Origin of the sequence: Sphingomonas lycopersici (genome assembly GCF_026130605.1) — a bacterium.
Lineage (GTDB): Bacteria > Pseudomonadota > Alphaproteobacteria > Sphingomonadales > Sphingomonadaceae > Sphingomonas > Sphingomonas lycopersici.
In genome coordinates this window covers 1-112,848 of record NZ_JANFAU010000010.1, presented here as the reverse complement: position 1 = coordinate 112,848, position 112,848 = coordinate 1, and the positions used below count along the sequence as shown (strand labels likewise).

General features: G+C 67.0%; 110 protein-coding genes (1 of these 110 only partly in view). 45 read left to right on the top strand and 65 right to left on the bottom strand.

Going from position 1 to position 112,848, the window contains the following annotated elements; all coding sequences use genetic code 11:
- Positions 1–21: the beginning of a MarR family winged helix-turn-helix transcriptional regulator gene (locus NED98_RS17685; protein WP_179513414.1), read on the bottom strand. The gene continues 489 nt to the left of window position 1, outside the view; only the first 21 of its 510 coding nucleotides appear in the window; its start codon is at positions 19–21; the stop codon falls past the left edge of the window.
- Positions 22–164: 143 nt separating this feature from the next.
- On the opposite strand from NED98_RS17685, the gene NED98_RS17680 reads away from it, so the two are divergent.
- From NED98_RS17680 to NED98_RS17670, 3 genes are all read left to right on the top strand, one after another.
- Positions 165–650 (top strand): DUF3237 domain-containing protein, encoded by a 486-nt coding sequence (locus NED98_RS17680; protein WP_265313885.1) that lies wholly within the window; start codon positions 165–167, stop codon positions 648–650.
- Positions 651–741: 91 nt separating this feature from the next.
- On the top strand, positions 742–1,998 hold the full coding sequence (locus tag NED98_RS17675; protein ID WP_265313884.1) for an acyl-CoA dehydrogenase family protein: 1,257 nt from the start codon (positions 742–744) through the stop codon (positions 1,996–1,998).
- A 108-nt stretch (positions 1,999–2,106) separates the two neighbouring features.
- On the top strand, positions 2,107–4,344 hold the full coding sequence (locus NED98_RS17670; protein ID WP_265313883.1) for a TonB-dependent receptor: 2,238 nt from the start codon (positions 2,107–2,109) through the stop codon (positions 4,342–4,344).
- Between the two features lie 239 nt (positions 4,345–4,583).
- Here NED98_RS17670 and NED98_RS17665 read toward each other — a convergent pair whose 3' ends face one another.
- A complete protein-coding gene (locus NED98_RS17665; protein WP_265313882.1) occupies positions 4,584–4,841 on the bottom strand; it encodes an adenylyl-sulfate kinase in 258 nt (85 codons plus the stop codon).
- Complete coding sequence (locus NED98_RS17660; protein ID WP_265313881.1) at positions 4,838–5,827, bottom strand: glycerophosphodiester phosphodiesterase; 990 nt, start codon at positions 5,825–5,827, stop codon at positions 4,838–4,840. The genes NED98_RS17665 and NED98_RS17660 overlap by 4 nt, the downstream gene beginning before the upstream one ends.
- Before the next feature lie 186 nt (positions 5,828–6,013).
- Between NED98_RS17660 and NED98_RS17655 the strand changes: the two genes are divergently transcribed.
- Entirely contained in the window at positions 6,014–6,613 is a 600-nt protein-coding gene (locus tag NED98_RS17655; protein WP_179513408.1) for an NTP transferase domain-containing protein, read from the top strand.
- A gap of 45 nt (positions 6,614–6,658) precedes the next feature.
- Here the strand turns inward: NED98_RS17655 and NED98_RS17650 are convergent, their stop codons facing one another.
- From NED98_RS17650 to NED98_RS17620, 7 genes are all read right to left on the bottom strand, one after another.
- Positions 6,659–8,638: an acetyl-CoA carboxylase biotin carboxylase subunit gene (locus NED98_RS17650; RefSeq protein WP_265313880.1), complete on the bottom strand. Its 1,980-nt coding sequence runs from the start codon at positions 8,636–8,638 to the stop codon at positions 6,659–6,661.
- A gap of 178 nt (positions 8,639–8,816) precedes the next feature.
- Positions 8,817–9,821, bottom strand: a complete 1,005-nt coding sequence (bioB, locus tag NED98_RS17645) for a biotin synthase BioB (protein WP_179513406.1) — start codon at positions 9,819–9,821, stop codon at positions 8,817–8,819.
- Positions 9,818–11,092 carry an O-acetylhomoserine aminocarboxypropyltransferase gene (locus NED98_RS17640; RefSeq protein WP_265313879.1) on the bottom strand — a complete coding sequence of 425 codons (1,275 nt, stop codon included), beginning with the start codon at positions 11,090–11,092 and terminating at the stop codon, positions 9,818–9,820. Before NED98_RS17640 ends, bioB begins: the two co-directional genes overlap by 4 nt.
- The gene (gene scpA, locus NED98_RS17635; RefSeq protein ID WP_265313878.1) at positions 11,089–13,230 is read right to left on the bottom strand and encodes a methylmalonyl-CoA mutase; all 2,142 of its coding nucleotides are present in this window, start codon (positions 13,228–13,230) and stop codon (positions 11,089–11,091) included. Before scpA ends, NED98_RS17640 begins: the two co-directional genes overlap by 4 nt.
- Positions 13,231–13,336: 106 nt before the next feature.
- Positions 13,337–14,125: an enoyl-CoA hydratase-related protein gene (locus tag NED98_RS17630; protein WP_265313877.1), complete on the bottom strand. Its 789-nt coding sequence runs from the start codon at positions 14,123–14,125 to the stop codon at positions 13,337–13,339.
- 115 nt (positions 14,126–14,240) lie between these two features.
- Positions 14,241–14,660 carry a methylmalonyl-CoA epimerase gene (gene mce, locus NED98_RS17625; RefSeq protein WP_179513402.1) on the bottom strand — a complete coding sequence of 140 codons (420 nt, stop codon included), beginning with the start codon at positions 14,658–14,660 and terminating at the stop codon, positions 14,241–14,243.
- A gap of 72 nt (positions 14,661–14,732) precedes the next feature.
- Complete coding sequence (locus tag NED98_RS17620; RefSeq protein ID WP_179513836.1) at positions 14,733–16,259, bottom strand: acyl-CoA carboxylase subunit beta; 1,527 nt, start codon at positions 16,257–16,259, stop codon at positions 14,733–14,735.
- Positions 16,260–16,370: 111 nt separating this feature from the next.
- Here NED98_RS17620 and NED98_RS17615 point away from each other — a divergent pair, with 111 nt between their 5' ends.
- Positions 16,371–17,729, top strand: a complete 1,359-nt coding sequence (locus tag NED98_RS17615) for a helix-turn-helix domain-containing protein (protein WP_265269324.1) — start codon at positions 16,371–16,373, stop codon at positions 17,727–17,729.
- 11 nt (positions 17,730–17,740) lie between these two features.
- On the opposite strand, the gene NED98_RS17610 is transcribed toward NED98_RS17615, so the two are convergent.
- The 3 genes from NED98_RS17610 to NED98_RS17600 all read right to left on the bottom strand — a co-directional run bounded on the left by NED98_RS17610 (position 17,741) and on the right by NED98_RS17600 (position 19,456).
- Complete coding sequence (locus NED98_RS17610; protein WP_179513400.1) at positions 17,741–18,133, bottom strand: type II toxin-antitoxin system VapC family toxin; 393 nt, start codon at positions 18,131–18,133, stop codon at positions 17,741–17,743.
- Positions 18,130–18,378, bottom strand: coding sequence for a type II toxin-antitoxin system VapB family antitoxin (locus tag NED98_RS17605; protein ID WP_179513399.1), 249 nt, complete (start codon positions 18,376–18,378; stop codon positions 18,130–18,132). Before NED98_RS17605 ends, NED98_RS17610 begins: the two co-directional genes overlap by 4 nt.
- Positions 18,379–18,439: 61 nt before the next feature.
- Positions 18,440–19,456 carry an NAD-dependent epimerase/dehydratase family protein gene (locus NED98_RS17600; protein ID WP_179513398.1) on the bottom strand — a complete coding sequence of 339 codons (1,017 nt, stop codon included), beginning with the start codon at positions 19,454–19,456 and terminating at the stop codon, positions 18,440–18,442.
- Positions 19,457–19,565: 109 nt separating this feature from the next.
- On the opposite strand from NED98_RS17600, the gene acs reads away from it, so the two are divergent.
- On the top strand, positions 19,566–21,503 hold the full coding sequence (acs, locus tag NED98_RS17595) for an acetate--CoA ligase (RefSeq protein WP_265313876.1): 1,938 nt from the start codon (positions 19,566–19,568) through the stop codon (positions 21,501–21,503).
- A 139-nt stretch (positions 21,504–21,642) separates the two neighbouring features.
- Positions 21,643–21,876: a hypothetical protein gene (locus tag NED98_RS17590; protein ID WP_179513396.1), complete on the top strand. Its 234-nt coding sequence runs from the start codon at positions 21,643–21,645 to the stop codon at positions 21,874–21,876.
- 140 nt (positions 21,877–22,016) lie between these two features.
- Here the strand turns inward: NED98_RS17590 and NED98_RS17585 are convergent, their stop codons facing one another.
- The 3 genes from NED98_RS17585 to NED98_RS17575 are packed head-to-tail and all read right to left on the bottom strand — an operon-like array spanning position 22,017 to position 23,251.
- Positions 22,017–22,304: a PIN domain-containing protein gene (locus NED98_RS17585; RefSeq protein WP_265313875.1), complete on the bottom strand. Its 288-nt coding sequence runs from the start codon at positions 22,302–22,304 to the stop codon at positions 22,017–22,019.
- Positions 22,304–22,543 (bottom strand): AbrB/MazE/SpoVT family DNA-binding domain-containing protein, encoded by a 240-nt coding sequence (locus NED98_RS17580; RefSeq protein WP_265313874.1) that lies wholly within the window; start codon positions 22,541–22,543, stop codon positions 22,304–22,306. Before NED98_RS17580 ends, NED98_RS17585 begins: the two co-directional genes overlap by 1 nt.
- Before the next feature lie 57 nt (positions 22,544–22,600).
- A complete protein-coding gene (locus tag NED98_RS17575; protein ID WP_265313873.1) occupies positions 22,601–23,251 on the bottom strand; it encodes a Crp/Fnr family transcriptional regulator in 651 nt (216 codons plus the stop codon).
- An 80-nt stretch (positions 23,252–23,331) separates the two neighbouring features.
- On the opposite strand from NED98_RS17575, the gene NED98_RS17570 reads away from it, so the two are divergent.
- Positions 23,332–24,165, top strand: coding sequence for a TauD/TfdA dioxygenase family protein (locus NED98_RS17570; protein WP_265269326.1), 834 nt, complete (start codon positions 23,332–23,334; stop codon positions 24,163–24,165).
- 120 nt (positions 24,166–24,285) lie between these two features.
- Here NED98_RS17570 and NED98_RS17565 read toward each other — a convergent pair whose 3' ends face one another.
- The 3 genes from NED98_RS17565 to NED98_RS17555 all read right to left on the bottom strand — a co-directional run bounded on the left by NED98_RS17565 (position 24,286) and on the right by NED98_RS17555 (position 28,789).
- A complete protein-coding gene (locus NED98_RS17565; protein WP_265313872.1) occupies positions 24,286–25,875 on the bottom strand; it encodes an AMP-binding protein in 1,590 nt (529 codons plus the stop codon).
- A complete protein-coding gene (locus NED98_RS17560) occupies positions 25,872–27,434 on the bottom strand; it encodes an acyl-CoA synthetase (protein ID WP_265313907.1) in 1,563 nt (520 codons plus the stop codon). Before NED98_RS17560 ends, NED98_RS17565 begins: the two co-directional genes overlap by 4 nt.
- Positions 27,435–27,535: 101 nt before the next feature.
- Positions 27,536–28,789, bottom strand: a complete 1,254-nt coding sequence (locus NED98_RS17555; RefSeq protein WP_179513392.1) for an acetyl-CoA C-acetyltransferase — start codon at positions 28,787–28,789, stop codon at positions 27,536–27,538.
- 105 nt (positions 28,790–28,894) lie between these two features.
- Between NED98_RS17555 and NED98_RS17550 the strand changes: the two genes are divergently transcribed.
- The 3 genes from NED98_RS17550 to NED98_RS17540 all read left to right on the top strand — a co-directional run bounded on the left by NED98_RS17550 (position 28,895) and on the right by NED98_RS17540 (position 32,314).
- Positions 28,895–29,455, top strand: a complete 561-nt coding sequence (locus NED98_RS17550) for a TetR family transcriptional regulator (RefSeq protein WP_265269329.1) — start codon at positions 28,895–28,897, stop codon at positions 29,453–29,455.
- A 219-nt stretch (positions 29,456–29,674) separates the two neighbouring features.
- Complete coding sequence (locus tag NED98_RS17545) at positions 29,675–30,634, top strand: NADPH:quinone oxidoreductase family protein (RefSeq protein WP_265269330.1); 960 nt, start codon at positions 29,675–29,677, stop codon at positions 30,632–30,634.
- 81 nt (positions 30,635–30,715) lie between these two features.
- Positions 30,716–32,314: a choline dehydrogenase gene (locus NED98_RS17540; protein WP_265313871.1), complete on the top strand. Its 1,599-nt coding sequence runs from the start codon at positions 30,716–30,718 to the stop codon at positions 32,312–32,314.
- A 33-nt stretch (positions 32,315–32,347) separates the two neighbouring features.
- On the opposite strand, the gene NED98_RS17535 is transcribed toward NED98_RS17540, so the two are convergent.
- Positions 32,348–33,268, bottom strand: coding sequence for a right-handed parallel beta-helix repeat-containing protein (locus tag NED98_RS17535; protein WP_265313870.1), 921 nt, complete (start codon positions 33,266–33,268; stop codon positions 32,348–32,350).
- Between the two features lie 195 nt (positions 33,269–33,463).
- On the opposite strand from NED98_RS17535, the gene NED98_RS17530 reads away from it, so the two are divergent.
- Both NED98_RS17530 and NED98_RS17525 read left to right on the top strand, forming a co-directional pair.
- Positions 33,464–34,888, top strand: a complete 1,425-nt coding sequence (locus NED98_RS17530) for an aldehyde dehydrogenase family protein (protein ID WP_179513387.1) — start codon at positions 33,464–33,466, stop codon at positions 34,886–34,888.
- Positions 34,889–34,958: 70 nt separating this feature from the next.
- Positions 34,959–35,258, top strand: a complete 300-nt coding sequence (locus NED98_RS17525) for an EthD family reductase (protein WP_179513386.1) — start codon at positions 34,959–34,961, stop codon at positions 35,256–35,258.
- 137 nt (positions 35,259–35,395) lie between these two features.
- Here NED98_RS17525 and NED98_RS17520 read toward each other — a convergent pair whose 3' ends face one another.
- The 3 genes from NED98_RS17520 to NED98_RS17510 all read right to left on the bottom strand — a co-directional run bounded on the left by NED98_RS17520 (position 35,396) and on the right by NED98_RS17510 (position 41,835).
- A complete protein-coding gene (locus NED98_RS17520; RefSeq protein ID WP_265313869.1) occupies positions 35,396–39,505 on the bottom strand; it encodes a translocation/assembly module TamB domain-containing protein in 4,110 nt (1,369 codons plus the stop codon).
- 5 nt (positions 39,506–39,510) lie between these two features.
- On the bottom strand, positions 39,511–41,478 hold the full coding sequence (locus NED98_RS17515) for an autotransporter assembly complex protein TamA (protein WP_265313868.1): 1,968 nt from the start codon (positions 41,476–41,478) through the stop codon (positions 39,511–39,513).
- Positions 41,479–41,622: 144 nt separating this feature from the next.
- Positions 41,623–41,835, bottom strand: a complete 213-nt coding sequence (locus NED98_RS17510) for a hypothetical protein (protein WP_179513384.1) — start codon at positions 41,833–41,835, stop codon at positions 41,623–41,625.
- Between the two features lie 117 nt (positions 41,836–41,952).
- Between NED98_RS17510 and NED98_RS17505 the strand changes: the two genes are divergently transcribed.
- Both NED98_RS17505 and NED98_RS17500 read left to right on the top strand, forming a co-directional pair.
- A complete protein-coding gene (locus NED98_RS17505; protein ID WP_265313866.1) occupies positions 41,953–42,126 on the top strand; it encodes a hypothetical protein in 174 nt (57 codons plus the stop codon).
- Between the two features lie 137 nt (positions 42,127–42,263).
- Positions 42,264–42,992 carry a hypothetical protein gene (locus tag NED98_RS17500; protein WP_179513382.1) on the top strand — a complete coding sequence of 243 codons (729 nt, stop codon included), beginning with the start codon at positions 42,264–42,266 and terminating at the stop codon, positions 42,990–42,992.
- Positions 42,993–43,060: 68 nt separating this feature from the next.
- Here the strand turns inward: NED98_RS17500 and NED98_RS17495 are convergent, their stop codons facing one another.
- Complete coding sequence (locus NED98_RS17495; protein ID WP_265313865.1) at positions 43,061–43,681, bottom strand: S24 family peptidase; 621 nt, start codon at positions 43,679–43,681, stop codon at positions 43,061–43,063.
- A 92-nt stretch (positions 43,682–43,773) separates the two neighbouring features.
- On the opposite strand from NED98_RS17495, the gene NED98_RS17490 reads away from it, so the two are divergent.
- Together NED98_RS17490 and NED98_RS17485 are read left to right on the top strand one after the other, a co-directional pair.
- Positions 43,774–43,947, top strand: a complete 174-nt coding sequence (locus NED98_RS17490) for a hypothetical protein (protein ID WP_179513380.1) — start codon at positions 43,774–43,776, stop codon at positions 43,945–43,947.
- Positions 43,947–44,258 (top strand): hypothetical protein, encoded by a 312-nt coding sequence (locus tag NED98_RS17485; protein WP_265313864.1) that lies wholly within the window; start codon positions 43,947–43,949, stop codon positions 44,256–44,258. The genes NED98_RS17490 and NED98_RS17485 overlap by 1 nt, the downstream gene beginning before the upstream one ends.
- 144 nt (positions 44,259–44,402) lie before the next feature.
- Here the strand turns inward: NED98_RS17485 and NED98_RS17480 are convergent, their stop codons facing one another.
- A complete protein-coding gene (locus NED98_RS17480) occupies positions 44,403–45,161 on the bottom strand; it encodes a competence/damage-inducible protein A (RefSeq protein WP_265313863.1) in 759 nt (252 codons plus the stop codon).
- 53 nt (positions 45,162–45,214) lie between these two features.
- Between NED98_RS17480 and map the strand changes: the two genes are divergently transcribed.
- Entirely contained in the window at positions 45,215–46,042 is an 828-nt protein-coding gene (gene map / locus NED98_RS17475) for a type I methionyl aminopeptidase (protein ID WP_179513377.1), read from the top strand.
- A 190-nt stretch (positions 46,043–46,232) separates the two neighbouring features.
- Here map and NED98_RS17470 read toward each other — a convergent pair whose 3' ends face one another.
- Positions 46,233–46,976, bottom strand: coding sequence for an LssY C-terminal domain-containing protein (locus tag NED98_RS17470; RefSeq protein WP_265313862.1), 744 nt, complete (start codon positions 46,974–46,976; stop codon positions 46,233–46,235).
- Positions 46,977–47,140: 164 nt separating this feature from the next.
- Between NED98_RS17470 and NED98_RS17465 the strand changes: the two genes are divergently transcribed.
- From NED98_RS17465 to glnA, 3 genes are all read left to right on the top strand, one after another.
- The gene (locus NED98_RS17465; protein ID WP_265313861.1) at positions 47,141–49,294 is read left to right on the top strand and encodes a PQQ-dependent dehydrogenase, methanol/ethanol family; all 2,154 of its coding nucleotides are present in this window, start codon (positions 47,141–47,143) and stop codon (positions 49,292–49,294) included.
- Between the two features lie 217 nt (positions 49,295–49,511).
- A complete protein-coding gene (locus tag NED98_RS17460; protein ID WP_174836063.1) occupies positions 49,512–49,850 on the top strand; it encodes a P-II family nitrogen regulator in 339 nt (112 codons plus the stop codon).
- A 77-nt stretch (positions 49,851–49,927) separates the two neighbouring features.
- Positions 49,928–51,340: a type I glutamate--ammonia ligase gene (glnA, locus tag NED98_RS17455; RefSeq protein ID WP_179513374.1), complete on the top strand. Its 1,413-nt coding sequence runs from the start codon at positions 49,928–49,930 to the stop codon at positions 51,338–51,340.
- A 220-nt stretch (positions 51,341–51,560) separates the two neighbouring features.
- Here the strand turns inward: glnA and NED98_RS17450 are convergent, their stop codons facing one another.
- Complete coding sequence (locus NED98_RS17450) at positions 51,561–52,301, bottom strand: TorF family putative porin (protein WP_179513373.1); 741 nt, start codon at positions 52,299–52,301, stop codon at positions 51,561–51,563.
- A gap of 155 nt (positions 52,302–52,456) precedes the next feature.
- On the opposite strand from NED98_RS17450, the gene purS reads away from it, so the two are divergent.
- Positions 52,457–52,699, top strand: coding sequence for a phosphoribosylformylglycinamidine synthase subunit PurS (purS, locus tag NED98_RS17445; RefSeq protein ID WP_179513372.1), 243 nt, complete (start codon positions 52,457–52,459; stop codon positions 52,697–52,699).
- Positions 52,696–53,361, top strand: a complete 666-nt coding sequence (gene purQ, locus NED98_RS17440; RefSeq protein ID WP_179513371.1) for a phosphoribosylformylglycinamidine synthase subunit PurQ — start codon at positions 52,696–52,698, stop codon at positions 53,359–53,361. Before purS ends, purQ begins: the two co-directional genes overlap by 4 nt.
- A gap of 163 nt (positions 53,362–53,524) precedes the next feature.
- Here purQ and nadA read toward each other — a convergent pair whose 3' ends face one another.
- From nadA to NED98_RS17360, 16 genes are all read right to left on the bottom strand, one after another.
- On the bottom strand, positions 53,525–54,511 hold the full coding sequence (nadA, locus tag NED98_RS17435) for a quinolinate synthase NadA (RefSeq protein ID WP_265313860.1): 987 nt from the start codon (positions 54,509–54,511) through the stop codon (positions 53,525–53,527).
- 266 nt (positions 54,512–54,777) lie between these two features.
- Positions 54,778–55,476, bottom strand: a complete 699-nt coding sequence (locus NED98_RS17430; protein ID WP_179513369.1) for a DUF4230 domain-containing protein — start codon at positions 55,474–55,476, stop codon at positions 54,778–54,780.
- On the bottom strand, positions 55,458–56,315 hold the full coding sequence (locus NED98_RS17425) for an MBL fold metallo-hydrolase (RefSeq protein WP_179513368.1): 858 nt from the start codon (positions 56,313–56,315) through the stop codon (positions 55,458–55,460). The genes NED98_RS17430 and NED98_RS17425 overlap by 19 nt, the downstream gene beginning before the upstream one ends.
- Positions 56,316–56,481: 166 nt before the next feature.
- Complete coding sequence (locus NED98_RS17420; RefSeq protein WP_179513367.1) at positions 56,482–58,113, bottom strand: M56 family metallopeptidase; 1,632 nt, start codon at positions 58,111–58,113, stop codon at positions 56,482–56,484.
- Positions 58,110–58,478, bottom strand: coding sequence for a BlaI/MecI/CopY family transcriptional regulator (locus NED98_RS17415; RefSeq protein WP_179513366.1), 369 nt, complete (start codon positions 58,476–58,478; stop codon positions 58,110–58,112). Before NED98_RS17415 ends, NED98_RS17420 begins: the two co-directional genes overlap by 4 nt.
- 491 nt (positions 58,479–58,969) lie before the next feature.
- Positions 58,970–59,296, bottom strand: coding sequence for a Grx4 family monothiol glutaredoxin (grxD, locus tag NED98_RS17410; protein WP_179513365.1), 327 nt, complete (start codon positions 59,294–59,296; stop codon positions 58,970–58,972).
- Positions 59,297–59,325: 29 nt separating this feature from the next.
- Positions 59,326–59,559 (bottom strand): BolA/IbaG family iron-sulfur metabolism protein, encoded by a 234-nt coding sequence (locus tag NED98_RS17405; RefSeq protein WP_179513364.1) that lies wholly within the window; start codon positions 59,557–59,559, stop codon positions 59,326–59,328.
- Position 59,560: 1 nt separating this feature from the next.
- Entirely contained in the window at positions 59,561–59,884 is a 324-nt protein-coding gene (locus NED98_RS17400) for a DUF1476 domain-containing protein (protein ID WP_179513363.1), read from the bottom strand.
- Between the two features lie 210 nt (positions 59,885–60,094).
- Positions 60,095–61,096, bottom strand: a complete 1,002-nt coding sequence (locus NED98_RS17395) for an NADPH:quinone oxidoreductase family protein (RefSeq protein ID WP_265313859.1) — start codon at positions 61,094–61,096, stop codon at positions 60,095–60,097.
- Positions 61,097–61,291: 195 nt separating this feature from the next.
- Positions 61,292–61,885, bottom strand: coding sequence for a 3-isopropylmalate dehydratase small subunit (leuD, locus tag NED98_RS17390; protein WP_265313858.1), 594 nt, complete (start codon positions 61,883–61,885; stop codon positions 61,292–61,294).
- Positions 61,886–62,043: 158 nt separating this feature from the next.
- Positions 62,044–63,474, bottom strand: a complete 1,431-nt coding sequence (leuC, locus tag NED98_RS17385) for a 3-isopropylmalate dehydratase large subunit (protein WP_179513360.1) — start codon at positions 63,472–63,474, stop codon at positions 62,044–62,046.
- 216 nt (positions 63,475–63,690) lie between these two features.
- The gene (locus NED98_RS17380; protein ID WP_265313857.1) at positions 63,691–64,326 is read right to left on the bottom strand and encodes a 3-oxoacid CoA-transferase subunit B; all 636 of its coding nucleotides are present in this window, start codon (positions 64,324–64,326) and stop codon (positions 63,691–63,693) included.
- A complete protein-coding gene (locus tag NED98_RS17375) occupies positions 64,326–65,033 on the bottom strand; it encodes a CoA transferase subunit A (protein ID WP_179513358.1) in 708 nt (235 codons plus the stop codon). The genes NED98_RS17380 and NED98_RS17375 overlap by 1 nt, the downstream gene beginning before the upstream one ends.
- A gap of 278 nt (positions 65,034–65,311) precedes the next feature.
- Positions 65,312–65,965, bottom strand: coding sequence for an HAD-IA family hydrolase (locus tag NED98_RS17370; protein WP_179513357.1), 654 nt, complete (start codon positions 65,963–65,965; stop codon positions 65,312–65,314).
- A gap of 49 nt (positions 65,966–66,014) precedes the next feature.
- Positions 66,015–66,710 carry a VIT1/CCC1 transporter family protein gene (locus NED98_RS17365; protein ID WP_265313856.1) on the bottom strand — a complete coding sequence of 232 codons (696 nt, stop codon included), beginning with the start codon at positions 66,708–66,710 and terminating at the stop codon, positions 66,015–66,017.
- A 3-nt stretch (positions 66,711–66,713) separates the two neighbouring features.
- A complete protein-coding gene (locus tag NED98_RS17360) occupies positions 66,714–67,634 on the bottom strand; it encodes an SMP-30/gluconolactonase/LRE family protein (protein WP_265313855.1) in 921 nt (306 codons plus the stop codon).
- A 102-nt stretch (positions 67,635–67,736) separates the two neighbouring features.
- On the opposite strand from NED98_RS17360, the gene NED98_RS17355 reads away from it, so the two are divergent.
- Positions 67,737–69,386, top strand: a complete 1,650-nt coding sequence (locus NED98_RS17355) for a thiamine pyrophosphate-binding protein (protein WP_265313854.1) — start codon at positions 67,737–67,739, stop codon at positions 69,384–69,386.
- A 26-nt stretch (positions 69,387–69,412) separates the two neighbouring features.
- Here NED98_RS17355 and NED98_RS17350 read toward each other — a convergent pair whose 3' ends face one another.
- Positions 69,413–69,976, bottom strand: a complete 564-nt coding sequence (locus NED98_RS17350) for an outer membrane protein (RefSeq protein WP_179513353.1) — start codon at positions 69,974–69,976, stop codon at positions 69,413–69,415.
- Between the two features lie 218 nt (positions 69,977–70,194).
- Between NED98_RS17350 and NED98_RS17345 the strand changes: the two genes are divergently transcribed.
- Positions 70,195–71,061: an AraC family transcriptional regulator gene (locus NED98_RS17345; protein ID WP_265269341.1), complete on the top strand. Its 867-nt coding sequence runs from the start codon at positions 70,195–70,197 to the stop codon at positions 71,059–71,061.
- A 20-nt stretch (positions 71,062–71,081) separates the two neighbouring features.
- Here the strand turns inward: NED98_RS17345 and NED98_RS17340 are convergent, their stop codons facing one another.
- Positions 71,082–71,249: a hypothetical protein gene (locus NED98_RS17340; protein ID WP_265313853.1), complete on the bottom strand. Its 168-nt coding sequence runs from the start codon at positions 71,247–71,249 to the stop codon at positions 71,082–71,084.
- 56 nt (positions 71,250–71,305) lie between these two features.
- Positions 71,306–72,313, bottom strand: coding sequence for a sulfur carrier protein ThiS (gene thiS / locus NED98_RS17335; RefSeq protein WP_284699616.1), 1,008 nt, complete (start codon positions 72,311–72,313; stop codon positions 71,306–71,308).
- Between the two features lie 126 nt (positions 72,314–72,439).
- Here thiS and aroQ point away from each other — a divergent pair, with 126 nt between their 5' ends.
- The 8 genes from aroQ to NED98_RS17290 all read left to right on the top strand — a co-directional run bounded on the left by aroQ (position 72,440) and on the right by NED98_RS17290 (position 79,751).
- Positions 72,440–72,874, top strand: a complete 435-nt coding sequence (gene aroQ, locus NED98_RS17325) for a type II 3-dehydroquinate dehydratase (protein WP_179513349.1) — start codon at positions 72,440–72,442, stop codon at positions 72,872–72,874.
- A gap of 42 nt (positions 72,875–72,916) precedes the next feature.
- Positions 72,917–73,399, top strand: coding sequence for an acetyl-CoA carboxylase biotin carboxyl carrier protein (accB, locus tag NED98_RS17320; protein ID WP_265313852.1), 483 nt, complete (start codon positions 72,917–72,919; stop codon positions 73,397–73,399).
- Between the two features lie 116 nt (positions 73,400–73,515).
- Entirely contained in the window at positions 73,516–74,868 is a 1,353-nt protein-coding gene (gene accC, locus NED98_RS17315; RefSeq protein ID WP_265313850.1) for an acetyl-CoA carboxylase biotin carboxylase subunit, read from the top strand.
- 140 nt (positions 74,869–75,008) lie between these two features.
- The gene (locus NED98_RS17310; protein ID WP_265313849.1) at positions 75,009–75,644 is read left to right on the top strand and encodes a PEPxxWA-CTERM sorting domain-containing protein; all 636 of its coding nucleotides are present in this window, start codon (positions 75,009–75,011) and stop codon (positions 75,642–75,644) included.
- A 73-nt stretch (positions 75,645–75,717) separates the two neighbouring features.
- Positions 75,718–76,407 carry a hypothetical protein gene (locus tag NED98_RS17305; protein WP_265313848.1) on the top strand — a complete coding sequence of 230 codons (690 nt, stop codon included), beginning with the start codon at positions 75,718–75,720 and terminating at the stop codon, positions 76,405–76,407.
- Positions 76,408–76,416: 9 nt separating this feature from the next.
- Positions 76,417–76,737, top strand: a complete 321-nt coding sequence (locus NED98_RS17300; RefSeq protein WP_265313847.1) for an ArsC/Spx/MgsR family protein — start codon at positions 76,417–76,419, stop codon at positions 76,735–76,737.
- A gap of 87 nt (positions 76,738–76,824) precedes the next feature.
- Positions 76,825–79,032, top strand: a complete 2,208-nt coding sequence (gene purL, locus NED98_RS17295; protein WP_179513343.1) for a phosphoribosylformylglycinamidine synthase subunit PurL — start codon at positions 76,825–76,827, stop codon at positions 79,030–79,032.
- Positions 79,033–79,214: 182 nt separating this feature from the next.
- Entirely contained in the window at positions 79,215–79,751 is a 537-nt protein-coding gene (locus tag NED98_RS17290) for a hypothetical protein (protein ID WP_265269344.1), read from the top strand.
- An 82-nt stretch (positions 79,752–79,833) separates the two neighbouring features.
- Here the strand turns inward: NED98_RS17290 and NED98_RS17285 are convergent, their stop codons facing one another.
- Entirely contained in the window at positions 79,834–80,475 is a 642-nt protein-coding gene (locus NED98_RS17285; RefSeq protein WP_179513341.1) for a PEPxxWA-CTERM sorting domain-containing protein, read from the bottom strand.
- 174 nt (positions 80,476–80,649) lie between these two features.
- The gene (locus tag NED98_RS17280) at positions 80,650–81,498 is read right to left on the bottom strand and encodes a class I mannose-6-phosphate isomerase (RefSeq protein ID WP_265313846.1); all 849 of its coding nucleotides are present in this window, start codon (positions 81,496–81,498) and stop codon (positions 80,650–80,652) included.
- Between the two features lie 102 nt (positions 81,499–81,600).
- Between NED98_RS17280 and NED98_RS17275 the strand changes: the two genes are divergently transcribed.
- The 7 genes from NED98_RS17275 to bfr all read left to right on the top strand — a co-directional run bounded on the left by NED98_RS17275 (position 81,601) and on the right by bfr (position 88,089).
- The gene (locus NED98_RS17275) at positions 81,601–82,554 is read left to right on the top strand and encodes an outer membrane protein assembly factor BamD (RefSeq protein ID WP_179513339.1); all 954 of its coding nucleotides are present in this window, start codon (positions 81,601–81,603) and stop codon (positions 82,552–82,554) included.
- Positions 82,555–82,617: 63 nt separating this feature from the next.
- Positions 82,618–84,273, top strand: a complete 1,656-nt coding sequence (recN, locus tag NED98_RS17270; protein ID WP_265313844.1) for a DNA repair protein RecN — start codon at positions 82,618–82,620, stop codon at positions 84,271–84,273.
- Positions 84,273–85,262 carry a cation diffusion facilitator family transporter gene (locus NED98_RS17265; RefSeq protein WP_179513337.1) on the top strand — a complete coding sequence of 330 codons (990 nt, stop codon included), beginning with the start codon at positions 84,273–84,275 and terminating at the stop codon, positions 85,260–85,262. Before recN ends, NED98_RS17265 begins: the two co-directional genes overlap by 1 nt.
- Before the next feature lie 214 nt (positions 85,263–85,476).
- Positions 85,477–85,932, top strand: coding sequence for a hypothetical protein (locus NED98_RS17260; RefSeq protein ID WP_179513336.1), 456 nt, complete (start codon positions 85,477–85,479; stop codon positions 85,930–85,932).
- A 63-nt stretch (positions 85,933–85,995) separates the two neighbouring features.
- A complete protein-coding gene (locus NED98_RS17255) occupies positions 85,996–87,249 on the top strand; it encodes a DUF418 domain-containing protein (protein WP_265313843.1) in 1,254 nt (417 codons plus the stop codon).
- A gap of 87 nt (positions 87,250–87,336) precedes the next feature.
- A complete protein-coding gene (locus tag NED98_RS17250; RefSeq protein ID WP_179513334.1) occupies positions 87,337–87,507 on the top strand; it encodes a (2Fe-2S)-binding protein in 171 nt (56 codons plus the stop codon).
- Between the two features lie 99 nt (positions 87,508–87,606).
- The gene (bfr, locus tag NED98_RS17245; RefSeq protein ID WP_179513333.1) at positions 87,607–88,089 is read left to right on the top strand and encodes a bacterioferritin; all 483 of its coding nucleotides are present in this window, start codon (positions 87,607–87,609) and stop codon (positions 88,087–88,089) included.
- A 196-nt stretch (positions 88,090–88,285) separates the two neighbouring features.
- Here the strand turns inward: bfr and der are convergent, their stop codons facing one another.
- The 12 genes from der to NED98_RS17185 all read right to left on the bottom strand — a co-directional run bounded on the left by der (position 88,286) and on the right by NED98_RS17185 (position 102,704).
- Positions 88,286–89,662, bottom strand: a complete 1,377-nt coding sequence (gene der, locus NED98_RS17240) for a ribosome biogenesis GTPase Der (protein WP_179513332.1) — start codon at positions 89,660–89,662, stop codon at positions 88,286–88,288.
- A gap of 128 nt (positions 89,663–89,790) precedes the next feature.
- The gene (locus NED98_RS17235; RefSeq protein WP_179513331.1) at positions 89,791–91,116 is read right to left on the bottom strand and encodes a PQQ-like beta-propeller repeat protein; all 1,326 of its coding nucleotides are present in this window, start codon (positions 91,114–91,116) and stop codon (positions 89,791–89,793) included.
- A complete protein-coding gene (locus NED98_RS17230; protein ID WP_265313842.1) occupies positions 91,113–91,829 on the bottom strand; it encodes a tetratricopeptide repeat protein in 717 nt (238 codons plus the stop codon). The genes NED98_RS17235 and NED98_RS17230 overlap by 4 nt, the downstream gene beginning before the upstream one ends.
- Before the next feature lie 73 nt (positions 91,830–91,902).
- Positions 91,903–92,760: a 3-methyl-2-oxobutanoate hydroxymethyltransferase gene (gene panB, locus NED98_RS17225; RefSeq protein ID WP_265313841.1), complete on the bottom strand. Its 858-nt coding sequence runs from the start codon at positions 92,758–92,760 to the stop codon at positions 91,903–91,905.
- A 39-nt stretch (positions 92,761–92,799) separates the two neighbouring features.
- Positions 92,800–93,234: a hypothetical protein gene (locus NED98_RS17220; RefSeq protein ID WP_265313840.1), complete on the bottom strand. Its 435-nt coding sequence runs from the start codon at positions 93,232–93,234 to the stop codon at positions 92,800–92,802.
- Positions 93,235–93,280: 46 nt separating this feature from the next.
- Complete coding sequence (locus NED98_RS17215; protein WP_265313839.1) at positions 93,281–93,622, bottom strand: ArsC family reductase; 342 nt, start codon at positions 93,620–93,622, stop codon at positions 93,281–93,283.
- Between the two features lie 6 nt (positions 93,623–93,628).
- Positions 93,629–94,111, bottom strand: a complete 483-nt coding sequence (locus NED98_RS17210; RefSeq protein WP_265313838.1) for a GNAT family N-acetyltransferase — start codon at positions 94,109–94,111, stop codon at positions 93,629–93,631.
- The gene (bla, locus tag NED98_RS17205; RefSeq protein ID WP_265269348.1) at positions 94,108–94,974 is read right to left on the bottom strand and encodes a subclass B3 metallo-beta-lactamase; all 867 of its coding nucleotides are present in this window, start codon (positions 94,972–94,974) and stop codon (positions 94,108–94,110) included. Before bla ends, NED98_RS17210 begins: the two co-directional genes overlap by 4 nt.
- Positions 94,975–95,055: 81 nt before the next feature.
- Positions 95,056–96,621, bottom strand: coding sequence for an amidohydrolase family protein (locus NED98_RS17200; protein WP_265313836.1), 1,566 nt, complete (start codon positions 96,619–96,621; stop codon positions 95,056–95,058).
- A 103-nt stretch (positions 96,622–96,724) separates the two neighbouring features.
- A complete protein-coding gene (locus NED98_RS17195) occupies positions 96,725–98,185 on the bottom strand; it encodes a spinster family MFS transporter (protein WP_265313835.1) in 1,461 nt (486 codons plus the stop codon).
- A 229-nt stretch (positions 98,186–98,414) separates the two neighbouring features.
- Positions 98,415–101,336, bottom strand: a complete 2,922-nt coding sequence (locus NED98_RS17190) for a M14 family zinc carboxypeptidase (protein WP_265313834.1) — start codon at positions 101,334–101,336, stop codon at positions 98,415–98,417.
- Between the two features lie 51 nt (positions 101,337–101,387).
- On the bottom strand, positions 101,388–102,704 hold the full coding sequence (locus NED98_RS17185; protein WP_265313833.1) for a metal-dependent hydrolase family protein: 1,317 nt from the start codon (positions 102,702–102,704) through the stop codon (positions 101,388–101,390).
- A 288-nt stretch (positions 102,705–102,992) separates the two neighbouring features.
- On the opposite strand from NED98_RS17185, the gene NED98_RS17180 reads away from it, so the two are divergent.
- A complete protein-coding gene (locus tag NED98_RS17180; RefSeq protein WP_265313832.1) occupies positions 102,993–104,399 on the top strand; it encodes an amidase in 1,407 nt (468 codons plus the stop codon).
- Positions 104,400–104,521: 122 nt separating this feature from the next.
- Here NED98_RS17180 and NED98_RS17175 read toward each other — a convergent pair whose 3' ends face one another.
- A complete protein-coding gene (locus NED98_RS17175; RefSeq protein WP_265313831.1) occupies positions 104,522–105,811 on the bottom strand; it encodes a Rieske 2Fe-2S domain-containing protein in 1,290 nt (429 codons plus the stop codon).
- A gap of 96 nt (positions 105,812–105,907) precedes the next feature.
- On the opposite strand from NED98_RS17175, the gene NED98_RS17170 reads away from it, so the two are divergent.
- Complete coding sequence (locus NED98_RS17170; RefSeq protein WP_265313830.1) at positions 105,908–107,080, top strand: Gfo/Idh/MocA family protein; 1,173 nt, start codon at positions 105,908–105,910, stop codon at positions 107,078–107,080.
- Positions 107,077–108,069, top strand: coding sequence for an ABC transporter substrate-binding protein (locus tag NED98_RS17165; RefSeq protein WP_265313829.1), 993 nt, complete (start codon positions 107,077–107,079; stop codon positions 108,067–108,069). Before NED98_RS17170 ends, NED98_RS17165 begins: the two co-directional genes overlap by 4 nt.
- A 110-nt stretch (positions 108,070–108,179) precedes the next feature.
- On the opposite strand, the gene NED98_RS17160 is transcribed toward NED98_RS17165, so the two are convergent.
- A complete protein-coding gene (locus tag NED98_RS17160) occupies positions 108,180–108,647 on the bottom strand; it encodes a MarR family winged helix-turn-helix transcriptional regulator (protein WP_265272003.1) in 468 nt (155 codons plus the stop codon).
- Between the two features lie 98 nt (positions 108,648–108,745).
- Between NED98_RS17160 and NED98_RS17155 the strand changes: the two genes are divergently transcribed.
- Positions 108,746–109,036, top strand: a complete 291-nt coding sequence (locus NED98_RS17155) for a putative quinol monooxygenase (protein ID WP_179513318.1) — start codon at positions 108,746–108,748, stop codon at positions 109,034–109,036.
- Between the two features lie 76 nt (positions 109,037–109,112).
- Positions 109,113–111,305 (top strand): TonB-dependent receptor, encoded by a 2,193-nt coding sequence (locus tag NED98_RS17150; RefSeq protein ID WP_265313827.1) that lies wholly within the window; start codon positions 109,113–109,115, stop codon positions 111,303–111,305.
- Positions 111,306–111,340: 35 nt separating this feature from the next.
- On the opposite strand, the gene NED98_RS17145 is transcribed toward NED98_RS17150, so the two are convergent.
- From NED98_RS17145 to NED98_RS17135, 3 genes are all read right to left on the bottom strand, one after another.
- Positions 111,341–111,703 (bottom strand): hypothetical protein, encoded by a 363-nt coding sequence (locus NED98_RS17145; RefSeq protein ID WP_179513316.1) that lies wholly within the window; start codon positions 111,701–111,703, stop codon positions 111,341–111,343.
- Between the two features lie 35 nt (positions 111,704–111,738).
- Positions 111,739–112,143: a glycine zipper 2TM domain-containing protein gene (locus NED98_RS17140; protein WP_265271997.1), complete on the bottom strand. Its 405-nt coding sequence runs from the start codon at positions 112,141–112,143 to the stop codon at positions 111,739–111,741.
- A gap of 229 nt (positions 112,144–112,372) precedes the next feature.
- The coding region (locus NED98_RS17135) for a hypothetical protein (protein WP_265313826.1) at positions 112,373–112,848 on the bottom strand (476 nt) is incomplete at its 5' end.

Genomic DNA, 112,848 nt, shown 5'->3' with positions numbered 1-112,848 from the left:
CGAATCCTCTGCCGCTGCCATGATCCGAACCCGTTTCCCCTCTTGCCGGCTTGCGGTGCTGTAAGTGAGGCGCCGCGCGGTGGCAACGCAACCGGCCGCGCTTGACGCCCCTCGCGTATTACTTAGTATTCAAAGCAATGATCGATCAGTGGAGAGGTGTCGAGATGAAAAAGATTCCGGGGGTCGAGCCGCGTTTCGGCCATTTGTGCTCGTATCGCGCCGAATTCACCGAGCCGCAGCAGATGGTCGGCCGCGCGCATTTCGGGACGCGGATGATCGCCGCGCTGACCGGCGGCACCCTCACCGGCGAGCGACTGTCGGGCCGGGTGATGCCGAGCGGGGGCGATTGGGCGACGATCGACGAGCGCGGGGTGCTCCGGCTCGACGCGCGGGTGACGTTCGAGACGCATGACGGCGCGCTGATCTACGTCTCCTATCGCGGCGTGCTGCGCCCGATGGACAAGGTGCGCGATTATTCGCGCCGCGGCGGGCCGCAAACGCCCGAGGAACACGCCCAGGTCTATTTCCGCACCGCGCCGATCTTCGAGACGGGGCACCCCGATTATCAGTGGCTCAACGATATCGTCACCGTGGGGATCGGCGCCTCGGTGGGCGGTGCGGTGGAATATGACGTGTACGAATTGCTGTGACGGAGAAGGTTAGATTCCTAATTGCATTTAGTCAGTTAACCTGACAATATCGGCCTGCGCCCATCAGAAGGCCCATCGTCAGGAGAGTCCCATGACCGACCTCAAGCCGCTGACCGTCCAGCCGTTTATCCCCGCCAATGATGATTTCATGACGCGCGCCGCGCTTGCCGCGCTCACCCCGGCGGAGCTGATCCGCCGCACCACGGCGTTGAAGCCGCTGCTCGCCGCGCATGCCGCCGAATGCGAGCGGGTGCGCCACCCGCTGGTCGAGACATGGAACGCGATCCGCGCGACCGGCTGCTTCTATCACTTCATCCCGAAGAAATATGGCGGGCTCGAATTCGACGCCGACAGCTTCATCGACGCGATGCTCCCGCTGAGCGAGGGCTGCCCGTCGACCGGCTGGGTCGCGGCCTTTTGCGTCGAGCATAATTGGATGCTCACCCAATTCCCCGAACGCTTCCAGGACGAGATCTTCGGCACGCGCGCGGGCGACCGCGTCCCCTATGTCATCGCGCCGGGGGTCACTGCGCCGCCGGGCAAAGCGGTGCCGGTCGACGGCGGCTATCGCATCAGCGGGCGGTGGAAATGGGGCACCGGGGTGATGCATTCCGATTGGGTGCTGGTCGCCTGCGCGATCGTCGACGGCCCGGCGAACGTGGTGCTGTTCTGCGCGCTGCCGACGCGTGAGGTGACGGTGATCGACACCTGGCATATCGACGGGATGGAAGGCACCGGCAGCCACGATCTGCTGATCGACGACATATTCGTCCCCGATTACCGCACGATGGACATGACCGAGATGCGCAATGGCACCGCGCATGGCGCACGGCTCTACGACAATCCGCTCTATCGCCAGCCGATGATCCCGTTCCTCGGGGTGACCGCGGCGATCTCCGGGGTTGGCGCGGCGCGCGCGGCGGTGGCGCAGTTCCGCAAGCAACTCGCCGAGCGCGTGGTCCACGGCACCGATATGAAGCAGGCGGAAAAGCCCGCGGCGCAGATGCGGCTCGCCAATGCCAATGTCATGGCGCGCACCGCCGAGCTGCTGCTGCGCGACGCCGTGAACACCAATATCGCGCTCGCCCGCCCGGAGGGACGCGCCGATTTCACCCAGCGCTCGCACATGCGGCTGCAGATCGCGCAGGCGATGGAATTGTGCCGTCAGGCGATCATGATGATCGCCGAAGCGAGCGGCGCCAGCGCGCACCTGCGCAGCAATCCGATGCAGCGCTACCTGCGCGACGTGAACGTGATGTCTAACCATATCGTCTATGACAAGGACGGTGCCGCCGAGCTGCACGGCCGCGCGCTGATCGGCCTTCCGCCCAACGCCCTCACCTTTTGAGATTGACAGGAGGCCTGTCAGTTAGTTTACTAACTAAATCGGAAATGTCCGATACCGAAGCGGCGGCGGAAGATTGCCGCGCGGATCCGATGAGCGGAGGAGAGCAGGATGCAGGGTTCGAACTATCACCGTCAGACGTTGATGCGGGGGGCGGCGCTGCCGCTGCTGATGCTGTCGGCCACGCCGGCGTTCGCGCAGGATGCGAGCGCGGGGAACAGCGACCCGCGCGCGGCGCAACAGCCGCTCGGCAACGACGTGGTGGTCACCGCGACGCGGCGCCCGCAGACCCTGCTCGACGTGCCCTTGTCGGTCGCGGTCGTCTCGGGCGACGCGCTCGACAAGATGGGGGTGCGGCAGTTCAACGATCTCCAGTCGGGCATCCCGAACCTCCAGATCGACCAGACCAACGGCAATTTCGTCATCAACATGCGCGGGCTCGGCTCGGGCGGGGGCAATCTCGCGTTCGAGCAATCGGTCGGCTTCTTCGTCGACGGGGTCTATTCGGGGCGCTCGCGCTCGCTGCAGACCGCGATGATGGACGTCCAGCGCGTCGAGGTGGTGCGCGGGCCGCAGGGCGCGTTGTTCGGCAAGAACACCGATGCCGGCGCGATCAGCGTGATCACCGCCGCGCCGACGCGCGATTTCCAGGGCCGCGTCTCGGCCGGCTATGAAGCGGTCAACAACGGCTGGAATGCGGAAGGCTATCTCTCCGGCCCGATCACCGACACGCTCTCGGCGCGGCTCAGCGTCCAGGGCGGGCACGCCGGCGGTTATATGTACAACCGCGCGACCAAGCAGGACGACAACGGCAATAATTATCTCGGCATCCGCGGCCAGCTCCTGTTCGAGCCGATGAAGGGCATGTCGGCCAAGCTCAAGGTCGAATACGGGAAGAACGATTACATGGGCAACAACCTCGCCTTCAACGGGCTGGGCACCAGCGCGATCGCCAATGCGATCCGCGCGGCTTCGGCGCCGTACGGCGGGGTCCCCGAATATCCCAGCTTCGTCCGGGTGGCGGATTCGACCTATGGCCGCGGCTTTTCGCGTACCGAAACGCTCGGCGTCACGCTCACCACCAACACCGATCTCGGCGGCGGGGTGCAGCTGACGACGATCGGCGGCTATCAGCATATCAAGGCCAATACCGAAACCGATATCGACAACAGCCCGCTGACGCTGATCGACAATCTGCACATCGAGCGCACGACGCAGATTTCGCAGGAAGCGCGGCTATCGGGGTCGATCGGCAAGCTCTCGCTGATCGCCGGGCTGCAATATTATTATGCGCAATCGCATATCGTGCAGAATGTGTTCTGGAATTTCTCGCCGGCGTTGCGCGGCCCGTCGGTACTGCCGTTCGACCAGAAGAGCGAATCGATCTCGCCCTTCCTCGCCGCCAATATGGAGTTGCTGCCCGGGCTGACGATCGACGGCAGCGTGCGCTACAGCGACGAGACCAAACAGGCGCGGATGCAGATGCTGCCGGGCGGGCCAGCCTCGTTCAGGCCCTACGACATACGCGCCAAGCGCCACGAGAAATTGTGGGATTATTCGGGCAAGATCAGCTATAAATTCAGCCGGCTCGGACAGGTCTACGTCAGCTATGCGACGGGCAGCAAGGGCGGCGGTTTCGTCGCCAACGACACCCAGCTCGGCAATACCGGCAAATATCAATTCGATCCCGAGCGCGCGAAATCCTGGGAGGCCGGGGTCAAGCTGCGCGGGGAGCACGGGGTATATGATCTCAACCTCGCGGTGTTCAGCACCAATTTCGACAATCTTCAGGTGTCGTCGTTCAACGGCACCAGCTTCGTCACCGGCAATGCCGCCAAGGTGCGCTCGCGCGGTATCGAGGTGGAGGGCAATGTCCGCCCGGTCCCGTTCCTCAGCTTCGGCGGGAATGTCGCCTATCTCGATGCGAAATACCGCAGCTACAACGGCCCGTGCATCTATAACCAGACCTGCCCGCTCGGCTATTCCGACCTCAGCGGCTATCGCCTGACCCGTGCGCCGAAGTGGAAATGGAGCGCTTACGGCCAGGTCGACGCCCCGCTGTCGGGCGATCTGGATTTCACCGCGCGCGGCTCGGTCAATTATACCGGGCTGACCAATTATCAGGACACGCAGAATCCGGCGACGATGATGCCCGCCTATACCACGGTGGACGCGCGGATCGGGATCACCAACAAGGCGCACGGCTGGGATGTCGCGGTGGTCGGCCGCAACCTCACCAACAAGGTGAGCTGGAGCCAGGCATTCGGGGTCCCGTTCGTCGGCGGGGCGACGGCGGTATTCGTCAATCCGAGCCGGACGGTGACGTTTCAGGTGTCGAAGAACTTCTGAAACTCAAAAGGGGGATGTGGCGGGCCGGCAGCAATGCCGCCCGTCTTTTTTTGAGCGGCGCGCGCGAAATACGACCCGTTCGCCCTGAGCCTGTCGAAGGGCTGCCCTTCTTGCGGGGAAGAAAGGGCAGGGCTTCGACAGGCTCAGCCCGAACGGGGAGAGGTGATCCGACCTAGCCCGCGATGCGCCAGATTGCCCGGCGCGGACCAAATGTCACCGACGCGACGATGATTTCTATGCTACCGCTGCGGTTGCTGTGCATAGCCGTTCTGCGCGCACTCGGGCGCATCGGGATGCTTGTGGCAGCGCTCGGCCTGTTTGCGCATCTTGCGGGCATAAGCGCGATCGCGCTCGGACGGGCTGGTCGTGCTCCAGTCGACGACCTTGCCGGTCGCCTTGACCGGCGCGGTGGCGACGCTGGCGATGGTGCGCACGCACCCCGCCGTCGCGATCAGCGGCAGCGCCGCCAGGATGATCGTTATCGCTCGCCGCGTCATTTCTTCCGCTCCCGCTGCACCTCGTCGCGCGCCTTGACCCCGATCCCCGGGAAATCGCTGAAGAAGCCGTCGAGCCCGCGGCGCAGCGCGGCCTTGATCTCGCCGTCCAGATCGCCGTGCTCGCGCGGATTGAGCCCGTTGCGATATTCGGACGGCAGGAAATAATTTTCGGCGCGATAGGTCCAGGGATGGACGCGCAACCCCGCGGCATGCGCGGCGCTGATCAGCCCGGTCGGCAGTTTGCCGTCCCACAGCATCGATTTGTTGGGGCCGATCCCGAAGGCGTAGGAGGCGATTTCGCGCAATCCTTCGGGGGTCAGCATCGCGGCATAGCTCGGCGCGGCGCCGTCCGCCGGGCCGCCTTCCTTGTCGACCAGCTGGATCAGCCGGATGCCGGTCATCTGGTGGATCCGCTTGAGATTCTCCACCTCGAACGACTGGATGAAGACCGGTGCGTCGGGGGTGTTCCACCCCGCCGCCTGCAATTGCTTCACCAGCAGCGCGTCGGTCGGGTGGCCGATCGAGGCGAAATAGGTCGGGTGCTTGGTCTCGGGATAGATGCCGACATGGTGGCGCTTGGCGAGCGCGATGATCTCGGCGAGCGTCGGGATCTCGAACTGCCCGTCATATTTCCGGTTCTCGGGGCGGAGCAGCGGCAGCCGCTCCTTCGCGCGCAGCGTCTTCAGTTCGGCGAGCGTGAAATCCTCGACGAACCAGCCGGTCAGCTTCTGCCCGTCGATCGTCTTGGTGGTGCGGCGCGCGGCGAATTCGGGATGTGCGGCGACGTCGGTGGTTTCCGAAATCTCATTCTCGTGCCGCGCGACGAGCACGTCGTCCTTGGTCGGCACCAGATCGGGTTCGATGAAATCCGCGCCTTGCTCGATCGCCCGCTCATAGGAGCCGAGCGTATGCTCGGGCCGTTCGCCGCTCGCGCCGCGATGCGCGATGACGATCGGGGCGGAAAGCGGGGAAATGGCTTCGGTCATCGGCCGATCCTGCCCCTTTCCGCATGCCGTGACCAGCAATGCGAGGAGCACGAGTATTTTTCGCATGGGCACCAACATCCAGCGCAAGCGTTACCCTCTCAAGGCGAACGGAGCGCGAGCCATGATTTTTACGACCAACGGTGCGCAGCGCAAGGCGAACGCCCGCGCCACACGGCGGATCGGGCGATGATCCCGGTCGAACAGACCGTGCTCGCGCTGCTTGCCGCGGGCAAATCGAAGCGGTTCGGCGATATCGGCAGCAAGCTCGACGAAATGTTCCTCTCGCGCCCGCTCGGGCTGCATGTCGCGGTGACGCTGGAGGACGTGCCGTTCAAGGAGCGCGTGGCGATCACCAACGGCTGCGAGATCGATTTCGCCGCGCATCGCTTCACGATCATCCCCGATCACGATCCCGATCGCGACATGGCGTCGGCGGTGCGGCTGGGGGTGGAGCGCGCGCGCGACGCCGGGGCGGCGGCGGTGATCATCGCGCTGGCGGATATGCCGCGCGTCACCGCGACGCATATCTACCGGCTGCTCGACGCCGCCGACGGCCCTTCGGCGGTGGTCGCATCGAGCAACGGCCGCTACCCCTCGCCGCCGGTGCTGTTCGGCGCGGCGCGGTTCGACGAGGTGCTGGCGATCCGCGACGATCAGGACGCGCGCGACATGATCCGCGCCGGGGTGCATGTTGTGACCAACGAACAGGAATTGATCGACGTCGATACGCCCGAGGAGCTCGAACAACTCCGCGCGCTGGTCCACGCGCCCGAAGCGCGGCGGTAAATGCGATAATAAAGCCCCTCCCCCAAAGGGGAGGGGAGTTTCCGGTCACTCCAGTTCCAGGATCACCTGATCGACCGCGAGGCTTTCGCCCGCTTCCGCATTGACCGTCTTCACCACCGCGGATTTCTCGGCGCGCAGGATGTTTTCCATCTTCATCGCCTCGACCACCGCGAGCGCCTGCCCGGCCTCGACCTTGTCGCCGGCCTTGACGTCGAGCCGCACGAGCAGCCCCGGCATCGGCGCGATCAGGAACTTCGACAGATCGGGCGGGATCTTTTCGAGCAGATGCTTGGCATAAGGCGCGATCCGCGCCGGCAGCACGCGCACCTTGTGGCTCGCGCCGCGCGCGTTGAGCGTGAAGCCGGTGCGGGTGCGCGCGATCTTCACCGTCAGCGGCGCCGCACCGTCGACCACCGCGAAGCGATCGCCCGGGAAATAGTCGATCGTGCCGTCGAGCGGCTTGCCATCGACCGTCACGTCGTCGCCGTCGACCGTGACCGCGTGATCCTTTTTGCCGATCCGCACCACCCAGTCGGCCGGCGCATCGAGCGGCGCGCCGAGCTGGCCGTCGACATGCCGCGCGCGCTCGGCCCAGGCGACACCCGCATAAGCCGCGACCCCCGCCAGCGTGCGTACCAGTTCGTCCGAGGCCGGGGCGCCGTGGAACCCCTCGGGATATTCCTCGGCGATGAACCCGGTGGTGATATTGCCCGAACGGAAGCGCGGGTGCTGCATCAGCGCCGAGACGAAATCGAGGTTGGTCCCCGGCCCCTCGATCTCGAACGCGTCGAGCGCGGCGATCTGCTTGTCGATCGCCTCCTCGCGGGTCTTGCCGTGGGTGATCAGCTTGGCGATCATCGGATCGTAGAACATGCTGACCTCGCCCCCCTCGCGCACGCCGTCGTCGACGCGCACGCCGTCGCCGGCCTCCGGCGGGGCGTAACGGACGAGCCGGCCGATCGAGGGCAGGAAGCCGCGGTAGGGATCCTCGGCATAGACGCGGTTCTCGACCGACCAGCCGTTGATCTTCACGTCCTTCTGCGCGAACGACAATTTCTCGCCGGCGGCGACGCGGATCATCTGCTCGACCAGATCGAGCCCGGTGATCTCCTCGGTCACCGGATGCTCGACCTGCAGCCGGGTGTTCATTTCGAGGAAATAGAAGCTCTCGCCGGTCTTGTCCGCGCCCGAGACGATCAGCTCGACCGTCCCCGCGCTATAATAGCCCACTGCGCGGGCCAGCGCGACCGCCTGCTCGCCCATCGCCTTGCGCATCTTCGGCGTGACGAACGGCGACGGCGCTTCCTCGACCACCTTCTGGTGGCGGCGCTGCACCGAACATTCGCGCTCGTTCAAATAGACGATATTGCCGTGCTGGTCGCCGAGCACCTGGATCTCGATGTGGCGCGGGCTTTCGATGAACTTCTCGATGAACACGCGATCGTCGCCGAAGCTGGCGAGCCCTTCGCGCTTGGTCGCCTCGAAGCCTTCGCGGACGTCCTGCTCGCTCCACGCGAGCCGCATCCCCTTGCCGCCCCCGCCGGCCGATGCCTTCATCATCACCGGGAAGCCGATGTCCTTGGCGATCTTCACCGCATCCTCGGTCGTCGCGATCTCGCCGAGGAAGCCGGGGACGACATTGACCCCCGCCTGTTTGGCGAGCTTCTTCGATTCGATCTTGTCGCCCATCGCGGCGATCGCCTTGGGCGGCGGCCCGACGAAGGCGATTCCCGCCTCGGCGCAGGCCTTGGCGAAGCTCTCGCGCTCGGAGAGGAAACCGTAGCCGGGGTGGATGCAGTCCGCCCCGGTCGCCTTGGCGGCGGCGAGGATCAGATCGGCCTTGAGATAGCTTTCCGCCGCCGGCGCCGGCCCGAGCCGCACCGCCTCATCGGCCATCAGCACATGCGGGCTGCGCGCATCGGCATCGGAATAGACCGCGACCGTCTTGAGGCCCATCTTCTTCGCGGTGCGGAATACCCGGCACGCGATCTCGCCACGATTGGCGACAAGGATTTTCTTGAACATTGTTTCAGCTTCCGTCGAAAAGCAGCGAATATCGATGGTAGAAGATCAGGTTGCCTCTATTCTCTGTTCCCCGGCGAAGGCCGGGGTCCAGCCCCGAAAAGCTTTCGCGCGGCAGCGCGATCGGCGCGCTGCGCCGAGACTGGACCCCCGCCCTCGCAGGGGAACGGAGAATACGTTCTCACTCAGCCGCCTCGCACACCCGCATCGGCTCTTCGGCTTCCATCGGGCGCACGCCCAGTTTCGCGAACAGCGCCGCATCGGCGCTGTCGCCGCGGTTGCCGGTGGTGAGCAATTTGTCCCCGGTGAAGATCGAATTGGCCCCGCACATGAAGCACAAGGCCTGGGTCGCTTCCGACATGCTCTCACGCCCGGCGGAGAGGCGCACCATGCTCATCGGCATCGTGATCCGCGCCACCGCCACCGTCCGCACGAATTCGATATCGTCGATCTTCGCCAGCGGCGTATCGGCGAGCATGTCGCCCAGCACCGTGCCCTTCACCGGCACCAAGGCATTGACCGGCACGCTTTCCGGGTGGCGCGGCAGCGTCGCGAGCGCGTGGATGAAGCCGACGCGATCGTCGCGCGTCTCGCCCATCCCGACGATCCCGCCGCAGCACACGTTGATCCCCGCCGAGCGAACGTTTTCCAGCGTCTCGAGCCGCTCGCCGAACGTGCGGGTGGAGATCACCTCGCCATAACGTTCGGGCGAGGTATCGATATTGTGGTTGTAATAATCGAGCCCGGCATCGGCGAGCTGGCGCGCCTGACCGGGGGTCAGCATGCCCAGGGTCATGCAGGTTTCCATCCCCATCTCGCGCACGCCCTTCACCATTTCGATGATCGCGGGCATGTCGCGGTCCTTGGGGTTGCGCCACGCCGCGCCCATGCAGAAGCGCTGCGAGCCCGAATCCTTGGCCTGCGCCGCCGACTGGAGCACCGCGCGCACGTCCATCAGCTTGGTCGCCTTGACCCCGCTGTCGGCGTGCGACGATTGCGAGCAATAGCCGCAATCCTCGGGGCAGCCGCCGGTCTTGATCGACAACAGGGTGCACAATTGCACCTCGTTCGCGGCGTGATGCGCGCGATGCACCTCGGCGGCGCGGAACACGAGATCGCCGAACGGCAGGTCGAACAGCGCGGCGATCTCCTCGCGCGTCCAGTCATTACGGGTTTCGGTCGTCATGCGGCCTCCAGTGCCTGCTCGATATCTGCGATGATGTCGGCGATATTCTCGATCCCCACCGAGACACGCACCACATCGGGCCCCGCGCCGGCGGCGATCCGCTCGGCATCGGGCAATTGGCGGTGGGTGGTCGAGGCGGGGTGGATAATCAGCGAGCGCGTGTCGCCGAGATTGGCGAGATGGCTGAACAATTTGACGCGCGAAACCAAAGCGATGCCGGCGTCATACCCGCCCTTCAGCCCGAAGGTGAACACCGCCCCGCCCTTGCCGCCGAGATAACGTTGCGCGAGCGCGTGATAGCGGTCGCCCGGCAGCCCGGCATAGGAAACCCAGGCGATCTTGGGGTGGTTCTGCAGCCATTGCGCGAGCTTCAGCGCATTGTCGCAATGCCGCTCCATCCGCAGCGCCAGCGTTTCCATGCCGGTCAGCGCGAGAAAGGCGTTCATCGGCGCCAGCGCCGGCCCGAGATCGCGCAGCCCCAGGGTCCGCGCGGCGAGGATGAAGGCGAGATTGCCGAACGCCTCGGTGAACACCTTGCCGTGATAGGAATCGTTGGGTTCGCTGAGATACGGGTATTTCCCGCCCTTCGCCCAGTCGAACGTGCCGCCGTCGACGATCACGCCGCCGATCGAATTACCATGCCCGTTGAGGAATTTGGTCAGCGAGTGGACGACGATATCGGCGCCGTGCTCGATCGGGCGGCACAGCATCGGGGTGGCCATCGTATTGTCGACGATCAGCGGCACGCCCGCGTCATGCGCGACCTTGGCGATCACCGCGATATCCTGCACCACGCCGCCGGGGTTGGCGAGGCTCTCGATGAACACCGCGCGAGTGTCCGGGGTGATCGCGGCCGCGACATTGGCCGGATCGTCGGCATCGACGAACGAGGCATGCCACCCCATTTTCTTGAAGCTCGACCCGATCTGGTTGAGCGATCCGCCGTACAGCCGCTTCGCCGCGACGATATGCTTCCCCGGCTCCATCAGCGTGTGGAAGACGAGGAATTGCGCGGCATGGCCCGAGGCCACCGCCAGCGCCGCCGCCCCGCCCTCGAGCGCCGCGACCTTGCCCTCCACCGCGCCGTTGGTGGGGTTCATGATGCGGCTGTAGATGTTGCCGAAGGCATCGAGGTTGAACAGGCTCGCCGCGTGATCGACATCCTCGAATACATAGGATGCGGTCTGGTAGATCGGGGTGATCCGCGCCTTGGTGGTCGGATCGGGCGCGGTGCCCGCGTGGACCGTCAGCGTCTCGATATGCTGCGTCATTCCGCCGCCTCCGCCTGCGGGGGCATGTTGTGGCCGAGCAGCCGCAACACTTCTTCCGCCGCCTTGATGAGATTGGTGCCCGGGCCGAAGATCGCTTGCACACCGGCATCGTACAACGCCTGATAATCCTGCGCCGGGATCACCCCGCCGGCGACGACCTTGATATCGGCGCGACCGGCGTCTTTCAGATGGCCGATCAGCTCGGGGATCAATGTCTTGTGCCCGGCGGCGAGGCTCGAAGCGCCGACCACGTCGACGTCCTTCTCCAGCGCCAGCGCAGCGGCTTCCTGCGGGGTCTGGAACAGCGGGCCCGCGACGACCTCGAACCCGAGATCGCCGAACATCGACGAGACGAGGTTGGCGCCGCGATCATGCCCGTCCTGCCCCATCTTGGCGACGAAGATGCGCGGCTTGCGGCCGAGGCGGTTTTCGGTCGAGGTGACACCGGAGAGCAGCCGCTCCCAGCGCTGGTCGTCGCGATAGGCGCCGCCGTAAATCCCCTTCACCGGGGTGGGGAAGGTACCGAAACGGCCGAACACATCCTCCATCGCCGAGGAGATCTCGCCGAGCGTCGCCCGCGCGCGGGCCGCTTCGACGGCGAGGGCGAGGAGGTTGCCGTCGCCCCGGGCACCCTCGCGTAATGCATCGAGCGCCGCCTGGCACGCGGCGGAATCGCGCTCCGCCTTCACCTTGTTGATGCGGCGGATCTGCGCCTCGCGCACCGCGTGATTGTCGACATCGAGGATCTCGATCTCATCCTCGTTGGCGAGGCGATATTTGTTGACCCCGACGATCACATCCTCGCCGCGGTCGATCCGCGCCGCGCGCGCGGCGGAGGCTTCCTCGATCATCGCCTTGGGCCAGCCGGCGGCGACCGCCTTGGCCATCCCGCCCTCGCGCTCGACGCGCTCGATGATCTCCCACGCGCCGTCGACGAGCTGCTGGGTCAGGCTTTCGATATAATAGCTGCCGCCGAGCGGATCGACCACCTTGGTCATCCCGGTCTCTTCCTGGATCACGATTTGCGTGTTGCGCGCGATGCGGGCGGAGAAATCGGTCGGCAGCGCGATCGCTTCGTCGAGCGCATTGGTGTGGAGCGACTGGGTGCCGCCGAGCATCGCCGCCATCGCCTCGATCGTGGTGCGGATGACGTTGTTGTACGGATCCTGCTCGGTCAGCGAGACGCCGCTGGTCTGGCAATGCGTGCGCAGCATCTTGCTGCGCTCGTCCTTCGCGCCGAGCCTATTCATCACGCGATGCCACAGCACGCGCGCCGCGCGCAGCTTCGCCACTTCCATGAAGAAGTTCATGCCGATCGCGAAGAAGAACGACAGGCGCCCCGCGAACTTGTCGATATCGAGCCCGGAGGCGACGCCGTATTTCACATATTCCATGCCGTCGGCGATGGTAAACGCCAGCTCCTGGAGCTGCGTCGCGCCGGCTTCCTGCATGTGATAGCCGGAGATCGAGATCGAATTGAATTTTGGCATCTCGCGGCTGGTGTAGGCGAAAATGTCCGAGATGATCCGCATCGAGGGTTCGGGCGGGTAGATATAGGTATTGCGGACCATGAACTCCTTGAGGATGTCGTTCTGGATGGTCCCGTCGAGCAATTTGCGCTCGACCCCCTGTTCCTCGCCCGCGACGATGAAGAAGGCGAGCACCGGGATCACCGCGCCGTTCATCGTCATCGACACGCTCATCTGATCGAGCGGGATGCCGTCGAACAGGATCTTCATGTCCTCGACGCTGTCGATCGCCACCCCGGCCTTGCCGACATCGCCCACCACGCGCGGGTGATCGCTGTCGTAGCCGCGGTGCGTCGCGAGATCGAAGGCGACCGAGAGGCCCTTCTGCCCCGCCGCGAGGTTGCGGCGGTAGAAAGCGTTCGATTCCTCGGCGGTGGAGAAGCCGGCATATTGCCGGATCGTCCACGGCCGCCCGGCATACATCGACGCGCGCACCCCGCGGGTGAACGGCGCGAAACCGGGCAGGCCCGGATCGACTGCAACGTCTTCGGCGGTATAGAGCGGCTTGACCGCGATCCCCTCCGGCGTGTGCCAGGTGAGATCCTTGCCCTTCACCTCCTTGGCGGCGGCGGCGGACCAATTGTCGAGCGTCGGTTTGCTATCGGTCATGTCACTCTCTCAACCACCTCATACCGCCCCGGCGAAGGCCGGGGCCCAGTCGCGAGCGGCCCGTTGCTGGACCCCGGCCTTCGCCGGAGTGGATTCACTTCTAAATCTACTTACCCTTGAATTCCGCCTTGCGCTTCTGGAGGAACGCCAAAGTGCCCTCGCGTGCATCGGCGGTGCCGGCGGCGCGGCGCTGTCCCTCGGCTTCGGCGCGCAGCACCTGTTCGAACGAACCGTCGAGCGCGGTCATGATATTGTGGCGCATCGTCGCCAGCGCGACCGTCGGCCCGGCGGCGAGCCGCGCCGCCAGCGCCAGCGCCTCGTCCATCAGCGCCGCATCGTCGACCGACTTGTAGATCATCCCCCATTGCTCGGCCTGATCGGCACCGATCTTCTCGCCCAGCATCATCATCCGCGTCGCGCGCGCGCGGCCGATCGCCTTGGCGAGCAGCCAGGTCGATCCGCCGTCGGGGACCAGTCCGATATTGACGAACGCCTGGAGGAAGTAAGCCGATTTGCCCGCCAGCACGAAATCGCCCGACAGGCCGAGCGAACAGCCCACACCCGCCGCCGCGCCATTGACCGCGGTGACCACCGGCACGTCGAGCCGCATGATCTGGGTCAGCGCCGGATTGTAATGCAGCATCAGCGAGCGGTGCGCGGCATCGCCGCTGCCGGTCACCGGGCGATCGCCGCGCCCCTGCAGATCGGCACCCGAGCAGAAAGCGCGCCCCGCGCCGGTGATCAGCACCGCGCGCGCGCCATCGAGATTGTAGAGTGCGTCGGTCAGTTCCTCGGCCATGTCGAGCGAAGCGGCGTTGAGCCGGTCGGGCCGGTTGAGCGTGATGACGAGGACATCGCCCTTCCGTTCGGTCAGGATCGTTTTGTAATCGGCCATTGTCTGTCCTTCTCCCTCTCCGTTCGGGCTGAGCTTGTCGAAGCCCTGCACTTTTCTTCCACGGAAAGAAGTGCAGCCCTTCGACAAGCTCAGGGCGAACGGAATCTATATCACCTCAATGGTCGCCTTTGGGCGTTTCCATCAGCTCGACCAGCATCCCGCCGAAATCTTTCGGATGGACGAAGACGATCGGGGTGCCGTGCGCGCCGATCCGCGGCTCGCCCAGCACGGTCGCGCCATTCGCCTTCATATGCGCCGCCGCCTCGTGGATGTCGGGCACCTCGAAGCAGACGTGATGCTGCCCGCCGGCCGGGTTCTTCCTGAGGAAGCCCGCGATCGGCGAGTTTTCGTCATAGGGCTCGATCAGCTCGATCTGAGTATTGGGCGCGTCGACGAAGCATACCTTCACCCCCTGCGCGGGGAGATCGAACGGCTCGCCGATCGTCTCGGCGCCGAGCAGCAGGCGATAGGTTTCGATCGATTTGGCGATCGAGGGCGTCGCGACGCCGACGTGGTTGAGGCGGCCTAGTTTCATTTCCAGTCCCTTAATGTGTCCCCGCGAAGGCGGGGACACAGTCTGGGCTCCCGCCTTCGCGGGAGCACATCGTCACAACGGAATATTGTCGTGCTTCTTCCACGGATTCTCCAGCGTCTTGCTGCGGAGCTTCCGAAGCCCGAGCGCGATGCGGCGGCGGGTCGAGTGCGGCTGGATCACCTCGTCGATGAAGCCCTTCGACGCCGCGACGAACGGATTGGCGAACCGCGCCTCATATTCGCGGGTCTTTTCCGCAATCCCTTCCTCGTTCAGGCCGCGGAAGATGATCTCCACCGCGCCCTTGGCGCCCATCACCGCAATCTCGGCGGTCGGCCAGGCATAATTGAGGTCGCCGCGCAGATGCTTGGAGGCCATCACGTCATAGGCCCCGCCATAAGCCTTGCGGGTGATGACGGTGATTTTGGGGACAGTCGCCTCGGCGTAAGCGAACAGCAATTTCGCGCCGTGCTTGATGATCCCGTTATGCTCCTGCGCGGTGCCCGGCAGGAAGCCCGGCACGTCGACGAAGGTGACGATCGGGATATCGAACGCGTCGCAGAAGCGCACGAAGCGCGCCGCCTTCTTCGACGAATTGATGTCGAGCACCCCTGCCAGCACCATCGGCTGGTTGGCGACGAACCCCACGGTCCGCCCCTCGATCCGCCCGAAGCCGCAGATGATGTTCGCTGCATGCGCCGGCTGGATCTCGAAGAACTCGCCCTCGTCGACCACCTTACGGATCAGCTCGTGCATGTCATAGGGCTGGTTGGCGCTCGGCGGGATCAGCGTGTCGAGGCTTTCCTCGACGCGGTCCCACGGATCGTCGGTCGGCCGCTCGGGCACCGCGGCGCGGTTCGATTCGGGCAGGTAATCGACGAAATCGCGCACCGCGAGCAGCGCCTCGATATCGTCCTCGAACGCGACATCGGCGACGCTGGTCTTGGTGGTGTGGGTGATCGCGCCGCCCAGCGCCTCCTGCGTCACCACCTCGTTGGTCACCGTCTTCACCACATCGGGGCCGGTGACGAACATGTAGGACGAATCCTTCACCATGAAGATGAAGTCGGTCATCGCCGGGGAGTAAACTGCGCCGCCGGCGCAGGGGCCCATGATGACGCTGACCTGCGGCACCACGCCCGAGGCGAGCACGTTGCGCTGGAACACCTCGGCATAGCCGCCGAGCGAGGCGACCCCCTCCTGGATGCGCGCGCCGCCCGAATCGTTGAGGCCGATCACCGGCGCGCCGACCTTCAGCGCCATGTCCATCACCTTGCAGATCTTCTGCGCGTGACGCTCGCTGAGGCTGCCGCCGAATACGGTGAAATCCTGGCTGAACACGAACACCAGCCGGCCGTTGATCGTCCCCGATCCGGTGACCACGCCGTCGCCGGGATAGATCTGATCCTGCATCCCGAAATCGACGCAATTGTGCTCGACGAACATGTCATATTCTTCGAACGAGCCCTCATCGAGCAGCACGTCGATCCGCTCGCGCGCGGTGAGCTTGCCCTTGGCATGCTGCGCGTCGATGCGCTTCTGCCCGCCGCCCGCCCGCGCGGCGGCGCGCTTGCGTTCCAGTTCCTCGATCGTCGACGACATGCGCTTCTCCGGCAGATGCAATCCATTCCTCCTGACGCGGGCGGCGGCGAAGCGCAAATGTGAACTTGCGAAATTGCGAAGGCAGGATTTGCGAACTAGGATGCGCAGGCCATGCCCAGACTCTATGCCGGCCAGCAATTGCGCGCGCTGCGCCTCTCCGCGGGGCTCAACCAGCGCGCGATGGCCGCGCGGCTCGGGCTGTCGGTGAGCTATCTCTCGCAGCTCGAAACCGGCGAGCGGCCGCTGACCCCGGCGGTCACCACCGCGCTGGCAAGGCACTATCCGCAGGCGCTGGCGGCGATCGAGGGCGAGGCGCCCGCGCGGCGGCTGGCGGCGCTGGGCGAGGCGCTGGCCGATCCCGCGCTGACCCCGCTCGACGCCGACGAGGCGGCGCGGCTGGCGGAGGAGCGGCCCGCCGTCGCCGACCGGCTGATCGCGCTCCACGCCGCCAAGCGCGCCGCCGAGGAACGGCTGGCGATCGCCGAGGAATCGATGACCACCGGGACCGGCGCGCGGCTGCCGTGGGAAGCGGTGCGCGACTGGTTCCACGAGGCGGGCAATTATGTCGACCGGCTCGATCGTGCCGCGGAAACGCTGGCGACCCAGCCCGGCTTCAGCGCGGCGGAGGCGTTGCAGCGTCACGGCGTCACCCTCGCCACCGACAGCGACGAGGATGCGCCGCTGGCGCGGTTCGACGGCGCGACGCTGACGCTCAACGCCGCGTTGCCGCCCGAAAGCCGCCGCTTCCTGATCGCGCACCGCCTCGCCGCGACCGCCTTCGCGCGCGAGATCGAGGCGATCGTCGCCGGGGCGGACGTCGTCGGGGCGGAGGCGCGGCGGCTGCTCGCGGTCGGGCTCGCCAATTATGCCGCGGGCGCGCTGGTCATGCCCTATGCCGCGTTCCGCGCCGAAGCGTTGCGGCTGCGCCACGATATCGACCGATTGTGCCGCAGCTTCACGGTGAGTTTCGAACAGGCGTGCCACCGGCTCTCGACGCTCCAGCGCAGCGGGGCGGAAGGGGTGCCGTTCTTCTTCTGCCGCGTCGATATGGCGGGCAATATCACCAAGCGGCATTCGGCGACCCGGCTGCAATTCGCGCGGTTCGGCGGGGCGTGCCCGCTGTGGCATGTGCATGAAGCGGCAGCGATCCCCGACCGCATCCTCGTCCAGCATGCCGAGACCCCCGACGGGGTGCGCTATATCTCGATGGCCAAGGGTCTGGTGAAGCCCTCGGGCAGCTTCGCGCGCAGCCCGCGGCGCTATGCGGTGGTGCTGGGGTGCGAGGCGACCCACGCCGCCGATTTCGTCTATGCCGATGCGGTCGACCGCACCCGCGCGCCGACCCCGATCGGGATTTCCTGCCGGCTCTGCCCCCGCGACGATTGCGACCAGCGCGCTTTCCCGCCGACCGACCGCGCGATCGCGGTCGAGCCCGCGGTGCGGCGTGTGGTGCCGTATCGGGTGGTGTGAAGCGACGCGCGTCAGCGCGCTGCAACACCGATGTCGGTCAGGCCGAAATCGTCTCCCTTGTAGAGCAACGGCTCATCGAGTGCGCGTGCCAGCGCATAGGAAAAACAATCTCCGTAATTGAGGCCCGCCTTATGCCGGCCGCGGCCGAAGGCGAGGAACGCCCGGCGTGCGAGTGTCGCCTGCTCGGCGGTCACCGGTTCGATAACGATCTCGGCAGCTTTCAACAGCGCTTCCGCCTCGCGCGCCATCGCCGGACCGAATTGCCGTTCGAGGACGATGAACAATTCGACGTAATTCGCTGCGCTGATCCGGCGGATATCGGCATCATAAAGGTGCGCGAGAAAGCGTTCAGCCTCGGGCTCGCCGTAGAGTATCGCGACGAGCGCCGAGGTGTCGACGATCACTTGGGCAGGCCGGCATCGTCGTAGAGCAGGTCGCCGTGCGCCTCGTATTTGCCGCGGACGAGCGCCGCCGATCGCGCCGCGATCGCGCGCAGTTCATCGAGGCTCGCACGTCGCTCGCGCCGCTCGATCTCGTTGTAGCGACTGCGCAACGCCTCGGTGACGACGCGCGTCATCGATTCACCCGTCGCGCGGGAGATCGCTTGCGCAAGCCGATGCGCCTCCGGATCCTTGATGTTCAAATGCATCGCGAACGCCGTTCTACCATATCTCGAAAATAATCTACCAAGGCCGTATCGGCAAGGACCCTCAGACCTTGACGATCCCGCGCTCGATCAAGCTCTCCGCGGTATCGACGATCGACTGTTCCTCGTCGCGCGTGCGCCAGCCGAGCACTTGCGCGGTGTGCCCGGGATCGATCGCACGGACCCGGCCGAGCTCGCCCACCACCTGGCGAATGCTGCCGTCGAACAGCGCCATCAGCCGCAGGACGAAATCGGGGACGCGGCGTTTGGGCACCTTGCGCGCCTTGTCGCCGAGCCGCGCGCGCAGCACCGCCCCCACCTCTTCCATCTGCATGAACCGCCCGCCGCCGATGAAACGCTCGCCGTCGAGCCCCGGCGTCTCGAGCGCGCGGACATGCAGGTCGGCGAGATCGCGCACGTCGACCACCGCGAAGCCGATCCGCGGAAACCCCGGGACCGAGCCGTCGAGCAGCCGCTGGACGAACTGGATCGAGGTCGAATAATCGTCGCTCAGCACCGGCCCGAGCACTGCGCTGGGGTTGACCGAGCAGAATTCCATCCCCGCGCCATGTTCCGCCATCCAGTCGCGCGCGGCGCGCTCGGCGACGGTCTTCGACTTGATATAGGCCCCGACCCCCGGCGCGTTGATGTCGGTCCAGTCTCGTTCGGTGAAGGCGGCGCCGTTGGCCGGCGGGTGGCCGTAAGCGATTGCCGCCACCGAGGAGGTAAGCACGAACCGCTTCACCCCCGCCGCCTTGGCGAAACGCAACGCGCGCAACGCGCCGTCGCGCGCGGGCGGGATCAGCACGTCGTCGCTCACCGCGCCCGCCGGAAAGGGCGAGGCGACATGCGCGACATGGCTGCACCCCGCCATCGCCTCCGCCCAGCCCGCATCCTGCTCCAGGTCGGCGGCGAAGAAGCGCAATTTCTCCGGGGCAACGCCCAAGGTCGCGCGGACCTGCGCTTCCTTTGCGAGATTGCGGATCGTGGTGTTGACGGTCCAGCCGCGCTCGACGAGCTGGCGGATCAGGAAGCCGGCGATATAGCCGCTGCCTCCGGTGACGAGCACGGTGCCGCTCATGGCCATCCCCCTCTGTCGAAACACAAAGGGTTTTAGGGCGAAACCGATCTCCTGCCAAGTTGTCCCCGGCCGCCGCGTCGGTTAACGGGCGCGCGAAGAGGAGAGTGGCATGTCCGATCAGGAGCTTTACCCCGTCCCCGCCGCCTGGGCCGAGGCCGCCAAGGTAAACCGCGCGCAATATGACGCGATGTATCGCGCGAGCGTGACCGATTCGGACGCTTTCTGGCTGGAGCAGGCGAAGCGACTCGATTGGATGAAGGCGCCGACCGCCGCCGGCGATTGGTCGTTCGACGAGGGCGATTTCCGCATCCAATGGTTCAAGGATGGCGTGCTCAATGTCGCCGCCAATTGCCTCGACCGCCACCTCGCGACGCGCGGCGACCAGACCGCAATCATCTGGGAGCCCGACGATCCCGCCGCGGCGCCCAAGCGCTTCACCTATCGCGAGCTTCACGCCGAGGTGTGCCGCTTCGCCAATGTGCTCAAGGCGCAAGGGGTGAAGAAGGGCGATCGCGTCACCGTTTATCTGCCGATGATCCCCGAGGCGGCCTTTGCGGTGCTCGCCTGCGCGCGGATCGGGGCGATCCATTCGGTGGTGTTCGGCGGCTTCTCGCCCGATGCGCTGGCGGGGCGCATCGCCGATTGTGATTCGAAGATCGTCATCACCGCCGACGAAGGCCGCCGCGGCGGCCGCCGCGTCGCGCTCAAGGCCAATGTCGACGAAGCCGCGGCACGCGCGCCGAGCCTCGAAAAGGTCATCGTCGTCAAATCGACCGGCGGCGACATCACGATGGGCGCGCGCGACATCTGGTATCACGAGGCGGCGGCGGGGGTGTCGGCCGATTGCCCGGTCGAGCCGATGAATGCCGAGGACCCGCTGTTCATCCTCTACACCTCGGGATCGACCGGGCAGCCCAAGGGCGTGCTCCACACCACCGGCGGCTATCTCTTGTGGGCCAGCTTCACCCACGATCTCGTCTTCGATTACCGCCCGGGCAACGTCTTCTGGTGCGCCGCCGATATCGGCTGGGTCACCGGGCATACCTATATCGTCTACGGCCCGCTGGCGAACGGCGCGACGACCTTGATGTACGAAGGGCTGCCCAACTGGCCCGACGCGAGCCGCATCTGGCAGGTGGTCGATCGCCATCAGGTCCACACCGTGTTCACCGCCCCCACCGCGCTGCGCGCGCTGATGAAGGACGGCGACGACTTCGTCCGCCGCACCAGCCGCACCTCGCTGCGGCTGCTCGGCACGGTCGGCGAGCCGATCAACCCGGAGGCGTGGCGCTGGTATCACGACGTGGTCGGCGAGGGCCGTTCGCCGATCGTCGACACCTGGTGGCAAACCGAGACCGGTGGCGCGCTGATCGCCCCGCTGCCCGGCGCGACCGACCTCAAGCCCGGATCGGCGACGCTCCCGCTTCCCGGCATCCAGCCGCAGCTAGTCGACGAAAACGGCCAGGTGCTGGAAGGCGCGGTGAGCGGCAATCTGTGCATCACCGCGAGCTGGCCGGGGCAGATGCGCACCGTGTGGAACGATCACGCCCGGTTCTTCCAGACCTATTTCACCACCTATCGCGGCAAATATTTCACCGGCGACGGCTGCCGTCGTGACGAGGATGGGTATTATTGGATCACGGGCCGCGTCGATGACGTGATCAATGTTTCAGGGCACCGCATGGGTACTGCGGAAGTCGAAAGCGCGCTGGTATTGCATCCCAAAGTGGCGGAAGCTGCGGTGGTGGGGATGCCGCATGATGTCAAAGGCCAGGGCATCTATGCCTATGTTACCCTGAATGCGGGCGAGACTGCATCAGCCGAGCTCAACACTGCGCTCAAACAATGGGTGCGCAAGGAAATCGGCCCGATCGCCACGCCCGATGCGATTCAATTCGCCCCCGGGCTGCCCAAGACTCGGTCGGGCAAGATCATGCGCCGAATCCTGCGCAAGATCGCCGAAGGCGATGTCTCGAGTCTCGGCGACACATCGACGCTCGCCGACCCTTCGGTCGTTGACGATCTCGTGACGAATAGAGTCAGCTAAACCCTGGAATCTCTCGATTCATCATTCGGTAACCCGATTCGTACAAACCTTTACTTGACGAATCGATTCAAATCGGACCGGATATCGGCGCGCGGCACATTAAGGGGCGCCGTCGCCATCCCGGGTCGGGGGGGTCGCAATGACGAAGCATGGTGCCGGCACACCTCTGCTGCCGGAAGAGATTGAACGCATCCTGTGGTCGGCGCGTCGCGCCGGCACGATATTGATTCTCCCCCGCGAACAACCCCAGCCGACAATCGACGCGCTCACCGATCAGGGCCTCGTGCGCCGCCAGCTCGGGCATATCGTGCTGACGCTGCAGGGTCAGGAACGCCGCCGGCAGTGCGCGCATTATATGGCGGCGCTGGCCTGAGCAATTTTCGGGCTATCCGGATTTCGGCGCAAGCCTCTCAAAAGGGTTGACGATCCGCAACCGGCCGTCGACCGCGAGCCCATCCTGCAAATATTCGGAATAAAGTATGTCGCAACGCGCCTTGAGCGCAGCGGAAACGATCAACGCGTCATAGAATGAGAAATCGTAGCGCCGTACGAGTTCGAGCGCCAACGAATGAGTTTCCAAATCGATCGTATGTATTTTTCGTGCGCGCCGATCGCACTTAGCGCCTGCTCTATCTGGCTCCAATCGAATCCGAGTTTGCGTCGCGCGACATTTGCGAATTCGTTCAAAACCTGGGCGCTCAGCTCAATCCCGTCGGCAAGCAGCTTTTCAGCCACCGCGGCACGAGGGTCGGTGGTGAACGCGTAGACGACGACATTGGTATCCAGAAATATCCTCGCCACTATCGACGCTCGCTCGCCTCTTCGCGATCAAAACTCCAGCCCGCCGGAGGCGGCCGGCGCAATCGACGAATATTCTCCAACGCGGCAAGGCGCTTCTGATCACGATCGATTGTAAATGTACGCTCGCCCGAGATACGCACTTCGATGTCATCGCCCTCTTTGAGCGCCAGCGCCTCGACGACTGCCGCAGGCAACCGGATGGCGAGACTATTGCCCCAGCGCGTGACCTGCTTGCCCATTCTCCCGTGGATATACATGAGAGATGTATATCTCCAATGTTGCCCGATCGATGCCCCCTATGCCGCCAACCGCCGCAATGCCCCCGCATCGATGATCGCGATCCGGCCATAGCCGCGCGCGATCGCGCCCGCGCGTTCCAGTGCCGCGAGATGCGCGTTGGTCGCCTTGCGCGACAGCCCGCACATTTCCGCAAGATCGCTCTGGCTGAGCGCGACCTCGCCCCCTGCCGCAAAGGTCAGCAGCCGCGCCGCGATCCGTCCGCGCGGCCCGAGCGCGAGCAATTGCGCGGCGAGGTGCACGATCGTGTCGAGCTGGCCGTAGACGAGTTCGCTCACCGCACGCCACAGCGCCGGATGCACCTCGGCGATCCGTTGCAGCGCCGCGTCAGGAATCAGCAGCACGGTTGCGGCGGAGGCGGCGCGCGCGGTCACCAGTCGCGGGCCACCCCCGCCGCGGCGCGACTGGCCGAAGGCGGCGCCCGCGGGGGCGAGGTTGAGCAACACGTCGCGTTCCGCCCCTACCGACGCCTCGATCCTGAGCGCGCCCTCCAGCACGAGCAGCACCCCGGTCTCCGCGTCGCCTTCGCCGAAAACCCTTTGCCCGGCATCGAGCCGGGCGACGCGACCAGCATGCAACAGCGCCGCGCGCAACGGTGCTGGAAGGTGCGCGAACCAGATGCTCCGTAGCGCCAGCGCCTCGATATCCATCGGACGAATGTAACCTAGGTGACATTTTCCGCAAAATCACTGCGGTAGGATGCGCCCAGCAAAGAAGCAGGAGAGGCTCCGTGGCCAACGTCAATTTCCGCCCGATCGCCGACCATGTCGGGGTCGAGGCGCTCGATATCGACCTCAACGCGATTGACGACGCCGGGTTCGACACGCTGCGGCGCGCGGTGGCCGATCACGGCGTCCTGTTCGTCCGCGATCAGCAATTGAGCCCCGAACAGCATATCGCACTGGCGCGACGCTGGGGCGGGATCGACGTCAACAAATATTTCCCCGCCAACGGCGGCCACCCGGAAATCGCCGAGGTGCGCAAATCGGAAACGCAGACCACCAATATCGGCGGCGGCTGGCATACCGATCACAGCTATGATCAGGTGCCGGCGATGGGATCGATCCTGATCGCGCGCGAAACCCCGCCGACCGGCGGCGACACCTTATTCGCCAGCATGGGCGCGGCGTTTGACTCTTTGTCCGACGGACTCAAGCAAACCCTACGCGGGTTGCGCGCGGTGCATTCGGCCGACCATATCTACAGCACCAACGGTATCTACGCGCAGACCGATCAGGCAGCGGACCTCAAGGGGCATGATATCCGCACCCGCGCCGTCCATCCCGTCGCGTTGCGCCACCCGCAGACCGGGCGCGAACTGCTCTATGTCAATCCGGGCTTCACGCTGCATTTCGAAGGCTGGACGCGCGAGGAAAGCCTGCCGCTGCTGACCTATCTGTTCGAGGTCGGCAAACGCCCCGAATTCCAATGCCGGCTGCAATGGGCACCGGGATCGGTGGCGATCTGGGACAACCGCTCGACCTGGCATTATGCGATGAACGATTATCACGGCCACCGCCGGCTGATGCACCGCATCACGCTTTCGGGTGAGCCGCTGGAGTGACGCTCCGCAACTGTGACCCCGCGAAGGCGGGGACCCAGACTGGGCTCCCGCCGTGGGTCCCATCAAAATACTATTTTGATGGGGGCCCTCGCGGGAGCACATTTTCCTCCTGCCGGTTGCTTAACCCACCCCCGCCAGCGCCTTCGCCTTGGCGTAGTCCGCCTTGCCGTTGGGCGCGCGGAGCGACTGTTCGGTCGCGACGAGCAATTTGGGCTGTTTGAACCCGGCGAGCCGCGCGCGCAGATCGTCGCGCGCCGCCGCCTCGTCGTAATCCGCCGCAACATGCACCACCGCCGCAACCGCCTGCCCCCATTTCGGATCGGGCATCGCGAAGACCAGAGCGTCGCGTACCGCCGGGCAGAGCTTGAGCGCTTCCTCCACCTCCTCGGGGAAGATTTTCTCGCCCGCCGAATTGATGCAGGCCGAGCCGCGCCCGAGCAGCACCAGCGTACCGTCCGCCGCGACTTCGGCGAAATCGCCGGGGATCGAATAACGCACCCCGTCGATGACGCGGAAGGTGCGCGCGCTCTTGGCGGGATCCTTGTGATATTCGATCGGGTTGGGCGGCGCGAGCGCGACGACGCCGCGCACCCCCGATCCCGGCGCCACGTCGCGATCCTGCTCGTCGAGCACGCGACAGCGCGGGCCGACCATGAACTTCGCGGTCTCGACCGTCCCGTCGCGCGTAGTGATCGACACCCCCATGCCGATCGCCTCGGACGAGCTGAAATTATCCTGGCACATTGCATCGGGCATGTGGCGGATCAGCCCGTCCTTGACGCTTTGCGTCCACATCACACCCGACGAGATGACGACCCGCATCGACGAGACGTCCCACCGCCCCGGCTGCGCATCGAGCGCATCGAGGATCGGCCGCGCAAAGGCATCGCCCACCACTACCAGCCGGTTGGCGCGCCAGCGGTCGATCGCGCTCAGCGCCTCTTCGGCATTGAAGCTGCGGCCCGGCAACGTCACCGCGAGCCCGCCGCCGAGCAAGGCGCCATAGGCCGAGAGCAGCCCGGTGCCGTGCATGATCGGCGGGCCGACGACCGTGCGCGGATAATCGGGATTGGCCGCGGCGAAATCGGCCGCCTGCTCGACGCTTTGCGGCACAGGCAGCCCCTGCGCCGCCGCCGCCGCGAGCCCGATCGCGTTGAGATCGGCGTGCGCCCACACCACGCCCTTGGGCATCCCGGTGGTGCCGCCGGTATAGATGAAGAAACGATCGTCGGGGCTGCGCGCGATATCGAGCGCGGTGCCGTCGCCCGCGGTCAGCCGCGCGAGCGGTTCTGCGAAAGCCGGCGAAGCCTCCCCGCCCAATTCCACCCAGGTCCGCACCAGCGGGCAGCGATCGACCACTGCGGCGACCGCATCGCGCAGCCGCGCATCGTAGAACAATACGGTCGCGTCGCTGTCGCCGAGGATATAAGCGAGTTCGTCGGCGACATAGCGATAGTTGACGTTGACATGCGCGCCGCGCGCCTTCCAGCAGGCCATCAGCGCGACGAGATAGTCCGCGCTGTTATAGGCATAGAAGGCGACCCGCTCGTTGGGCTGCAGCCCGCGCTCGATCAGTGCGCGCGCGAGGTTGTTCGATCGCCGCCGCAATTCGCCCCAGTCGACCGTCTCGTCGCCATGCGCCAGTGCGACGCGGTCGGCGGGGATTTTACGCTCGATCGCCTCGATCATGTCGCCGAAGTTGAAGGTCATGCCGCGCTCCCCTCGACCAAGGGTTTCTTGCCCCAATATTCGTCGCGCAGCAGCCTCTTGTAGAGCTTACCCGTATCGTGGCGCGGCAGCTCTGCGCGAAAATCGATCCGGCGCGGGGTCTTGACGTGGCTCAGATGCGCGCGCGCGAAATCGGTCAGCTCGGCCGCCAGCGCGGGGCCGGCGTCGGCCATATCGCGCGGCTGGACCACCGCGACCACCTCCTCGCCCATTTCCTCGTGCGGCGCGCCGATCACCGCGACGTCCGCCACCTTGGGGTGGGTGACCAGGAGGTTCTCGATCTCCGCCGGGTAGATGTTGACCCCGCCCGAGATGATCATGAAGCTCTTCCGGTCGGTGAGATAGAGATAGCCCTCCTCATCGAGCCACCCCACGTCGCCCAACGTCGTCCAGCCGTGGCGATTGGTGCCGTCGGCGGTCTTTTCGGGGTCGTTGTGATAGGAAAAGACCCGCCCGCCGTCGGGCTGTTCGAAATAGATCGCTCCCTCGCTGCGCGGCGGCAGATCGTTGCCCTCCTCGTCGCAGATATGCGTGATCGTGGTGAGGTTGCGCCCGACCGAACCCTTGTGCGTCAGCCATTCCGCCGACTGGATCGCGTGGAAGCCGTTGCCCTCGGTGCCGGCATAATATTCGCCGACGATCGGCCCCCACCAGTCGATCATCGCCTGCTTGACCGGGATCGGGCATGGCGCGGCGGCATGCCATACCGCCTTGAGCGACGAGACGTCATATTGACCGCGCAGCTCGGGCGGCAGCTTCAACATGCGGATGAAATGCGTCGGCACCCATTGCGCATGGGTGATGCGATATTGCTCGATGTAGCGCAGCGCCTGTTCGGCGTCGAAACGGTCCATGACCACCACCGTCCCGCCCATCTGGTGCACCGCCATCGACCAGCGCAGCGGCGCGGCGTGATACATCGGCGCGGGGCTGAGATAGACGAGATCGGGGGTCCAGGAATAAAGCGCCTGCCCGAGCAGAACGAGCGCCGAGACATTCTCGCCGAACGGCTCCGCCGGCAGCGGGAAGCGTACGCCCTTGGGCCGTCCGGTCGTGCCCGAGGAATAGAGCATGATCTGCCCCGGCGAGGGATCGGCGATCGGCATGTCCGGCTGCGCATCGCGCGCCGCCTCATAGCTGTCGTAGCCCTCCGCGGTTCCGCCGACCATGAAGCGATTCAGGTCGCCGATCCGTGGCAGCAGCGCCGCCGCGCAATCGGCGCAGGCGCGCGAGACGATCAGCGCCCGGCAATCGCCGTCGCGGATGATGTACTCGACCTCGTCGGTGAGCAATTTGGAGGAGATGCAGGTGACATAGACCCCGGTGCGCTCGGCCGCCCACAGGATTTCGAGATAGCGGGCATTATTGTCCATCATCAGCGCGATGCCGTCGCCGCGCTTCAACCCCAGCGACCGGATGAGATGCGCGCCCTGATTGGCGCGGCGATCGAGCTCGCCATAAGTGACCGTCTCGCCGGTCGCGGCCATGATATAGGCCGGCTTGTCGGGTGTCGCTTTGGCATGCGCGACCGGGTGCAGCATCATCCTCTCTCCGTTTCGAGGACGCGGCGGCATCTCGATGCGCCGCTCGCGCCGATACCCTTCGTTTAAGCCCCTCCCCTTCAGGGAGGGGCTTTGTACGCTTAAACCCGCTCGACGATGATCGCCGGGGCCATTCCGCCCGCGGCGCACATCGTGACGAGGCCGTAGCGCTTGTTCTGCCGCTCCAGCTCGTCGACGATCGTCCCGATCAGGATCGCGCCGGTCGCGCCGATCGGGTGGCCGAGCGCGATCGACCCGCCGTTGACGTTGACCTTGTCGCGCGGCAGCTCGAGATCGCGGATGAATTTTTCGGAGACCACGGCGAACGCCTCGTTGATCTCCCACAGGTCGATATCCTCTTTCTTGAGGCCCGCCTTCTCCAGCACCTTCTTCGCCGCCGGGACCGGGGCGTTGAGCATCAGCGTGGGATCGTCGCCGATATTGGCCATCGCCACGATCCGCGCGCGCGGCTTGAGCCCATGCTTCTCGGCATAGGCCTTGGAGGCGAGCAGCACCGCCGCCGCACCGTCGACCACCCCGCTCGAATTGCCCGCGTGGTGGAAATGCTTGATCTCCAGATCGGGATATTTGCGGTTGATCTGCTTGCGGAAGGTGTCGCCCTTATTGTTGTACGGCATGTCGGCCAGCGCCTCGAACGACGGCTTGAGGCTCGCAAGCCCCTCGGCGGTGGTCTGCGGACGCGGATATTCGTCCTTGGCGAGGATCACGTTGCCGGCATCGTCGACCACCGGCACGATCGACTTGTCGAACCGCCCCTCGGCGATCGCCACCGCCGCCTTCTGCTGGCTCTCCAGCCCCGCGGCATCGAGCTGTTCGCGGGTGATCCCCTCCATGCTGGCGATCGCGTCGCCGCAAATCCCCTGGTGGCTCTGCGGATGCGACAGGTCGAGCCGCTCGTTGCCCGATCCCATCCCGAGCATCGGCTTGCCCGATTCCATATCCTCCTGCGCCATCGCGGCGGTGAGGCTCATCATCTCGGTGCCGCCGGCGATCACCAGATCCTCCATCCCGGACATGATCTGCGCCGCGGCGAAATTGACCGCGGTGATCCCGCCGCCGCAGAAGCGATCGAGCGTCGTCCCGCTCGCCTTGACGTCGTACCCCGCGTCGAGCGCCGCCATCCGCCCCATGTCGCCGCCCTGCTTGCCGCGCTGGCTGGAGGTCGACCAGATGATGTCGTCGACCTCGGCGGTGTTGAGATTGTTGCGTTCCTTGAGCGCCTTGAGCACCGTCGCCGCGAGATGCTGCGGGTGCAGATCGGCCAGCGCGCCCTTGCCCTGCTTGCCGATCCCGCGCGGGGTACGGACGGCGTCGATGATATAAGCGTCTGCCATTTATGCCTCTCCAGAAATCGGATGCGAGAATCGGGTGACCGCGACGGCTCTTTACCGGCGCCGGATTCCAGCATAACCTTGGTTATGGTACAGGGGATGTCAAGCGTGCAGCCAGCAAGTCAAACCGCAACGCGAACGCAGGACCTGACCCCGCACGATTGGCTGGAAGCCGGGCAGTCGCTGTTGCGGCGCGGCGGGCTAAGGGCACTCAAGCTGCGCCCGCTGGCCGACGAGTTGCGCGTATCGACCGGCAGCTTCTATCATCATTTCAAAGACTTCGATGACTATCAGGGGCAGCTCGCGGGTTATTTCGCTGAGGATCAGGTGGGTAATCTGATCGACGCGCTCGAACGCGCCTCGCCCGATCCGATCGAACGCATCCGGCTGCTGGGGCAGACGGTGCGGCGGCGCGGCTCCTCGCGGCTGGGGATCGCGATGCGCGCCTGGGCGGAGAGCGACCCGCGCGCGCAGGCGGCGGTCGAGCGGCACGATACGCTGCTGCTCGATTTCCTCGCGCGCAATCTCGTCACCGCGGGCTTCACCCGCCACGAGGCGGAGATCCGCGCTTACGGGCTGATCACCTTGGGGCTGGGCAAAGTGCATGCGCCGCAGCTCGATATGAGCACGTTGTTCGATTCGCTGCTCGACATCATGATCGCGCGTTAAGGATGGAATATGCCGCCGCCTCCCTCCCCCGTCACCCCGGCCTTGAGCCGGGGTCCATCGGGAGGCAGGCGCGGGGCAAGAGATTCCAATCCCTCGCTCGTCATTCCCGCGAAGGCGGGAATCCATTCATCCAGGCCTCTCCGAAAGAGTCGCAACCGCGGCGCATCTGGATTCCCGCCTTCGCGGGAATGACGGAGAAGACGTTGGGATGACGGGCGTATGAAAGCGCTGGTCGTCTCCGCGCTGTCGCCCGATCTGTCGGGCACCGCGCTCTCCGATGTCGCCGCGCCACAGCCCGCCCCCGGCAAGGTGCTGGTCCGGGTGAAGGCGGCCGCGCTCAACTATCCCGATCTCCTCATGACGCGCGGCGACTATCAGCTCAAGCCGCCGCTCCCCTTCATCCCCGGCATGGAAATCGCGGGCGAGGTGATCGCCGGCGACGGCTTCGCGCCCGGCGCGGCGGTGGTGTGCGGCACGCGGCTCGGCGGGTTCGCCGAACTGGTCTCGGTCGACGCCGATGCGGTCCGCGCCAAGCCGGCCCACCTGTCTTATGCCGAGGCCGCCGGGGTCGGCGCGGCCTATCTCACCGCTTATGTCGCGCTGATCCGGCTCGGCGCGGCGCAGCCCGGCGAATGGGCGCTGATCCACGGCGCGACCGGCGGGGTCGGGCTCGCGGCGGTCGATCTCGCCAAGGCGCTCGGCTGCCGGGTGATCGCGACCTCGCGTTCGGCCGAAAAGCTCGCGACCGTCGCCGCGACCTATCCGGTCGACGCCGCCGTCACCACGCCCGGTTTCCGCGAGCGGGTGAAGGAGATCACCGGCGGCGGCGCGAAGCTGATCTACGATCCGGTCGGCGGCGACACGTTCGACGAATCGACCCGCTGCATCGCGTTCGGCGGACGATTGCTGGTGGTCGGCTTCACCTCCGGCCGGATCGCGACCGTCCCGACCAACATCCCGCTGATCAAGGGCTTTTCGGTGATCGGCGTGCGCGCGGGCGAATATGGCCGGCAGTTCCCGGACAAGGGCCGCGAAAATCAGGACGCGATCTGGCGGCTGGCGGCGGAGGGGCGCATCCGTCCCCATGTTCATGCCGAAGTGCCGCTCGACGATTGGCGCGCGGCGTTCGAGATGATGCGTGACAGCAGGATGATCGGGAAGCTGGTGCTGGTGCCGTGAGAGCTTGCATTTCATCGTCATGCCGGACTTGATCCGGCGTGACCGCAAACGGGTAAGGCGCTGAAAGATTGGGAGAGATGCGTGGCGGGCTATGATTATGTCGTCGTCGGGGGCGGCTCCGCGGGGTGCGCGCTCGCCGCGCGATTGTCGGAGGACCCCGCCGCCAGCGTCTGCCTGCTCGAAGCCGGCGGTGCGAACAAGGAGATGCTGGTGCGGATGCCCGCCGGGGTCGGCACGCTGATCAAGGCCAAGGGCAAGCACAATTGGGGCTTCTGGACCGAGCCCGAGCCGCATCTCGACAAGCGCCGCTTGTGGTGGCCGCGCGGGCGCGGATTGGGCGGCTCCTCGGCGATCAACGGCATGATCTATATGCGCGGGCATCCGCAGGATTATGACGAATGGCGCCAGTTCGGCCTCGCCGGCTGGTCATGGGACGACGTGCTCCCCTATTTCCGTCGGCTCGAGGGGCATCATCGCGGCCCGAGCGACGGGCTCCACGGCGCCGACGGCCCGCTCAAAATCTCCGCCGGCGAGAGCGACAGCCCGTTTCATGACGCTTTGGTCGAGGCCGGGCGACAGGCCGGCTATCCGGTGACGACCGACTTCAACGGCGCGGTGATGGAAGGTTTCGGTCATTATGACCTGACGATCGCCGACGGCCGGCGCTGGTCGGCGGCGGCGGCCTATCTCCACCCCGCGCTCGGGCGCGCCAACCTGACGGTGATCACCAATGCGCGCACCACGCGGGTGGTGATCGAGCATGGCCGCGCGATCGCGGTCGATTATCTCGTCGGCAACCGGCCGGCGCGGGTCGAAGTCGCGGGTGAGGCCTTGCTGTGCGCGGGCGCGGTGCAGAGCCCGCAGATCCTCCAGCTTTCAGGCGTGGGCGATCCGGCGCGGCTCCGGGATTCGGGGGTCCGCGCGGTCCACGATCTGCCGGGGGTCGGCGAGAATCTGCAGGACCATCTCGATGTCATCATGAACTGGCGCTGCCACGGGCTGACCACCGCTTATTCGGCGACCAAGGGGCTGCGCCAGCTCAAGGTCGGGCTCGAATATCTGCTGCGCGGCAGCGGCTACGGACGCCAGCAATTCCTCGAATCCGGCGCCTTCCTCTGCTCGCGCGCCGGGCTGTCGCGCCCCGACGTGCAGATCCACGGCGTGCTCGCGATCATGCGCGATCACGGCAAGGTGCAGGTGAAGCAGGACGGCTTCTCCTTCCATCTTTGCCAGTTGCGCCCGGAAAGCCGCGGGCGGGTGACGATCGCGTCGAACGACCCGCTCGCCGATCCGCTGATCTTCGCCAATTACCTCAGCCAGCCCGAGGACATCCGCGTGATGCGCGAATGCGTCAAGATCGGGCGCGAGGTGGCGGCGCAGGCGGCGCTCGATCCGTATCGCGACGCCGAGCTCGCACCGGGCGCGGAGGTGCGCAGCGATGCCGAGATCGACGCCTGGGTGCGGCGCACCGCCGAGACGATCTATCACCCGGTCGGCACCTGCAAGATGGGCGCCGACGGCGATCGCATGGCGGTGGTCGACGCGCAGTTGAAGGTGCGCGGGCTGGAGCGGCTGCGCGTCGTCGACGCCTCGGTGATGCCGACATTGGTGGGATCGAACACCAATGCCCCGACGATCATGATCGCGGAGAAAGCCGCCGACATGATCCGCGCCGCTTAAAGCCCCTCTCCTGAAGGGAAGGGCAGCCTTCGATCAGTGCCGCTCCTCATACGCCCGCACCCCCGGCCCCAGCCGGTTGGCGCCGAGCGCGAGCCGGTCGCCGCTGACGTTGGCGACGAACGCCGGGCTGTTCTTCTGCCCCGGCGCGAGCGTCGCGATATTGTCCGCGACGCGCAGCCCGGTGGCCGGATATTTGCGCTGCTCGGCCGAGACGACGATCACCCCGGTCCAATTCTCCTTGTTCGGCCCCTGGACGAAGGTGTTGCGCAGGATTTCGCCGGTGCCGCCCTCGGGCAGGTCGATCGCGTAATTGGTCTTGCGCCCCTGGCTGTCGTCGAAGCTGTTGTCGTCGATCGCGACGCGCGGCGCGCGCAATTTGACGTAATGCCCGCCACGCCCGCGCTCGAACCGCGAATGGGTGATCGTGATCGTGCCCGTGTTCGCGAGATAGACCGAATGCGCGCAATCGGGGGTCTCGTCACACTGGCCGAGCCCGGAGAAGGTCGAGCGCTCGATCATGACGCGCGACGCGTCGCCGGTCGCGCCGAGAATCCCTTCCTGGCTGTCGAGGAACATCGCGTTGCGCACCGTTAGGTCGCCGATCTCGATGCGGATCCCCGCGCCATTGCCGTCGCCGACGCGGATATTGCGGAAGACGAGACCGTCGACCACCGACCCCGCGCCGCGCAGCACCAGCGCGGCCTTGCCCTCGCACGCGCCCTCGAAGATCGCGGTGCCCGGCTCGGCCGCCTTGAAGGTGACGCGCCCCGCCTGCTGGATCGCACATTCGCGATAGACGCCGGGCGCGATCAGCACGGTGAAATCCTGCCCGCGCTTCGCCATCAGTGCGTCCTGGAGGTGCACGAAACCCTCCCCCGTCTCGACGATCGTGAACGGCGCGGCGGCGGCCGGGGCGGCGAGCGACATGAGTGCGAGAGCGATCAGGCGGCGCATCGGCAAATTCCCTCAGACATACCGTGGCTTCTTGAGCGCAACCGCCGCGGAACGGAAAGAGGCTTTCGCGGTTAACGCCCGCGGCGTCCCGTCACGGTACGGTTTGCAGTCATCGCGTTTCCTGTTGCAACGGGATTTGCCAAGCCGCATGACCATACCCGAACCCCGAATCCGTCAAAAGTGGAGAGGCCTGTCATGCAAAGCTACCTGAAGCATTATATCAATGGCGCATGGGTGGAGAGCGAAGGCGGGCGACGCCACGAGGTGATCGATCCCTCGACCGAGCAGCCCTGCACCGAGATCACCTTGGGCACCGCCGCCGATGTCGACAAGGCGGTCGCCGCGGCGCGCGCGGCCTTCCCCGCCTGGTCGCAATCGAGCATCGAGGAACGCGCCGCGATCCTCGAAAAGATCATCGCCGGGATGAAGGCCCGTCTCCCCGAACTCGCCGCCGCGACCAGCCGCGAAATGGGCGCGCCGATCTCCTTCGCGCAAATGGCGCAGGTGCCGGCCGGTCTCGGCCATTTCATCGGCACGCTCGCCGCGCTGCGCGAATTCAGCTTCTCCGAGACGGTCGGCAGCGCGCGCGTCGTGCACGAGCCGGTCGGCGTGGTGGCGATGATCACCCCGTGGAACTGGCCGCTCAACCAGATCTGCGCCAAGGTCGCCCCGGCGCTTGCCGCGGGCAATACGATGATCCTCAAGCCCTCCGAGGAAGCGCCCTCCAACGCGATGATCTTCGCCGAGATCCTTGACGAGGCCGGGGTCCCGCCGGGGGTGTTCAACCTCGTCAACGGCGACGGGCCGGGGGTCGGCGCGGCGCTGTCGGCGCACAAGGGCGTCGACATGGTGAGCTTCACCGGCTCGACCCGCGCCGGGGTCGCGGTCGCCACTGCCGCCGCCGCGACGGTCAAGCGCGTCCACCAGGAACTCGGCGGCAAGGCGCCGAACCTCGTGCTCGAAGGCGCCAAGCTGGAGGAAGTTCTGCCGCCGACGCTCGCCGGGGTGATCGCCAATACCGGGCAGAGCTGCATCGCCCCCACCCGGCTGCTCGTCCACAAGAGCCAGGCCGAGGCCGCGACCGAGGTGGTCAAGGCGATCATGGACGCGACCGTGGTCGGCAACCCCGAGGATCAGGGCGCGCATATCGGCCCGGTGGTCAACAAGGCGCAGTTCGAGAAGATCCAGTCGCTGATCCAGTCCGCGCTCGACGAGGGCGCACGGCTGGTGACCGGCGGCACGGGGCGGCCGGACGGGCGCAACGCCGGCTATTTCATCAAGCCCACCGTGCTCGCCGACGTGACCCCGGAAATGCGCATCTATCGCGAGGAAACCTTCGGTCCGGTCGCGACGATCACCACCTATGACGATCGCGATCAGGCGGTGGAGATGGCCAACGACACCGATTACGGCCTGTCCGCGACGATCTCGGGCGATCCGGCCGAGGCGGCGAAGATCGCCGGCAAGCTGCGCGCCGGGCTGGTCACGATCAACAGCTGGGGGCCGACCCCGGGCACCGCGTTCGGCGGGTTCAAGCAATCGGGCAACGGCCGCGAGGGCGGCAAATACGGTCTCACCGACTTCATGGAAATCAAGACGATCGTCGGCGAACCTGCCTGATCCTTCTCCTCTCACGGGGCGCCGACCAGCAGGCCGGCGCCCCTTTTGCTATCCGAAAGGCACCTCCCGCATGATCTTCTCGGTGATCTATCCCAATCACGACGGCGCGAAATTCGACCGCGCTTATTATCGCGACCATCACGCCCCGCTGGTCTGCGAGGTGTGGAACCCCGATCGCTTCGAACTGATCGAGGGGCAGGCAATGGACGGCGCCGCGGCACCCTATGCGCTGATCGCGCATTTCCATTTCGCCTCACCCGAAGCGTTCGCCGCCGCAATGGCCAACCCGCGTCGCGGCGAATTGGCCGAGGACGTCGCCAAGTTCACCGATATCGTCCCGCAGCTGATGGTCGGGCGGGCTCTCGCGTAAATCCCTTCTTTCTCCCCTCCCTGGTGAAGGGAGCGGTTGGGGGTGGGTGGGTATGAGGCGGTTGCTTCGGTATCCTCGCAGGCCAACCCTCCCTCCGCTCCCTCCCTTGTTCAAGGGAGGGGAGAAGGTGACGCCCCTCAATAATCCTTCGAAATCCTCACGTTGGCGCTTTGCCGCCCCAGTGTCGAGATTGTCGAGAGCAGCGACAGCCAGCGCGTCACCTGATATTCGATCCGGGTCGCTGAATAGCCCTGCCCGTCGGTGATGATCTCCGCATAGAGTTTCCGCGTCACATATTTGCCCGCCGCGATCGAGGTCTGCTGCCCGGTCTGCGGATCGGCGGGGAGGATGCGCAGCCGATCGAGCCCCGCCGCGCGGCGCACCGCGTTGATCGGGTTGAGCCCGCCGCTGCCGTCCTTCAACGCCGCCACCGCCGCCGCAAGCTGCAGCGCTTCGGGCGCCGACAAATGGGTGATCGAGGTGCCGAACAACAGCCGCGAGAGCAATTCGTCCTGCGGCAAGGCGGGCACGCTGGTGAAGGAAATCTCCGGCTTGAGCGCCGCACCGGTCACGCGGATCGTCGCGTTGAGGTTGGTCGAATCCGCATTGGCCTCGATATCGAGCGACGGATTGGCCGGCACCTCGCCGCCGAAGCGGATTACCCCGCGCGACAGCTGGAACTCGCGACCGGCGAATTCGTAATTGCCGCGCACCAGATCGGCGCGCCCGGTGATCGCCGGATTGTCCGGCGCGCCGCCGATCTTCAGATCCGCCGACCATTCGCTCGAAAGCCCGAGCCCGCTGACGCTGAGCTGGTTCGGCGCGCGCGCACGGACATCGAGCCGCCATGGCGTCGCGCGCACTTCCTCCTCCTCGCCGCCGCCGGGGAGATTGATCTCGCGGACCTTGAGCGGCGGCACCGCGCTCGCCGCGGTCGCCTGCCCGAGCCGGTAGCGGCTGCGATCGAGCGTCACGTCGCCCGAGATCACCCCGCCCGAACCGCCCGACCGCAATCTCAGCGGCCCGGAAACGGTCGCCCCGATATCGTCGCGGTTGATCAGTACGGCGTGGGTGGCTTGTAGCGAGAGATCGAGACCGATCCCCGCCTCGGCCGAGAAATCGAATTGCCCCGTGCCGGTGACGCGCCCGCCCTTGCCGGCGTCGGCGGCGAACTGACCGATCTGGAGCCGCGACCCCTGAAACACCCCCGAGGCCTGCACATTGGTCAGCACCGTCCCGGTCGTCGCGCTTTCGATCCGCGCACCGTCGGCGCGGAACATGCCGCGGATCGACGGATCGGCGACGCGCCCCGTCACATCGGCGCCGATCGCCACCGGGCCGGACAGCGCCAGCATCTCCGCGCCGGTCAGCCGCCACAAGGTGTCCGCCGGGCCGTTGTAGCGCAATTGCGCGAACAGCCCCGCCCCCATCAGCCGATCGGCGATATCACCCCTGCCGAGCGGCGAGAGCAACGCCTGCGCGCGCCCGATCGTCTGCCCGCCCGACGAGGCCACCGCGCGAATCCCGGCGCGATCGGCCGAGAGCACGCCCGCGATCCCGATGTCGATCGGCCGCGAGGAGGCAAGCAGCCCCGAGCGGGTCAGCCCGCGCACCGTCAGATCGACGCGCCCGGTCGGCGCGCCGCCGTCGCGCGACTGATAGCTCAGCGTCCCCGATGCGCTGCCGCCCAGCGCGAGCCCGGGATAAGCGATGTCGAGGATCGACAGCGGCATCTTCGTCACGGTCGCATCGAGCGCCGCGGCGGCCTCGCCGAACCGCCCCGAGAGTTTCGCCTCGCCCCCGGCGAAGGTCAGCTCGGTCGGCGCGAGCCGCCACATGTCGCCGTCGCGAGTGATCACCGCCGGCGCGGCGAGCTTGAGCGGGCGGCGATCGATCGTGCCCTCGGCGGTGACGCGATAGCTGTCCGGGGCCACCGCGATCACGCTCTGGATCGCATAGCTGCGCCCGCGCGTGCCCGCGATCTGCGCGCGGATCTCGCCGCTGTCGCCGTTGAGCTTCGCGCTCCCCGCGAAGCGCGCGATCGATAGCCCGCCCCGCGCCAGCCCCGCACCCTTGACGCTCGCCTCGATCGCGGTGCCCGCGGGATCGAGCAGCGCGACGAGATCGACATGCGCCTGCCGCACCGTCACGCGATTGCCGAGCCGCGCACGATCGGCATCGAGATGCGCCTCGATCCGCTGCACCGCGCCGACCGGGCGGAACAGCAATTCGCCCGACAGCCCCCCGCCGGCCAGCGCCAGCCGCCCGGCGAACCCGCCGGTGACGATATCGAGCGTGCCGGTCGCGCGCGTGCCGCTGACGTCGATATGCGCGAAGGCGATCTGCGCATTGCCGTTCGACGGCAGCAGGATATCCCCCGCCGCCTCGAACGGCCCGAGCCGCGACCCACCCGCGGCGGTGAAGGCGAACCCCTGTTTGCTCGGCGCGAGATGCGCGCGCACATCGGCGAGCCCCATCGCCGCATTGGGCGCGGCGAGCACCAGATCGATCGTCGGGCGGTCGATCTGCCCGTCGAGCTTGAGCGTCAGCGCGCCATAGGTCGATTGCCGCCCGCGCCCCTCGAAATGGAAGCTGCCGTCGCGGCGGCGCAAGCCGGTGCCGACCAGCCGGATCGCCGGCCCGGTGAGGACGAGGTTGGTGAAATGCATCACCCCGTCGGGGGTCCGTTCGAGCGCGGTGGCGATCCGCGGCAGCCCCCCGGCGAGGCTGCGGAAAAAGGCGTTGTCGAGCCGCACGACCCGCGCGGCGCCTTGCCCGACGACCCGCGTACCGTGCCCGCCCGGCCCCGGCACGACGCGCAACGTGGAGGTGACGTCGACCACCCCCAGCCCGGGGATCAGATAGCGCCCGAGCGCGCCGTTGACGCCGAGCTGATAATCGCCGGTCAAAAGATCGAGCGTCAGATTGACCCGCCCGGTCAGTTTATCCGATTTCACGCGGAGATCGTCGCCGGTGATCAGCCGGCTGGTAATGCGCAGCACCCCATCGACGGTCAGGTTGCGCAGGATACCGCCCGCGACATCGCCGACCCCGGTCACGCGCGCCGCGGTGAAGCGCACCGGCAGGACGATCGGCGATTTGGAGAGCCGCCCCTTGCCCGCTGCCCACGCCTGTTCGAACCCGGTCTCGTCGAAGGCGAAGCGCGGCGCGCTGAGCCGATAGTCGAACGCGGCGGTGGCGAAGGCGCCGTCGAGCACCGCACGCAGCTCGACATCGCGCCCGGTCATATTGGGGAAGAGCGCGGCGGGTTTGAGCAATCGCGCGCGGATTCGGACGTTGCGGAACGAACTGATGCCGAGATCGATCGTCCCGGTCGTCTCGACCGCGAGCGCCGCCGAGCGCAGATCGAGATTGCCGGCGAGCCGCCGGTTGGCGAGCGTTGCCGCGCCGTTGACCGTGACGCGCGGTGCGGTCAACCGCGCGAGCTTGCCGTCCGTCACCGCCGAGGGGACCAGATCGCCGCTCAGCGTATAGCTTCCGCGCCGGTTGCCGAGCGCGAGATCGATCACCCGCGTGTCGCCCGCGATGCCGAGCGCGCGCCCGTCCCAGCGGGTCCAGCTCCCCGTGCCGCCGACCTCGAGCCGCAGCGGCTTGCGCACCCCGGCGAGCCGCGCCAGCACCCCGTCTTTGCCGCCCTGCGCGCGTACCGCGATGTCGAAACGGTCGCGATCGGGCTCCGCATCGATCCGCAGCCGCAGGTCGTCGCTGCCCTGCACCACCGCGGCCAGATCGACCAAGGCGCGGCCGGCGTGGATATCCGCCCTGCCGCGGATCCGCCCGTAGCGCGGCACCCCGGTGACGCGGCGGTCGACGATCAGCCGGTCGACCGCGAGCCGCCCGATATGGATATCGAAATCGGGCAACAGCGGCCCGGCATTGGCGCTCGGCCGGGTGCGCGGCCATTTGGCGAAGGTCGCGACGGGCACGTCGAGCGCAGTGATGTCGAGCCGGTTGGCGAACCAGCGCAGCGGCGCCCAATCGAGCCGCGCGACCGGCGCCGACAAGACCAGGCCGTCGAGATCATAGACGCGCACGTCGCGCAGCGTCGCGCGGGTGTAGAGCGAGCCGTCGATCCGCCCGACCGAGAAGCGCAGCCCGCTCGGGGTGCGCACCCCGGCGATGCGATCGGCAACCCAGCGGTGGCCGATATCGGTATCGACGATCAGCACCGCCGCGGCGAAAATCGCCACCAGCGCCGCAACCAGCCCGGCGATCCATTTCGCCACCCGCCTCAAAATGCCTGCCCCAGCGAGACATAGACCGCGAGGCGCGAATCGCCCTTTTGCGGGTTGATCGGGGTGCCGAGATCGATGCGGATCGGGCCGAAATTGGAATAATAGCGCACGCCCAGCCCGGCGCCGTAGCGCAGCCCGGAGAATTTGGGTATCGGCGAAGTATAGATATTGCCGCCATCGAAGAACGGCACCACGCCGAAATTGCCCCACACCTTGACGCGCGTTTCGATCGAGAATTCGGTCAGGCTGCGCCCGCCGATCGGATCGTTATTGGGATCGCGCGGACCGATCGCCTGATAGCCATAGCCGCGCACCGACGCGCCGCCCCCGGCATAGAAGCGCCGCGACGGCGCGATCGCGTCGCGCGGCGCGCCGACGATCGTCCCCAGCCGCACCCGGCCGGCGAGCACGACGCGATCGCCGAGCGGGGTATAGGCGCTGGCGTCGATCTGGGTCCGCGCATAAGCGAAGGCTTTGCCGAGCAACGACAATTCGGGGCTGAGCCGCCCGCCGAGGCGGAACCCGCGGGTCGGGTTGAGCAGGTCGTCCGACCCGTCATAGGTCAGCGACAGCGGCAGCGCGGCGATATAATAGGTCCGCCGCCGCGGCTGCCCGGTCGAGGCGATCACATCGCGCTCGTCGGAACTGACCAGCTCGCCGCCGAGCGACCACACCCACGCCTTCTGGAAGAAGATATTGGTCTGCCGCTCGAGCGAGCCGGAGAGCGAGAAGGTATTGGCGGTATAGGCCAGCCGCTCGGTATGCGAGATCGCGACCTGCGCGGTCAGCACACGATCGCGCCCTTTGAAATTGTTGCGGCGGAAGGTGAATTGCGCGAGCTGCTCCTGCGTGCCGAGCACCCCGCGCAAGGTGATCGCGCCTTCGGGCTGGAAGAAGTTGCGATGCGTCCAGCTCGCTTCGGCACGCGCGCCTTCGCCGGTGCCATAGCCCAGTTCGCCCGCGATCGTGCGCGGCGGCGCGGGCTGGAGCGCGACGTCGATGTCCACCGTATCGGGGGTCGCGCCCTCGACCGGCTTGACCGTCGCGCTCGAGACCAGCCCGGTCTGGATCAGCGCGCGGCGCAGATCGTCGAGCGCCGGCGCATAATAGGGCTTGCCGGGGGAGAAGCGCGCGATTTCCTGGACATGCTTGGCGTCGAACACATGATTGTTGGCATTGACGCGGATTTCGCCGAAGCGCCGCACCCGGCCGGGATCGATCGTCAGATCGAGCACCGCCTCCTTCGCCGCGCGATCGACCGTCACCGCGGGCTCGCCGATCGTCGCGAAGGGGAAGCCCTGTTTGCCGACCTCATCGACCAGCCGCGCCTGCCCCGCGGCGATCGTATCGGCGTTGACCGGATCGTTGGGCTTGACCCCGAAGGCGTCGGTCAGCGCCTTCGCCTTGTCGCCCGCGGCGGCGACGCCGTCGATCGTCACCCCGGTCAGGCGATAGAGCTGCCCCGGATCGGCGGCGAGCACCACCACCGGCTTGCCCGCCTCGGTCTCGACGCGGGTGCGCACCCGTGCGTCATAATAGCCCTCGGCGCGCAGCAAGGTGACGAGCAGGGCCGAATCCTCGCGCGCGCGACGATCGAGCTGTGCGGCATTGGCGGGTTCGCCGTCATGCTGGTCGAGCACCGACAATTCGGCGAAGCGCTGGCGCAGCAGCGGGCTCGCCACCGCATCGATCCCGTCGATGCGATAACGGTAGCGCGTTTCGGCATTGACGTCGGCCTGCCCGGCCTCGCTCTCCGGCGGCAGCTTCGACAGATCGGGCCAGGCGACCCCGATATCGGGCATCGGCGCAAGCGGCGCATTGGGATTGAGCATGTCGCTGCCGGCCGGGGCGGGCTGCTGCGGGACGGGCGCGGGCGGCGGCGCGGGCGCGGCGGATCGCTGCTGCGCCGCGGCAGGCGGCACGGCGAGGATCGCGACCAATAATGCGGCGCCGCGCCGGATCATCAGGCGGTGATAGCGTGACGCGGCGGTTAACGAAATGGGGCTGCGAACGGCTCTGCGATCAATTGACATCCGGCCTGCACGGCGGCCGCCAGCCTTCGATCGTCGTGCCGGGTCTGACCCGGCATGACGAGGAACGAACGGCAATCAGTGGATCGTGCCGATCGCGCGATCGGCGGCGAGCCACGCCACCAGCCGCTCGATCTGCCGCCAGTGGCAGAAATGGAGGTGGTTGCCGACGTCGCGGCTGCGGTCGGCGCGCATCGCGGCCTCGTCCTCGGCGCCGGCGCCAAAGCCACGGATCAGCATTTCGGCATCGGCGAGCACGGCGCGGCCGGCGACAAAGGGGGGATAAGGCATGCAGGGGCGGCGATAGCGGCAAGGTGCCTAAGACGCGGTTCGGGAATTAGGTTTCCAAAGCATTGTCGCGCGCAACCCGCTGGCGTCGCGCGTCGAGCCGTGGCAAGGCGCGCGGCGATGCCCGACCAGCCTTCCAAACCCTCCGCCGCGGGCGGTTTCCTTATCGCCGCCGGCGTGCTGGGCGGCGCGATCCTCGGCTTCGCCGCCGGCCAGCCGACGATCGGGGTGCTGATCGGGCTGACGGTGACCGTCGCGATGTCGGTCGCGATGTGGTGGCGCGAGCGGGGGTAAGGGGAAAGCCCCGCCATCGACATACGGGGGGCCCCCGGCGAGCGGCCGGCGACCAAATTGCCTGATGACGGCTCCCTACAATACGCCGGTCGGTCGATCGGTTACATTACCCCCGCACCTATCCGGGGAGGAAAGCGATGACCACGATCGCCGCGCGGCGCGCAATGCGCGCCGGGGAGACCAGCCAAGCATTCTACGTGTGGATTTCGCTGGCGATGGCCGCGGTGTTCGTCGGGGGGTTTTCACAGACCGTGCCCGGGGATTTTATCGACACGCCCCCGCTGCCGATGCTGCTGCACGTTCATGGTGCGATCTTCACCTTGTGGGTCTTTCTGTTCGTCGCGCAACCGGCATTGATCGCTCGAGGGTCGGTCCGACTGCACCGGCGAGTCGGCTGGATCGGGCTGGGTCTCGCCGTGGCGATGGTCGCGATGGGCGTGGCGGCAACGCTTTTCGCCATTCGAAATCGCCTGATTCCGCCGTTTTTTCCTCCAACCGTGTTCATGGTGATGAACCTCATCGGCATTCTCACCTTCGGAGGTTTGGTCACGGCGGGTCTGGTCATGCGCCGGAAGCGGCAGTGGCATAAACGGCTGATGCTCTGCGCAACCATTTCGATTCTCGGCCCCGGGCTGGGGCGTCTCCTGCCGATGGCCTCCTTCGGCGCGGCGGCGCCGCTTGTCATGTTCGGCGCGATCTTGCTGTTCGGCGTGGTGGCGATGGCCGCCGATCTGATCGCGCGGGGGCGGATCCATCCGGCCTATTTCTGGGGCGTGGGCACGATTCTGGTGACGGAACTCGCGATCGGGCCGTTGGCGTTTTCGCCACCCGCAGCCGAACTGCTTCGCTTCATCCAGTCCGTCTGACCTGCATGTAGATTCGGGCTTTTGGGAACACACCTGCGCTTCGGATCGAAGCAACGGTCGATGACGTCTTACAACCCCCGCAACAGCAGCTTCACCCGTCCGATCACCGCGATCTCCGCCACCGGCGCAGCGATCGTCGCATAGCCGGGATTGTCGCTGGCGATCGTCAGCGTCTCGCCCGCGCGCGTCACGCGCTTGACCAGCAGGTCGCCGTCGCGGCGCAGCACGAAGATCGCGCCGGTGCGCCCGACCCGCCGGTCGCCGCGGTCGACCACCAGCCGGTCGCCGTCGAGGACGGTCGGCGCCATCGACTCGCCCCGCGCGGTGATCACCGAGGCCTGTCGCGCCGCGACCCCCGCCGCGGCCAGCGTTTCCGCCGCGAAGCTTAGCGGGCGCAGCAGTCGCTCCGACCCCACGTCCGCCCCCGCGCCCGCCGCCGCCTCGACCGCCAGCCACGGCAGCTCGACCGTCGCGCCGGCCCCCGCCGGGCCGCCGAGCAGCGCTTCCTCGACGCCGAAGAAGGTCGCGAGCGCGCGCCGGTCGTCCTCCGCCAGCCGGCGCGGCGAGCCGCGGCCGACGAATTGCTGGAGATAGGCGACATTGCGCCCGAGCATCGCCGAGAGCGCGGCAAGGCTCACGCCGCGCGCCTCGGCCAGCCGCATCAGCGCCTCGCGGGGATCTTCAGCCATGCCGCATCCTAGTCGCAGGAAATTTCCTGGACAAGTTGGAAAATCTGTTAGAACAAATAGCGAACACTTTGGGAATCGGGAGGCGAGTCGCCATGTCGCTGTTGACCAAGATCGATTGCTTTTTGCGCCAGAGCGGGATGCCGCCGACGACCTTCGGCCGCCGCGCCGCAAACGATCCGCGGCTGGTGGGCGACATGCGGCTCGGGCGGGTGCCGGGGCCGGCGCTGACCGCGCGGGTCGAGGCGTTTATCGCGGGGGCGCAATGATGCGCGGGCCGGGTGCGGCGCGGCTGCTCGAACGCGCGCTGACCGCGGCGGCGTCGCGCGCCGGCGCGTCGATCGCGATCGGGACCGCCCGCGCGACCGACTGGCAGAGCGCGACCTTCGCCGGGCAGCGCCACGAAATCACCGTTGAAAGCGAGACGGGGCCGGCGCTCGATCGCTGGCTGGAAACGCTGGCGGAGGCCGATCTGCCGCTCGCCGGGCATCTCGTCGCGGATATCGCGGTCGCGTCGCTTGCGCGGAATGCGGCGCGGACCGCGTTCGTGATCGAGGCGCTGACCGTGGAGGAGAGCTAAGCTCCCCTCCGCCGCCTCTCCCTCCCTGGCGAAGGGAGGGGCTGGGGGTGGGTGGGTATGAGGCGGTTGCTCCGCCATCCTCTCGGGCCAACCCGCCCCCGACCTCTCCCCTTGTTCAAGGGAAAGGAGCAGAACGAAGCAGGTTCAGATCCCGCCCGCCACCGTCGGATACCCCGCCGCCGCCAGCGCCACGGCAAGTTCGGCCATGCAGCGCTCGACCTGATCCGCATCGGGCGAGCGGATGACGAAATTGGCCCCGGTGCGCCCCTCGCGGAAGAAGGGATAGCTGCCGATCGCCACCCCTTCATGCGCGCGCTCGGCGGCGGCGAGCAGATCGGCGATCTCGCTCTCCGGCGCCCAGCTGCCGATCGTCCCGCTGACCACCGGGCGCCCGCCCTCGAGCGTCCCGGTCAACGCGTCGAGCATCCCCGCGGTGATGTGCGGCACCCCGGCCATGATGAACAGATTGCCGACGCGGATCCCGGGCGCGCCCGACATGCGGTTCTCGATCAGTTCGGCGCCTTCGGGCACCCGCGCCATCCGCAGCCGCGCCTCGGTCGCGCCGCCGCGGGTCGCATAATAACGTTCGAGCACCGCCACCGCGCCCGGGTGGTGCACCACCCCGACCCCCAAGGCCGCGGCGATCGCGTCGACGGTGATATCGTCATGCGTCGGGCCGATCCCGCCGGTGGTGAAGAGATAATCGTTGCGCACCCGCAGGGCGTTGACCGCCTCGACGATCGCCTCCTGCCGATCGGCGACGATGCGCACCTCGGCCAGCCGGATGCCCTGGACGTTGAGCCATTGCGCGATCTGCGCGACATTCTTGTCCTGCGTGCGCCCGGAAAGAATCTCGTCGCCGATGACGACGAGCGCGGCGGTCCAGATGCGTTCCTCTACCATGCGCCTCCCGCATAGCCTCGCCAATCGCGCTTCGCCACGCTATATCATTCGGCATGACCGAATATGTGACTGTAACCAGCGATGCGCCGCTCGGGCGCAACGGCGCGATCAAGCTGCACGGCCCCGACGCCTTCGAAGGGATGCGCCGCGCGGGCAAGCTCGCCGCCGAGACGCTCGACATGGTCGTGCCGCACATGGTGCCCGGGGTGTCGACCGCGGAGATCGACCGGCTGATCCACGATTTCATCCTCGCCAACGGCGGGGTCCCCGCGACGCTCGGCTATCGCGGCTATACGCACAGCTCGTGCATCTCGATCAATCATGTCGTCTGCCACGGGATCCCCAGCGACAAGGTTTTGAAATCGGGCGATATCGTCAATGTCGACGTAACCCCGATCCTCGACGGCTGGCACGGCGATTCGAGCCGCATGTATCTGATCGGCGACGTGCCGCTGAAGGCCAAGCGGCTGGTCGACGTGACCTATGAATGCCTGATGCTCGGGATCGAGCAGGCCAAGCCGGGCAATCATCTCGGCGACGTCGCCAATGCGATCCAGCGTTATGCCGAGACGCATCGCTACGGCGTGGTGCGCGATTTCTGCGGCCACGGGCTCGGCCGGCTGTTCCACGACGCGCCCGAGGTGATCCACGTCGGCCGCCCCGGCACCGGGCCGGAGCTCAAGCCCGGGATGATCTTCACGATCGAGCCGATGATCAACATCGGCCGCCCCGACGTGAAGCTGCTCGACGACGGCTGGACCGCGGTGACCCGCGACCGTTCGCTGTCGGCGCAGTTCGAACATTCGATCGGGATCACCGAGGACGGGTGCGAGATCTTCACGCTCTCGCCCAAGGGGCTCGACCGGCCGCCCTACGCATAAAACGCCGGCGGTCGCGCCGGCTTCTTTGTGCTCCCGCGAAGGCCCCCATCAAAGTATTACTTTGATGGGAACCCAAGGCGGAAGCCCAGACTGGGTCCCCGCCTTCGCGGGGACACAAGGGCGCTACCACAGCGGCACTATAATGCTCCGATCCACCCCGGCGCAGGCCGGGGTCCGGTCGCGATCGGCCCTAGCCCACGCTGCCCTGGCACCCACCCAGCCGATAGACGTGGATCATCCCATCGGTGCGATATCGGTCCCCGCCGCCGTTGCGGTGCCAACCGGGGGCGATGCGCGAGGATTGCGCGCCGATCAGCTGTGCGCCGCTCGCCTGGAGCAGCGCCCCCGCGGCATTGCGCTCGGCATCGACGTCGCGCCCGATATGATGCGTCACCTGCAGCGTGAACAGGCTCAGCCCGACCCCGCGGTCGAAGGTCGCCGCCGCCAGCCAGTCGCGCGGGCCGATCTGCCAGAAGCGGATATGGTGGCGCTTGTCGGCGCTGCGCCCGGCGTCGCGCTGGAATGCGAATTCCTGCATCCGATCGGCGACATAGAGCGGGCTGACCGGCGCCGTCGGATAGGGCCGCGCGAAGACCACGCTCGCCGCGATGCCGAGCGCCGAACGGAAATCGACCGGATCGCTCCCCGACCAGCCCGCGCGACGGAACGCGCAGTCGATCGCCGCGCGCTCGCCGATCAGCCGCAGATTGATCGGATCGCCCGGAATGTCCTGCGCGGTATAGGAAACGAGCTCGTCGCGCTTGCCGATCAATTTATGCTCGTGGCGGCTCCACAATCGCGGCAACCCGCCATAGGCCATCGCGAACCACAATGACGGCACGCCGAGCAGCACCAGCGCGGCGATCGTGCCCCAGCCCCACCGCCGCCGTGCGCGGTCGTCGGGCAGGATCGTGGACAGGCCGGCGCCGGGCATCGGCGAATGCTGCCGCGCTTTCAAGGCGCTGACAATGGCCCTGCGCGACCGGGCGGCGCATCCGTACCCGGCTTTCTAAAGCGCGCCTTTAAGCAAGACGACTTACCCCCTTCCCTTCCTTTCAATCCTGCGCCACCATCACGCGAAAAGCGTAGGAGGGGCATATGCGGAAGGGATTCGCGCTGGCGCTGACGGCGATGCTGTTGGCGTCGTGCGGCGGCACCAAGCAGCAGGCGACGGGCGGCGACACCTCGGGGGTCGGCAAGGTCGACGGCGCGCTGCTCACCACCGGCGGCGACGGCAGCGACTGGGCGATGACCGGGTTCAACTATAAGGAACAGCGCTTCTCCCCGCTGACCCAGATCAACGACAGCAATGTCGGCCAGCTCGGGGTCGCCTGGTATGCCGACATGCCCGATGCGCGCGGGCAGGAAGCCACCCCGATCATCATCGACGGCAAATTGTTCGTCACCGGGCCGTGGTCCAAGGTCTATGCCTATGATGCGGTGACCGGGAAGCAATTGTGGACCTATGACCCCAAGGTCGATCCGCAAAAGGGCGTCCAGGCGTGTTGCGACGTCGTCAACCGCGGCGTCGCGGCGTGGAAGGGGCGGCTCTATCTCGGCACGCTCGACGGGCGGCTGATCGCGCTCGACGCCAAGACCGGCGCGGCGGATTGGTCGGTCCAGACCACCGACACGTCGAAGCCTTATACGATCACCGGCGCGCCGCGCGTGGTGAAGGATATGGTGCTGATCGGCAACGGCGGCGCCGAATTCGGCGTGCGCGGCTATGTCACCGCCTATGACGCAGCGACCGGCGCGAAGAAGTGGCGCTTCTACACCGTCCCCAACCCTGCGGGTGCCAAGGACGGCGAAGCCTCCGACGCGGCGATGCAGAAGGCCGCGCCGACCTGGTCCGCCAACGGCCAGTGGAAGCAATCCGGCGGCGGCGGCACCGTGTGGGATTCGATCGTCTACGATGCCGAGCTCGACCAGCTCTATCTCGGCGTCGGCAACGGCTCACCCTGGAACCACGGCCTCCGCTCGGAGGGACAGGGCGACAATCTGTTCCTCTCCTCGATCGTCGCCTTGAAGCCCGAGACCGGCGAATATCTGTGGCATTATCAGGAGACGCCGGCGGAAAGCTGGGATTTCACCGCGACCCAGCCGATCAACCTCGCGACGCTCAAGATCGACGGCAAGGACCGCAAGGTGCTGATGCAGGCGCCGAAGAACGGCTTCTTTTACGTGATCGACCGCACAGACGGCAAATTGATCAACGCCGGCCAGTATATCCCGGGGGTCAATTGGGCGACCGGTTACGACATGAAGACCGGGCGGCCGATCGAGAATCCCGCGGCGCGCTTCTACAAGACGGGCAAGCCGTTCATCGCTTTGCCCTCGGCGATCGCGGCGCACAACTGGCAGCCGATGAGTTTCAACCCCAAGGCGGGGCTTGCCTATATCCCGGCGCAGATCGTCGCGGCGGGCTATATGGCGGGGAATGCGCCGCTCGATCAGACCAAGCCGATCGGGTTCAACGTCGGCGAGAATATGGACGCGCTGATGTATCCGCGCGACGCCAAGACGATCAAGGCGGCGACCGCCGGGGCGACCGGGCTGCTCGTCGCGTGGGACCCGGTGGCGAACAAGCCGAAATGGACGGTCAAATATCCGACGCCGTGGAACGGCGGGACGATGACCACCGCGGGCAATCTCGTCTTCCAGGGCACGTCATTGGGCGAGTTCCGCGCTTATGCCGCCGATAGCGGCAAGCAATTGCTGAGCTTTCCGGTCGGCACCGGGGTGATGGCCGGTGCGGCGACCTATATGGTCGGCGGCACGCAATATGTCGCGATCCTCGCCGGGCGCGGCGGCGCGCTGCCGCTGTCGCTCGGCTATGCCTATGGCAAGGGGGCGGAGGTGCCCAATCATCCGCGGCTGATCGTGTTCAAGCTCGGCGGCAAAACCGAGCTCCCCGCGACCACCCCGCCCGACAACAGCCCGGTGACCTTGCCGGCGAACGCGGCCACACCCGAACAGGTGGCGCAGGGCCGCGCGCTGTTCGCGCGCTTCTGCCAGGTATGCCACGGCGCCTCGGCGGGCGGCGGCGGCGGGGTGACGCCCAATCTGCAACGCTCGGGCGCGCTCGGCAGCGCGGATGCGTGGAAGTCGATCGTGATCGACGGCGCGCTCAAGGATCAGGGGATGGTCAGCTTCGCCAAGGTGCTGACCCCCGATCAGGCGCAGCTCATCCGGCTCTATGTGATCGACGAGGCGCATTGGGCGCAGAAGAACCTCGGCACGGGGAAATAAGCGCGCGCCTCCCTCTCCCCTCCCTTCAACGGGGAGGGGAGAGGGAGCGGCGACTGCCTCCAAATCCGGCACGCAACCCCGCGATGCCCGATAAACGGGCAGCAATTATGCTGGCCCGCGCGCGAGTCGCCGCCTTGCCCTTCGTGCGCCCGACTGGCACGGTCGATGCAAGCCGTACGCATACGGTGTGAGTTCAACTGGGGGCGGGTAGTTTCGCGTGAAGAAGATCGAGGCGATCATCAAGCCGTTCAAGCTCGATGAGGTGAAGGAAGCGCTGCACGAAGTCGGCGTGTCCGGGATCACCGTCACCGAGGCAAAAGGGTTCGGACGGCAGAAGGGCCACACCGAATTGTATCGCGGCGCCGAATATGTCGTCGACTTCCTGCCCAAGGTGAAGCTGGAGGTCGTCGTCGAGGACGGGCTGGTCGAGCGCGTCGTCGAGGCGGTGGCGCAGGCGGCGCAGACCGGCCGGATCGGCGACGGCAAGATCTTCGTCATCCCCGTTGAAACCGCATTGCGCATCCGCACCGGAGAACGCGACGACGACGCGATCTGAGACGTCATCGACTTATGTGAAACCACTCCCGCCGGCGGCACCGCCCGGCGGCTATCAAGAGCGAAGGGCTTATTATCATGGCAGCGACGGCCAGCGACGTTCTGAAGCGCATCAAGGACGAGGAGATCGAATGGATCGACCTCCGCTTCACCGATCCCAAGGGCAAGTGGCAGCATCTGACGATGGTCGCCAGCATCCTGGGCGAGGATGAGCTGACCGACGGCCTGATGTTCGACGGCTCGTCGATCGCCGGGTGGAAGGCGATCAACGAATCCGACATGATCCTCAAGCCCGATCTGGATGCGGTCTACACCGATCCCTTCTCGGCCACCCCGATGCTGATCCTGATCTGCGACATCGTCGAGCCGTCGACCGGCGAGCTCTACGCCCGCGATCCGCGCTCCACCGCGAAGCGCGCTGAGGCCTATGTGAAGGCCACCGGGATCGGCGACACCGTCTATGTCGGCCCCGAGGCCGAATTCTTCATGTTCGACGACGTCCGCTTCGAGAACAGCTATTCGTCGAGCTACTACAAGATCGACGATATCGAGCTGCCGGGTAATTCGGGCCGCGAATATGAGGGCGGCAACCTCGCCCACCGGCCGCGCGCCAAGGGCGGCTATTTCCCCGTCGCGCCGGTCGATTCGGCGGTCGACATCCGCGGCGAGATGGTCTCGACGATGATCGAGATGGGGCTGCCGTGCGACAAGCACCACCACGAAGTCGCCGCCGCGCAGCACGAGCTGGGCCTGACCTTCGGCACGCTGACCACCACGGCGGACCGGATGCAGATCTACAAATATGTCGTGCACCAGGTCGCCCATGCCTATGGCAAGACCGCGACCTTCATGCCCAAGCCGATCAAGGAAGATAACGGCTCGGGGATGCACACCCATTTCTCGATCTGGCAGGGCAAGAATCCGCTGTTCGCGGGCAACGGCTATGCCGGCCTGTCCGACATGTGCCTCTATTTCATCGGCGGCATCATCAAGCATGCCAAGGCGATCAACGCCTTCACCAACCCGTCGACCAACAGCTACAAGCGGCTGGTGCCGGGTTACGAAGCGCCGGTGCTGCTGGCTTATTCGAGCCGCAACCGCTCGGCCTCGTGCCGCATTCCTTACGGCACCGGCGCCAAGTCGAAGCGCGTCGAGATCCGCTTCCCCGATGCGCTCGCCAACCCCTATCTCGCTTATGCCGCGCTGCTGATGGCGGGGCTCGACGGGATCCAGAACAAGATCCACCCCGGCGAGGCGATGGACAAGAACCTCTACGACCTGCCGCCGGCGGAGCTGGCCAACGTCCCGACCGTCTGCGCCTCGCTGCGCGAAGCGCTCGAGCAGCTTTCGGCGGACCACGACTTCCTGCTCAAGGGCGACGTGTTCTCGAAGGATCAGATCGAGGCCTATATCGAGCTGAAGTACGAGGAAGTCGCGCGCTGGGAGATGACCCCGAGCCCGGTCGAATATGATATGTACTACAGCGGCTGAGCGCGGCCGCCGGCCGCGCGGTGCCGTCCGCCGAAGGCAGGACGGCACAGGCGCTGTCGACCGGCCTCGCTAAAGCGAGGACCGACGGCGCGGCCTTGCCGCGCCGTTTGCGTTTGAGACCACCTATCCCGTTCGGGCTGAGCTTGTCGAAGCCCCGCCCTTCTCTTCCGACGAAGAAAGTACAGCCCTTCGACAAGCTCAGGGCGAACGGTGGGGTGGGCTAGAACGAAAAGCTCGCCCGCGCGGTCAGCCGGTCGCCGCTGTTGCGCGCGTCGGCATAAGGCGAGGCGACGATATCCGCGCGATCGATATTGGTCCCCGAATAATCGAGCCCCAGCGTCAGCGGCCCGGTGATATGGCGCACCCCGACCAGCCAGTCGCTATAGGTCCCCGCCGGGCGCAGCCGCGCCGCGCGCAACGCGTCGTCGACCGAGCCGGACGAGCGCCCGATGCTCGCGGTGAGCGTGAACGGCGTCGCGGGGATGCCGACATTGGCATGCGCGCCGAGATAGAGATTGTCGCCGCCGATCGCGCTTTGCGACGGGGCGTAGCGTAGGTCGGCGCCGATCTGCGCCGGCCCGAGCTGATAGCTCAGCCCCGCGCCGCCCTCGATATAATTCATTCCCCCGCGCGCGCCGGTGAAGAGATGCGCGACCGCGAACGCCTCGCCGCGCACCCCGCCGCCGAGATCGGCGCTATACCCCAGGGTCCCGTCGATCACCGCATCGGCACCGCCCGCGCGCGGGCTGTCGCGCAAGGTGGTGACGCGCGCGCCGATATCGAACCCGGCGGGCAGCCCGACCGTTGCCGATGCCGCGATCGCGGCCTTGCCCTCGCTCCAGCTCAGGCCGCGACGGCGCTCGTCGGTCTCGGCCTCGACCGAGCCGCTGAACGACTGCGCCGCGGCGGGCAGCGCCGTGACCATAAGCAGCCCGGCGGTGATGATTTCGGCGTAGCGCATGTGGACTCCCGTTACGCGTGGTGACAGGGGCGGTGCTATCGCCAACAATCGGCGAAAGTGCGGCAGCGCGATCGGCTCACCCGACGTCCGACAGAATCCGTCGCATCGTGCAGCAAAGGTTGCGGCGCGGCGCGCGCTCCGGCATAGGCGCGCGCATGAAGCTCCGCATCTATGTGACGCTCAAGCCCGGTGTGCTCGATCCGCAGGGCAAGGCGATCGAACACGCGCTCGCCGGCCTCGGCTTTTCAGGCATCGAGGGCGCCCGCGTCGGCAAATTGATCGAGCTCGAGGTCGCCGATTCGACCGACGACTCGGCGATCGACGCGATGTGCCGCCAGCTGCTCGCCAATACCGTGATCGAGAATTATCGCATCGAACGACTGGAGCCGGCGAAATGAAAACCGCGGTCATCGTCTTTCCGGGATCGAATTGCGACCGCGATATCGCGGTGGCGCTGGAAGCGGTGACCGGGCGCAAGCCGGCAATGGTATGGCATCGCGAGAGCGAATTGCCCGAGGGCACCGGGCTCGTCGCTTTACCCGGCGGCTTTTCCTACGGCGATTACCTCCGCTCCGGCGCGATGGCCGCCCGCTCGCCGATCATGCGCGCGGTGTCCGACGCCGCCGCGAAGGGCCTGCCGGTGCTCGGCATCTGCAACGGCTTCCAGGTGCTGACCGAGGCGGGGCTGCTCCCCGGCGCGCTGATGCGCAATGCGGGGCTCAACTTCGTGTGCCGCAACGTCGCGCTGACGGTGGAGAATGCGCAGACCGCCTTCACCAGCCGCTATGCCGCGGGCGAGCGCATCCTGATCCCGGTGGCGCATCACGACGGCAATTATTTCGCCGACGCCGCGACGCTCGACCGCATCGAGGGCGAAGGCCGCGTGGCGTTCCGCTATGCCGAGAACGTCAACGGCAGCGCGCGCAACATCGCGGGCGTGCTCAACGACGCCGGCAACGTGCTCGGCATGATGCCGCACCCCGAACGCCGCATCGAAGCCGCGCACGGCGGCGACGAGGGCCGGCGGCTGTTCGAAGGGCTGTTGGAACTAGTGGCGTAACGCCACTTACAAAGCCCCTTCCCTAATCTTCTTCCTGCCCCCCTCCCTTGAACAAGCGAGGGGGTCGGGGGTGGGTTGGCCCGTGGGGGTAACGGCGCAACCGCCTCATACCCGCCCACCCCAGCCCCTCCGGGGAGCCAAGAGGGCAGGTGGCTGCGGAAAGTTACCGCGCCGGGCCCAGATCGCCCTGCCCGACCGTCCCGCTGGCCATCGACAGCATCGCGTCGAGGCTCTTCTTCGCCTGCAGCCGCAAGGTCTCGTCCATCTCGATCCGCGGCGCGAGGTCGCGCAGCGCGACGTAGAGCTTTTCCATCGTATTGAGCGCCATATAGGGGCAGATATTGCAGTTGCAGTTGCCGTCCGCCCCCGGCGCGCCGATGAAGGTCTTGCCCGGCAGCGCCTTTTCCATCTGGTGGATGATGTGCGGCTCGGTCGCGACGATCAGCGTATCGCCGGCGAACGTCTTGGCATAATCGAGGATCCCGCTGGTCGACCCGACATAATCGGCATGATCGAGGATCACCGGCGGGCATTCGGGGTGCGCGACGATCGGCGCGGTCGGATGCTCGGCCTTGAGCTTGAGCAATTCGGTTTCGCTGAACGCCTCGTGGACGATGCACACGCCGGGCCACAGGATCAGATCGCGCCCGGTCTTGCGCGCGAGATAGCCGCCGAGGTTGCGATCGGGGCCGAAGATCACCTTCTGATCCTTGGGGATCTGCGCGAGGATCTTCTCCGCCGAGGAGGAGGTGACGATCACGTCGGACAGCGCCTTCACCGCCGCCGAGCAATTGATATAGGTCAGCGCGATCGCATCGGGATGCTGCGCGCGGAACGCCGCGAACTGTTCGGGCGGGCACGAATCCTCGAGGCTGCACCCGGCATCCATATCGGGGAGCACGACGATCTTCTCGGGCGAGAGGATCTTCGCGGTCTCGGCCATGAAGCGCACCCCGCAAAAGGCGATGACATCGGCATCGGTCGCCTGCGCCTTGCGGCTGAGATCGAGGCTGTCGCCGACGAAATCGGCCAGATCCTGGATCTCGGGCTTCTGATAATAATGCGCGAGGATGACGGCGTTGCGCTCCTTGCGGAGGCGGTCGATCTCGGCGCGCAGATCAAGGCCGCGCAAATTGGTGGGCTGCTCCATGCCCGGTCAGATGGACCGCCCGCGGCTTGCGATCAAGGGAGCAGTATTCGTCATGCTGACGAAAGTCAGCATCCAGAGCCACAAAGCGCCGTCGCCCGTCACTCTGGATGCCGGATCAAGTCCGGCATGAGGGCCGGGATATCATATGATCCGTTCGCCCTGAGCTTGTCGAAGGGCGTCCCCAACTCTCGGGCGGCAGGACGCCCTTCGACAGGCTCAGGGCGAACGGGGGAGGTACTCCCGATTGGACGCACGATGCACCGCGCTCACTTCGCGTTGCCGAGCACTTCCTCGATGCTGCGGCTGACATCCCAGCGCTGGTCGTTGCGCACCGGATCGTCGGCGAAGCGCACCGTGACGGTCGCGTCGATCCCCGCGGCCTTGAGCGGCATCGCGAAGCTGCGCTCGACCGCGCGGCGCGTCGCGTCCTTCGCCAACGTCATCATCGGCGCGGCGCGTGCCTGGCGGAGCAATTCGCTCTGCCCCGCGGTGCGGTTGGCGGCGTCGAGCGTCTCGCGCGCGTCGGTCAGCGTCATCAATACCCCGCCCGAGCCATAGCTTCGGATCGCGTCGAGATCGATCGCCGGCGGGGTGACCTCGACCGCGGGCAGCCGCACCGACAGCGTCTTGGTCGCGGCATCCCACGCCACGTCGCGCGCCGAAAGCCGGCCGAGATCGACTTCGTAGCGCACCATCCCCGGCATGATCGTCGTGCGCTCGGCGCTCAGCCCGAATTGCGACTGTTTCGAGGTGACCACCGCGACGAACCGCGCGGCGAAGGCCGACAGCCGATTCTGCTCGCGCAGTCCCGACAGGCTGGCATTGGCGATCGTCGTCGGATCGGGGGTGAGCCGCGCGGCGACATAGCGCTGCGCCAGCCACCAGCCGCCCCCCGCCAGCAATATGAGGATCGCCAGCGCGCCGACGAAATCGACGATGAACGGCCTTACGCGCCGCGCCGCCATGCCGCGCCTTCCGCTATCGCCAGCCCGCGCCGCTCAAGATCGACGAGATGCGCGAGCACCGATTGCCCCGCCGCCCCCGCGAGCCGCGGATCGAGCCCGACATACATTTTTCCGACCATCGCCGGGATCGTCGCGACCCCTTCGCCGAGCAGCCGCAGGATCTGTCCCTCGCGCTGCTTGCGGTGGCCGAGCATCCCGCGCACCAGCCGCTGGGGATTTTCCACCGCGTCGCCGTGGCCGGGATAATAGACCCGGTCGTCGCGCCCGATCAGCTTTTCGAGGCTCGCCATATAAGCGGTCATGTCGCCGTCCGGCGGGGAGACCACGCTGGTCGACCAGCCCATGACATGATCGCCCGAAAACAGCGCCTTGCTTTCGAGCAGCGCGAAACAGAGATGGTTGGAGGTATGCCCCGGGGTGGCGAGCGCCTCGAGCGTCCAGCCCTCGCCCGCGACACGCTCGCCGTCGGCGAGCACGCGATCGGGGGCGTAATCGGGATCGAAGGCCGCATCGGCGCGCGGCCCGTCGTCACTGAGGCGGAAGGCGGCGGCGCCGACGATCGGCGCCCCGGTCTCCGCCTTGAGGCGGATCGCGGCGGGCGAATGATCGCGGTGGTGGTGGGTGATGACGATCGCGCGCACCGGCCGCCCGGCGATCGCGGCGAGCAAGGCGGCGTGATGCGCCGCGTCCGCCGGGCCGGGATCGATCACCGCGAGATCGCGGGTGCCGACGATATGCGTCTGCGTGCCGGTGAAGGTATAGGGCGACGGATTGGGCGCCAGAACCCGCGTTACGAGCGGTTCGAGCGCGATCGCGATGCCGGTCGGTGGCTCGTCCATGCCCCGCGAGATGGCGACTGGCGACGGCGAAGGCAAGCGAAAGCGGTGGGAAACTCTCTTCTCCCCTTCGGGGGAGGGGACGGGGGTGGGGCAGGGATCTCACCGAGACCTCTCCCCCGTGACTCCCCCACCCCAACCCCTCCCCTGAAGCGGAGGGGCTTTACGATCACTGATCCGGGTCGGGGATATTATGCTCCATCCGCGCGATGCTGCGATCGATGCTGGCGATCGCCGCGCGCCGCCCTTCCTCGGGCATCGAGGCATTCGCCGCGAGCGACGCGCGGGACGCGCGCAGACCGGCGATCGCGCTGCGCAGCGCGTTGCGCCGGGCCTCGGCGGCGTCGATCCTCGCCGCCTGCCGCGCCGCGTCGCCGGCATGCGCGATACGATCGCGGCAGATCACGGTGACGTTCCGCCCGTCGACGGCGGCGTGCATCGTCATCTCGCTGCCCTCGCCGCAATTCTGCGACGAGACGACCGGCGCCGCGCGCATCGCCCGCGCCGCCGCGCGCTCGGCGCGTGCGGCTTCGCGATCGGCACGCGCCGCCTCGCGGTCGAAATGCATCGGCGGCACAGGGGGTACCGGCGGCACCGGGGCGATCACCTCGACATGCGGCGCCGGCGGCACCGGCGGGACGGGAGGCACCGGCACGGGATGCGCCGCGCGATAGGCGTCGGCGTCCGCGCCCTCATAGACATGGGTCTCGCCGTCATTGTGGACGACGACGCGGTTGCGACGCTCGCCCGGCGCGGGGGTGGCGGCGGGCGCCGGCTGCGCCTCGGGCATCACCGGGGGCGGCGGGCGGAGCAGCGCGCTCGGCTTGATCGCGTCGATATCGATCCCGGTGGCGCGCTCCATCCGCGCGCGCATCTGTTCCGCGGCGGCGGTGCCGGTCGCGGTCAGCCCGAGCGCGGCGGCGCCCAATGCCACCACCCCGACGCCCCCGGCGAGCAGCCGCGCGCGGGTGGCGGGGGTAGCGAGCATCCGCAGCCGCCCCTTGAGATCGTCGACCGTATGAAGATGGCACGCCGCGGCGATCGCCCCGCCGTGCGCCGCCTTGACGATCGCGCAGGCATAAGCGTGGCGCTCGCTCGCGCTGCGCCCGGCGAGGACGCGCGCGTCATTGGCCATTTCCTGATCGGCGCGATAGGCGCGGAAGGCGAACCACGCCAGCGGGTTGAACCAGTGCAGCGCGAGCACCGCCAGCGCGACCCAATTGGCGATCAGATCGCCGCGCGCGTGATGCCCGAGCTCGTGCGCCAGCGCGAGTTCGCGCTCGCCCGCGTCGTAGCGCCCGGCGAAATCGCGCGGAAAGGCGACGAAGCGCCGCGTCACCCCGAAGGCGAGCGGCCCGGCGGCGGCGGGGCTCGCGACGATCGTCACCCCGTCGATCCGGTCGAGCGGGGTCGCGGCGGCAAGCAGCCGGCGGCGGAAGCGCCGATAGGTGACGAACTGCCAGCCGATCACCGCAAGCGCCCCGACGCCCCACAACAGCACGAACCCCGCGCCGAGCAGCGCCGCCAGCGAATGCGTCGCCGCCGCGGGCGTATCCGTCGCCGGCAGGATCATCACCGACATCTCGCGCCCCATATCGTGGAGCGGCGCGGCGAGCGGCGGCACCACGCCGTCGCGCAACGTGGTCGGCAACGGCGGCAGGAGCAGCCGCAGCACGGGCAGCAGCCACAGGGCATAAGCGACGGGCGCGCCGAACGCGCGGCGCACGGGGATGCGGATCGCCAGCACGAGGGCGATCAGCAGGGCCGAGGCGAGCAACGCCTCCACCGCCCAGGCGATCATTGTTTGAGCGCCTTCAGCAGCGCTTCGATCTCGGCGATATCCTGCGCCGACAATTGGTCGCGCTCGGCGAGATGCGCGACGAGCGGGGTGAGCTTGCCGCCGAACAGCCGATCGATCAGCCGCCGCGATTCGCCCGAGACGTAATCGCCGCGCTGCACCGCCGGACGATAGAGATAGCGCCGGCCGTCCTCCTCATGCGCGACCGCGCTCTTGGCGAGCAGCCGGCCGAGCAAGGTCTTGACGGTGTTGACGCTCCACCCGCGATCGGGGCCGACACGCTCGGCCACCTCCTGCGCGGTGAGCGGGGATTCATCCCACAACACCTCCATCACGGCATGTTCGGCATCGCTGATCCGTTCCGCCACGACTCGACATCCTCTTCTAATGACTACGGCTGTAATTGCACCGATTACAGCCGTGGTCAAGATCAGGATTCACGTCATTCCCGCGAAGGCGGGAATCCATTCGCACAGGTCGCGGAGAGACTCGCGAGGTCAGCCAGAATGGATTCCCGCCTTCGCGGGAATAACGAATTCTGTCGGAATATTTTACACCCGACGCTCATGATAAAGCATCGTTAACCAGCGTATCGCTAGGTTTGCCGCCGGTCGGCCCGGCTGGCACGCGCGCTGCATCGCGTATCGTACACCAAGCGTAAGTCACGCTTCAGCAGGGCGGGTGCGTCGTTCGCGACGCCCCGCCCTCACCCGTTTGGCGATACAGAGGAACGGCTCCGTGTCCCTGACCACCCCGGCGCAGGCCGGGGTCCAGTCACGACCGGCCCGATGCTTGCCCCCGGCCTTCACCGGGGTGGAAGCTAGATCGGCAAGCGAGCCGCTCGCCCCGCCCTCACCCGTTATTCGGCCTTGGCATAGCCCTGGACCAGCTCGGCCAGTTCGCCGGATTCGTACATCTCCATCATGATGTCCGATCCGCCGACGAATTCGCCGCCGACATAGAGCTGCGGGATCGTCGGCCAGTCCGAATAGGCCTTGATCCCCTGGCGCACGCCCTGATCCTGCAGCACGTCGACGCTTTCGAACGCGACGCCCAGATGCTGGAGGATCGCCACCGCGCGGCTCGAAAAGCCGCATTGCGGGAACAACGGGCTGCCCTTCATGAACAGCACGACGGGATTGTTCTTCACCACCGCATCGATGCGGGCCTGGACGTCTTCGGTCATCGCCGGTTCCTCAAACTATCTGTAAGCCGTTATTTCGGAACGGCAGTGGTAAGCTGCAAGGCGTGGAGCACGCCGCCCATCCGCCCGCCGAGCGCGGCATAGACCGCCTGATGCTGCTTGACCCGCGTCATCCCCGCGAACGAGGCGCTGGTGACGCGCGCGGCATAATGATCGCCGTCGCCCGCGAGATCGGTGATCTCCACCGCCGCATCGGGAATGCCTTCACGGATCAGCGCGGCGATATCGTCGGCCGCCATCGGCATGTTATTGCGCTTCCATCAGCTGGCGGCGCGCCTCGACGGTCTGCTCGTCGAGCGCGCGGCGCACGGCGGCCTCGTCGGCCTCGACCCCGGCCGAGGTGAGATCGCCGAGCACCTTGCGCACCACATCGTCGTCGCCCGCCTCTTCGAGATCGGCGTGAACCACCGTCTTGGCATAGGCATCGGCCTCGGCGGGGGTGAGCTTCATCAGCTCCGCCGCCCATTGCCCGAGCAGACGGTTGCGGCGCGCGACGATGCGGAACGCCAGTTCCTCATCCCGCGCGAACTTGGTCTCGAAAGCGCGCTCGCGATCGTCGAACGTGGTCATGTCTGCTCCCAATCTAACTCCGGATGGAGATAGAGAGCGCATGCCTCCCGCGCAACGGGGGGTTATCGGCGCGTAGCCCCTCTTTCTCCCCTCCCTTGAACAAGAGAGGGGTCGGGGTTGGGTTGGCCTGCGAGGAAGCGGATCGGTGCCTCTCATACCCACCCACCCCCAGCCCCTCCCTTCACCAGGGAGGGGAGCAGCGGGTCACGGCTATTCCGCCACCCGCACCACGAGCTTGCCGATCGCGTCGCGCCGGCCGAGCCGGGCGATCGCCTCGCCGCCCTGTTCGAGCGGGAACACCCCGGTCACCTTGGGCGCGATCTTGCCCGCCGCCCATAGCTCGAACAGCCGCGCGATATTGGCGCGGTTAGCCTGCGGATCGCGCGCGGCGAAGGCGCCCCAGAACACCCCGCACACGTCGCAGCTCTTGAGCAAAGTCAGGTTGAGCGGCAGCCGCGGGATGCCCGCGGGGAAGCCGATCACCAGATAGCGTCCCTCCCATGCGATCGAGCGCAGCGCGGGCTCGGCATAATCGCCGCCGACCGCGTCATAGACGAGGTTGAAGCCGTCCGACCCCGCCTTGGCCTTGAACGCATCCGCCAGCGCCTTCGATTCCTCCTTGGAAAACGGCCCGCGGCCATAGATCAGCACGTCGTCTGCCCCGGCGTCGCGCACCGCCTGCGCCTTTTCCTCCGAGGAGACCGCACCGACCACCCGCGCGCCGAGCGCCTTGCCCAGCTCGACCGCGGCGAGCCCGACACCGCCCGCGGCGCCGAGCACCAACAGCGAATCGCCCGCCTTGATATGCCCGCGATCGACCAAAGCGTGGATCGTCGTACCGTAGGTGAGCAGCATCGAGGCGCCTTCCTCGAAACTGCGCTCGGCCGGGAGCGGATAGAGCGCGGCTTCGCGGAAGGCGACGCGCTCGGCCATCGCGCCCATCCCGCTATTGCCCATCACGCGATCGCCGGGCTTGAACGCCGAGACGCCCTCGCCGACGCTGACCACCACCCCCGATGCCTCGCCGCCCGGCGCGAACGGCCGCGGCGGCTTGAACTGATATTTGTCCTCGATCACCAGCACGTCGGGATAATTGACCGCGCACGCCTTCACCGCGACCACCACCTCGCCCGGCTTGGGCGTCGGCTCGGGCAAGTCGCCGATCGTCAGGGTTTCCGGTCCGCCGATCGCGGTCGACAGCAATGCGCGCATGTCCGCTCCTTCGCTCTTTTTCGAATTAACGGTATCGTCTTGCAGCGCGCGGCGCGGCGCGTCCAGACCCTTTAAAGCCCCTCCCCTTCAGGGGAGGGGTTTTGGGGTGGGGGAGTCGGGAGTTATGGGCGGACGGTCTCGGTGAGACATCGCCCCACCCCCTGCCCCTCCCCTGAAGGGGAGGGGAGTTTTCACTTACGCCGCCCGCTGGCTCACCCACGGACGCGCGCCGTCGATCTCGGCCTCGTAGCGCGTGATCGCTTCGTCGCGCTCCAGCGTCAGCCCGATCTCGTCGAGCCCGTGCATCAGGCACTCGCGACGGAACGGATCGAGCGAGAATTCGAACCGGTCCTGGAACGGCGTGGTCACCGTCATATGCTCCAGATCGACGGTGATCGGATCGGTCTTGGCGACTTCGAGCAGCCGGTCGATCGCTTCCTGCGGCAGCACGACGGTGACGATGCCGTTCTTGAACGCATTGCCCGAGAAGATGTCGGAGAAGCTCGGCGCGATCACCGCCTTGATCCCGAGATCGCCGAGCGCCCAGGCGGCATGTTCGCGGCTCGATCCGCAGCCGAAATTGTCCCCCGCGATCAGGATCGGCGCGCCGGCATAAGCGGGATCGTCGAACACATTGCCCGGCACCGCGCGCACCGTTTCGAACGCGCCGCGCCCCAGCCCGGCGCGGGTGATCGTCTTGAGCCAATGCGCGGGGATGATCACATCGGTATCGACGTTCTTCTGGCCCCACGGATAGGCGCGGCCGGAAACGCTCGTCACGGCTTCCATTACATCACTCCTCACGCACGCGGCTGTATCAGCGCGTCGCCGTCTTTTCCTTGGTCGCCCCGGCGGTCTTGGCGATCGCGGCATAAGCGGCGACCCCGCTCAGCAGCGATCCGACGACCAGCAACACCAGCACGTTCTTCATCGCGCCCTCCCCTCTCTCAACCGATCAACTCGCGCACGTCGGTCAGCCGCCCGCTCACCGCCGCCGCCGCCGCCATTGCGGGCGAGACGAGGTGGGTGCGCGCACCCGGCCCCTGCCGCCCGACGAAATTGCGGTTGCTGGTCGACGCGCAGCGCTCGCCCGCCGGCACCTTGTCCGGGTTCATCGCGAGGCACATCGAGCAGCCCGGCTCGCGCCATTCGAACCCCGCCGCGGTGAAGATCCGGTCGAGCCCCTCGGCCTCGGCCTGCTGCTTGACCAGCCCCGAGCCGGGGACGACCATCGCGCGCACCCCGTTTGCGACGTGCCGCCCGTCGGCCACCGCTGCCGCCGCGCGCAGATCCTCGATCCGGCTGTTGGTGCAGCTGCCGATGAAGACATGCTGGATCGCGACGTCCTGCATCCGCGTCCCCGGGGCGAGCCCCATATAGTCGAGCGACTTGCGCGCCGCCGCCTGTTTGGAGGGATCGGCGAAGCTTTCGGGATCGGGAACGACGCCGGTGATCGGCACGACATCCTCCGGGCTGGTGCCCCAGGTGAGGCCCGGCGCGATATCGCTCGCGTCGAGCACGACGCTTTTGTCATACACCGCCCCGGCGTCGGTGGCGAGTGAGCGCCACCAATCGACCGCTTTGTCCCAATCCGCGCCGGTCGGCGCCATCGCGCGGCCCTTGAGATAGGCGAAGGTCGTGTCGTCGGGCGCGATCATCCCGGCGCGCGCACCGCCCTCGATCGACATGTTGGCGACGGTCAGCCGCCCTTCGAGCGACATCGCGCGGATCACATCGCCGGTATATTCGATGACATAGCCGGTGCCGCCCGCCGCGCCGATCCGCCCGATGATCGCGAGGATCACGTCCTTCGGGCTGACCCCGAAGCCGAGCGTGCCGTCGACGCGGACTTCCATCGTCTTGGATTGCGACAGCAGCAGCGTCTGCGTGGCGAGCACATGCTCGACCTCGCTGGTGCCGATCCCGAACGCCAGAGCGCCGAGCGCGCCATGCGCCGAGGTATGGCTGTCGCCGCACACCACCGTCGTGCCGGGCAGGGTGAAGCCCTGTTCGGGGCCGACGACGTGGACGATGCCCTGCGCCGGCGCGAGCGCGTCGATATAGGGAACGCCGAATTCCGCGACATTGTGGCGCAGCGCGGCGAGCTGGGTCGCGCTTTCCGGGTCGGCGATCGGCAGCTCGCGGCCGTTCGCGTCGACCCGCGGGGTGGTCGGCAGGTTGTGATCGGGGACGGCGAGCGTCAGATCGGGCCGGCGCACCTTGCGGCCGGCGGCGCGAAGCCCCTCGAACGCCTGCGGGCTGGTGACCTCATGAACGAGGTGGCGATCGATATAGATCAGGCAGGTCCCGTCGTCGCGCCGTTCGACGACGTGCGCGTTCCAGACCTTTTCGTAGAGCGTGAGCGGGCGAGTGGCCATGATGCGAGACGCCTTAGAAGCCTAATCGCTTCAGGGCAACGTCATGATCGTCCGGTTTTTATGCTTATGGCGTAATGAAATTGCGCGAGCCCTGCTCCCCTCCCTCGTGAAGGGAGGGGCTGGGGTGGGGCGGGTATGAGGCGCGCGCGCCGGTATCCTCGCCGGCCAACCCGCCCCCGCCCCCTCCCTTGCTCAAGGGAGGGGAAACGAGAAGGATTAAGCCACGTATTTCGCGGTCGTCTTCGCCGCAACTTCCTCCGCACTCACCCCCTCGGCGAGCTCGACCAGCCGGAACGGTGCGCCCTGGCCCTCGCGCTGGAACACCGCGAGATCGGTGATGATCATATCGACCACATTCTTCCCGGTCAGCGGCAGCGTGCAGGCGGGGATGAACTTCGGATCGCCGTTCTTCGAGGTATGTTCCATCACGACGATGATCTTCTTGACCCCCGCGACGAGATCCATCGCGCCGCCCATCCCCTTGATCATCTTGCCGGGGATCATCCAGTTGGCGATGTCGCCATTTTCGGCGACTTCCATCGCGCCGAGCACGGTCAGGTCGATGTGCCCGCCGCGGATCATCGCGAAGCTCTGCTCGGAGCCGAAATAGACCGATTGCGGCAGCTCGCTGATCGTCTGCTTGCCGGCGTTGATCAGATCGGGGTCGACCTCGTCGTCATAAGGGAACGGCCCGATCCCGAGCATCCCGTTCTCCGACTGCAGCGTCACTTCCACCCCGGCCGGGATATGGTTGGCGACGAGCGTCGGGATGCCGATGCCGAGGTTGACGTAGAAACCGTCCTGCAATTCGCGTGCGGCGCGTGCCGCCATCTGGTTGCGATCCCAAGCCATCACGCATTCTCCCGCTGGCGGGTGGTTCGGAATTCGATCTTCTTGTCGTAGGGCGCGCCGACGATCAGCCGCTTCACGTAGATGCCGGGCAGATGGATCGCATCGGGATCGAGGCTGCCGACCGGCACCACTTCCTCGACCTCGGCGACGCACACCTTGCCCGCGGTCGCCATCGGCTGGTTGAAGTTGCGCGCGGTCTTGCGGAAGATGAGGTTGCCCGCCTCGTCGGCCTTCCAGCCCTTGATGATGCTGAGATCGGCGCGGATCCCGCGTTCCAGGATATATTCCTGCCCGTCGAACACCTTGACCTCCTTGCCCTCGGCCACCTGGGTGCCGACGCCGGTCTTGGTGTAGAAGCCGGGGATCCCCGCCCCGCCCGCGCGGCAGCGCTCGGCGAGCGTGCCCTGCGGGCAGAATTCGACCTCGAGCTCGCCCGCCAGATATTGCCGCTCGAACTCCTTGTTCTCGCCGACATAGGAGGAGATCATCTTCCTGACCTGGCGCGAGCGGAGCAGCTTGCCGAGCCCCTCGCCGTCGATCCCGGCGTTGTTGCTGGCGATGGTGAGGTCCTTGGTCCCGGCGGCGAGCAACGCGTCGATCAGCCGCTCGGGAATGCCGCACAGGCCGAAGCCGCCGGCACAGATCGTCATGCCATCGAACAACAGGCCGTCGAGCGCGGCGGCGGCGTCGGGGTAGAGCTTCTTCATCGGCGGTGACTCTCCGTTCGTCCGCGCCGCGATTAGCGAGGGTGGTGCGCCGCGGCAAGAAGCCAACTCCCCCTCCCCCTTCTTACTCCCCTCCCTCGTGAAGGGAGGGGCTGGGGGTGGGTGGGTATGAGGCTGGCGCAACGATGCGCGCGCAGGCCAACCCGCCCCCCACCCTTCCTTTGTTCAAGGGAGGGGAGAGATCGAACCCATTAGTTTTACTTAATAATATATGAAGCGACGCAACGTCACTCGTGTGAACTTCGTGAACTTTGGCGGCCTCAGAACAGCCCGCGCTCGATCCCCAGCGCGTCGGCGAGATCGTCGAGCGCCTGCGCCTCGCCCTCGACCTTGATCGCATGCATGCCGAGCTCGGCGGCCGGCTTGCAGTTGATCCCGAGGTCGTCGAGATAGATGCACGACGTCGCCGGCTTGGCGAAATGCGCGAGCATCATCTGGTAGATGCGCGGATCGGGCTTGCGCACGCCGACCTTGCTCGATTCGATCACGCAATCGAACCGCGCGAGCACCGCGGACACCGCCTGCGCACGCTCGCTGCTGCGCTCCATCCCCGCGCCCTCGCCCGACGGCACATTGTTGGTGATGCACCCGAGGTGATAGCCGTGGCGCTTGAGCCAATCGAGCGCGTGGACCATCCGCGGGCGGATATCCCCCGCCAGCACGCCGAGCACATCCTCGCCGCGCAGCTCGTGCCCCAAGGCCTTGGCCTCCTCGGCGAAGGCGGCGTCGAACCCGGCCGAATCGATCTCCGCCCGCTCGAACCGCGCCCAGGCATTGTCGTCGGGCGACAGCGCGTTGACCTTGCGGATGAAGTCTTTGGGCAGGCCGCGGGCGCGCTCCAGCCGGTTGAAAGCCTCGAACGGGGAGGAAGTGACCACCCCGCCAAAGTCGAAGATCACGGTATCGTGCTGCATCAACTTCGCCCCGTGCCGCGAGCCGGCGCGACGCGCAAGCCCCCCATCGCTACAAAGTTGCGCCCGCGATATGCCCGACGACATAAGTGACCAGCATCGCCAGCGCCCCCCAGAAGGTGACGCGCAGCGCCCCCTTTGCCGCGCTCGCCCCGCCGGCCTGCGCCCCGATCGCTCCCAGCGCCGCGAGCAGCACCAGCGCGACCAGCGGCACCGACCAGACCAACGTCGCGACCGGCGCGAGCAGCACGGTGAGCATCGGCGCCGCCCCGCCGGCGAAGAAGCTCGCGGCGGAGGCGAATGCCGCCTGCACCGGGCGCGCGGTCGCCGCCGCGGTCAGCCCCAGTTCGTCGCGGACATGCGCGGAAAGCGCGTCATGCGCGCTCATCTGGGTCGCGACCTGCTCGGCCAGCGTTTCGTCGAGCCCGCGCGCGCGATAGATCGCCGCGAGCTCGCGGTGCTCGCCGTCGGGATCGTCGGCGAGTTCGGCGGCCTCGCGCGCGCGCTCGGCGGCCTCGGCATCGGCCTGGCTGCTGACCGAGACGAACTCGCCCGCCGCCATCGACATCGCCCCCGCGACCAGCCCGGCAAGCCCCGCGAGCAGGATCGCCGACACCCCGGGCCGCGCCGCCGCGACCCCGACGATGATGCTCGATACCGAGAGGATACCGTCATTCGCCCCCAGCACCGCGGCGCGCAACCAGCCGATCCGATCGACGACATGATGTTCGCGGTGGCGGGGACGCATGGATCAATATTCCAGCTTGAGGCCGGGGCGCTTCCACCGCGTCTTCACCAGCCGCCCGGTCCCCGAAAGCGTGATCCACGCGTCCATCATATCCTCGCCGCCGAAACAGATGTTGGTGGTGAAGATATCGTCGGTCGCGACGAATTCGACCAGGTCACCCTCGGGCGAGATCACGCTGATCCCGCTTTCCCCGATCGTCGCGACGCAGACATTGCCCGACGCCTCGACCGCGAGCGAATCGAAGAATTTATAACCGGCGGGGCGATAGAGCGGGATCCCCGGTCCGCCCGGCCCCGCATCCGGCGCGACCTTGCCGGGGGCGGTGATGTTGAACTTCATCAGCCGGCAGGTGTAGGTTTCGGCGGCGTAAAGCGTCTTGCCGTCGGGTGAGAGCCCGCAGCCATTGGGGTTGTTCGACGGGAAGATCACTTCTTCCAGATGGCTGCCGTCGGTCTTGCCGTAGAAGATGCCGACGATGTCGTGGCAGCGCTTGGCGTAATCGACCTTGCCGTGATCGGTGAACCAGAAGCCGCCGAATTGATCGAACACGATATCGTTCGGCCCGCGCAGGATGCAGCCGAAGTCGCCCGATTTGTAGAGCAGCTCGACCTTGCCGGTCGCGGGGTCGATCCGCTCGATCCGCCCGCCGGAATAGTTTTGCGCGATGCCGTGCGGGGCGAGATAGCCGTTCGCCTCGTGATATTCGAACCCGCCGTTGTTGCAGCAATAGAGCATCCCGTCCGGCCCCATCGCCAGCCCGTTGGGGCCGCCGCCCGGCGTCGCGACAATTTCCTTGGCGCCGTCGGGGGTCACGCGGGTAATTCGCCCGGCCTCGATCTCCACCAGGATGATGCTGCCGTCGGGCATCCACACCGGGCCTTCGGGGAAACGCAGGCCATCGGCCACCAGGGTGAAATCGCTCACGCCGCTCTCCTTGCTCTCGTTTCGGCGGAGGATTGTCTAAGGCGCCCGACTTAGCAATAGCCGCCTTCCGCCGCCGCCGCTGCCCGGCTAGACCCCTCGCCTATGGAGAACAAAAACCGCACCGGAGGGCGCATCCTCGTCGACCAGCTCGTCGCGCAGGGCTGCGATCGTATCTTCACCGTGCCGGGGGAGAGCTTCCTCGCGGTGCTCGATGCCCTGGTCGACGTGCCCGCGATCGAGGTGGTGACGTGCCGGCAGGAAGGCGGGGTCGCATTCATGGCCTGCGCCGACGGCGCGCTGACCGGGCGGCCCGGCGTCGCCTTCGTCACCCGCGGCCCCGGCGCGACCAATGCCTCGATCGGGGTGCATGTCGCGATGCAGGACAGCCAGCCGATGATCCTGTTCGTCGGCGATGTCGATCGCGGCACGCGCGATCGCGAGGCGTTTCAGGAGATCAATTTCGAGGCGATGTTCGCGCCGATCGCCAAATGGGCGGCGCGGATCGACGACGCGCGGCGCATCCCCGAATATGTCGCGCGGGCCTATGCCGTGGCGATGAACGGCCGCCCCGGCCCGGTGGTGCTCGCGCTGCCCGAGGATATGCTGCTCGACGAGGTGGAAGCAATCGACCGCCCACGCGTCGAGCGCGTCGCCCAGGCCCCCGATGCCGCGGCGATCGACCGGCTCGCCGAGATGCTCGCCGCCGCCGAGCGCCCGATCGCGATCATCGGCGGCGCGGGGTGGGACAATGATGCCGCGCGCGATCTCGCCGCCTGGGCCGATCGCTGCGAGGTGCCGCTGGTCGCCGCCTTCCGCCGGCAGGATGCGGTGCCCAACGACAGCCCGGCCTATGCGGGCAACCTCGGCTATGGCCCCAATCCCAAGCTCGTCGCGCGAGTCAAGGCGGCCGACCTGCTGCTCGTCGTCGGCGCGCGACTGGGCGAGGCGACGACCGACGGCTATACGCTGATCACCCCCGATCATCCCGGTCAGCGGCTGATCCACGTCCACCCCGACGCCGACGAGCTCGGGATGACCTATGCCACCGATTTGCCGATCGCGGCGTCGATGGCCGCCTTTGCGGCGGCGGTCGCGGCGGTCGACGCCCCGGCACGCGCCGATGCGGCAGCCGCGCATGACGATTATCGCGACTGGTCGACCCCGCGCCCGCGCGACGGGGTGGTGATGGATCTCGGCCCGTGCGTCGGGACGATGCGGGAAAAGCTGCCGGCGGACACGATCATCTGCAACGGCGCGGGCAATTTCTCGGGCTGGTGGCATCGTTACTGGCCCTATGCCGGGCCGGGGACCCAGCTCGCCCCGACCGCCGGCGCGATGGGCTATGGCGTGCCCGCGGCGGTCGCCGCCTCGCTGCGCCGCCCGGGGCGGACAGTCGTCGCGCTCGCCGGCGACGGCGATTTCCTGATGAACGGGCAGGAACTGGCGACCGCCGCGCAGCACGGCTGCGACCTGATCGTGATCCTGGTCGACAATGGCGCCTATGGCACGATCCGCATGCATCAGGAGCGCGAATATCCGGGGCGGGTTTCGGCGACCCGGCTCGCCAACCCCGATTTCGCCGCGCTGGCGCGCGCTTATGGCGGCTGGGCCGAGACGGTGACGCGGACCGCGGACTTCGCGCCCGCGCTCGATCGCGCCCTGGCCGAGCGCGGAATGCGGCTGCTCCACGTCAAGACCGATATCGAGCAGATCACCGCCGGCACCACCTTGTCGGCGGTCGCGAAGCGGTAGGGCCACGCCCTACCGCCCCGCTTGCATCAGAAGCGCAGCCCGACGCCGGTCAGGATGCCGTTGGTCGAATAGCCGTCGCCATAATTGGCGTAGCGATATTCGCTCTTGAGATAGGCCGTGGGCGAAAGCTTCACCTCGGCGCCGGCGGCGAGCAGCACGCCGTCGAGATCGCGCACCTGATCGACCTCGCGCACCTGGAGGTTGGAATAGCCGACCTTGCCGTAAAGCAGCGTATTGGCGGTGAGCGGCGTCCCGATCCGCCCCGCGACGTCGAATTCGCGCCGGCTGCGCAGCGCGTCCTGGGCGTAGGAAACGTCGGAGAAGGTCATCCCCGCCTCGGCGCCGATCAGCATATGCGGCGATACCGCTTTGTCATAGCCGAGCGCGAAGCCGTAACCCACGTCGCTCGCCTTGTCGCGCCCCGCGCCGCCGATGTTGCTGACGTCGAAACGCAGCTGATCGAGCCCGACCAGCGCCTCGACCCGCGGGCCCTGGAACGCGGTGGCATCCTGCGCGGCGGCCGGCGTCGCCGCGCACAGCGCCGAAAGCACCGCCAGCGCGGCAACCGGGGCAGGAAAATACTGGAACATCGTCTTACTCCTCGAAACATCGCCGCCCGCCAAAGGAGGCGGACGACGCACGAGGAAAAGCACCGCGGGCTCTCGCCGTTATTGCGCGGCGTTGCAGGAATAAGGCGCCTTTGCGGCCAATTGTCGCGATCGTTTCAGGGGTGACGCATGAAGTGAGCAAGATCGGGAACGACAGCCGCGCCGGCTTCCCATAGCGTCGCCGCGAAAGGAGACGAGCGATGCAGACCACCCAGCGTGCGCGTTATGCCGAACGGATCGAGCGAGCGATTGCGCTTCTGGAACGGCGAGCCCGCGCCGGCGAGCCGCCCGCGCTCGCCGATCTGGCGGCCGCAGCGGCACTGTCCGATTATCATTTCCATCGCATATTCCGCGTGATGACCGGGGAAACGGTGGGCGCCGCGGTGACGCGCGTGCGCCTCGGCGGAAGCTTGCCCGTGCTCGACAAAGGCGTCACGGCCGCCGCGGGTCATAGCGGCTATGCGACGGCCCAGGCTTATGCCCGTGCGCTGAAAGCGGCGGCCGGCACGACCGCAACCAATTTGCGCGACGATCGCAACCGGCGCGACGAGGTGGCGGCTGCGTTCGCTCAGCCCGCAATAAGCACATCGGAACCCGCTCCGCCGCTGACCATCACCATTACGTCCTTCGCCCCGTTGCGGCTGGCAGCGCTGCGTAACGTCGGCGATTATACCGAGCTGAATGGGGCCTATACCCGGCTGTACGAACTATTGATGGAGCAGATCGCACCGGAAGAGATTACCGGCATCTACGGCATTCCGCACGACGATCCACGCGAAGTGGCGGGCAAAGATTGCCGCTACGATTGTGCGTTTGCCACGGCGTCCCCGCTTGCTCCCATCAGTGGGATTACGACGATCGATCTGCCCGGCGGCCTCGCGCTGTTCATGAGTCACGCGGGCGACTATGACCTGATCGAGGCGAGTGCCGACGCGCTATACGCCGAGGCGGTGGCCGCCGACATACCGGTTAGCGCGGCGCCGTTACTGATCCATGCTCTTGACGACCCGGATGAAGTGGCCGCGGCGGATCTGCGCGCCACCGTCTATCTGCCCCTTCAGGCGTAACGACACCGAAGGGGCGTCGATCAGATATCGTCGCCGAGCTTTTCGCGTATCCTGGCGATCGATGCCGATGCCCTGCCTTCGCGTCGCTTAACCGCATCGCGCGCCTCGTGATCGACTGGATTGCCGGGATCGGCACGAAGGATCGCCGGCTTGGCTATGCCGTCGACCCGGTTGCTCAGTTCGCTCATCGTCGGTCTCCCGCGAACCCCGCACGGGTCAACGGGCGATCGGCCGCAACGGTTCCTCAGATCAGCCCGGCGAGCGGGCTCGACGGATCGGCGTAGCGGCGCTTGCCCATGCGGCCGGCGCGATAGCTCAGCCGCCCCGCCTCGACCGCCGCCTTCATCGCCGCGGCCATCAGGATCGGGTCCTTGGCCTCGGCGATCGCGGTGTTCATCAGCACGCCGTCGCAGCCCAATTCCATCGCGCGCGCAGCATCGGATGCCTGCCCGACCCCGGCGTCGACCAGCACCGGGACAGTGGCGCCCTCGACGATCAGCCGGATCGTCACCTCGTTCTGGATCCCCAGCCCCGAGCCGATCGGCGCGCCCAGCGGCATGATCGCCACCGCACCGGCATCCTCCAGCCGCTTCGCCGCGATCGGATCGTCGACGCAATAGACCATCGGCAGGAAGCCTTCCTTGGCCAGCACCTCGGTCGCGCGCAGCGTCTCGACCATATCGGGGTAGAGCGTGCGCGCCTCGCCCAGCACCTCGAGCTTGACGAGATCCCAGCCCCCCGCCTCGCGCGCCAGCCGCAGCGTGCGGATCGCCTCCTCGGCGGTGAAACAGCCCGCGGTATTGGGGAGATAAGTGATCTTCTCGGGGTCGATGAAATCGGTCAGCATCGGCGCGGTGGGATCGCTGACGTTGACGCGGCGCACCGCAACGGTGACGATCTCCGCCCCCGACGCCTGGAGCGCGGCGGCATTCTGCGCGAAATCCTTGTACTTGCCGGTGCCGACGATCAGCCGCGAGCGGAAGGTGCGCCCCGCCACCGTCCAGGTGTCCTCGTCGAACGACGCGGCATGATCGCCGCCGCCGACGAAATGAACGATCTCCAGCTCGTCGCCGTCCTCGACCAGCACCGCGCCCAGCGTCGAGCGCGGCACCACCTCCAGATTGCGCTCGACCGCCACTTTCTCCGGCGCCAGCCCGAGTTCACTGGCGAGCCCGGCGAGCGAGAGGCCGGCCGTGACGCGGCGATGCTCGCCGTTCACGGTGATCGAGATGGTGCCGTCGGTGTGAGTCATGCCGCGCCATCTAGGGCCCAGACCCTTAGCCGGCAATGGTCTGGGCCCTCGGGTTCAAATGCAATCAGGGCAACGCGGTGGCGGCAATGTTGCGCTCGGCGGCGTGCAATGCGAGAAGGCGCCGCGATGACCGGCCTTATCTATGTTCTCAACGGCCCCAACCTCAACCTGCTCGGCACGCGCGAGCCGGAAATCTACGGCCATGACACGCTCGACGATATCGCCGGGCGGCTGGAGGATCGCGCGCGCGAACTGGGGCTGGAGATCGACATGCGCCAGTCGAACCACGAGGGCCACCTCGTCGACTGGCTCCACGAGGCGCAGGCGCGCGATGCGCGCGCCGTGATCCTCAACGCCGCCGCCTTCACCCACACCTCGGTCGCGCTGCTCGATGCGATCAAGGCGGTGCGCACGCCGGTGATCGAGGTCCATCTGTCGAACCCTCACACGCGGGAGGAATTCCGCCATGTCTCTTTCGTCGGGCGCGCGGCGAAGGGCACGATCGCGGGGTTCGGCGCAACATCCTATATGCTCGCGCTTGAAGCGGCGGCGCGGTTCTGACAGAGCGCGCGCCCTGCACTTCCCAGGGGGGTTTTGGTCGCAATGGCTGACAATGAAGACAATAAGGGCGCGATGAAGGTCGATGTCGGGCTGGTGCGCCAGCTCGCCGAGCTCCTCGATACGACCCAGCTTACCGAGATCGAGGTCGAGGACGGCGATCGCAAGATCCGCGTTGCGCGCAAGGTGAGCGCGGCGGCGGCACCGGCGGTGCATTATGCGCCCGCCCCGGCGGCGGCGCCCCTCGCGGCACCCGCGGCCGCAGCCGAAGCGCCGGCCGCCGCGCCGAGCCACGCCAATGCGGTGCGCTCGCCGATGGTCGGCACGGTCTATCTCGCCGCCGAGCCGGGCGCCGCGCCGTTCATCGCGGCCGGCACGCAGGTCAAGGCGGGCGACACCTTGCTGATCGTCGAGGCGATGAAGGTGATGAACCCGATCACCGCCCCGGCTGCCGGCACGGTGAAGGCCGTGCTGGTCGAAAACGGCCAGCCGGTCGAATTCGATCAGCCGCTCGTTGTCGTTGAGTGATCTTTAGCCCCGCCGTTCGGGCTGAGCTGGTCGAAGCCCTGTCCTTTCTTCCGATGAGGAAGGGCAGCCCTTCGACAGGCTCAGGGCGAACGGTGGGCATATAGGCTCTATTTTCCATGCCCCAGATCAAGAAACTGCTGATCGCCAACCGCGGCGAGATCGCGCTCCGCATCCATCGCGCCTGCCATGAGATGGGGATCAAGACCGTCGCGGTGCATTCCACCGCGGACGCCGATGCGATGCACGTCCGGCTGGCGGACGAGGCGATCTGCATCGGGCCGCCGGCGGCCGCCGATTCGTATCTCAACATCCCCAACATCATCTCCGCCGCGGAGATTTCGGGCGCGGATGCGATCCACCCCGGATACGGCTTCCTCTCGGAGAACGCCAAATTCGCCGAGATCGTCGAGGCGCACGGGCTGATCTTCGTCGGGCCGAAGCCCGAACATATCCGCATCATGGGCGACAAGGTCGCGGCCAAGCGCACCGCCGGCGCGCTCGGGCTGCCGCTCGTCCCGGGGTCGGACGGCGCGATCAGCGATGTCGAAGAGGCGAAGAAGCTCGCCGCGGAGATCGGCTATCCGGTGCTGATCAAGGCCGCGAGCGGCGGCGGCGGGCGCGGGATGAAGGTCGTGCCGAGCGAGGATCAGCTCGAAACGCTGATGCAGCAGGCGGGCAGCGAGGCCAAGGCGGCGTTCGGCGACGCGACCGTCTATATGGAGAAATATCTCGGCAACCCGCGCCACATCGAATTCCAGGTGTTCGGCGACGGCGAGGGCAATGCGATCCATCTGGGCGAGCGCGATTGCTCGCTCCAGCGCCGCCACCAGAAGGTGCTTGAGGAGGCCCCCTCCCCCGTCATCACCGAGGCCGAGCGCGAGCGGATGGGCGGGATCGTTTCCAAGGCGATGGCCGACATGGGCTATCGCGGCGCGGGGACGATCGAATTCCTGTGGGAAGACGGCGAGTTCTACTTCATCGAGATGAACACCCGGCTGCAGGTCGAACATCCGGTGACCGAGGCGGTGACCGGGCTCGATCTCGTCCGCGAACAGATCCGCATCGCCGAGGGGCATCCGCTCACCCTGCGCCAGCAGGACGTGCATATCCGCGGCCATGCGATCGAATGCCGCATCAACGCCGAGGATCCGCGCACCTTCGCCCCCTCGCCGGGGCTGGTGAAGCAATATCACGCGCCGGGCGGGATGCATGTCCGCGTCGATTCGGGGCTCTACGCCGGCTATAAGGTGCCGCCTTATTACGACAGCATGATCGCCAAGCTGATCGTCTACGGCACCACCCGGCAGGGCGCGCTGCGGCGGCTGCGCCGCGCGCTGGAGGAATTCGTCATCGAGGGGATGAAGACCACCATTCCGCTGCACCAGGCATTGCTCGACGATCCCGAATTCCAGCAGGGCCAATATACGATCAAATGGCTCGAGGAGTGGCTGGCGCGGCAGGGCGAATAGCCTCGTCGCGCCGCCCGCCCGCTTCGCCGCACCCGCAGTTCATGCGGATATCGGCATAGGTTATTGTTAATCATAAAATAACCGTCGTCGGCTGCCGGCGACGGACAGGGGTCGCATAACGCTCATCAGGAGATTTCGTTATGCGAAATTCGATCGGTCTTTCCGCCGCCATCTTGGCCGCCGCGATCGCGCCGGCCGCGGCGGACGCGGCGAACGTCATCCCGAGCAACTGGTCGTCCATCACCGCCCCGGTCGGTGACGGCGTGCTGCGCCCCGGTTCGCCCTGGGGGCCCGGCTCCAACGCGCCCGCGCTCGATAGGATCGTCGACGGCATATTCGCCCCCGAACAGCATCAGTGGAACAATGATTCCTTCTGGTGGGATCAGACGCAGACTGTCTCGCCTTATTATATCACGATCCAGCTCAACCACAGTTTCTCGTTCGACCGGCTCGTTTTGCAGGGCGACGACAATGACAATTATCTCGTCGAATATTGGAGCGGCGGCGCGTGGCATTCGGCGTTCACCGCCGCCGCGGTCAACAGCTTCGGGTTGATCACGCGCGACAGCGGCATCCTCCCGAGCTTCTCCACCGATCGCTTCCGCCTCTCCGCTTTCGGCGGCGATCAATATTATGCGATCTCCGAATTCCAGGCATTTGCCGGCGGCGGCGGCGTGCCCGAACCGGCAACCTGGGCGATGATGATCCTCGGCCTCGGCGCAATCGGCGCGGCGCTGCGGCGGCGACGCCCGGCGGCGACTGTTCGCTTCACCTGACCCCTTGCCTCTCCCGCGGCGCCGCGCGACGATGCGCGCGCGGCGCGGCTGGTGCCGTTCGGGGAGGCAAAGCATGTTCATCGGCCATTACGCGCCCGCCTTCGTCGCGGCGAGCAGCCCCAAATCGCCGCGGCTCGGCGCGTTGTTCGTCGCCGCCCAACTGGTCGACATCGCCTTCTTCGTCTTCGTGCTGGTCGGGGTGGAGCATATGCGCGCCGTTCCCGGCTTCACCGCGATGAATGCGATGGACCTTTACGACATGCCCTTCACCCACAGCCTGATCGGCGCGGCAGGGTTCGCCGCCGCCTGGGCGATCGGCACGCGATGGCTCGGCGGCGGCTGGCCGGCGGCGTGGATCGGCGCGGCGGTGGTGGTGTCGCACTGGCTGCTCGACTTTCTCGTCCACGCGCCCGACCTTACCTTGTTCGGATCGGGCCAGCGCTACGGGCTGGCATTGTGGAACCACCCGGCGATCGAAATCCCGCTCGAACTCGCGCTGACCTTCGGCGCGCTGCTGTTCTACCTCACCCGTACCGAGGCGAAGGGGACCAGCGGGCGCATTTCGCCCGCGATCCTCGCGCTCGCATTGCTCGGGCTGCAGGCGTTCAACTGGCTCCAGCCGCAGCCGGCGGCGATCGTCGATCCGCTGCCCGCATCGCAGCCGGCGCTCGCGTTATTCGCTTATGCGCTGTTCGCCGCGCTCGCTTTCTGGGTGGCGCGGACGCGCGCGGTGAAGGGTGGACCGCGCGTCCGCCTCGTCTAGAATGCCAGCATGAAGGCAATCATCTGGCACAATCCGCGCTGCTCCAAGTCGCGCGAGGCGCTCGCCCTGCTCAACGAAGCCGGGGCCGAGGTCACCATCGTCGAATATCTCAAATCGCCGCCGACGCGCGACGAGCTCAAGCGCGTCTACGCGCGCGGCGGGATCGCGCCGCGCGACGCGATGCGCAAGGATGCACCCAAGTTCGCCGACAATGACGCCGCGCTCGACGCGATGGCCGCCGATTCCGCGCTGATCGAGCGCCCGGTGGTCGAAACCGAAAAGGGCGTCGTCATCGCCCGCCCGCCGGAAAAGGTGCACGAGATTCTGTGAGGCCCTTTTGGGCTCCCGCGAAGGCGGGAGCCCAGGCGGGGACACAAGGAGTTGTTCCGATCGGCTTTGCCTCGTAAGGCGCGGCGCATGACTCAGATCACGCCCGAGATCGTCGCCGAACACGGCCTGTCGCCGGAAGAATATGACCGCGTGCTCCACGCGCTGGGCCGCGAGCCCAATATGGTCGAGCTCGGCATCTTCTCGGTGATGTGGTCCGAGCATTGCAGCTACAAATCGAGCCGCATCCATCTGAAAAAGCTGCCGACCGAGGCGCCGTGGGTGATCTGCGGCCCGGGCGAGAACGCCGGCGTGATCGATATCGGCGACGGGCAGGCCGCGATCTTCAAGATGGAGAGCCACAACCACCCGAGCTATATCGAGCCCTATCAGGGCGCGGCGACCGGGGTGGGCGGCATCCTGCGCGACGTGTTCACGATGGGCGCGCGCCCGGTGGCGAACATGAACGCGCTGCGCTTCGGCCGCCCCGACCACCCCAAGATGCGCCACCTGATTTCGGGCGTGGTCCACGGCATCGGCGGCTATGGCAATTGCGTCGGCGTCCCGACGGTCGGCGGCGAGGTCAATTTCCACCCGGCCTATGACGGCAATATCCTCGTCAACGCGATGACCGTGGGGGTCGCCGATACCGACAAGATCTTCTATTCGGCCGCGTCGGGCGTCGGCAATCCGATCGTCTATGTCGGCTCCAAGACCGGGCGCGACGGCATCCACGGCGCGACGATGGCCTCGGCCGATTTCTCCGAGGATTCGGAGGAGAAGCGCCCCACCGTGCAGGTCGGCGATCCCTTCACCGAGAAACTGCTGATCGAGGCGTGCCTCGAGCTCATGTCATCCGACGCGATCGTCGCGATCCAGGACATGGGCGCGGCCGGGCTCACCTCGTCGAGCGTCGAGATGGCGTCGAAGGGCGGGGTCGGCATCGAGCTGGTGATGGACGACGTGCCGCAGCGCGAAACCGGCATGACGCCCTATGAGATGATGCTCTCCGAATCGCAGGAGCGCATGCTGATGGTGCTCAAGCCCGGCCGCGAGGGCGAGGCCGAGGCGATCTTCCGCAAATGGGAGCTCGATTTCGCGGTGATCGGGCATGTCACCGACACCGGGCGCATGGTGCTCAAGTGGAAGGGGGAGACGGTCTGCGACATCCCGCTTGGCCCGCTCGCCGACGAAGCCCCGCTCTATGATCGCCCGCACGTCCCCACCCCGCCGGCCAAGGCGCTGGTCGAGGTGCCGGAGAGCAAGGATATCGCCGCCGACCTACTGACGCTGATCGGCTCGCCCGATATCGCCAGCCGGCGGTGGATCTGGGAGCAATATGACCACATGGTCGGCGCCGATACGGCGCAGCGCCCCGGCGGCGACGCCGCGGTGGTGCGCGTCCACGGCACCGACAAGGGGCTGGCGATCTCGACCGATTGCACCCCGCGCTATTGCTTCGCCGACCCGATCGAAGGCGGCAAACAGGCGATTGCGGAAGCGTGGCGCAACCTCACCGCGGTCGGCGCGACCCCGCTCGCGGTGACCAATTGCCTCAATTTCGCCAACCCGCAGCGCCCCGAGATCATGGGGCAGATCGTCGGCTGTCTCGAGGGGATGGGCGAGGCGTGCCGCGCGCTCGATTTCCCGATCGTCTCGGGCAATGTCAGCCTCTACAACGAGAGCAAGGCGACCGGCGGCGGCTCGGCGATCCTGCCGACCCCGGCGATCGGCGGGGTCGGGCTGCTCAAGGACTGGAGCAAATCCGCGACGATCGCCTTCAAGGGATCGGGCGACGTGATCCTCGCGGTCGGCACGCGGCGCGGCGATCTCGGGCAGAGCCTGTGGCTGCGCGAATGCCATGGGCGCGAGGAAGGCCCGCCGCCGCGCGTCGATCTGGCGGCGGAAAAGGCCGCGGGCGATCTGATCCGCGGCGCGATTCTCGCCGGGCAGCTTTCGGCGGTGCATGACGTGTCCGACGGCGGCATCGCGGTGACGCTCGCCGAAATGGCGCTGGCCGGGGATATCGGCGCGATCATCGATCGCAAGCAGCCGTTCGGCTGCGCCGCTTCCTTCTTCGCCGAGGATCAGGGGGTCTATATCGTGACGGTGCACGATCATGCGCTGGCCGATTTCCTCCACAATGCGCTCGAAGCCGGGGTGGAAGCCGAGCCGCTCGGCCGCACCGGCGGCAAGCGGCTGATCTTCGAACGCCCCGATCGCGACGATGTGGTGACGCTCGACGCGCTGCGGACCGCGCACGAAGGCTTCTTCCCGCAACTGATGGGCGCGGCGTAAAGGACGCGGTCAAATAGCGTCCGGTCCCCGTTCGGGCGGAGCTTGTCGAAGCCCCGCCCTTTCTTCCTCGGAAGCAGGACAGCCCTTCGACAAGCTCAGGGCGAACGGAGGATAGCGGACGCGAACCTCGCAAAGGCGGGACAACCCTTGATCGCGTACCGTTGCCGGCGCAGACGGCGAGCATGATCCGCCGTTTCGCGCTTGCCGCCTTCGCCCTGCTGCTCACCGCCGGCCCAGCCGCCGCCGAGGATGCCGCCCAGCCCGATTTCTTCGCCGCGGCGATATGCCAGCCGCCTTATTCGTTCGACCATGCGACGACGCTCTACAATGCCGCGGAAAAGCTGACGAAGCCCGATATGTCGCTGTTCGGCGCGGCGGTTTATCACCTCCCGGCGGCGATCGCGCGCGACGGCTTCACCACGCAGGACATCTTGTTCGCCAATTCGGCATTCGGGGTGCTGATCGACGGCGACGTGGCGGCGAAGCTCGCCGAAACCTATCATCTCGCGCCGGAAAAGAGCCATTTGTTCGGCGCCTCGACCACCGGTTTCGCGCGGCAATTACCCGATGCCGAGCAGCCGATGAAGGCGATGGGGCTCGTCTCGCTCGTCGCGCGGCAGGGGCCGGGGCTCAAGGGCAAGACGATGCTGGCGTGCGAATTCGTCTCGCACGAGGATCGCGCCGGGCTCGAAGCGTTCGAGAAAGCCTCGGAGAAATAACCGGGCGCTTACGGCTCGGATAGAAAAGGGCGCCGGTCGTCTAGCGACCGACGCCCTTTTTCATCGACTCGATCGCCGACGCTCAATGCGCGTAGCGGAGCCGGCGGTTGCGGACGCGCAGCGTGCCGCCAATCGCGCCGAAGCCGAGGATCATCAGCGCCCAGGTCGCCGGCTCGGGCACCCCGCCGCCGATCTGGCTCAGGCCCTCGACGCGGAACTGCTTGGCCGTCGCGATCTGCGGATCGAAAGTGAACGATACGCTCTGGATGCCGGTGCCGCTCAGCGTGAACTGATTGTTGGCATTCTTCTTGGCCGAACAGATCACGCTGCAATTCCCCCCGGAGGTGAACAGCTCGACGCCGTTAACCCACATATTGAAGGTGAAAGCAGTGTCGTTCGAGAAGGCGAAGGTCAGATTGTCCCACGCCTTGGCGAAATCGACCGTCAGATTGGTCATCGTGCCGCTGATCGTGGCTTCACCGCCACCACCACCGCCAGTGATCGCATCGGTCGACGTGAAGGTGACGCTCGATCCGTCCTGATTGACGACCCCGCCCACGGTCGTCGAGTTGATCTGGTTCTGGAAATGCACGCCGGTCTGCGCGCCGAACGTGCCGGTATCGAGCGTGAAACCGCCCGCGATAACCGGTGCTGCATATGCCTGCGGAATAGCCACAACGGCCGCCAAAGCGAGAGCGGTCGCCCCCGCACCCTTAATGTTCATGTCTCGTCTCCCAAAACGCGAATCGGTGGCGACCTCGCCCCACTGGTTTTTCCGTGGGCTGGAGACTCGGTTTAACAGGAAATTAACGACGTTTCAGTCGCCCATTTTTACAAGATTTTGCCTTTTGTACCATCGTGGAGCATGTCAGCGATGGCATTGGAACGGGTGTGGAATTCACACCGAATCGATAGACGTTACGGCGATGCGCTGCGCACCGGGATAAGCGAACAACAGGTCGCTCCCCGCCTCGGCATGAAGCTCCTCGCTTCCCGATATCATCACGCATTCGCCCGCGTGCCACGCGACCCCGCCGATCTCCCCGGCGCCCGCGATCGGCACCAGCCAGCCCGACACCCCGTCGGGTAAGGCGATCACCCGCGCGCCCCCGGTCCACCGTTCGACCACGAATTTCGGCCCCTCGACCAGGATCGTCCGCCCCGGCGCGACCTCGCCCGGCATCGGCGGCGGCGACCAGGGTTCGAGATCGGCCACCGCCACTCCGTCGTCGAGGTGCAATTCGCGCGGGCGGCCGTAATCGTACAGCCGATAGGTGATGTCGATATTCTGCTGCACCTCGATCAGGGTCAGCCCGGCGCCGATCGCGTGAATCACCCCGGCGTGCGAATAATAGAAATCGCCCGCCTGCACTTTTTTCCAATCGAGCTTGTCCTCGATCGACCCGTCGAGCGCGCTGGCGCGCAATTCGTCGGCGGTCATCGGCGCCTTGGGCCCGATCGCGATCGTCGATGTCGGCTCGGCAGCGAGCACCACCCAGCATTCGTCCTTGCCGCGCGGCAGCCCGCGCTTGCGCGCCTCGGCATCCGACGGATGATCCTGCACCGACAATTTCTCGCTGGTGAACAGATATTTGATCAGCAGTTCCGGCGCCTCCGGGTGCGGCGACTGGAACCACACTTCGCCGATCGGCGCGCCGCCGGGGGCGGGATCGGGGAAACCGGGATAGAGCTGGTTCCGACCCCAGGGCTTCTCCACCCGTTTCGTCGCCAGCAAGGTCGCAGTCATAATCGTTCCCGAATAGCCCGTTGGACACGGTGCAAACGCGCGTCATGCGGATTGCGTTTCACCGTTGTTCGTCACTGCCCGCTTAGGCTAAAGGCTCGGTGAATGCGTACTTCTTTTCCTCGTTCGCTTGGCCTGGTGCTGGTCGCCGCGCTCGCCCTCCCGATCGCCGGCTGCGCGCGCAACCGCGCCAAGGGCGATTTGCCTTATGTCGCGCGCGACGTGGGCACCTTGTACACCGCCGCGAAGCACCGGCTCGAACAGCATCGCTACAAGGAGGCCGCCGCGCTGTTCGACGAGGTCGAGCGCCAGCATCCTTATTCGGTCTGGGCACGTCGCGCGCAGCTGATGGGGGCGTTCAGCCACTATCTCGCGCGCAGCTACACCGATGCGATCCAGTCCGCGCAGCGCTTCATCTCGGTGCACCCCGGCAACAAGGATGCGCCCTACGCTTATTATCTGATCGCGCTCTGCTATTACGAGCAGATCAGCGACGTGACGCGCGATCAGAAGATCAGCGCGCAGGCGCAGGACGCGCTGGGCGAGCTGATCCGCCGCTATCCCAATTCGCGCTACGCCGCCGACGCGCGGCTCAAGATCGATCTGGTGCGCGATCACCTTGCGGGCAAGGAAATGGAGATCGGTCGCTTCTACGAGCGGCGCGGCCAGTGGCTCGCGGCGACGCTGCGCTTCCGCAAGGTGGTGGATGATTACCAGACCACCACCCACACGCCCGAGGCGCTGATGCGGCTCACCGAGACCTATCTCGCGCTCGGCGTGCGCGGCGAGGCGGAAAAGGCCGCGGCGGTGCTCGGCGCCAATTATCCCGGCACCGACTGGTATGCGCGCGCCTATAAGCTGGTGAAGGAATATCCGCCGACGGCGATCGCGCCGCTCGCCCCGGGCCAGCTGGTCGTCCCCGTCGCGACCAAGCCCGCGGCGACCCCGGGCAGCGCGGCCCCCGCCGCGCCGACCGCAGAGCCGCCGGCCGCCCCGACCGCAGCCCCCACTCCGGCCCCCGCACCGGCGACGCCTTCGTCGGACGCGCCGAAGGCCTGACGGCATGACCCGGGCGCGGACCGCTGCCGCCCGGCTCGGCCCCGTGCCGCTGGAACATTGGCGATGCTGACCGCGCTGTCGATCCGCGACGTCGTGCTGATCGAGGCGCTCGACCTCGAATTCGGCCCCGGGCTCGGCGTGCTGACCGGCGAGACCGGCGCGGGCAAATCGATCCTGCTCGATTCGCTCGGGCTGGCGCTCGGCGCGCGCGCCGATAGCGCGCTGGTGCGCCACGGCGCGGCGCAGGCGGCCGTGACCGCGACCTTCGATCCCTCGCCCGCCGCGGAACAATTGCTCGACGCCAACGGCTTCGCGGTCGAGCCCGGCGAGCCGCTGATCATCCGCCGCATCGTCAAGGCCGACGGCGGCAGCCGCGCCTTCGTCAACGACCAGCCCGCCTCGGCCGGGCTGCTGCGCGAGCTGGGCGCGCTTCTGGTCGAGATCCATGGCCAGCACGACGAGCGCGGGCTGCTCGCCCCCGCCGGGCATCGCGCGCTGCTCGACGCTTACGGCCGGATCGACTCCGCCCCCGCCGCGGCGGCCTGGGCGGCGTGGCGCGCCGCCGAGGATGCGCTCGCCGCCGCGCACGCCGAGATCGACAACGCCGCGCGCGATCGCGAATGGCTCGAACATGCCGTCGCCGAGCTCGACGCGCTCGCCCCCGAGCCGGGCGAGGAACAGGCGCTGGCGGACAAGCGCCGCACGATGCAGCGCGCGGCGAAGATCGCCGACGATCTCTCGGCGATCGGCGCCCATCTCGAAGGCAGCGAGGGCGCACTGTCGCATCTCAGGCAAGCGGCGCGGGTGCTCGAGCGCGTCGCCCCCGATCACGCCACGCTGGCCGAGGCGCTGGCGGCGATCGATCGTGCGCTGATCGAGGCGGGCACCGCCGAGGAGCGGCTGCACGATGCGCGGCTCGCGCTGGCCTATGATCCGCGCACGCTGGAGGATGACGAGGCGCGGCTGTTCGAGCTGCGCGGCCTTGCGCGCAAGCATCGCGTCCAGCCCGACGATCTCGCCGCGCTCGCCGACGAGCTGCGCGCGCGGCTCTTGCGGCTCAACGCCGGCGAGGAAGGCATCGTCACGCTCGAAGCCCGCGTCGCGGAGGCCGCCCGCGCTTATGACGCCGCCGCCGAGGCGCTCGGCGCGGCGCGCGCCGCCGCCGCCGCACGGCTCGACAAGGCGGTGGCGGGCGAGCTCGCGCCGCTCAAGCTCGATGCCGCGCGCTTCCGCACCGCGATCGCCCCCGCCGCGCGCGAGGCCTGGGGGCCGGCGGGCAAGGACCGCGTCGAGTTCGAGATCGCGACCAACCCGGGCGCGCCCTTCGCGCCGCTGATTCGCATCGCCAGCGGCGGCGAACTCTCGCGCTTCATCCTCGCGCTCAAGGTCGCGCTCGCGGCGGAGGGGAGCGCACGCACGATGGTATTCGACGAGATCGACCGCGGGGTCGGCGGCGCGGTCGCCTCGGCGATCGGCGAGCGGCTCGCCCGGCTCGCGGGGCAGGCGCAATTGCTGGTGGTGACGCACAGCCCGCAGGTCGCGGCGCGCGGCGCGGCGCATCTGCTGATCGCCAAGAGCCACGACGGCATCGTCACCCGCACCGGCGTCACCACGCTCGGCGAAACCGAACGGCGCGAGGAAATCGCGCGTATGCTATCCGGCGCGACGATCACCGACGAGGCCCGCGCGCAGGCGGAAAGGTTATTGGAGGTCGCCTGATGGGATTGCATCACCACGGCCATGATCACGATCACCCGCACGACCACGGTCACGCGCACGATCATTCGCATGGTCACGGCCATTCGCACGGCCACGGGCACCACCACCACGCGCCGCCGATGCAATGGGATCGCGCCTTCGCGATCGGCATCGGGATGAACCTCGCTTATGTCGCGGCGGAAGGCGCGGCGGGCTTTATCACCGGGTCGGTCGCGCTCATGGCGGATGCGGGGCATAATCTTTCTGACGTGCTCGGGCTCGCGGTGGCGTGGGGCGCGGCGGCGCTCGCCCGCGCGGCGCCGTCGAAGCGCTTCACTTATGGGCTCAAGGGATCGACGATCCTCGCCGCGCTCGCCAATGCGCTGCTGCTGCTCGTCGCGCTCGGCGCGATCGCGCTGGAGGCGGTGCAACGCTTCGGCGAGCCCGCGCCGGTGCCGGGGCTCACCGTCTCGATCGTCGCGGCGGTCGGGATCCTGATCAACGCCGGCACCGCGCTGATGTTCGCCTCGGGGCGCAAGGGCGACGTCAACATCCGCGGCGCCTATCTCCATATGGCGGCGGACGCGGCGGTCTCGGCCGGAGTGGTCGTGGCCGGCATCGTCATCTGGATGACGGGCGCGGCGTGGATCGATCCGGTGGTCAGCCTGGTGATCGCCGCGCTGATCTTCTGGCAGACCTGGGGAATGCTGCGCGAGACGGTGGAGATGTCGCTCGCCGCGGTGCCGCGCGGGATCGACTACGACGGGGTCGAGGCCGCGCTCGCCGCGCTGCCCGGGGTGCGCGAGGTCCATGATCTCCACATCTGGCCGATGTCGACCACCGAACCGGGGCTGACCGCGCACCTGCTGCTGCCCGACGGCCATCCCGGCGACGACTTCCTCTACGCGGCGCAGACGATGCTCCACGTCCGCTTCGGGATCGGCCATGCGACGATCCAGATCGAAACCGGCGCGGCCAGTTGCGGGCTGGCAAGCGCGGCGACGGTTTAGGGCGCCTTCTCCTAGCTATTCCCCGTCATTCCCGCGAAGGCGGAAATCCATTCACGCTGTCGTTGCGGCTCGATTCGATAGGCCGGCCAGAACGGATTCCCGCCTCCGCGGGAACGACGGGTGGTTGGTTTGTAAGGCACGCCCGCCCCGATTGGCGTTCTATCCGCAACCGTCCTATGCCCTCCCCCACAACAACCAACCGGGTTCGCGGATCATGGCACAATCCTTCGCTTCTTCCCCTGCCCGCGCACGGATTGCGCGCGCCACTGTGGTTGCCGGCACGCTCGATATCCTCGCGGCGATCAGCCTCACCTTATTCTACGGCAAGCGTACCGTTTCGGAGATGCTGGCCTATGTCGCCTCCGGGCCGTTTCCCGGCGTCCCGGTACGCGGGCTGCCGGTCGCGCTGCTCGGGCTGGCGGTCCATTATGCGCTGATGGCGGTGATGGCGGCGGTCTATGTCCTCGTCGCCGATCGCGTGACCTGGCTGAAGCGCCAGCCGATCGTCGGCGGCGTCGGCTATGGCCTGATCACTTATGTGATGATGAACCTGATCGTCGTGCCGCTGCGGTTCGGCGCGATGCCCTCGACTCCCGCGGTGGTGACGCAATTATTCTGCCATATCGTGCTGGTCGGGCTGCCGATCGCATTCATCGCGCGGCGGCGCTGAACAACACGACGTCAGCCCAGCACGGCGGCGACGGAGAAGAAGGCACAAGCCGAAGCGGGTTGAATGTCGATCGATCGTGAAAAGGCGGCGCCGGCGCGGATTGCGACGCTGGACGCGGTACGCGGGGTGGCGGTGATGGGCATCTTGCTGCTCAACATCGTTTCGTTCGCGCTGCCCGCTTATGCCTATGTCGACCCGCATTTCGCCGGCGGCGCGGAGGGCGCGAACTGGTGGAGCTGGGCGATCGTCTTCGTCCTCGCCGACGGCAAGATGCGCGGGCTGTTCACGATGCTGTTCGGCGCCTCGACGGTGCTCGTCGCCGAACGCGCGCTGGCGAGCGGCGAAAGCCCCGCGCGGGTCCATTATGCGCGCGCCGCGAGCCTGTTCGCGATCGGCCTCGTCCACGCTTATCTGATCTGGGCCGGCGACATATTGACGCTCTATGCCTTCTGCGGCGCGCTCGCCTTCGTCGCGTGGCGCTGGCCGGTGCGCATGCTCGCGAGCCTCGGCGCGCTCCTGCTGCTGTGGCAGCTCGCGCTCGGCCTGCTCGTCTATAACGACACCCGCCGGTTCGAGGCGGCCGCCGCCACGCCCCACGCAAGCGCGGCGGTGCGCGCGCAATGGAAGGACTATCAGGCCGCGCTGCTTCCCCCGCATCCCCCCTCTGCCGAGCAGATCGCAATCTATCGTGGCGACTGGAACACGGTCACCCGCGCGCGGGCGGAAGCCGCCTTCGAGATCGAGACTCAGGTGATGCCGTGGATGCTGCCCGAAACGCTCGGGCTGATGCTGCTCGGCATGGCGTTGTTCCGCGCCGGCTTCTTCTCGGGCGGCTGGGCGCGACGGTATTATTGGGCGGTGGCGGTGGCCGGCGCGGGGGTGACGATCCCGCTCTATGTCGCGCTGGCCGGCTGGATGAGCGCGACGCATTTCGATCCGATCCTGCTGCTGCTCACCGAGCCGCTCCACCTCACCCTGCTGCGCCCGGCGCTGGCGGTGGCGGAGGCGGCGCTGGTGATCCTGTTCGTCACCTCGGGCCGCGCGCGCTGGCTCGCGGCGCGGCTCACCGCGGCGGGGCGGATGGCATTCAGCAACTATCTCGGCACCAGCATCGTCTGCACGCTGATTTTCTACGGCTACGGCCTCGGCTGGTTCGGCCGACTGGAACGCTGGCAGCTCTACCCCGTGGTATTCGCGATCTGGACCGCGATGCTCGGCTGGTCGCAACCCTGGCTGGAACGATTCGCCTATGGCCCGGCCGAATGGCTGTGGCGCAGCATGGCACGCGGCCGGTGGCAATCTTTTCGTCGCATTTGAGCGTCGCGCAATTGCGAACCAGCCGCAAAAGCACTTGCGAGCGCATCGCAATAGCCCTAGATCGCAGGGCGAGCGAGGGAGATCCGCATGGTCGTCTGCGTCTGCAATGCCATCCGTGAATGCGAAGTGCGCGAGGCCGCGCGGCAGGGATCACGGACGGCGTGTCAGGCCTATCGTTCGCTCGGGCGCCAGCCGAAATGCGGCCAGTGCGTATCGTTTGCGCGAGCCATTATCGATGAAGAGCGCGCTGCTGCATAACGCTCGCAGCAACCAAACCCGCAGAAATCCGCCATTTTTTGGGTTGCCCGCGCTGCATCAGGCGCGGTAAAACATCTGCCTAACCGAAAGGCAGAAGACATGAAGGGCGACGCGCGCGTCATCGAATTGCTCAACGAGACGCTGAAGAACGAGCTCACCGCGATCAACCAATATTGGTTGCACTATCGCATGCTCGACAATTGGGGCGTCAAGAAGCTCGCCGAATTCGAGCGGCACGAATCGATCGACGAGATGAAGCACGCCGATATGGTGGCGGATCGCATCCTGTTCCTCGAGGGGCTGCCCAATTTCCAGCTGCTCGGCCGGCTGCGCGTCGGCGAGACGGTCGAGGAAGTGCTCAAATCCGATCTCGCGCTCGAGATGGAGGCGGTGGCGCAATTGAAGGGCGCGATCGCTTATTGCGAGGAAGCCAAGGATTACGTCAGCCGCGACCTGTTCACCAAGATCCTCGAAAGCGAGGAAGAACATGTCGACACGCTCGAACGCCAGTTCGAGATGATCGAGCGGATGGGGCTGCAGAATTACATCCAGCTCAACGCCAAGAGCGAACACGAGAGCTGAGTTCAGCGTCTCGCCTGGGGCTTACCCCTCCACCAGCCTTCGGCTGGTCCCTCTCCCCTCCGGGGGAGGAACGGGGGGACCGAACAATTCCTCCCTCGGAGGGGGAGGGGGACCGTTGCGAAGCAATGGTGGAGGGGTAAGCCCCAAGCGAGACGCCAGCGATATATTGGCCGCCTCTCCGCCAGCGCCCTCCCCCTCAGTCCGATTTCGGCCCGAACGGATTGCGCGGCGCGCGCAAGGTCAGCCGCACCGGCACCGCGCCGAAGCCGAGATCGCGGCGCAGGCCGTTCATCAGATAGCGTTCGTAGCTCGCCGGAAGCTGATCGACCCGCGTGCCGAAGATCACGAAGCTCGGCGGACGCGTCTTGATCTGCGTCACATAGCGCATCTTGATCCGCTTGCCGCCGGGCGCGGGGGGCGGATTGGCCTCGATCGCGCGCTCGAACCAGCGGTTGAGCTCGCCGGTCGGCACGCGGCGCGACCAAGCCGCGCGCGTCTCGAACGCCGCCGCGATAAGCTGGTCGATCCCCTTCCCCGTCGCCCCCGACACGGTGAGCAAGGGCACGCCCTTCACCTGGCTGAGGCCGTCCTCCAGCGCCTTGCGCACGCCGTTGAACAGCGAAGAGGGGTCGGCGGCGACATCCCATTTGTTGAGCGCGATCAGCAGCGCACGCCCCTCCGACAGCACCTTGTCGGCGATGCGCAGGTCCTGCGCCTCCAGCCCGAGCGTCGCATCGAGCAGCAGCACCACCACCTCGGCGAAATCGACCGCGTGGAGCGCATCGGCGACCGACAGTTTCTCAAGTTTGTCCTGCACCTTGGCGCGCTTGCGCATCCCGGCGGTGTCGATCAGCCGCACCGGGCGCGGGCCTTGCGGGCCGTGCCAGGTCCAGTCGATCGCGATCGAATCGCGGGTGATCCCGGCTTCCGGCCCGGTGATCAGCCGATCCTCGCCGAGCATGCGGTTGATCAGCGTCGACTTGCCCGCATTGGGGCGCCCGACGATCGCCAGCTTGAGCGGGGCATCGTCGCGCTCGTCTTCTTCCTCGCCGGCGGGGGCTTCGACCTCTTCGTCGCGTTCGAGATGCGGCAGCAACGCCTCGAACAGATCGGCGACGCCCTCGCCATGTTCGGCGGAAAGCTGCACCGGATCGCCGAAGCCGAGCGCGAGCGATTCGAGGATACCCTGCTCGGCGGCGCGCCCCTCGGCCTTGTTGGCGACGAGGATGATCGGGGTGGTCGATCCGCGCAGCCAGCGCGCGATTTCCTCGTCGAGCGGGACGATCCCCGCACGCGCGTCGACCAGGAACAGCGCGACATCGGCCATCTTCACCGCCGCCTCGGTCTGGCGGCGCATCCGGCCGGGGAGCGTATCGGGATCCTCGTCCTCATAGCCCGCGGTATCGACGACGCGGAAATCGAGCCCGAGCAGATGCGCGTCGCCCTCGCGCCGGTCGCGGGTCACGCCGGGGCGGTCGTCGACCAGCGCCAGCTTCTTACCGACGAGGCGGTTGAACAGGGTCGATTTGCCGACATTGGGTCGGCCGACGATCGCGACGATAGGCAGCGGCATCGCGGCGCAATAGCCGCAACGCGCGCCGCCGTCACCTGTGGCGTCAGTTAGATCGGATTTCAGCCTACCACCCCGGCCTTCGCGGGGGGGGGGGGGAGCGTGCTAGCGGGCGATGCTCGCGCCGCCCCTCACCGGTAAGCGGTCACGCGCCCCTTCTGATCGAGCACATAGAGCGTGTTGTTGGCGACCACCGGCGGCAGCCCGAATTCCGCGCCGTGCTTGATCGTCGTCTCGACCTTGCCGTCGGCCGGCGAGACCGCGACGATCTCGCCGCGGGTGTTGGTCAGCCACAATTTGTCGCCCGCCATCACCGGCCCGAACCACACGTATGGGCCGGACTTCTTCTTGACGTTCTTGTAGCCGCGGAGCTGCGCGATCCAGCGCACCTTGCCGTTGGCGCGCGACAGGCAGATCAGCCGCGCATCGTCGGTGACGACGAACAGCCATTCGCCCGCGAGCCACGGCGTCGAGGTGCCGGCGAGATTCTGCTCCCACAGACGCTGGCCGGTATCCATTTCGATCGCGACCATGCGCCCGCCCTGCCCGACCGCATAGACACGGCCGTCCGCGATCACCGGATCGGCATCGATATCGGCAAGGCTCGACACCGAGGTCGACATTGCGGTGCGCGACAGCGCGTCCTGCCACAAGGTACGGCCGTTTTCGTAGCGATAGGCGTTGAGTTCGCCCGACGAGAAGCCCGCGACGATCGTCCCCGAGGCCGCCGCGGGCGCCGCGACGCCGAACACGCCCTGCGATTCGATGCTGCCCGATTCGGCCCATTGCACCTTGCCGTCGGCCTCGCCGAGCGCGAACAGCTGGTTGTCCTGGCTGAGCACATAGACCTGGCCGTTGGCGACGGTCGGCGCGCCGCGCAGCGGGCCGCCCGGCTTGGCGCTCCAGATCACCTTGCCGTCGGCCGCGTTCAGCGCGGCGACCTGGCCGAGCCCGTCGGTCGCGAATACCTTGCCGTCGTCGAAGCTCACGCCGCCGCCAAAGCGCGCCGCGCGGTTCTTCTTCTCCGTCGCCATCGGCGTGGTCCACAGCGACGCGCCGGTATCCGCGCGGAAGGCATGGACCACCGCATCGACGTCGACCACGAACAATTTGCCGTCGGCGACCACCGGCGCCGCGCCGAGCCGCTGGCGGTTCGATCCGCCGTCGACCCGCGCACTCCACGCCCGCGCCGGTGCGGCGCCGAGCGCGAGATTGCCCATATTCTTGGAAGGGTTGCCGCCGGGCTGCGCCCAGGCGTCGTTCGGCGCCGCGGGCGGGACGGTGACGGCGACCCCGGCGAGCGACGGATCGACCGCCGCGCCATTCTCGGAGACCAGGATCGGGATGCGCTCACCGAGCGTCGGGGTCTTTTTCGGGCCGTGGCCCTTGAAGATGCCGCACCCGCTCAATCCCACCAGCGCCGCGATCACCAGCGGCGCGGCCAGAACCTTCTTCATTGCTGCTTGGCCTTCTCGTTACCGGCGGCGCCGCCGCTCTGCGCGGCGCCGGTATCCAATACCGCGCCCATCTGAACCGCGCGTTGACGGAGCGATTCCGGCACCGATTCGGTCGCCGCAATCTGATTGTAGAGCCGCATCGCGAGATCGCGCCGGCCCTGCTTCAAATAAGCCAGCGCGACCAATTCGCCCGCGCTGCCGAAATAGGGATTGCCCGGCGCCGCGAGCCCGCGCAGCCGGCTGACCACCACATCGGGCTTGAGCGTATCGAATTCGGCCATCGTCTGCCGGATCAGCGCGAGATCGCGGAACGGCTTGGCCATCGACTGATCGCCGGCGATCGCCGCGAATTGTTTCGCCGCGCCCTTCAGGTCCTCCTTGCGCAGCGCGATATCGGCCTGCGAGAACAGCGCGGCGGCGCGATAGCCGTCCGACTTGGACTGGGCGAGCTCGGCCAGCGTCTTGGCCGAGGCGTCGAGCTTGCCCGCGGCGAGATCGTCATAGGCGACCTGCAATTGCTCGCCCTCGCGCTCCGCGGCCTTGTGCTGGCGGTTCTGCCAGAACAGATAGCCGCCGAAGACGGCGAGCCCGCCGACGATCGCGACGATCAGCAACCGGCCATAGCGCCGCCAGAAATCGAGCGCCTGATCCTGGCGCAGCGCATCATCGACTTCGCGCAGGAATGCTTCATTGCTTTCGGGCGACAGGGCCAAGGTGAACTCCGGCTACTGGAAAAACGCGCCTGTTTAGCCGCGCCCCCGGGGAAACGGAAGCGGCTTGGACGTCCTATTTGGGCTGATAGACCTGCTCGACACCCGGAAAGGCGCGCGAGCGGACCTCATTGGCATAAGCTTCGGCGCGTTCGGAGATGTAACCGGCAATGTCGCCGTAGCGCTTCACGAAGCGCGGCACCCGTTCGAACATCCCGAGCATGTCCTCCGCCACCAGCACCTGACCGTCGCATTGGGCCGAGGCGCCGATGCCGATCGTCGGGCAATCGATCGAGCGGGTCAGCTCGATCGCGATCGGCTCGATCACGCCCTCGACGACCAGCGAAAAGGCGCCCGCGCGCGCGATCGCCTGCCCGTCGTCGATGATCTTCGCGGCTTCCTCCTGCGTCCGCCCGCGCGCGCCATAGCCGCCGAGCATGTTCACCGCCTGCGGGGTGAGCCCGACATGCCCCATCACCGGGATCCCGCGCTCGACGAGGAACTGGACGGTCGGCGCCATCGCCACCCCGCCCTCCAGCTTCACCCCGGCCGCGCCGGTCTGCTTGAGCAGCCATGCGGCGCTCTCGAACGCCTTTTCGGGCGAGGTTTCGTAGCTGCCGAACGGCATGTCGACCACGACCATCGCATGATAGCTGCCACGCACCACCGCCGCGCCGTGCGCCGCCATCATCTCGAGCGACACCGGGACGGTCGAGGGCAGCCCGTAGATCACCTGCCCCAGGCTGTCGCCGACCAGCAGCAGATCGCAATGCGGATCGAACAATTGCGCGGTGCGCACGGTATAAGCGGTGAGCATCACCAGCGGCTCGCCGCCCTTGCGCTTGCGCACCGCGGGGACGGTGACGCGCTTCATCGGCGCGGACACCGGGGTCGCGCGGCTGGTGGAGCTGTCGATCGTGAAGGTGGTGGACATGGGCGCGACGCTTAGAGGCTTGCCGGCCCGAAGGCCAGTCTAACGCGCCCAGCGATTGCGGATCGCGACCCCGGCGAGCCGCACCTCGATCAGCGCCACCGCGAAGATGAACAGCGGGAAATAGGTTACCCAAATCCCCTTGGTGGCGATGATATCGGTGGCGGCGAAGAGATAGCCGAACTGGACGACGATCGCGGCCAGCGAGATCACGAACAGCGGCCGCGCCACCGCCCTGCGGAACAGCAGCGCCAGCGCCCCGAGCAGCCCGCTGCCCACCGCGAGCGCATAGACCCAATTGTACCAGGCGGGGAGCGACGCATAGAGCGCGCGATCATAGGCGCTCGTCTGCCCCATCGCCTCCGCGCCGAGGCGGAATTGCTGGACGCAGGCGAACACGCCCATCGCGCCCCACAGCACCAGCAGGATCGCGACGATACGAAACCAGACCGGCACCGGCCGCGCGAACTCGCTCATCCACTCTCCCCTTTCGTGGGCGGGGATTGTGCGTCGTTATCGATCGTTACACAAGTGTTTGATATTGCGCCGCGTCGAACCCCACGACCAGCGTGTCGCCTTTCACGGCCACCGGGCGACGGATCGCCGACGGATTGGCGAGCATCAGCGCGATCGCCTTTTCCGCATCAAGGTCGACCTTCGCCGCGTCGGGCAATTTGCGGAATGTCGTGCCGGCGCGGTTGAGCAATTTCTCCCAGCCGAGCCGCGCCACCCAGCCGCGCAGCGCAGCCTCGTCGACCCCGGCCTTTTTGTAATCGTGAAAGGCATAAGCCGCGCCGTTCGCGTCGAGCCACACGCGCGCCTTCTTCACGGTGTCGCAATTGGGGATGCCGTAGAGTGTGATCATGCCCCCTCAATCGAGGAAACGGCCGAACACCGCAACCGGCTGATCCGCGAAACCGAGCGCGCGATAAAAGGCGTGCGCGTCCTCGTTCCCGGTGCGGACCATCAACTGGATCTTGGGCACCCCCCGCGCGCGCAGCCACGTCTCCGCCGCGGCCATCAGCGCGCGGCCCAGCCCGGCGCGGCGCGCATCGGGCGCGACCGCGAGATAATAGACCCAGCCGCGATGCCCGTCGTGCCCAACCATCACGCTGCCGGTCAGGGCGGCGTGCTCGTCCCCTTCGCGGGAGCACAAGGAGGACACGACGTGATCGCGATCCAACGCACGATGCTCCGGCGCGACCACGCCCCGCGCCACCAGAATCGTCGAACCCGGCCCGGCGAGCGCGAAGGCGATGTCGCGCGCCGGCGGGTTCCACGCGCGAGTCAGCCCGCACGCCTCCCACAGCGCGATCAACGCCGCCTCGTCGCCTGCGGTCGCTTCGACGATCACTTCGCCGCCTGCTCCTGCTTGGCGAGATCGGCGGCGAAGGCGGTGCGCGCATTCTGCACCAATTTGGGCAGCGCGGTCGCATCGACCAGCGCCCCGCGTCCGGCGCGTTCGCGCAGCTCGGCCGCGACGGTATGGAACGGCAGGACGATATCGGCCTTGATCGCGGCGAGACGATCGAAGCTGTGCCGGAAATCGCCGACGATCCCCGGATAGGCGCGATTGCCGACCAGCCGGTTGCCCGCGACGGTGATGCTGCAGGCGAACAATATGTCGCGCGGCGTCCCGCGGTCGACGACGCGCATCCGCCAGCTCGTGCAGCCGGGGGTATGCCCCGGGGTGGCCACCGCGGTCAGCGTCACCCCGCCGAGCGTCACCGTCTCGCCGTCGCGAATGCCGCGATCGACCGGCGCGGCGGGGAAGCGGATCACGCCGTAATCGACCTCGCCCGGCGGCGTCCCGGTCTCCACCGCCTGTTTGTCAGCCGCACCGACCACCAATCTGGCGCCGGTCGCCTTTTTCAATGCGGCGAGGCCGCCGGCATGATCGAAATGCGCGTGGCTGAGCAGGATCAGCTTGACGTTGCGCAGCTTGTCGCGCGCGGCGATGTTGCGTTCGAGCGCGGCAACATTCTCCGCCATCGGCGCGTCGATCAGGATCGACCCCGCGCGGGTGTGGATCAGATACGACCCCAGCCCCTCGGTGCCGACATAATCGATCGGCCCGATCACATGGAACGGGGCGGCCGGGCGGGTCCATTCAGGCGGATCGGCGGCGCCCGCGGGGGGCGCAAGCACGACAAGCAGCGCAGCCGCTGCCGCCAGTTTGACCCGAATCGCTCCGACCCGAGTGCTCAGGATCAACATGCTGGAATCCCCTAGGAAAACGAATTTCAGCCGAAGTGTAGCGGCGCCACGGCTGCGAGGAAACCACGGTTATGCGCGAGATTATTTGGTCGTTTTCGGCCCGAGATGCGTGCTCCCCCAAAAGCCTTCGGGCAGCGTGTCGAGCCCCTTCAGCCCGGCGCGGGTCACCGCCAGATCGGATTCGCGCTGCGCGGCGGTGAGGATCTTTTCCTCGTCGGCGGTCAGCACCTGTCGGTCGCGCATCAGCACGCGGCCGTCGACCAGCACGGTCGAGACATCCTCGCCATTGGCATAATAGACCAGCCGATAGACCGGCATGTTCATCGGCACGAGATGCGGCTTGAACCAGTCGACCAGGATGATGTCGGCCTTCTTGCCGGCTTCGAGCGAGCCAATGTCCTTTTCCATCCCCAGCGCCTTGGCGGCATCGATCGTCGCCATTTCGAGCACCTTGCCCGCCGGCAGTACCTTCGCATCGTGGAAATAGAAACGGTGGTAACGCGTCGCCTGGAACATGTGGCGGAACATGTCGAAGCTGCGATCGGGCGCCACCCCGTCCGATCCGAGCATCACCGTCGCCCCCGCGTCGATCAGCTCGGTCGCCGGGTTGCGGCCGTACATCGAGAAGATCGCGCTGGGATTGTGCGAGATGCGCGTGCCGGTCGAGGCGATTAGCTTGATCTCCTCGTCGGTCAGATTGGTGGCGTGCGAGAAGATCGCATCGGGGCCGAGCAGCCCGAGCACGTCATTGGCATATTTCACCGTGCCGCGGGTGTGCCCGTCCTGGAGGAACAGCACCTTGTAACGCTTCGACAGATCGCGCGCGGCATGCGCCTCGCGCACCATTTCGTCGAGCGCGGCGCCGGCGAGCTTGTCGTCCGGGCTGATCGTCGGGAACACCACCGCCATCCTGATGCGGCCGTCGGCGGTGCCGTTCCACTTGCGGATCAATTCCTCCGACACCGCGAGCTGGCGATCGAACGGCACCGTAAAGTCGCGCTTCGCCGCGCCGGTCCAGTCGGTGAACCCGCTGGGATAAGGGCCGCGGCGCGGGCCGACCCCGAGGAACCAGCGCACCCCGATCTGCCTGACCCCCTCGACATAAGCGTCGCCATATTTCGCCTCGTCGACGCGATAGACGTCCGAACCGCCGCCGAAGAAATTGACCGAGGTGGTGACCCCGGACTTGAGCCGCTCGAGCCCCGCGAGCATCGCATCGGCGCGCCAGAAATCGGGGGTCGAGCCGTGCGCGTACATCCGCTCGACATTCTCGTTCCAAGTGTCGCTGTCCGCACCGAGCGTCTTGAGCAATGCGTGCCCGGCGTGGCCGTGGCCGTCGATCAGCCCCGGCATCACGATCTTGCGCCGCGCGTCGATCGTCTCGCGCGGGCTGAACCGCGCCTTGAGCTCGGCGGTCGTCCCCACCGCGGCGATGCGGTTGCCGACGATCGCCACCGCCCCATCGTCGATCACCCGCCGCGCGGGGTCCATCGTGACGATCGTGCCGTCGGTGATCAGGATATCGGCCGGCTCCGTCCCCGCGGCATGCGCCGGCGCATAGGCCGCCGCCGCCGCCACGCCGAGCGCGACGACCAACGCGCCCCGCCGCGTCGCGACGCGATCAAACAACATGATGACCTTGCGCATCGCCCAGCCCCTCTCCCCTTTCCGCCGAGCGCCTATCGTTAGGCAGCCGGCGCGGCATTCCAAAATTAAATGCCTGCATGAAGATCATTGCGATCGCAGATCGTCAGGCGGCGCGCTTCCTGTGCAAGGCGAGCGCGGCGAGCGCATAATGCACGCCACCCCATAGCAGGAAGGCGGTGGCGACGAGCAGTCCCTCGCGGGTCGCCTGCGCAAGGACATCGTGGCACGCGGCGGCGAGCTCGGCCGACGCCCCCGCCGCGGCCTTGCCCGCCGGGCACAAGGTCGCGAAGCTTTGCGTCGCGACCGGCAGCAGCGCGAATTTCGCCGCCGCGAGCCGGTCGATGATCCAGCCGATCAGCGGCGGCCCGCCCCCCGCGGCGATCAGCGTGAGGAACAGCAGCATCAGCGCGCTCGCCGTCGCGCGGCGGTGCGCGGGAAAGGCATTCTGCACCGCGCCGAATGTCGGCCCGTGCGCAAGATATTGGAACAGCCCCGGAAACAGCAGGATCGCCGAGGCGATGCGCCAATCCGGCTCGGTATAAGCGAAATAGTAAAGCGGCGCCGCGATCGCGAGCCCGATCGCCGGCACCAGCCCGCACCACGCCGCGTTGCGCCGCCCGAGCCAGTCGGTGAGGAAGCCGCCGATCACCACCCCCGCCGCCGCCGACGCGCCACTCGTCACCCCGAAGATCACCCCTACCGTCGCCAGATCGAGATCGAAGGCGCGGATGAAATAGGCCGGCGAGAATTGCAGCATGCCATAGGTCGCGACCGACGCGAGGGTCAGGCCGAAGATCATGTTGCGCACGTCCGACTGGCGCAGCAGCGATCGCGTCACCGCGGCCAGCTCGGCGAATTCCTCGCCCCAGTCGATCGGCCCCGGCGCCGCTACGGGCACATTATCGGCATCGAGCGCGCCCCGCACCGGCTCGCGGATCACCGCGCGGATCAGCAGCGCGACGACCACCCCGGGGATGCCGACCGCGATGAAGGCGATGCGCCAGCCGAAATGCTTCGCCACCCAGCCGCCGAGCGCCGCCCCGATCATCGTCCCGATCGCGCCGCCGAGCATATAGATGCCGATCGCCGAAGCGCGGCGGTTGGGCGGATAATAATCGGCGATCAGCGAAAAGGCCGGCGGCGACAGCCCCGCCTCGCCCACCCCGACCCCGATCCGCGCGAGCAGCAATTGGGTGTAATTGCCCGCGACGCCGCATGCGGCGGTGAACCCCGACCAGACGACCATCGCGATCGAGATGATCGATACGCGATGCCACCGTTCGGCGAGCCGCGCGACGGGCAACCCGAGCACCGAATAAAGGACCGCGAAGGCGAACCCGCCGAGCAGGCCGAGCTCGGCATCGCTCAGCTTCATGTCGATCTTGATCGCCTGGCCGACGATCGCGATCATCGTGCGATCGAGGATGTTGAACGCATAGGCCAGCACGAGCAGCGCGAGCACGCCATGCGCGTAAAGCCGTGACGGCGCGGCATCCCCCGCGCGCGGGATGCGGCCGGTCACCACCGCCCCCGCGCCGCGGCGCCCCTGCTCCCGGCAGGACATGCCCGTGCCAACATCCCGTGCTCTCCCGATGATATTTATTTAGAATGCTAAGCATTCATCGGAAGCAAGGCAAGCCCGTCACTCGTGTGAACTTCGTGAACTTTGGCGCTTCAAACGCCGTCATGCCGGGCTCGGCCCGGCATCCAGAGCCACAAGCACAATCGCCCGTCACTCTGGATGCCGGATCAAGTCCGGCATGACGATGTAACGGAGCGTCAGCGCCCCGCGATCATTGCGCCGACTTGCCGGCGTCGAGATGATCCCAGTTGATGATCGCGTTGAAGCCGAGGAAATAGCTCCCCTGCGTCTGCCAGCGCCAGAAGGGCCGCAGCGCATAGAGCACCATATGCCCCTTGCCCTGCGGCACATCGACCAGCAGCGCATTGTTCTGCAACGCCTCGCCGCCGCTGAGCATCCCGCTGAGCAGGATATCGTCGGCCTTGGCCGGGAAGGACATCACGACGCGCGGGTGCTGGGTCGGCTCGGCGCCGCCCGTCCGCGACACCGGCAGTGCGGAGCCGAACGGCGAATTGGGCACATCGGCATTGGCGGGCTTGGCCGCCTTCGCCTGCTCCGGCTCCCACGGCGAGATATGCGCCGGGGTCTCGTTCGGGGTCACCTTTTGCGCGATGTTGCTGCCCGGCGCATTGGGATCGAAATAGGCCATCCCGCGCCCCGCGCCGCCGACCTTGAGCACCGGCGTCTGCGAGAAATAGACCGGCATCTCGCCCCCGGCATAACCGTAAGCGAGCGGGCTGGCCTTGTCCTTGAACACCCCGCGCATCACCGCGCCCTTGGTATAGAGCTTGGGCGTCTCGGCGACGCTCACCCCGGCGGCGATGCCATATTGCGCGAGCATCTCGACGGTCGATCCGTCGCCGATCAGCGTCCCGCCCTGCTCGACGAACTTCTTCAGTTCGGCGAGCCCGTCGGCGCCCAATCCGCCGCGGATATCGTCGGCCGAATCGAGCGTGCCGAGGTTCGGGGTCAGCGCGCTTTTCTTGTACGGGATCGGCTTGGTGCCGTTCATCGCCACCCCGACCACCTGATCCTGCGCCGACGAGCCGACGTTGGGATAGACGATCACGTCATATTTGGCGCGCAGCCCGCCCGCCCGCGCCTTGATGTCGGCGAAATAGGTGTACGGAATCCCGTAATGATCGAACGCCGCGCGCCACCAGCCCTCGTCCTGGGTGCGCAGCCAGGAGTGCATGTAGCCGATCCGCGGCACGCTGAGCGGGTGGCTCGCCACCGACGGGACCGCGCCGACCGCCTCGGCCGACAGCCCGAGATCGGCGACGACCTTCTCCACCTCGGCGCGGTTCGCCGCGGGGAGGATGAAGGTGCCCGCGGCATATTTGCGCCCGCCGGCCTCGAACGGCGCCTCGGCCGCGAGCATCTTCGTCCTGGCGAGGCGGAAGCGGAACGAGACCAGTTCGTTGTCGCCGCTGTGGTTGACGAGGATCACCGGGCCGCTGCCCGACACCACGCCCTTGGGCCGCACATCGTCCGCCAGCAAGGTCAGCGGCTGGTTGAACACCCCCGGATCCTTGACCGTCTTGACCGTCAGGTTGCGCAGATACTGCATCGTCCAGCCGGTATCGTCATAGGGACGCGGGTTGGCGACGGGATAATTCTGCACGCCGAGATACATGTCGACGAGCGTGCGATACGGCTGGTCGGCGCGGATGACATAATCGCCCGCCGCGACATTGACCCCGCCGGCGGTGAACGGCGCCCCCGCGACGCTGATCTCAACGCCCTGCTGGCGCAGCCCGTTGACCATATCGACGACGTTGAGCTTGGCGGTCTGCGCGGCTGGGATCACCCAGGCGTTGATGTCGCCGGTGCGCCCGATATCGACCGCATTCTTGTTCTTGATCCAATAATTCTCGAGATAGGTCTCGCGATCGGTCGCCACCTTGTTGAGCGCGAACAGGATCGCCGATTCCTGGATATTGGTGTTGTTGCGCGGCCCCCAGTCGATCGTCGGCAGCGGCGGATTGGGGCGGAACCATTCGCGGCTCGTCACCGACGGCGGCAGCTTGAGCCCCTTCTGGATATCGGGGCCATAGCTCTGCACTTCGTAGAAGCGCCCGAAGCTGTTGTGGGTCACCGCGATCCAGAACAGGTAGTTGGGCACCCAGCCGTCGTAGAAACCGTAGGTGAACACCCCGGGCACGTTGCGCTTGGTCATCTCCATCACTTCGGTCTCGGCCAGCAGCCACCATTCGTTGCTGGCGATCGGATCGAGCGAGGGATTGTACGGCCCCGTCCCGGTCGAGACGTACAGATAGGATTGCGCCTCGTGCAGATCGTGGAGCACCGTCGGGTGCCATTCGAGCGTGCCCTTGGTCAGCGCCTGGGTGAGCTTAAGATATTGCCCCATGCCGTCGCGGTTATTGTCGTGCGCGACATATTTGCCCCAATACATCATCGGTGGGCGGGGATTGCCGGTCTTCTTGCCGTAATAATAAGTGTCGACCATCTTGTCGCGCCCGTCGACTTCGAGGACGGGGGTGATGAAGGTCACCATATTGTTGCGGATTTTCTGGATGAAGGGGGTCTCCTCCACCGCGAGGCGATAGGCCAGCTCGATCAGCATCTGCGGCCCGCCGGTTTCGGGCGAGTGGATGCCGCTGGTGATCCAGTAGAGCGGCTTGGCGGTCTTGATCAGCTTGCGCGCCTCGGCCTCGCTGGTGCGCCGCGAATCCCCGAGCGCGGCGAGCGCCGCCTTGTTCATGTCGAGATTCTTGAGCGTCTCCTCGTCGGCGATCGCGATCACGACGATATCGCGGCCTTCCTCCGATTTGCCCACCGTCCAGAATTTGACGCGCGGCGAGGTACGCGCCAGTTCCTTGTAATAGCGTGCGATATCGCCCGAATATTCGAGCTCGCCGGGCTTGCCCGGAATCCGCCCGAAGAATTTGAGCGGCGACGGCACGGTGTCCGACGCGGGCATATGATCGACCAGCTCGGTGGTGAAGCGCTTGTCGACCAGATATTCGTTGATCAGCCGGCCATATTCCTCGTCCTGCCGCTGGACGGCGGCCGGCGTATCGGCGGCGGGCGCCGCCTGTGCGGTGGCGACGGTGGGCACCGCGGCGGTGCTCGCGAGCAGGGCGAAGGTGACGATCCTCGGCGTGCGCATGTCTATGATCCTATCGGAACCTGGGGGAGGAAATCGGGTGGATGCCGCGGCTCAGCGCGGCATCTGCCCGTCACGCTTGAACACTTCGCCGCCCTTCATCACGAACCGCACGCGCTGCAGCTCGGTGATGTCGGCCAGCGGATCGCCCTTCACCGCGATGATATCGGCATAGCGCCCGGGCTGGACCGAGCCGATGTCATTGGGCGCGCCGATCAGCTCGGCGGCGTTGCGGGTGGCGGTGAAGATCGCCTCCATCGGCGGCAGCCCGGCCTTGACCAGCAGCGCGAATTCCTCCGCCTTCTCGCGGCGCGAGCTCGCCGACTGATCGGTGCCGAACGCGATCTTCACCCCGGCGCGATAGGCGCGGCCGGCGTTGCCGATCATCGTCGGGGTCACCGCCTTGGCCTTGTCCGCCACGGTCGGCGGCAACAGCTCGGGATGATTGACCGCGACCTGATAGATTTCGTCCGCGACCAGCAAGGTCGGCACGAGGAAGGTGCCGTGCTCCTTCATCAACTTATAGCTTTCGGCATCCGAATAGGTGCCGTGCTCGATCGAATCGACCCCGGCGAGGATCGCATGATCGATCGCCTTCTTGCCGTGGGCGTGCGCGCCGACCTTGAGATCAAGGCTGTGCGCGGTCTCGACCGCGGCCTTCATCTCGGCGTCGGTCATCGTCATGACATTGGGATCGTCGCCGATCGAGCCGACCCCGCCCGAGGGCATCAGCTTGATGACATTGGCGCCGCGCCGGCGGTGCAGCCGCACCTGCTCGGCGGCGGATTCGGGGCCGTTGACGATGCCGGATTCGCTGTCGGGCATGTCGAGCCCGGGGCGCAGCCCGTTGTTGCGATCCGAATGCCCGCCAGTCGCGCCGAGCGGCTGCATCGCGGTCCACAGCCGCGGGCCGACCACTTTGTTCGCGGCGATCGCGCGCTGCAGCGCCGGGCCTTCGTACAGCCCCGACCCCATGTCGCGCACCGTGGTGAAGCCCCAACCCAATTCGGTCCGGGCATTGACCACCGCGTTGATCACCGAATCGCCCTCGGTATCGAAGAAGCGCGCGAGCGGGCGGCGATCGCCGGTGCTGGAGATATGATCGTGGCTTTCGATCAGCCCGGGAAGCACGGTCGCGTCGGAAAGGTCGATCACCTCGGCCCCGGCGGGCGTCACGAACCCATTCTGCACCCCGGTGATACGATCGTCGCGGATCAGGATCGACATCTTGTCGAGCGGCTTGGCCGACACGCCGTCGATCAGATGCCCGGCATGGATCACGACATCCTTCGCCTGAGCGACACCGGCGCCGAGACCCGCGGCGATCGTCAACGCCGCGGCGGCGCAACGATAGGCAACACGCGCTTTCATGCAGTTCTCCCCCTGAATTTACGTCGGAATCTCGACCCTACGCCGGGGCCGGACACCCGCGCGGCACGCCCCCGAATTTCATTTGTTACTATGTTTTGTTATCTAATTACCTTCCCGCGTGACGATGTCAAACGGCACGACAACGCCGTGCCCGCTGCCAAGAAAAATCGGCTATTGAACGGGTTGCGCAAAAGGGAGCGCGGTATCGCACGGTTGCGCGATCGGCGACCAATAGAATACTAAGTTTCTCTCGGCCCCAAGAACGGCCGGACGATAAGGGAGAGCAGGATGGCCGCACCGGATGACATATGCCTGCGCGGCGGGGTCGCCACATTCGGCGCGCAATTGCGCCGCGGCGAACTCACATCGCGCGATCTGACGCTGGCGTTTCTCGATCGCATCGACCGCCTCGACCCCGGCCTCCGCAGCTATGCGCGGGTGATGCGCGACGACGCGCTCGCTGACGCCGAATGCGCCGACCGCGAAATCGCGGCGGGGCTCGATCGCGGCGCGCTCCACGGCATCCCGGTCGCGATCAAGGACCTGATCGACATCGCCGACGCGCCGACGCTCGCCGGCATGCCGTTCCGCGCCGACCACAAGGCCACGCGCGACGCGACGATCGTCGCCCGGCTGCGTCGCGCCGGCGCGGTGATCCTCGGCAAGCTGTCGATGACCGAGGGGGCAACGATCCTCCACCACCCGCATGTCCCCGCGCCGGTCAACCCGTGGCGCGCAGGGCATTCGTCGGGCTTTTCATCGAGCGGGTCGGGGGTCGCGGTCGCCGCACGGCTGTGCGTCGCCGCGCTGGGATCGGATACCGGCGGGTCGGTGCGCATTCCCTCGGCGTTCAACGGGGTCACCGGCGTCAAGACCACATGGGGCCGGGTGAGCCGCGACGGCGTGTGGCCGCTGGTCGAGGCGCTCGACACGATCGGCCCGATGGCGCGCAGCGCAGCGGATGCCGCGGCGATGCTCGGCGCGATCGCGGGTGCCGATCCGCACGACCCCACCGCGGCACCCGCGCCGGTGCCCGATTATCGGCGCGCGCTGGACGAGGGTATCGACGGGCTGACGATCGGCGTCGACTGGGATCGCATCGAGCGCGAATGCGATCCTCCGGTGATCACGGCCCTGCGCCACACCGCAGACATGCTCGTCGCGGCGGGCGCTCGGCTCCGCGCGGTTACGCTGCCGGCAACCCATACCGCGGCGTTCGGCGCGATCCTCACCGCGGGGGTCGCCGATGCGCATCGCGAAACCTTCCCCACGCATGCCGCCTCTTACGGCCCAGGGCTGGCGGCGATGCTCGCCTCGGCGACCGAACTCGAAGCGCGCGATGTCGCGGCGGCGATGAATGCGGCGGATCGCTATACCGGGCAGATCAACGCGCTGTTCGAGGGTATCGATCTGCTGCTGGTGCCGGCCTTGCCCTATCCCGCGCCGCCCGCTGCCGTGCTCGAAGCGACGTTGCTCGCCGGGGGCGAGGCGTTCGAGCGGTTCTTCCTCTATACCTTGCCGTTCAACATCTCACGCCACCCGACGATCACCTTTCCCGCCGGGTTCAGCGACGACGGCCTGCCGTGCGCGGCGCAACTGGTCGGCGCGCATTTCAGCGAATCGACGCTGCTGCGCGCCGCGCATCGATTCCAGTCGATGACCGACTGGCATACGCGGCATCCAGCGATCGGTTAACTGCTCCTCCCCTCCCTTGAACAAGGGAGGGTCGGGGGTGGGTTGGCCCGCGAGGCAGCGTCGCGCGCGCGCCATACCCCCCACCCCCAGCCCCTCCCTTCACCAGGGAGGGGAGCAGGGTATCAGGACGCCAGAGCGATCGCCTTTTCCTCGTCGGACAGATTGAGCAGCCGCCAGTCCTCGCCCTTGGGGAGCATCCCCTCGAACGACATCAGCCCGCCCGCCGGCACGCGCGGTTCGACGGTGCCGATCGCGGGTTCGCCGCGCGCCACCGCCTGCGCCGCGCGATACATCTGGGTGCGGAAGGTGAAGATCGCCTTGTCGCTCGATCCCAGCCGATCCTCGCTGCGATCGGCGATCGGCCCCATCGATTCCCACATCGCCATATCCTGCGTCGGAATGCCGTAGATGCCGGTGAAATCCCCCGCCTTCATCGCGGCGCGATCCTGGAGATAATCATTGTCGGCGTTGCGGCGCTTGCGGAAGGTCAACGGCTCGACATCCTTGCCGATCTCCGCCCCGCAGAAGCGCCGCCACGCATCCTGCGCGATGCCTTTCTCCGGGTGCCAGGCGATCCAGTAGAACATCGTGTTCACGTCATCGATCGGCACCAGCATCTGGCTGAGATGATATTGGTCGGTCGACGGGATGTGGACGGTGAACGGCGCGACGAACAACGTCATCCGCACATAATCCTGCTTGTCCGCATCGACGATCGGGGTGCGGATCGCGACATAGCGGAAGCCGAACGGGGTCTTCTGCACCTCGAGCCGCGGCGCTTTGTCGGCCGAGGGGCGCAGCCACGCGCTGTCGGTCGCGGTCGAGCCCGCCACGCTCGCGGTCGGCATGTTGGTCGAATGCAGGCTCGAACTATGCGCCGAATCGATCGATCCTTCGAGCACCTGCGCCCAGTTGCACGCGGCATGCATCTTGACGATGCTGATCTTGTCGGCCGGCGCCTTGGCCCAATTGGGCGGATCGAACGGGGTGACTGCCCCTGGATCGCCCATCCACACCCACACGAACCCGCCCGCCTCGTGGACCGGATAGGCCCTGGCCTTCATCGTCTGGCGCAAGGCGGCGTCGATCGGCTCGGACGACATGTCGACCGCATTGCCCTCCACGTCGAACTTCCAGCCGTGATAGAGGCAGCGCAGCCCGCATTCCTCGTTGCGCCCGAAAGCGAGCGAGGCGCGGCGGTGCGGGCATTGCTCTTCGAGCGCGCCGACCCTCCCGTCGCTGTCTCGGAACACCACGATATTCTCGCCGAGCAGCCGCACCCGCAGCGGCGTGCAATCGGGCGCGGCGACCTCCTCGATCATACACGCCGGCAGCCAGTGCTGGCGCATCAGCCGGCCCATCGGCGCCGCGCCCTCGACTCGGCACAACAGGTCGTTCTGTTCCGGCGTCATCCTCTCGTTCCCCTTCGAATCCCGCGGAAATCCGCGCTCCATTGAAAATACTTTTATATCGAAGTATTATTTGGTTCAAGGCGGGGAGAGGGCGCGATGGACAGGATCAGGCTGGGGGTGGTCGGGCTGGGGCGCGGCTTCATGCTCACCTTGCCCGCGCTGACGGGCGACGAGCGGATCTTGCTGGCGGGGGCATTCGATCCGCGTGCCGAGGCGCGCGAACGTTTCGCGCAGGAGTTCGACGCCCCCGCCTTTCCGACCCTGGCGGCGATGCTCGGCGCGCCGGATATCGATGCGCTCTATATCGCCTCGCCGCACGAACATCATGCCGCGCAGGCGATCGCCGCGATCAAGGCGGGCAAGCATGTGCTGGTCGAAAAGCCGATGGCGGTCACCGTCGCCGATTGCGCGGCGATGGCGGAGGCGGCGCGCCGCTTCGATCGCGTGCTGGTGGTCGGGCCGAGCCACGGGTTCGATGCGCCGGTGTGCGCCGCCGCCGCTCTGATCGCCTCGGGCGATCATGGCGCGCTGCGCCAGATCCTGACCTTCAACTTCACCGATTTCGTCTATCGCCCGCGCCGCCCGGAGGAGCTCGATGCGGCGCGCGGCGGCGGGGTGATATTCAGCCAGGGCGCGCATCAGATCGATGTCGTGCGGCGGCTCGCGGGGCAACCGATCCGCACGGTCCGCGCGGTCGCCGGCAATTGGGACGAAACGCGCCCGAGCGACGGCGCCTATACCGCGCTGCTGGCGTTCGAGCACGGCGCGGCGGCGTCGCTGACCTATAGCGGCTATGCGCATTACGACAGCGACGAACTGACCGGCTGGATCGGCGAACTCGGGCGCATCAAGGCACCAACGGCACATGCCGACGCGCGGCGCACGCTGGCGCGGGACGAAGCGACGGCGAAGCTCGCACGCACCTATGGCAATGGCGCGCCGCCGCCGCCCGCGCCGCACCACGAGCATTTCGGGTTCGTGCTGGCGAGCTGCGAGCGCGCCGACATCCGGCTGACCCCGACCGGCCTCGCGCTCTACGCCGATCATGCGCACGAATGGCACCCGCTCGATCCCCCCGCGGTGCCGCGCCGCGCCGTGATCGACGAATTCGTCGCCGCGATCCACCGCACGAGCGCGCCGATCCACGACGGGCGCTGGGGGCTCGAAACGATGGCCGCCTGCGCCGCGTTGATCGAATCGAGCCGCCGCGGGACCGATATCTTCCCCGCCACGATCATCCACGACGCGCTGGAGCAGATTGCCCTATGAGCCGCCTTCCCCTTTCCTTTGCCTGCTGGAATTACGACCGTACCGAGGCGCTGCAGACCGGACGGGTGCGCCCCGACGGGATCGACCTCAATTTCCAGGCGCTCGACGTGGAGGAAACCTTCTTCCGCATGCTGCGCCACCGCGAGTTCGACGTCGCCGAGCTCTCGCTCTCTTCCTATTGCGTGACATTGGGGCGCGACGACCCGCCGTTCGTCGCGATCCCGGTATTCCCGTCGCGCTTCTTCCGCCATTCGTGCATCTTCGTGTCGAAGGCGAGCGGGATCGAGACGCCGAGCGACCTCGTCGGCAAGCGCGTCGGGGTGCCCGAATATCAGATGACCGCGCCGGTGTGGATCCGCGGCATCCTCAGCGACGAATATGGCATCGACCCCGCTTCGGTCACCTATGTCACCGGCGGCGAGGAGGAGCCAGGGCGCGAGGAAAAATTGAAGCTCGATCTGCCGCCGCGGTTCAGGGTCGAGGCGATCGGCCCGACCCAGACGCTCGCGCGGATGCTGGCGGACGGCGAGATCGACGCGCTCCACACCGCGCGCGCGCCGTCAACCTTCTACAGCGAGCCCGACAAGGTCGCGCGGCTGTTCCCCGATTTCGTGCCGATCGAGAAAGCCTATTATGCGCACACCGGGATTTTCCCGATCATGCACGTCGTCGCGATCCGCCGCGAAATCTACGAGCGGCACCGCTGGATCGCGCGGTCACTCTATACCGCCTTCGTCGCGGCGCAGCGGCTGAGCTACGACCAGTTGCGCGTCTCCGCCTCGCTGAAGACGATGCTGCCGTGGCAGATCGCCGCGGTGGAAGACACGATCGCGACGATGGGCGCGGACTGGTGGCCGTATGGCATCGAGCGCAACCGGCAGGTGATCGAGACCTTCACGCGCTACCACCACGAACAGGGCCTGTCGCCGCGGCGGCTGACGATCGAGGAGATGTTCGCGCCGGAGACGTTCGCGGAGTTCAGGATTTGACGGTGTCGTTAACCCCGTTCGGGCTGAGCCTGTCGGAGCCCTGCGCTTTCTTCCGAAGAAGGGCAGCCCTTCGACAAGCTTAGGGCGAACGGGTGACCTAAAGCCTCGCCCTATTCCGGCAGATCATCCGCCAGATTGCGCGTCACCTGCGCAAGCAGTTCGCGCAGCAGCGCCACCCGCTCGGGCGACATATCGCGCACCGCCAGTTCGTTGACCGCGGCGACATGCGGCAGGAGCTGCGGCTCCAGCGCGCGCGCCTTTTGCGTCAGGTGGATATGGACGCGCCGGCGATCGGTGCGGCTTTGTTCGCGGCGCACCAGCCCCTTCTTTTCCATCCCGTTGATCGCCGCCACCGCCGCCGGCTCGTTGAGCCCGGCGCGGCGGCTGAGCTCGCGCTGGGTCACCCCGTCCTCCGCCCAGAGCGCGCGGAGGAAGCGCCACTGCCCCGCGGTCACGCCATAGGGCAGCGTCCGCCGCTCGAGCGAGCGGGTGAAGGCGCGGAACGCCATTCGCGTGAGATAGCCGATGCTGTTCGACGTCTCGGCGTAGAAAGCGACCGGATGCATGTTCGTGCCCAAGGGAACCTCCCGCCCGTTGCGCGCCGGGCGCTGGCCAATCGACAGCAAGTATCTTAGCAGCCTAAGGACAAGATTATAGGCCAAGAGAGGATGACAGCATGAAAATCGGCATGATCGCGGCGTTCACCGCGCTTCCCGGCAAGGCCGAGGCATTGCTGCAGGCGCTGCGCGACAATGTCGCCTTCGTGCGCGAGCGCGAGCCCGATCTGCGCTGTGACATCTTCGTCGCCGAGGATGACGCGCACAAGATCTCGCTGGTCGAAGTCTATGCCTCGCAGGCGGCATATGATCTCCACCGCAACGCGCCTTATGGCGCTGACCTGCTCGCGCGCGTCCAGCCACATATGGACGGCTGGCCGAGCGGCGCGCGCTTCCGCGTCGACGACTAATCAGCAGCTTGCCTCCGCCCCCGAAAAGACGATACTAGTTAGCAAACTAATAAAACCGCAAAGACGGAGGGGAAGGATGATGAACGCAGCCACATTGCGGCGATGGGCGATCGTGTCGAACGCGCTGGTGCCACTCACCGCGCAGGCGCAGGAGGCGCCCCCCGCCGCCCCGGCGGAGGCGCAGGCGGCGGGCGACATCATCGTCACCGCGCAGCGCCGCGAGCAGCGGCTACAGGACGTGCCGGTCGCCGTCACCGCGTTCGGCGCCGATCAGCTCAAGAGCAACAATATCGAATCCGTCCAGGATATCGCCACCCGCACCCCCGGGCTCAGCATCGGCCAGGTCGATCCGATCAACCAGAATTTCTCGATGCGCGGGATCGGCAGCGCCTCCGGGATCAGCCAGAATGCTGGCGGCGACGCCTCGGTGGTGGTGTTCGTCGACGGGGTCTACGCCGGGCGCGGCGGGATTCCCGATCTCGATTCGCTCGATCTCGAACGCGTCGAGGTGCTGCGCGGGCCGCAGGGCACGTTGTTCGGCAAGAATGCGATCGGCGGGCTGGTCCAGTTCGTCAGCCGGCGGCCCTCGGCCGACCCTTCCTTCCACATCGAGGGCGGCTACGGCAATTACAACCGCTACAGCATCCTGGCCTATGGCAATATGCCGATCACCGACACGACCTTCCTATCGGTCGGCTTCTCGCACAAGCAGCGCGACGGCTTCGAATATAACGAGACCACCGGCAATCGCGTCAACAACGAGAATCTGACCACCGGGCGCGTCGCGCTGCGCTTCGTCCCCACCGACGCGCTCGATATCGTGCTGCGCGCCGACTGGGCCGATCAGAACCAGCTCGGCAATCCGCGCCACAACAATTGCAACACCGCCTTTGCCGGCGGGGTGCATTGCGCCGGGATCAACCCCGATCCGCGCACCGTCAACGCTTATACCGACGGCTATATCAAGCGCTTCATCCAAACCTATAGCGCGGAGATCAATTACGATACGCCGCTCGGCAAACTCACCTCGGTCACCGCGGTGCGCAAGGTTGATTTCCGTTTCCTGACCCCGTTCTTCAGCAACCCGGTCAACCCGCCCAACCAGATCGAATCGACCGATTTCGGGCATGAGTGGGATAATCAGCTGAGCCAGGAACTGCGGCTGGCGTTCAACGCCTTCGGCAACAAGCTCCACGGCCAGACCGGCATCTATTATCTGCGTGAGCACAATAACCGAATCGAGGGGCAGATCCAGGATTTCGCCACCCCGGCGATCAGCGGCACCGCGATCTATCCGCAATATGCCCGCGCGCGCAGCTTCGCTTTGTTCGGGCAGGTCGATTATGACATCCTCCCGACCCTCACCGCCACCGTCGGCGCGCGGATGACGTGGGAGCATAAGGAAGGCGAGTTCGCCGGCTATAAGGTCAGCGGCCCCGGCTTGCCGCCGCCGCTGGGTTCGCTCGCCGGCTATGACGTCCACGGCGCCAAGAGCTGGAAGGCGTTCACCCCGCGCTTCGCGCTCAACTGGAAGGTGACACCGGACGTGATGCTCTACGGCTCGGTCGCGCGCGGCTATAAGAGCGGCGGATTCCAGGGGCTGTCGGGCACCGCCGCGGGCGCCGCCACGCCGTACGATCCCGAATTCGCCTGGGGCTATGAGGCCGGCGCCAAGACGCAATGGTTCGATCGCAAGCTGACCTTCAACCTCGCGCTGTTCCGCACCGATTATAAGGATCTGCAGGTCTCGCAGCTCATCCCCTTGTGCTGCGTGGTGGTGAGCAACGCCGCCAAGGCGCGGCTGCAGGGCGTGGAGGTGGAGGCGGTCGCCCGGCCGTTCGCCGGGTTCCAGCTCGACGGCAGCTATTCCTATCTCGACGCCAAGTTCACCGCTTATTCGATCCCCGGGCAGAATTACACCGGCAACCAGCTACCGCGCTCGCCGAGGAACAAGTTCAACGTCGGCGCGCAATATGAGCTGCCGCTCGGCGACTGGTCGGCCAAGGCACGGGTCGATTATGCCTGGGTCGGCGACGCCTATTTCGAGGCGTCGAACATCCCGCAACAATTGTGGCCGGCGCATGAGAATCTCGACGCGCGGGTGTCGCTGCGCGCACCCGGCAAGGCGTGGGAGCTCTCGGTGTGGGGCAAGAATCTCACCGACGCGCTGGTGCCGACCTATGTCACTTACTTCGGGCCGTATCAGCAGACGTTGGTGCCCTATGCCCCGCCGCGCACCTATGGCGTGACGCTGGCGTTCGATATGTGAATTGCTCCCCTCCCGGGAAGGGAGGGGAGATCAATTCAAAACCGCGGCAACGGCATATCGCCCGCAACGCCGCAGGCGACCGCCGCCGCGCCGACGCTGAGCGGGATATTCGCATCGCCCAGCGCGGCGGAGATGCGCAGCAGATCGCCGAAGGTCATCGGCCCGCGGCGATAGCCGTCGCGGTGCTGCACCGCCGCGCGCGACAGCCGGTCGAGCTGACGATCGCTGAGATGGCCGTGGAGGAAATCGCTGGCGCAATCGGCGCGGCGCTGATCGAGCCCGTAATCCTGCAAGGTCAGCGAAATCCGCTCGCGCGAGGCGGCGCAACCGGCCAGCGCCAGCGACAATCCGGCGGCGGCGATCGACGCGCGGGCAATAACGGACGAACGCTTCGTCATTGTTGGTCTCCTGTCGCTCCCGGCAAGATCACGATTCAGCGGCAATTCTCGCGCTCGATCGCGCGGCCGGCAAGTGCGCCCGCGCCGGCGCCGATGATCAGCCCGGTCGTGCTCGGCTCGTTCCAGCGCCCGCCGCGCCCGATCTCGCGCCCGAGCAGGCCGCCGGCGACGCCGCCGATGATCGCCCCGGTCGTCCCGCCGCAGCGACGACGCGAATATTCACGGTGGCGATAGCCGTAGCGGCGATAGCGGACGTCCTCGAACCGGGCACCGTTGCGCTGATAGCCATAAGGGTCGGCGGCGCGCTCGAAACCGTCGCCGCGATCGACGAACAGACCGGCCGAGCGATAGCCGCCGTCCTGCGCCAGCGCAGGGGTCGCCGCCACGCCGGTCATCACGGTGATCGCCGCGAGAATGGGGGTCAATTTCTTACGCAACATTACTACCTCCCTCGGATTTGGCGTGGGAGGTGCCATCGGAAAAGTGAGCCGCGGCTGAACGATTGCGCCATCCACACGACAGGCACGGCCGCCAGATATACGGGTTCGGCGCACCCCTCCACCGTTCGGGCTGAGCTTGTCGAAGCCCTGCACTTTTCTTCTGCAGAAAGACAGGACAGCCCTTCGACAAGCTCAGGGCGAACGGAGCGAGGGCGCGCCGCCGCCGGTGCTATTTACCCCAGCGATCCGCGCGCGCCTTGGTCTCCGCGGCGCGATCGAGCGGGTCGCCGGCGATGATCGACTGGATGAACGCCATCTGCGCCGCATCGCCCCCCGCCTGACGGTAATCGCCGCCTTGCGTCGCGGCAGGCACGGCGTAACGCAGCCGCCAGCCGCCATCCGCGCGACACGCGACGCTCGCCATCCCCGAAGCGGTGAAGCCGCGGCACAGGCTGCCGTCGCGGTCGCGGAAGGTCATCGCCACGCGCACCGCGCCCGCGTCGCCCGACAATTGCCGGTCGAGCGCGGCGACGGTCGGCGCGGGCAGCGCGAGCGCGTCGCGCGCACCGCCGGCACCACCACCCCCGACATAGCCGTGCCCGACGAGCACCCCGACGAGCAGGCTCGCCGCGATCGCGCCGGGCGCCATCCAGCGGCGCGGCGCGGGGCGCGGGGCCGCCGCCGCCTTCGCCGCGCGCGCCTTCC

Coding starts and splice junctions, on each gene's coding strand:
- nadA (WP_265313860.1), bottom strand. CDS start 54,511: ATGGAGCAGCCCACCAATTTGCGCGGCCTTGATCTGCGCGCCGAGATC.
- NED98_RS17260 (WP_179513336.1), top strand. CDS start 85,477: ATGGCACAATCCTTCGCTTCTTCCCCTGCCCGCGCACGGATTGCGCGC.
- NED98_RS17220 (WP_265313840.1), bottom strand. CDS start 93,234: ATGAGCGAGTTCGCGCGGCCGGTGCCGGTCTGGTTTCGTATCGTCGCG.
- NED98_RS17345 (WP_265269341.1), top strand. CDS start 70,195: ATGCAGACCACCCAGCGTGCGCGTTATGCCGAACGGATCGAGCGAGCG.
- NED98_RS17580 (WP_265313874.1), bottom strand. CDS start 22,543: ATGGGCAAGCAGGTCACGCGCTGGGGCAATAGTCTCGCCATCCGGTTG.
- NED98_RS17235 (WP_179513331.1), bottom strand. CDS start 91,116: ATGAAGAAGGTTCTGGCCGCGCCGCTGGTGATCGCGGCGCTGGTGGGA.
- NED98_RS17275 (WP_179513339.1), top strand. CDS start 81,601: ATGCGTACTTCTTTTCCTCGTTCGCTTGGCCTGGTGCTGGTCGCCGCG.
- NED98_RS17500 (WP_179513382.1), top strand. CDS start 42,264: ATGACCACGATCGCCGCGCGGCGCGCAATGCGCGCCGGGGAGACCAGC.
- NED98_RS17300 (WP_265313847.1), top strand. CDS start 76,417: ATGAAGGCAATCATCTGGCACAATCCGCGCTGCTCCAAGTCGCGCGAG.
- leuD (WP_265313858.1), bottom strand. CDS start 61,885: ATGGAAGCCGTGACGAGCGTTTCCGGCCGCGCCTATCCGTGGGGCCAG.
- panB (WP_265313841.1), bottom strand. CDS start 92,760: ATGTCCACCACCTTCACGATCGACAGCTCCACCAGCCGCGCGACCCCG.
- NED98_RS17155 (WP_179513318.1), top strand. CDS start 108,746: ATGAAAATCGGCATGATCGCGGCGTTCACCGCGCTTCCCGGCAAGGCC.
- NED98_RS17655 (WP_179513408.1), top strand. CDS start 6,014: ATGATCCCGGTCGAACAGACCGTGCTCGCGCTGCTTGCCGCGGGCAAA.
- NED98_RS17180 (WP_265313832.1), top strand. CDS start 102,993: ATGGCCGCACCGGATGACATATGCCTGCGCGGCGGGGTCGCCACATTC.
- aroQ (WP_179513349.1), top strand. CDS start 72,440: ATGACCGGCCTTATCTATGTTCTCAACGGCCCCAACCTCAACCTGCTC.
- thiS (WP_284699616.1), bottom strand. CDS start 72,313: ATGACTCACACCGACGGCACCATCTCGATCACCGTGAACGGCGAGCAT.
- der (WP_179513332.1), bottom strand. CDS start 89,662: ATGCCGCTGCCTATCGTCGCGATCGTCGGCCGACCCAATGTCGGCAAA.
- NED98_RS17465 (WP_265313861.1), top strand. CDS start 47,141: ATGCGGAAGGGATTCGCGCTGGCGCTGACGGCGATGCTGTTGGCGTCG.
- NED98_RS17505 (WP_265313866.1), top strand. CDS start 41,953: ATGCCCGACCAGCCTTCCAAACCCTCCGCCGCGGGCGGTTTCCTTATC.
- mce (WP_179513402.1), bottom strand. CDS start 14,660: ATGAAACTAGGCCGCCTCAACCACGTCGGCGTCGCGACGCCCTCGATC.
- NED98_RS17450 (WP_179513373.1), bottom strand. CDS start 52,301: ATGCGCTACGCCGAAATCATCACCGCCGGGCTGCTTATGGTCACGGCG.
- NED98_RS17340 (WP_265313853.1), bottom strand. CDS start 71,249: ATGAGCGAACTGAGCAACCGGGTCGACGGCATAGCCAAGCCGGCGATC.
- accC (WP_265313850.1), top strand. CDS start 73,516: ATGCCCCAGATCAAGAAACTGCTGATCGCCAACCGCGGCGAGATCGCG.
- NED98_RS17670 (WP_265313883.1), top strand. CDS start 2,107: ATGCAGGGTTCGAACTATCACCGTCAGACGTTGATGCGGGGGGCGGCG.
- bfr (WP_179513333.1), top strand. CDS start 87,607: ATGAAGGGCGACGCGCGCGTCATCGAATTGCTCAACGAGACGCTGAAG.
- NED98_RS17490 (WP_179513380.1), top strand. CDS start 43,774: ATGTCGCTGTTGACCAAGATCGATTGCTTTTTGCGCCAGAGCGGGATG.
- NED98_RS17290 (WP_265269344.1), top strand. CDS start 79,215: ATGATCCGCCGTTTCGCGCTTGCCGCCTTCGCCCTGCTGCTCACCGCC.
- NED98_RS17405 (WP_179513364.1), bottom strand. CDS start 59,559: ATGCCGATGGCGGCCGACGATATCGCCGCGCTGATCCGTGAAGGCATT.
- NED98_RS17250 (WP_179513334.1), top strand. CDS start 87,337: ATGGTCGTCTGCGTCTGCAATGCCATCCGTGAATGCGAAGTGCGCGAG.
- acs (WP_265313876.1), top strand. CDS start 19,566: ATGTCCGATCAGGAGCTTTACCCCGTCCCCGCCGCCTGGGCCGAGGCC.
- NED98_RS17165 (WP_265313829.1), top strand. CDS start 107,077: ATGAGCCGCCTTCCCCTTTCCTTTGCCTGCTGGAATTACGACCGTACC.
- NED98_RS17285 (WP_179513341.1), bottom strand. CDS start 80,475: ATGAACATTAAGGGTGCGGGGGCGACCGCTCTCGCTTTGGCGGCCGTT.
- scpA (WP_265313878.1), bottom strand. CDS start 13,230: ATGACCGATAGCAAACCGACGCTCGACAATTGGTCCGCCGCCGCCGCC.
- purS (WP_179513372.1), top strand. CDS start 52,457: ATGAAGCTCCGCATCTATGTGACGCTCAAGCCCGGTGTGCTCGATCCG.
- NED98_RS17600 (WP_179513398.1), bottom strand. CDS start 19,456: ATGAGCGGCACCGTGCTCGTCACCGGAGGCAGCGGCTATATCGCCGGC.
- leuC (WP_179513360.1), bottom strand. CDS start 63,474: ATGGCCACTCGCCCGCTCACGCTCTACGAAAAGGTCTGGAACGCGCAC.
- glnA (WP_179513374.1), top strand. CDS start 49,928: ATGGCAGCGACGGCCAGCGACGTTCTGAAGCGCATCAAGGACGAGGAG.
- NED98_RS17515 (WP_265313868.1), bottom strand. CDS start 41,478: ATGATCCGGCGCGGCGCCGCATTATTGGTCGCGATCCTCGCCGTGCCG.
- recN (WP_265313844.1), top strand. CDS start 82,618: ATGCTGACCGCGCTGTCGATCCGCGACGTCGTGCTGATCGAGGCGCTC.
- NED98_RS17195 (WP_265313835.1), bottom strand. CDS start 98,185: ATGTCCTGCCGGGAGCAGGGGCGCCGCGGCGCGGGGGCGGTGGTGACC.
- NED98_RS17305 (WP_265313848.1), top strand. CDS start 75,718: ATGTTCATCGGCCATTACGCGCCCGCCTTCGTCGCGGCGAGCAGCCCC.
- NED98_RS17555 (WP_179513392.1), bottom strand. CDS start 28,789: ATGGCAGACGCTTATATCATCGACGCCGTCCGTACCCCGCGCGGGATC.
- NED98_RS17615 (WP_265269324.1), top strand. CDS start 16,371: ATGCCCAGACTCTATGCCGGCCAGCAATTGCGCGCGCTGCGCCTCTCC.
- NED98_RS17660 (WP_265313881.1), bottom strand. CDS start 5,827: ATGACCGAAGCCATTTCCCCGCTTTCCGCCCCGATCGTCATCGCGCAT.
- NED98_RS17495 (WP_265313865.1), bottom strand. CDS start 43,681: ATGGCTGAAGATCCCCGCGAGGCGCTGATGCGGCTGGCCGAGGCGCGC.
- NED98_RS17485 (WP_265313864.1), top strand. CDS start 43,947: ATGCGCGGGCCGGGTGCGGCGCGGCTGCTCGAACGCGCGCTGACCGCG.
- purQ (WP_179513371.1), top strand. CDS start 52,696: ATGAAAACCGCGGTCATCGTCTTTCCGGGATCGAATTGCGACCGCGAT.
- NED98_RS17200 (WP_265313836.1), bottom strand. CDS start 96,621: ATGCGCAAGGTCATCATGTTGTTTGATCGCGTCGCGACGCGGCGGGGC.
- NED98_RS17590 (WP_179513396.1), top strand. CDS start 21,643: ATGACGAAGCATGGTGCCGGCACACCTCTGCTGCCGGAAGAGATTGAA.
- NED98_RS17480 (WP_265313863.1), bottom strand. CDS start 45,161: ATGGTAGAGGAACGCATCTGGACCGCCGCGCTCGTCGTCATCGGCGAC.
- NED98_RS17265 (WP_179513337.1), top strand. CDS start 84,273: ATGGGATTGCATCACCACGGCCATGATCACGATCACCCGCACGACCAC.
- NED98_RS17185 (WP_265313833.1), bottom strand. CDS start 102,704: ATGAAAGCGCGTGTTGCCTATCGTTGCGCCGCCGCGGCGTTGACGATC.
- grxD (WP_179513365.1), bottom strand. CDS start 59,296: ATGACCGAAGACGTCCAGGCCCGCATCGATGCGGTGGTGAAGAACAAT.
- NED98_RS17565 (WP_265313872.1), bottom strand. CDS start 25,875: ATGACCTTCAACTTCGGCGACATGATCGAGGCGATCGAGCGTAAAATC.
- NED98_RS17175 (WP_265313831.1), bottom strand. CDS start 105,811: ATGACGCCGGAACAGAACGACCTGTTGTGCCGAGTCGAGGGCGCGGCG.
- NED98_RS17605 (WP_179513399.1), bottom strand. CDS start 18,378: ATGCATTTGAACATCAAGGATCCGGAGGCGCATCGGCTTGCGCAAGCG.
- NED98_RS17400 (WP_179513363.1), bottom strand. CDS start 59,884: ATGACCACGTTCGACGATCGCGAGCGCGCTTTCGAGACCAAGTTCGCG.
- NED98_RS17380 (WP_265313857.1), bottom strand. CDS start 64,326: ATGGCTTGGGATCGCAACCAGATGGCGGCACGCGCCGCACGCGAATTG.
- accB (WP_265313852.1), top strand. CDS start 72,917: ATGGCTGACAATGAAGACAATAAGGGCGCGATGAAGGTCGATGTCGGG.
- NED98_RS17140 (WP_265271997.1), bottom strand. CDS start 112,143: ATGTTGCGTAAGAAATTGACCCCCATTCTCGCGGCGATCACCGTGATG.
- NED98_RS17145 (WP_179513316.1), bottom strand. CDS start 111,703: ATGACGAAGCGTTCGTCCGTTATTGCCCGCGCGTCGATCGCCGCCGCC.
- bioB (WP_179513406.1), bottom strand. CDS start 9,821: ATGACGACCGAAACCCGTAATGACTGGACGCGCGAGGAGATCGCCGCG.
- NED98_RS17420 (WP_179513367.1), bottom strand. CDS start 58,113: ATGATCGCCTGGGCGGTGGAGGCGTTGCTCGCCTCGGCCCTGCTGATC.
- NED98_RS17395 (WP_265313859.1), bottom strand. CDS start 61,096: ATGCGCGCATTGCTGTCGACCGCGATCGGCGGACCGGAAACCCTGACG.
- NED98_RS17150 (WP_265313827.1), top strand. CDS start 109,113: ATGATGAACGCAGCCACATTGCGGCGATGGGCGATCGTGTCGAACGCG.
- NED98_RS17535 (WP_265313870.1), bottom strand. CDS start 33,268: ATGCGCCGCCTGATCGCTCTCGCACTCATGTCGCTCGCCGCCCCGGCC.
- NED98_RS17215 (WP_265313839.1), bottom strand. CDS start 93,622: ATGATCACACTCTACGGCATCCCCAATTGCGACACCGTGAAGAAGGCG.
- NED98_RS17255 (WP_265313843.1), top strand. CDS start 85,996: ATGTCGATCGATCGTGAAAAGGCGGCGCCGGCGCGGATTGCGACGCTG.
- NED98_RS17530 (WP_179513387.1), top strand. CDS start 33,464: ATGCAAAGCTACCTGAAGCATTATATCAATGGCGCATGGGTGGAGAGC.
- NED98_RS17425 (WP_179513368.1), bottom strand. CDS start 56,315: ATGGACGAGCCACCGACCGGCATCGCGATCGCGCTCGAACCGCTCGTA.
- NED98_RS17675 (WP_265313884.1), top strand. CDS start 742: ATGACCGACCTCAAGCCGCTGACCGTCCAGCCGTTTATCCCCGCCAAT.
- NED98_RS17680 (WP_265313885.1), top strand. CDS start 165: ATGAAAAAGATTCCGGGGGTCGAGCCGCGTTTCGGCCATTTGTGCTCG.
- NED98_RS17365 (WP_265313856.1), bottom strand. CDS start 66,710: ATGCGTCCCCGCCACCGCGAACATCATGTCGTCGATCGGATCGGCTGG.
- NED98_RS17430 (WP_179513369.1), bottom strand. CDS start 55,476: ATGGCGGCGCGGCGCGTAAGGCCGTTCATCGTCGATTTCGTCGGCGCG.
- NED98_RS17575 (WP_265313873.1), bottom strand. CDS start 23,251: ATGGATATCGAGGCGCTGGCGCTACGGAGCATCTGGTTCGCGCACCTT.
- NED98_RS17630 (WP_265313877.1), bottom strand. CDS start 14,125: ATGGCCGATTACAAAACGATCCTGACCGAACGGAAGGGCGATGTCCTC.
- NED98_RS17375 (WP_179513358.1), bottom strand. CDS start 65,033: ATGAAGAAGCTCTACCCCGACGCCGCCGCCGCGCTCGACGGCCTGTTG.
- NED98_RS17190 (WP_265313834.1), bottom strand. CDS start 101,336: ATGCGCACGCCGAGGATCGTCACCTTCGCCCTGCTCGCGAGCACCGCC.
- bla (WP_265269348.1), bottom strand. CDS start 94,974: ATGTTGATCCTGAGCACTCGGGTCGGAGCGATTCGGGTCAAACTGGCG.
- NED98_RS17560 (WP_265313907.1), bottom strand. CDS start 27,434: ATGCTGCACCCGGTCGCGCATGCCAAAGCGACACCCGACAAGCCGGCC.
- NED98_RS17470 (WP_265313862.1), bottom strand. CDS start 46,976: ATGCCCGGCGCCGGCCTGTCCACGATCCTGCCCGACGACCGCGCACGG.
- NED98_RS17370 (WP_179513357.1), bottom strand. CDS start 65,965: ATGCAGCACGATACCGTGATCTTCGACTTTGGCGGGGTGGTCACTTCC.
- NED98_RS17545 (WP_265269330.1), top strand. CDS start 29,675: ATGAAAGCGCTGGTCGTCTCCGCGCTGTCGCCCGATCTGTCGGGCACC.
- NED98_RS17355 (WP_265313854.1), top strand. CDS start 67,737: ATGGAGAACAAAAACCGCACCGGAGGGCGCATCCTCGTCGACCAGCTC.
- NED98_RS17310 (WP_265313849.1), top strand. CDS start 75,009: ATGCGAAATTCGATCGGTCTTTCCGCCGCCATCTTGGCCGCCGCGATC.
- purL (WP_179513343.1), top strand. CDS start 76,825: ATGACTCAGATCACGCCCGAGATCGTCGCCGAACACGGCCTGTCGCCG.
- NED98_RS17350 (WP_179513353.1), bottom strand. CDS start 69,976: ATGTTCCAGTATTTTCCTGCCCCGGTTGCCGCGCTGGCGGTGCTTTCG.
- NED98_RS17620 (WP_179513836.1), bottom strand. CDS start 16,259: ATGTCGTCGACGATCGAGGAACTGGAACGCAAGCGCGCCGCCGCGCGG.
- NED98_RS17665 (WP_265313882.1), bottom strand. CDS start 4,841: ATGACGCGGCGAGCGATAACGATCATCCTGGCGGCGCTGCCGCTGATC.
- NED98_RS17525 (WP_179513386.1), top strand. CDS start 34,959: ATGATCTTCTCGGTGATCTATCCCAATCACGACGGCGCGAAATTCGAC.
- NED98_RS17650 (WP_265313880.1), bottom strand. CDS start 8,638: ATGTTCAAGAAAATCCTTGTCGCCAATCGTGGCGAGATCGCGTGCCGG.
- map (WP_179513377.1), top strand. CDS start 45,215: ATGACCGAATATGTGACTGTAACCAGCGATGCGCCGCTCGGGCGCAAC.
- NED98_RS17640 (WP_265313879.1), bottom strand. CDS start 11,092: ATGACGCAGCATATCGAGACGCTGACGGTCCACGCGGGCACCGCGCCC.
- NED98_RS17170 (WP_265313830.1), top strand. CDS start 105,908: ATGGACAGGATCAGGCTGGGGGTGGTCGGGCTGGGGCGCGGCTTCATG.
- NED98_RS17280 (WP_265313846.1), bottom strand. CDS start 81,498: ATGACTGCGACCTTGCTGGCGACGAAACGGGTGGAGAAGCCCTGGGGT.
- NED98_RS17510 (WP_179513384.1), bottom strand. CDS start 41,835: ATGCCTTATCCCCCCTTTGTCGCCGGCCGCGCCGTGCTCGCCGATGCC.